Origin of the sequence: Micromonospora sp. CB01531, from assembly GCF_001905095.1 — a bacterium.
Lineage (GTDB): Bacteria > Actinomycetota > Actinomycetes > Mycobacteriales > Micromonosporaceae > Micromonospora.
Map to the genome: position 1 here is coordinate 1 of NZ_LWLS01000062.1, position 113,474 is coordinate 113,474.

A 113,474-nucleotide genomic window follows, 5' to 3' on the forward strand; every position below is an offset into this window, starting at 1 on the left:
CGCACCCCCGGTCGTGGCCGCGCCGCCGCTCGCCGCCGCGCCGCCGGCCGCCGCCGCGCCGCCGGCCGCCGCCGCGCCACCGGAACAGGCCACGCTGAGGCGCGCCGCTTCGCCGGAACAGGTGGCCGGTCCCACGCTCGCCGCCCCGCCGGCGTCCGACGCCGGCGCGCCCACCGTCTACCAGGTGGCGAAGGGCGACTACCTGGGCACGGTGGCCGAGCGGTACCTGGACGACTTCGAGCGCTACCGGGAGGTGGCCCGGCTGAACCGGCTCGCCGACCCGGACCGGATCCGCCCCGGCCAACTGCTGAAACTGCCCGGCGGGGCGGTGGACGAGGGAGCCCGCCGGCACGCCACCGGAGAGGTGGTCACCCCGGCCCGGCCGACCCCCGGCCCGGGTACGCCGGCCGCCGCTCCGGACGGACCGGCGGCGCCCGGATCGCCGACGACGCCCCTGAACGGAGCGGGCGTGACGTCGAACGCGGGCGGTGCCGGGGCGACCGGGCAGGCGCCGAAGGCGAAGCCGTCGCCAGGGCGGCCCGGGGCGGGGCCCACGGTGGCGGAACCGACGGGCCAGCCGCCGGCGATGGCGGCGGGGGCCGCCCCGGCCACCGCCGAGGAGGGCATCAACCGGCCGCTGGCGATCTCGGCGGTGCTGGCGGTGGCGAGCATCGTCGGCGCGCAGATCGGGGCGGTGCTCGGCCTGCGGAGACGGCCGGAGGCCGCCCGGGCCGCCGGCCGGGCGCTGGCCATCGGCCGGCATCGGAGGGACTGACCCGCGGCCCGGGTCAGGGCAGGCGGGCCTCGAGCCGGCCGTTGACCACCCGGGTCGGCAGGATGACCTGGTCGTTGGCGGCCGGCCCGTGCACCACCTCGCCACCGTTGAGCCGGAACGTGCTGCCGTGCCACGGGCACACCACGCAGTCGTGGCCGTCCACCTGCTCCACCTTGCCCTCGCCGAGCGGGCCGCTCTGGTGCGGACAGCGCTCCAGCATCACGGTGACGTCGTCGCCATGCCGGTAGAGGATCACCGACACCTCGTCGATCTCCCGGGTGACGAGCTGCCGCTGCGGCACGCTGGACAGGTCACCCAGCGGATGCCAGCCCTCGCTCATCAGGTGCATCTCCGAGATGCTCTGGCTGACCTGCGCCCCCTGCTTGTAGGCGAGGTGCCCACCCAGGTACGCCCCACCGCTCGCCGCCGACAGCCCCGCGTACGCCAGCGCCCGGCCCATTCCGTGCCGGCCGTTCCGCCGGGCGACCAGCGAGCCGACGTAGCAGGCCAGCGCGACGCTGTTGGCGGCGGCGTGCACCAGACCGACCCGGCGCTGGTCGCGGGAGAGGGCCGCCCAGTCGTTGAGCCCGGCGACGGCCGCCGGTATGGCACTCACCGTGCCGACCCCGATCAGAGTGGTCGCAGCCCGGCGCTGCCCGGGCATCAGGTCCAGCACCGCGGCGCTCATCCAGGCGCCGACGGGCACCTGCACCATCGCCGGGTGCAGCGGGTGCCCCAGCCAGACACCGTGCAGGAAGTCCCGGATCCGCTGGCCGCGCAGCGTGCCCTGGACAGCCCGCTGAAGCCGGCCACCGATCCCGTCGAGGCGGGAGTTCTGTTCGAGTTTCATCAATAGTCCGCGCACCCGGTCCAACTTCCCGGCAGCCAAGCTCCCAAACCGGGCGGCAACCCCGAATCACCCCATCGGGTGTCAACTCGCGGAGCGGCCTCGCGGCGGTAATTCCGTCGCCTTCCGCGCCGCCGGCCGCCATCGTGGTCCAGGTGTACGCGCACGCCTCCCGCACCCCGTCGTCTTTGCCAGCGGCCCGGCTGGTCGCGGCGCTGAGCCGCCCCGAGGCCGTACCCCCGCCGCTGCTGATGCTGCTCGGGATGGTCTCCACCCAGGTCGGCGCGGCGGTGGCCAAGCAACTCTTCGCCGCCACCAGCACCGGGGGCACTACCACGCTGCGGCTCGGCCTCGGCGCCTTGGTCCTGCTGGTCGTCACTCGCCCGGCGCGGTGGCCCGGCTGGCGGGCGGCCGGCCTGGTCGGGGCGTTCGGGGTGGCGATGGCCGCCATGAACCTCGCCTTCTACGCCGCCCTGCAGCGGGTGCCGCTCGGGGTGGCGGTCACGGTCGGCTTCGCCGGCCCGCTGCTGGTGTCGCTGCTGGGCAGTCGCCGGGTGGTCGACGTGCTCTGGGCGCTGCTGGCCGGGGCGGGCGTCCTGTTCCTGGCCGGGCTCGGCGGGATCGGGGTCGACCCGCTCGGCCTGCTGCTCTGCGCGCTGATCGCGGTCGGCTGGGCCGGGTACGTGCTGCTCGGCAAGGCGATGAGCGGGCACGTGCCGGGCAGCCGGGGGCTGGCGTTGGGCATGGCGGTCGCTGCGCTCTGCGTACTCCCGTTCGGGGTGGCGTCCGGCGGCGCGGAACTGCTCGACCCCCGCATCGTGGCGCTCGGGCTGGGGGTGGCGCTGCTGTCGTCGGTGCTGCCGTACTCGGCGGAGCTGGCCGCGCTGCGCCGGATGCCGGCACGGGTCTTCGCGGTGCTGCTCAGCCTGGAGCCGGCGGTGGCGGCGCTGGTGGGCGCGCTGCTGCTCGGCGAGCTGCTGGCCTGGCCGCAACTGCTCGGCGTGGCCTGCGTGGTGGGGGCCGCCCTCGGCGCCACCCTGGCCCGCCGCAGCTGAGCGCTCACCGGCCACGCGGCTCGCGCCGCCCACCGGGCGGGCCGCGTCCTCGAGCCGGTCACCGAGCCCGGGCCCAGGAGAGGAAGCGCCCGGTCAGGTCCTCCGACGCGGCATGCCCGTTGAGCTGCGCCAGCTGCGCGCCCGCCTCGGCCATCAACGTGCTCAGGTAGACCAGCAGCGCCGTCCGGTCGGCCCGGTACTCGACCAGCAGGGCGAGCCGGGCCGGCTGGCAGAGCCACTCCGCGCCGCATCGCCGGCACCGCCACAGCGGACGCATCGGTAGGTGCGGGCGGGACGGCCGGCTCATCTGGTCCCGCCGTTCCGCCGCCATCCGCCGGCCCGCCACATGGGACCTGCGCCGGTGGCAGGAGGACGCCGACTTCGCGGTCAGCGTCCTGCGCCGCCCCGCCGGCTGATCCATTTGCCCCTATGCTGCCGGGATGTCTGACGGCCCGGTTGCCCCGGCCGCTCCGGCTCGCCTTGTCCGCCCGCGAAAGGCCCTCCGCCTGGTTGCGGCCGGGCTGCTGGTCGGACTGTTGACGCTCGGTGTCGCGGTGGCGGCAGCCCTGGCTCTCGCCAAGCTCGCCGAGCGGGAGCCGGCATCCTGCACCGAGGATGCGCCGTGCCTGCCCGACCTCGGGCCCGTGATCCTCGCCATCCTGTCCGTGCCGGTCCTGATGGCCGTCGTCGGCCCACTGGCCGCGAGGATCCTGCGGCTGCCCGCACCAGGGCTGTTCGCGATGCCGGTGGTCTGGGCCGTGGTGGTCGCGTGCGTGTTGTTGGGGCCGGCGGACCGGCGGCAGCACTGGCCGTTCGACAGCCCCGTCGGGCTGGGGTTCACCTTCCTGCTGCCCTACGCCGAGCTGGCGCTGTGGGCGGGCCACCGCCGGGGCGGCACCTCGCCCGACACCGGCGCCGGCCCGTCGACCTGATCGTCAGGCGGGGGCGGCGACCGTGCGGGCGGCGGCCGGATCGAGCGGGCTGCCGGCCGGCACCAGGCTCACCAGGCTGGCGGGCAGCCGGACCGGGCGGACGCCGGCGTAGCGGCGCCGGACTCGACCACCGCGCCGCGCCCCGGGTTGCCCAGGGACGTCGCCGCGGCGGTGTCGGCCAACGCGCGGTCGAAACTGTTCTTCACCGTCGACTCTTCACCGTCGACTCGGCCGACGCCCGGGAGCTGTTCCGGCACACGAAACCCGAGCTGGACGAGCACGACGTCGCCCATCTTGACGTGTACACCGCTGCCGCCCGTTTGCTGGTCGGCAACCGGGAACTACCCGCGTTCACGTTCGTGACCAATCCGCCGGCGCCGGTCGTGGGTGAGGCGACCGCGATCCGGCAGGAATGCGCCACCGCCCACCGCCGCACCGACGGCGAGCCGCCGCTGCAGCAGCTCGCCCGCACGGCGATGAAGCGGCGCATGAACTCACCCGACCGCTGACCCGCTCGCTCGTTCGGGGGCTCGGCCGGGTGCGGCATGGGGGGCTCGTTCGGGGGTGTCCGCGACACGAGGCCCCACACGAGTCCCCTCCACCCGGCCTGTCAGGCACCTGACCTGCCCAAACCCGCCCGATAACAGAATCGGAAGCAAGATCAACTCAGCCAGACTCCCTACGGGATTCTCTCTCCAGGGGTGAACACACCTATGCCGCCACCGCGCTCTGCTGGCCTGCTGGCCATCTACCCCCACATCACCACCCGCGACCGCCTGCTGCTCCAACTCCTCGACGACCACCAGGTCCTCACCACCGACCAAATCCACCGCATCCTGTTCCACGCCCGCCGCACCTGCCAGATCCGGCTCGGCGAACTGGCCGCCCTGGGCCTGCTGGACCAGTTCCGGTTCCCCCGCGACGGCGGCGGCAGCCAACCATGGCACTGGACCCTCGGCCACCACGGCCACCGCTTCCAAGCCGCCGCCCAGCAGCGGCCCGAACCCACTATCCGGGCGAGCCGCCAGAGGATGCAGCGGCTGTCGGCCAACCCGCACCTGACACACCTGCTCACCGCCAACGAATTCTTCGTCCGACTCACCGCACACACCCGCCACCACGGCGAAACGCGGCTGGACCGGTGGTGGTCCGAGGCGACGACCACCAAACAGTTCCGCACCATCACCGCCGACGGACACGGCCTGTGGAGCGTCGCCGACACCACCGCAGGCTTCTGGTTGGAGACCGACACCGGCACCGAACCCCTGGGCCGGGTGGTGGCCAAGCTCGACCGGTACGCGCAGCTAATCCGGCGCGGCGGACCCCGCTACCCGGTGCTGTTCTGGCTCGGCAGCGAGCAACGCGAGGAACACCTTCACCGGCTCCTGCGCGGCGGGCGCGGCGATGCCCGATTCGCGACCGCCACCCACGCCACCGACCCCGCCGCAGCGGTCTGGCTCCCCGGCGGCGCCACCTGCCGTATCCGGCTCGCCGAGTTGCCCAGCGACCACGGCCAGCCTGTGGCGGACAACCCGAACTACGACGACGGCATATTCGTGCTCTGACAGGCCCTGACGAATCCTGTCAGCCCAGGTCACAAGCATGGTCGCGATTCCTGACAGGAGCGGTGGTGTCAGGTCACGAAGGTACGGTGAAGATTTCTTTCTTTGCTCGCACCGCCGCCCGTCTGTTCCCCTGTGGATGCCCCCGCGCCAGCGGGATCACCCAAAGCCCACCTCCCAGGTCGGCTCGTGACCCACGCCTCGCGCCTGTCACGGCAGCTTCCCAGCGTTAGACGCCGCGATCTGGTGGCACCACCACGGCCCCACCGATGTCAACGACCTCCTGCTCGCCAACGGCACCCCGGCCCACGTCCGGAAGCTGGCCGACAAGTCCGGCAACGTCGACGGCGGCGACCCGGAGCACGAGACCGACCGAGACGACGACAACGAGAAGAGTCCGACGGTCACCGTTGTGCAGGCGACACGTCGGTGACCGCAGGGTCATGGCCATCAAGGGCGCCCGGGCCGACCACGGCGACGACGGTGCAACGCTCGACGTGATCGTTTCCGAGAGCGGCATCGGTCACCCGACCGACGCGCGCCACAGCACCTCGCGGGCCTGGCGCTACTTTCGGCTTCGCTCCTGGCCCTGGACACTGACCACCTCCTCGCCCGGGTCGCCGACGACCTGGCCGCCGTCGAGGCCGCCGCTGTTGCGGTTTATCGCCGCGGCGCTGAAGACACCTTCAAGGTCGCCCACGCCGAACTTCAGGGCATTGCCGCGCTGCGCCTGGTCGACGTCCCGCGCCTGGCGGTGACCTGGTGAGTATTGAGGCCGTGTCCTGGGCTCTCAGCGACGCCCCGGACGTTCCGCCGTCTTGTCTCGCCGTCCTGATCGGCCTCGCCAACCACGCACACGCCGACGGGCGCGGCGCCTTCCCGTCGCAGGAGCGCCTGGCGTTCTACGCCGCAAGTCGATCCGCGCGGTCCGCAATGACCTCGCCGAACTGGCCCGCCTCGGCCTGATCCGCCGAGGCGACCAGCGTCACGCAATCCTCCTTCCCGCCGACCGTCGCCCGGTCGTCTGGGATCTCGCGATGCAACGCCGACGCCCACTCCCGGCAGCCCTGGAACCACTGGCCGAGCAGCAGCCGGGCCGCCCGACCGGGGCCCCGGAGCCTGTGGATAACCGGCCGGAAGCCGGCTTCCGGCCGGTCCCGGACCGGGCGGAAGTGCAATACCAGACGGCCGGAAGTGTGGTACCGAACGGCCGGAAGCCTGCTTCCGCCGAACCGTCCTTAACCATCAATAACCAACAGGGCCCGCGCCCGCTTCGCGGCGCAGCCCTCCCCCTCACCCCGCTGCCGCGCAGTGCCCGCGGCTGGCAACTGTGGCCCGTGTCGGTCCGAGGCCCTGGCCGCTGACCGATGACCGCCGCCGACGCCATCACCGCCGCCCTCCTCGGCAGGCCCGCGGTCATGCCCGCCCCCTTCGCCGTCGCTCGCCACCTGGTCGACAGGCCCGCCGAGGAGGCCGGGCCCGATCATCCGCGCCGCTAGCCACGACAACGCCACCCTCCCGCGCGACGCGAAGGAGACCCGCCCGATGGCCACTGTCCGAATCGCCGGCCGTAACTGGGCGTACGCCGGGGCAGTCCTCGGCGGGGCCGTGTCCATTGCGGCGAACGTCGGCCCACTCCTACGTCCGGGCCCGAAGACGCCCCGACCGACTGCTCGCCCGCAGGCCGGGGCCGTGGCCGGATCTGTCTTCTGGCCGGTGGCTCTGTTCGTGGCCGTGGAGATCCTGACCCGAACCGCATGGCCACCCGGCCCGATGGGCCGCCCTCCGATTCGGTGGCCTCCTCCCGGTGGCCGCCGCGGCCGCCCTCGTCTCCCACCGACACCTGTCCGGCCTCCTCGGCCATTGCAGCGAGGACGCGGTCACCGTCGCGGTCGGGCCACTGACCGTGGACGGCCTGATGCTCATGGCGACCGGGGCCCTCCTGGCGACCGGCTGTCCGACGGCCACGGACGCCGCCTCGGCCACGGCCACGAACATCCGGGCGGACGGCCATGCGTCAGAGACCGCCCTGCCGCAGGCCGCGGCCACGGTGGACACCACCCAGGCGGGCGACGGGCGGACCACCTCGGCCACCGCCACGGCCGCCCGTCGTCACCACGTCCGGCCGACCTCGCTCCGGCCTCGCCAGTCGGACGCGGCCAACGACTTGCCGTTCGCGGCGGACGGAAGCTTTCCAAGATGTGGAGTCGGCCTTCGGGCACCTTCTCGCGCCGGCCCGATTCGTTTACTCCATCAGCTCCAAAGCACGCGCTGACCGAACCACACTCGCCGCGCTAGACCGGCCCACATCGCACCGACTCTGGCGGCCGCACCCCGCCGCCCGCGACACGCGATCTCTGGCGCGCCGGCCGCCGCCGACGGCATGCTGACCCGATGGGAGTACGCGTCGAGCACGCCGGGCCGGTGACCACGGTGATCCTGGACCGGCCGGAGGCCCGCAACGCCGTCGACGGCCCGACCGCCCGGGCCCTGGCGGACGCCTTCCGTGCGTTCGAGGCCGATCCCAACGCGGCGGTCGCCGTGCTCTGGGGCGCGGGCGGCACCTTCTGCTCGGGCGCCGACCTCAAGGCCATCGGTACGCCCCGCGGCAACCGGGTCGAGCCGGAGGGCGACGGCCCGATGGGCCCGACCCGGATGCGCCTGTCCAAGCCGGTGCTCGCCGCGATCTCCGGGTACGCCGTGGCCGGCGGCCTGGAGCTGGCGCTCTGGTGCGACCTGCGGATCGCCGAGTCGGACGCGACGCTCGGGGTGTTCTGCCGGCGCTGGGGCGTACCCCTGATCGACGGCGGGACGGTGCGGCTGCCCCGGCTGATCGGGGAGAGCCGGGCCATGGACCTGATCCTCACCGGCCGCCCGGTCCCCGCCGACGAGGCGTACGCGATGGGTCTGGTGAACCGGCTGGTCGCGCCGGGCGAGGCCCGGGCGGCGGCCGAGCGGCTGGCCGCCGAGATCGCCCGGCACCCACAGACCTGCCTGCGCAACGACCGGGCGGCGCTGCTCGCCAACGCCGGCCTGCCCGAGCCGGAGGCGATGGCCACCGAGCTGGCCTTCGGCATGGAGTCGCTGATCACCGACGCGATGAAGGGCGCCGCCCGGTTCACCGAGGGCGCCGGCCGCCACGGCGCACCGGCCGACTGAGCCGGCCTACTTCAACGACCGCAGCGCGTCCTCGATGGCGCGGTGGAACGTCGGGTACGCGTAGATCATGTGCCGGAGGTGGCTGACCGGGACCGCCGCGTGCACCGCCACCACCAGCGCGGACAGCACCTCGCCCCCGGCCGGGCCGACCGAGGTGGCGCCGACCAGCACGCCCTGGTCGGCGTCGGCGATCAGCTTGATGAAGCCCGCGTTGCCGGCCTTGTGGATCCAGCCCCGGGCCGAGGCGGTCAGGTCGGCGTACCCGATCTGGACGTTGATGCCGCGCTCGCGGGCCTGCCGCTCGGTGAGGCCGACCGCGCCCACCTCCGGGTCGGTGAAGGTGACCCGGGGCAGCGCGCGGTAGTCGGCGCGCGGAACGCTGCCCGGCGCGGCGGTCGGCCCGCCGGCGCTCATCGCCCCGCCGACCGCGCTGGCCGCCCCGGCGGCGCCGCCGACCACGCTGGCGGTGCCGCTCGCGTCCGGGCCGCCGTTGGCATGCCGCATGTGGTCGAGCACGTCGGCCACCACGATGGCCGCCTGGTACATGGCGATGTGCGTGAACGCACCCTCGCCGGCGAGGTCGCCGACCGCCCAGATGCCCTCGGTGACGTGCATCCGCTCGTTGACCGGCAGGTAGCGCTGGGCGGCGTCCACGCCGACGGTGTCCAGGCCCAACTCCTCCAGGTGCGCCCTCCGGCCGGTCACCACCAGCAACTGCTCGCCGGTGAACTCGGTGCCGTCCGCGTGCACGGTGAAGGTGGTGCCGTCGTGGCTGACCCGCCCCGCCCGCACCCCGGTCTCGATCCGTACGCCGTCGGCGCGCAGCGCCCGGGCGGCCACCTCGGACGCCTCCGGCTCCTCGATGGCGAGCACCTGGTCGGCCGCCTCGATCACGGTCACCTGGACGCCGAACCGCGCGAAGACCTGGGCCAGTTCCAGCCCGATCGCGCCGCCGCCGAGCACCAGCAGCGACGCCGGCAGTTCCTCGACCTCGATCGCCTGGTGGTTCGTCCAGTACGGGGTGTCGGCCAGGCCGTCGATCGGCGGGATCGAGGGGCGGGTGCCGGTGCCCAGCACGATCCCGTACCGGGCCTCGAAGACCTGGTCGCCGACGCGTACCTGGTTGGGGCCGTCGAGCCGGCCGCTGCCCCGGACGAACCGGCCGCCCTTGCCGGTGAAGCGTTCGACCGCCACCCTGTCGTCCCAGGTGTCGGTGGCCTCCTCGCGAATGCGCTTGGCGACCGGCGCCCAGTCCGGCCGGACCTGCGCCGAGCCGGCCAGCTCGTTGACCCGGTGCGCCTCGGCCAGCGCGTTGGCCGCCCGGATCATCATCTTGCTGGGGATGCAGCCCCAGTACGGGCACTCGCCGCCGACCAGATCCCGCTCGATCCCGACAACGGTGAGGCCGGCCTCGGCGAGCCGCCCGGCCACCTCCTCGCCGCCGACCCCGAGCCCGACCACGACCACGTCCACCAGTTCCGGCTCCGCCATCCCGCCAGCATCCCGTACGCGTGGGCGGTGAGCCACCGCAGCGGGCGGAATTCGCACGCCCGTTCCGACATGGACGGCCTACCGTGGCCGGATGCACGCGCGCTTCGCCCCGGTCCGGGAGTGCTTCCACGACCTGCTCGCCACCGGGCGGGAGACGGGCGCCGGCCTGACCATCTGGTACGACGGGCAGCCGGTGGTCGACCTGACGGGCGGGCACCGCGCGGGCGTTCCGTCCGGCCCGGCCACCGCCGGCCACGCTGCCGCCGATAACCGGTGGCGGCCGGACACGCTGGTCAACGTCTACTCGGTCGGCAAGCCGGTGGCCGCGCTCTGCCTGCTCATGCTGGTCGACCGGGGCCGGGTCGAGCTGGACCGGCCGGTGTCGGCGTACTGGCCGGAGTTTCGCACCCCGGCGATTGTGCGCCAGGTGCTCAGCCACACCGCCGGGCTGCCGGCGTTTCCGGTGCCCCGGCCGGCCGGGGCGGTCGCCGACTGGTCGCTGCTCTGCGCCGACCTGGCCGCCGCCGAGCCGGAATGGACGCCGGGCACCGTCGCGGGCGAGCACGCCTGGACGTACGGGCACCTGGTGGGCGAGTTGGTGCGCCGGGTGGACGGGCGGTCGCTGGGCCGGTTCCTGGCCGAGGAGATCGCCGGACCGTGGCGCCTCGACCTGGGCTTCGGCCTGAGCCCGGCCGACCAGCGGCGCTGCGCCGACCTGTCGTACGCCGATCCGGGCTGGCCGACCCGCATGCTGGGCGAGCCCGGGTCGCTGCGGGCCCGGGCGATCGGCAACCCGGCCGGCGGCCTCGACCTGGCGGTGGTGAACCACCCACTGTGGCGGTCCGCCGAGGTCCCGGCGGTGAACCTGCACGCCACCGCGTCCGGCCTGGCCCGCCTCTACGCGGGCCTGCTCGCCGGCGGCACCCTCGACGGGGTACGCCTGTTCAGCCCGGAGCTGGTCACCGAGGCGACCCGGGTGCAGTACGACGGCCCGGACCTAGTGCTGGACCGGCGGGCGTACTGGACCTTGGGCATGCAGTGGGAGCCGGACGGGAGCTGGGGCATGGGCGGGATCGGCGGGAGCAGCGCCTGGGCCGACCCGGAACGGGGCTACACGTTCGCGTACGCGACGTCCCGCCTCGCCGAGCACGACCGGGTGGAAGAGCTGGTCGAGGCCCTGCACTCCTGCCTGTGACGGGCCCTTTTCACCCGGCCAGCGCCGGCTGGATCGCCGGCCCGGGGACGGCCACCAGCGTGCCGGCCGGGGTGAGCAGCGCCCGCGCGGCCACCGCCAGCCGCCGCGGCACGGGTACCCGGGCCCGCCGCGCGAAGACGTCGTAGCCCTGGGCGGCCACCTCGTCGAGGATTCCGCCGTAGAGCTCGTACGCGGTGCGCATGCAGGCCTGCGAGGCGGCGGTGAGCAGGGGGATGCCCGGCGCGGCCGCCGCGTAGTGGGCCTGGGCGCGGGTCACCGCGTACTTGATCAGCTCGCGGATCTGCGGCGTGCTGTGCCCGACCGCCCGGGCGGCGAGCAGGTCGGCGCGGGTGACGTCGAACATCGCCAGGTGCGCGTCGGGGAGGTAGGTCCGGCCCCGGTCCAGGTCCTCCGCGACGTCCCGGATGAAGTTGGTGAGCTGGAACGCCAGGCCGAGCTGGCGGGCCGGTTCCCGGGCGGCGGCCGGGTCGGAGCTGCCCAGGATCGGCAGCATCATGGTGCCGATGACGGCGGCCGAGCCCTCCATGTAGTCGAGCAGGTCGGCATAGGTCGGGTACCCCGTGACCGTCAGGTCCATCGCCATGCTGTGCAGGAACGACGCGAAGTCGGCGGGGTCCAGCTCGAAGACGGCGATGGTGTGCAGCACGGCGGGGAGCAGCGGGTCGTCGACCGGCTCCCCGCGCAGCCCGGCGGCGAAGCGGTCCGACCAGGCGGCGAGCCGGGCGGCGCGCTCGGCCGGCGTCAGGTCCTCGGTCGAGTCGACGATCTCGTCGGCGTACCGGGTGAATCCGTAGAGGGCGTGCACGTGCCGCCGTTTCCAAGCGGGCAGCAGACGGGTGGCGAGATAGTAGGTCCGACCGTGACGTCGGTGCAGCTCACGACAACGGTCGTAGGCCGCGGCGAGATCAACGTCCACCGGCCCCCCTCATATCGACGCATCAATCGACGCAACTCGTAGCCTAAGGTACGCTCCCCGACATGGCCAACGACGCAGTGGCGGCGAGACCGACGCAGCGGTGAGGGAAGTGGACACATGCGGAGCGTGACCGGACGGACCGACCGGGTGGTGGTCGTCGGCGCCGGCCTGGGCGGGCTGGCCTGCGCGCTGCACCTGGCCGGACACGGCCGGGAGGTGACCGTCCTGGAACGCGAGGCGGTACCGGGCGGACGCGCCGGGCGGCACGCCGTCGACGGGTACGAGTTCGACACCGGCCCGACCGTGCTCACCATGCCGGACCTGATCGCCGAGGCACTCGGCGCGGTCGGCGAGGAGCTGACCGACTGGCTCGACCTGACCCCGCTGGACCCGGCGTACCGGGCGTACTACCCGGACGGGTCGACGCTCGACGTGATCACCGACACCACCCGGATGGCCGCCGAGATCGCCCGGGTCTGCGGCCCCCGCGAGGCCGACGGCTACCTGCGGTTCGTCGACTACGCCCGGAACCTGTGGCAGTGGGAGCGGGCCGACTTCATCGAACGCAATCTGGACGCGCCTACCGACCTGCTCACCGTCAACCTGGTGAAGCTGCTGGCCAACGGGGCGTTCCGCCGACTCCAGACGAAGATCAACCAGTTCTTCCGCGACCCGCGTACCCAGCGGATATTCTCCTTCCAGGCGATGTACGCCGGCCTCGCGCCACACGACGCGCTGGCCATCTACGCGGTCATCGCGTACCTCGACTCGGTGGCCGGGGTGTCCTTCCCGCGCGGCGGCATCCACGCGGTCTCCCGGGCGATGGCCGGCGCGGCGGAGAAGCACGGCGTGAAGATCCGGTACGCGACCACGGTGAGCCGGGTGGAGACCGCCGGCGGCCGGGCCACCGGGGTGGTGACCACCGACGGCGAGTTCGTCCCCGCGGACGTCGTGGTGCTCAACCCCGACCTGCCGGTCGCCTACCGGGACCTGCTGCCCGCCGGCCGGCAGCGGCAGCTCACCTACTCGCCCTCCTGCGTGGTGCTGCACGTCGGTTCGAGGCAGGGCTATGCGAAGATCGCCCACCACAACATCCACTTCGGACGATCCTGGAAGGGCACGTTCGACGAGGTGATCCGGCGAGGCGAGCTGATGACCGACCCGTCGCTGCTGGTGACGAACCCGAGCCGGACCGACCCGTCGGTAGCCCCGGCCGGGCGGCACACCTACTACGTGCTCGCCCCGGTGCCGAACCTCGACCGGGCGCCCCTCGACTGGCGCGGCGACCTGACCCACCGGTATGCCGACCAGCTCGTCGAGACCCTGGAGCAGCGGGGCTACGTCGGCTTCGGGGCCGGGATCGAAGTGCTGCACACCATCACCCCGGCCGAATGGGCGGAGCAGGGCATGGCCGCCGGCACCCCGTTCGCCGCCGCGCACAACCTCTTCCAGACCGGGCCGTTCCGCCCGACCAACCTGCACCGGACGCTCGGCAACGTGGTCTTCGTCGGCTCCGGCACGCAGCCCGGGGTGGGAGTGCCCATGGTCCTGATCAGCGGCAAGCTCGCCGCCGCGCGCATCACCGGAGCCGGTCGGTGAGCGCGTGGCGCGACGCGGCCCCAAACGAAAGGCCGGTCCAGTGACGTCCCGCGAAGAACACCTGGTCGAGTTGGTCGACGACGCCGGGCACGCGCTCGGCGAGACCACCGTGGCCGCCGCCCACCAGCCGCCCGGTCGGCTGCACCGGGCGTTCTCGGTGCTGCTGGTCGACCCGGACGGGCGGATCCTGCTCCAGCAGCGGGCCGCCGTGAAGACGCGGTTCCCGCTGCGCTGGGCCAACTCCTGCTGCGGCCACCCGCTACCCGGCCAGCCGCTGGCCGAGGCCGCCAACCGGCGGCTGGCCGAGGAACTGGGTGTCGACCCGGTCGACCTCACCGAGATCGGGGTCTACGTCTACTACGCCGAGGACCCGGCCACCGGCCGCGTCGAGTTCGAGTACGACCACGTGCTGCGCGCCGAGGTGCCCGCCGATCTGCCCACCCGACCCGACCCCGAAGAGGTGGCCAGCCTGCGCTGGGTCGACCCGGGCGAGCTGACGGCAGACCTCGACGTCGACCCCCGCGCGTACTCGCCGTGGCTGGGCGGGGTGGTGAGCCGGCTGCTGCGGCCGGCGGGTCCCGTCGCCGACCCGGCCCGTCCGGCGCCGGCCGATCAGGCACCGGAGCGGCCGGGTGGCCGATGAGGCGCTGAGCGCGGGGCCGGTCGCCCGCCGCCTGGGGGTCGCGGTCACCACCCTGCGCACCTGGCACCAGCGCTACGGCCTCGGTCCCAGCGAGCACCTACCGGGACACCACCGGCGCTACACGCCGGCGGACCTCGCCCGCCTGGAGATCATGCGCCGGCTCACCGTCGAGGGGGTGGCCCCGGCCGAGGCGGCCCGCTGGGCCCGGCAGGCGCCCGCGGTGGTCCCGCCCGACCTCGGCGCGCGGCTCCAGCGACAACGCCAGCCCGGCGGGTCTGACGCCGCGCGGCGACCCGGGGCCATCGCCCCACGGGCCGCCCGGGACGGCGGCGGGACGACCATCCCGGTCGGCCGGGCTGGTCCGGTCGCCCGCGGACTGGCCCGCGCCGCCATGCGGCTGGACTCGATGGCGATCGGCGAGACGATCGCGCACGCCGTCGCCACCGACGGCGTGGTGGCGACCTGGGACGGGCTGCTCCGACCGGTGCTTGCCGGGATCGGCGAACGGCACGCCGCCACTGCCGCGCTGATCGAGGTGGAACACCTGATGTCCCGGTGCATCTCCGAGGCGCTCGCCGCGGCGGCCCGCTCGCACCCGACCGCCGGCCCACCCCCGATCCTGCTCTCCTGCGCCGACGAGGAACAGCACACGCTGCCGCTCGAGGCGTTGGGCGCCGCGCTCGCCGAGACGGGAGTGGGCTACCGGATGCTGGGGGCACGGGTGCCGGTGGCGGCCCTGCTCGAGGCCGTTGACCGGACCGGGCCGGCCGCCGTAGCGCTCTGGTCGCACACCCGGGCCACCGCCGGTCCGCACCAGCTCTCCGCGCTGCTCGCCGCCCCTCGCCGGCCGCTGATGGTGCTCGCCGCCGGGCCGGGGTGGCAGGCCGACACGCTGCCGGCCGGCGTGGTGCGGCCGGTGGACCTGACCGAGGCGGTCTCACTGGCGGTGGCCGTACGGGACTCGCTGGAGCAGCCGACGGATGGCTGACGCCCCCCTCCCGATTCGGCCCGACGTCCACTACCGTCGGTAAGTCATACCCCGACCCCTCTTCGGGAGCGACGATGCGTTCACGCGCCGTGCTGGCGCTCACCCTCGGCCTGGTCCTGCTGGTGACCGGCTGCGGCAAGCCCGGCAAGCCCCCCGCCCAGGCGGGCAGCCCGCCGACGGCCTCGGCCACCCCAACGCCGGAGCCGAGCCCCACCCCGGAGCCCAAGCGCACCACCCCGCCGAAGCCGAAGCTGCGTCCGCTGCCTAAGACCCTGCCCGCCGGGCTGCAGCGCCGCAGCGGCACCCGGGAGGTCGCACTGACCTTCGACGACGGGCCTGACCCCCGGTGGACGCCGCAGATCCTGGACCAGTTGCGGGCGGCCCACGTCACGGCGACCTTCTGCCTGATCGGCACGCAGGCCCGCCGCCACCCGGCGCTGGTGGCACGGATCGTCCGGGAGGGCCACCAGCTCTGCAACCACAGCTGGCGGCACGACCTGAACCTCGGCCGGCGGCCGGTCGCGCAGATCCGGGCGGACCTGGTGCGCACCAACCAAGCCATCCGGGCCGCCGTGCCGGACGCCAAGATCAGCTGGTTCCGCCAGCCCGGCGGCCGGTGGACGCCGGAGGAGGTGACGGTCGCCCGCCAGCTCGGCATGCACCCGCTGCACTGGACCGTCGACCCGCAGGACTGGGACCACCCGCCCACCAAGACGATCATCAAGCGGGTGGCGGCGTCGGCGCGCCCTGGCTCGATCGTGCTAATGCATGACGGAGGCGGCGACCGGCGCCAGACCCTGGCGGCCTGCCGGCAGCTGATCCCCGACCTCAAGCGCCGGTACGGTCTCGCCCCACCCCGCTGACCTGTGCTTCCGCCCGTCGTCACGGCCAGGGGCATACCGGTTTGGCCGACCGCCGGGGCATGGCATATGCTTCTCATGCCTCCGGCGGGGCCGGATGGGAGCAAGTCCGCTTGAAGTTGCGAGTGTGCAATGATGGCGGGGCCGCCCTCATCGTCTAGCGGCCCAGGACGCCGCCCTTTCAAGGCGGTAGCACGGGTTCGAATCCCGTTGGGGGCACTGTCCGGCTCAGGCCGGATGCAACACCAGCCAGGTCCTGTGGAGCAGTTGGAGTGCTCGCCGCCCTGTCAAGGCGGAGGTCGCGGGTTCAAGTCCCGTCAGGACCGCCAGCGCTGACGCCGCGCTCATCTGCGCGGCGTTCTGCGTATCGGCCCCATGCGGTAGCATGAGCCGAGCGGTACGGCCAGGTAGCTCAGTTGGTACGAGCGTCCGACTGAAAATCGGAAGGTCGGCGGTTCGACCCCGCCCCTGGCCACATAGCCTTTCGCCGGGCTACCTGAGCGCCGACCAGCGGAAACGCCGGTCGGCGCTCTGCGTTGCACCCCGGAATCCCGCTTGTCCGGTCTGACCCTCGCCGGCCGGGAGCGAGGCGAATGTGTCCCACTGCGGTGGTCGCAGCGACAAGCCTTTGCATCGTCGGGATGGCAACACGGCTTGTTCAAGTCAACATAAAGGCTCGGGGCGGCTCCGCGCTGGGCGGTTTCTGGGCGGAGGCGCTCGGCTGGGGAGTCTCCAGCGAGGGACCCGGCGTGACCAACCTCGAACCCGAGGGCTTCGCCTACCCCGACCCCGTCGCCGTCTGCGTCGACCTCATCGCCTCCCCGGAACCCAAGACGGTGAAGAACCGCGTGCACGTCGACCTCGCCACCACCTCGGCGGCCCATCAGGCGGAGGTGGTCACGCGCCTGAAGGATCTCGGCGCAACACCCGCCGACGTAGGCCAGGGCGACGTGCCCCATGGACGGTCATGGCCGACCCAGAGGGCAACGAGTTCTGCGTGCTGGACCCCCGACCGCTCTATCGAGACACCGGAACGATCGCCGCGGTAGTGGTCGACTGCGCGGATCCGCGAGCCATGGTCCGCTTGTGGGGCAAGGCCAGGGACTGGACCCTGCACGAGGTGACCGACCACCACGTGGTACTGCGCTCCGCCAAGGGCGTCGGCCCATATCTGCAGTTCCTCCGCACACCGGACGTGAAGACCGTGTGGAACCGCGTCCATCTCGACGTCCGCCCATACCCGGGTGACGACCTGGAGGCCGAGGCGGTCAGACTGCGAACGCTCGGCGCCACCGCCATCGACCTGGGCCACGATGTCCCGTGGACGGTCCTCGCCGACCCGGAAGGCAACGAGTTCTGTCTCCTCGCCCCAGGCTGACCCAAGAGCCGGCGTTGCCGCATGGCGGGAGCCGGAATCCAAGCCGCCTAAGTCTGCGGAACTGGTTCTGAGGTGGTATCCGAAATGGTGGGCCTGACAGTTCCCTTTCGGGAAATCTCGCTCCCAGTGTCGGGAAGCGGGCGCACCGTGCAGCTGCACAGCGAGGCATCAGCCGGTATGGTCCGGGCTTATGGGACAGGAGATGGCCGATCCGGATGAGGTTCGTCAGGAATTCGACCGGTTCAATCTCCACAGCAGCCTTTTCGCCCCAGCCTCTGCCGAACGGGCGTTCGCGGTCTTCACCGGGTCGCTGGCCGACTGGTGGGTACGCGAATACACCTGGTCCGGGCCGGAGGCCTTGGCCGAACTGGGGATGGAGCCCCGGGCCGGCGGCATGCTCTACGAGATCGGCCCCTACGGCTTCCGCAGCGACTGGGGCCGGGTGCTGACCTGGGATCCACCCCGCCGGCTGGTCTTCACCTGGCAGATCGGGCCGGACCGGGTGGCGGTGCCGGACCCGGCGCGGGCGAGCGAGGTCGAGGTGCTCTTCCAGCCGGAAGGGCCGGAGCTGACCCGGGTCGACGTCGAGCACCGCTACTTCGACCGGCACGGTGCGGCCGCCGAGGGTTACCGCAAGGCGCTCACCGCCGGCTGGCACGAACTGCTCTGCCGCTACCTGGCCACGGTCGCCCGCACTGCGGCCTGACCGGAGCGCCCGACGGTCCGGGCTCGCCGCCGAAAGTCCGACCAGGACCGGTGCACCCCCGCCGGTCCGGGCTCACCGCGCGATGCCCCGGGTCGCGGTGCCCCGGCCGGCCACGCCGGTGCCGCCCAGGTCGACCCGGCGACCCGCCGCCGCACCCGAGCCGAACCCGGTGCCGGCCAGCCGGCGGGCCGGCGCGGTACGCAGCCGGGGGTAGACCTCGGCGAGCCGGCGCTGGACCCGATCGGAGCGGTCGGCCAGCACCAGCGCCGCCGAGGGCGCACCGGACTCGGCCACCGCGTCGGCTTCGGCCGCGCACAGCCGCTCCGCCACCACCTGGGCGAACCCGGCCAGCCAGGTACGTCGGAACGCGGCCGGATGCTCCCCGGCCGGTACGGCGGCACCGGCCAACCCGTGCGCGGCCTGCACCAGCAGCGAGGTGAAGAGCAGCTCGACCCGTTCCAGGTCGCTGGCGAAGCCGAACAGGTGCATCGCGAAGCCGCTGCCCTGCCGTCGTCGTACGCAGCGGCAGCGCAGCGGGTCGGCGACCGCCGCGAGCAGGCCGGCCTTGTCCCGGGCGTACGGGGCGACGACCTCGACCACCCGGTCGCCAACCGGGTCGGTGGCCGGTTCCCGGGCGGCAAGCAGCGCCCGGTCCACGCCGTAGCGGGCGATCAGTTCGGTCGCCTTGGCCATGAACGCCGCCGCCTCGGCCGGCGTGCAGGCCGGATCCTCGGCCTGGGCTAGCAGCTTGCGCACCTTGCTCAGCATCGCCTCGGACATGCCGCCAGTGCTACCACAGCGACGGGACCGGTCGGGATGCGCCGGGCCCGGCGCGCTGGCCGTGCCCGGCCGACCCGCAGCGCCGGCCCTGAGCCGTGGACCCGGCGGTCAGCCCGCCCGGCTGTGCAGCGTGGCGACCGTCGACCCGGCCAGGGTGAGCAGGCAGTCCGGCAGCAGCCCGTCGGCGACCGCGGCGCCGAAGAGCGCCTCCCCGGTCTCGGCGTCGTCGTTGGCGTACGCGCTGACGAAGCGGGCCACCCAGCGGGTGTCGTAGTCGGCCTGGTCGATCCCGGGGAAGTCGAGCGCGCAACCGCCCGCCGGAGCGTCGTCCCCGACCATCGTGGCCGCCAGGCACCACGCCACCCCGTACGCCCCGGCCAGCCCGGAGCGGTCCACCACGGCATCGAAGGTGCCCACCACCGCGTCGCCGTCACCGGCCAGCGCCGAGCGGAGCACCGCGGTCGCGTCGTCCAGCGTCTGCTGTGCTTCGTCGGTCACCTGCCGAACAGTAGGACCGACGGTCAAGCCGTGACCCCGAAACGGCCCAGCAATCACGGTCCGTGATATCCGCAGTCGGGCTGCCGACGGAGCCACCTCCACGGTCCCGCGGGCTGCCCCGGCACGCTAATGTGCGCAGCGGACCTTCGCCGGAGGAAGGACGACAATGCTCGTATCACGCGCGTCGCGCGCGGCCATTTCCGTGGCCTGCGCGGCGCTCCTGCTCGCCACCAGCGCCTGCGGGAGCGACCAGCCCGAGGAGGCGAACACCACCACCCAGGTGCGCCTCTACGGCACCGACGGCAACATGCAGAACTCGTACGCGGCCGAACTGAAGGACCGGGCGAGCCTTCTGAACGGCATGAAGGGCACAATTCCGCTCACTCAACTGCCGGAAGGCTTCAAGGAACGACTACGGACCGTAGACCCGAAGCTGACCGACTACCTCTACTCCGCCGAGTCGTACGACGCGGTCGTGATCAGCGCGCTGGCCGCCCAGCTCGCCGGCACCACCCACCCGGAGGAGATCGCCAAACAGATCACCGGGGTGACCAACGGCGGCCAGCGCTGCGAGGATCCGGCGACCTGTCTGCGGCTCGCCCGAACCGGCCAGGACATCGAGTACCGCGGGGTATCGCTGACCCGGGCCGGGTTCACCGACGCCGGCGAGCCGGCCACCGCCAGCTACGCCACGCTGCACTTCGACCACGAGCAGATCAACGACGGCAAGACCGAGTTCGTCGGCGCCGGCGACGAGTCGGGGGCGAGCACCAAGGCCCCGCCGCCGGGGAAGAAGCAGCGCGGCGGCAAGTCGAGCAAGGGGGACGGCCCGCTGGTCCTCGGCGGCCTGCTGCCGAAGACCGGTGACCTGGCCCTGGCGTACCCGCCGCTGGCCGCCGGTGCGGCGCTCGCCGTCAAGGACATCAACGCCGCCGAGGGCGTGCTCGGCACGCCGGTGGTCTGGATCGACGGCGACGACGGCACCAACCCCGAGGTGGCGAAGGCGACCGTGGCGTCGCACGTGCAGCAGGGCGTCCAGGTCATCATCGGTGCGGCCGCGTCCGGGATCTCCCGGGCCGTGCTGCCCGACGTGGTCGCCGCCGGCCGGGTGCTCTTCTCCCCGTCGAACACCGACGCCGGGCTGACCACGATCGACGACCGGGGGCTCTACTTCCGCACCGCCCCGTCCGACATCCTGCAGGGCCGGGCCCTGGCCGACGTGATCATGCGGGACGGCCCGCACAAGGTCGCCATCGTGGCCCGCAAGGACTCCTACGGCGAGGGCCTGCAGGAGAACGTCCGCGCCGAGCTGGAGCGGGCCGGCCTGGGCGGTGACCGGGTCAAGCTGCTCACGTACCCGCCGCCGGCGGGCGCGGACGCGCCGCCGGTGGACTTCTCCGCCGGGGCCAGGGAGATAAAGGACTACGGGGCGGACGCCGTGCTGATCATCGGCTTCGGCGAGTCGCTGAAGGTGATCACCGCGCTGGCCGACGCCGGGGTGCAGATCCAGCACTGAGCGACGACGAGGGCCGCACCTACCGGTGCGGCCCTCGTCGCGTGTCCGGACCGGTCAGCGGGACCGGCGCCGCTCCAGGAACTCGGTCATCCGCCGGTGCTTCTCCTCGTCCTCGAAGAGCACCGCCTGGCTGAGCAGGTCGAGCTGCGGGTGGGCGGCGGGCGGGGCGTCCACGGCCAGCTTGGTCAGCCGCAGCGCCAGCGCCGAACCCTTCGCGATCTCGTCGAGCAGGCCGTGCGCCGTGGGCAGCAGCTCCGCCGGCTCGGCCACCACCCGGTTGACCAGCCCGATCTGCAGGGCCTCGTCGGCGTCCACCCGGCGGCCGGTGAAGAGCAGCTCCTTGGCCCGGGCCTCCCCGACCAGCGCCGGTAGGCGGTAGGTCGCGCCGGCGCCGGCCAGGATGCCCAACCGCACCTCGGGCTGGCCGAACACCGCGCGTGCCGTGCACACCCGCAGGTCGCAGGCGTACGCCAGCTCGGCGCCCCCACCCAGCGCGGGGCCGTCCACGGCCGCCACGGTCGGCATCGGGAGCGCCCGGATCCGGGCGAAGGCGGCCTGGTTGATGGCGGCCAGGGCGTCCAGCCGGCCGCGGTCGCGGAGTTGGCCGATGTCCGCCCCGCCGGCGAAGATGCCCTCCGCCCCGCCGGTGAGCAGCAGCAGCCGGGGCCGCGCCTCCAGCTCGGCGCAGACCGCGTGCAACTCGGCGATCAGGTCGGCGTCGATGGCGTTGCGCTTCTCCGGCCGGTCCAGCGTCACCACCAGCCGGTCCAGTAGCTCCTCGATCCGCAGCCCGCTCATGCCTGCGCCTCCGTACGGTCGGCGTCGGCGTGAGGCTTCATGGCGCTGAGCTTGATGGTTCGCTCGCTCACTGCTTCGCCCCGCCTTCCCACGTGTAGAAGCCCTGGCCGGACTTCTTGCCCAGCTTCCCGGCGGCCACCATCTCGACCAGCAGCGGCGGCGGCGCGAACCGATCCCCGTACGCGGCCTGGAGGGTGCGGGCGATGTCGAGGCGGACGTCCAGCCCGACCAGGTCAGTCAGCTCCAGCGGGCCGACCGGGTGCCGGTAGCCGAGCACCATCGCCTTGTCGATGTCGGCGGGGCTGGCCACCCCGTCGGCGACCATCCGGATCGCTTCCAGCCCGAGGGTGACCCCAAGCCGGGAGGTGGCGAAGCCGGGCATGTCGCGTACGACGACGGGGTCCTTGCCCAGCCGCCCGGCGAGCGCGACGGCCGCCTCGGTGGTTGTCGGCGTGGTGGCCGGGCCGACCACGATCTCCAGCAGCGCCATCGCCCAGACCGGGTTGAAGAAGTGCAACCCGACGAAGTCCGCCGGCCGGTCCAGCCCGTCGGCCAGGTCGGCGATCGGGATGCTGGACGTGTTGCTGCCGAGCAGGGCGGGACGCCGCGCCTCGGCCTCCCGCAGCACCGACCGTTTGAGGTCGAGCCGCTCCGGGACCGCCTCGACGATCACGTCGGGCCCCTCGGCGACCTCGGCCAACCCGGCGCGCAGGCTGACCCGCGCCCGGTTCGCCGTCGCCTCCTCGGCGGTCAGCTTGCCGCGCTGCACCCCGCGCTCCCACAGCTCGCCGAGGCGCTGCACGGCGGCCGCCCCGCGGGGCGGATCCACCTCGACCAGCTCCACCGCGTAGCCGGCGCCGGCCGCCACGTACGCGATGCCGAGGCCCATGGTGCCGGCCCCGACGACCACAAAACGACCACTCATGACGTCCCCTCGCCGCGGGCGGCGGCGCGTGGGTCTCCGCCGCGCCGGCCCGCATGCTCCGCTCGTTCCTGGGTGCGACCCTATGCAGGGCCGGCCCGGGCGGTGTGCGTGGGGGCGCGCCGGATCGGGTACGACGGCCGTCGAAGCCGACACGGAAGGACCGACATGAGCCAGGCACCGGAGAGCGCGGAGAACCCGGAGACCGTGGAGACCCGCGGCGACGAGCGGGTGGACCTGCTCCGCGCGGACACCAACAACGACGGCCGGACCAACGTGTGGGTGGTGGACACCGACGGCGACGGGAAGGCCGACCTGTTCCAGTTCGACACCGACGGTGACGGTGAGGTGGACATCACCATGGTCGACATCGACGAGGACGGCACCCCGGACGAGGTGGTCGACGGCGACGGTGGCCTCCCGCCAGAGCAGCACTCCCCGACCGTCCAGGTGTGAGCGAGACGGAAGGGTCCCTGGTCAACGCCGTCGGCGGCGGCGACGCAGGGGCCCTTCCCGACCTCGGGCCCGCGCTCAGGCCAGCTTCAGCGTGGCCAGATAGTACGGGTGGTCCCGGTCGTCCACGTCGACCAGTCGCCACGGCGAGCCGTGGACCAGCTCGGCCAGCTCGTCCACCGAGCACACCAGATAGTCGAACCACTCGGTGCCGAGCAGCCGGTAGCGCAGCCGCAGCCGGAGCTGGCCGCCGAACCGGCCCCGCCGCCGGTTGCGCTCGTGGTAGCTCGTGTGCACCGGGTCGGTGGTGCCGTACGGGTCGGTGCCATGCGCGATGACCTGGGCGCCGGGCCGGGCCAGTGCGGCGAGCGCGGCCAGGAACCCGGGTGCCCGCTCCCGTCCCTCGATCAGCCCGAGGTTGTTGCCGAGCAGCAGGAATGTGTCATACCGGCGGCCGTCGGCGACGTGCTCGTCGATCGTGCCGTGCACCAGGTCGCGTACGCCCCGGTGGCGGCAGACCCGCAACGCCCCGGCCGAGGTGTCCAGCCCGGTGACCGGGACCCCGCTCTGCTGCAGGTGCAGAGCGATCCGGCCGCCACCGACGCCCACGTCCAGCGCGTGCCCGCGCACCCGCTCCACGGCCCGGTGGTCGTACGGCTGCCACGCCTCTGGCGGGTCCAGGTAGTGCCCGGCGGGAGCGCCGTTGACCAGGCCGTCGTCCCGCTCGATGATCTCGATGACCGGTCGGGGCAGCCGCCCGCCGACAAGTGGCCGGGGTCCGACCCCGGTGGCGACCGCGTACGCGTCGCGGATCATCTCGCCGAACACGTCGCCGATCGTGGGTTCTCCGGTCACGGCGATCACGCTATCCGGGCTCGGTCGGGCTGTCGCGGCCGTATCCTGGGCGGCGTGACCGACCTGGACCGCCTTGCGGCGGAGAAGTACGTGCTGCTCACGACGTTCCGCAAGGACGGCCGGGGAGTGGCGACGCCGGTCTGGGCGGTGCGGGACGGGGACGCGCTGGCGGTGTGGACGGCGTCGGACTCCGGCAAGGTCAAGCGGATCCGGCGGGACGGCCGAGTGACCGTGGCACCGTGCGACGTCCGCGGCCGGCCGCACGGCGAGGCGCTACCGGGGCACGCGGCGATCTGCGATCTGGTCGGGACCCAACGGATCCGCGGACTGCTGAAGCACAAGTACCGCATGATCGGGCGGCTCAGTCTGCTGGGCAGCCGGCTGCGCCGTGGCGAGCGCGGCACGGTGGGGCTGCGCGTCGTGCTGGACGAGTGAACCCCGGACACGATTAAGGGCGGCGGATCGCCGCTTGCGCGTACGTCCGGCCGCCCCTGATCGGAACGCCTGAGAAAGTCCGGTGGTCAGTCTCCCTGGCGCTGCTGGGGAATCTGCCCCTGCAGCAGGGCCCGGACCTCCGATTCGCGGTAGCGGCGGTGGCCGCCCAGGGTCCGGATCGCGCTAAGCTTGCCAGCCTTGGCCCACCGGGTCACCGTCTTCGGGTCGACACGGAACATCGACGCCACCTCGGCCGGTGTGAGTAGCGGCTCTGGTTCATGCGTTCGCGATGCCATTGGGGTCACTCCTCCACATGTATAGACATCGGCCGGGGTCCCGCCGGCCGACGCGTCTCCCATGGTCCGGCTAGTCCCCGATGTCCGACATGGGCCGAACGGCTGAAGGTCCCTAGACGGACGGATGAACCATGCCCGATTTTTACGACTTTTACGTCGCAGACAGTACCTTATTAGGACTCATGATCACGGTTCGTGATGCGTCAACTACGAGACACTCTCGCATCGAGAGGTATCCATCGGGCAATTCGGGCTAGTTGCAGCGCTCCAGCAGCTGCACCGCCCGCCACCGGGCGACCAGCTTGTCGTACGCCGCCGACGCCTCTTCCGCCTCGCCCCGGGAGAGCCCGGCCAGCCCGGTCGCGACCAGCTCGGTCGAGTCGTCGGCGGCCAGCGTCTCGTCCGGCAGCAGCTGCACCAGGCCGCCGTAGTCCAGCTCCACCACCGAGCGCGGGTGGAACTCCTCCAGCCAGCGGGCGGCCTCCTCGACCGCCTCGGTGATCGGGGCGTCCCCGACCGACTTGCGCAGCACCGACAGCGCCCGGGACGACCGGCGGCGCGCCTTGGAGATCTCCGTCCGGTAGCGCAGCGCGCGCCGGTCCGGCTCGGTCACCAACTGCCGTTCCTGCCGGTCGAAGAGCACGAACCAGCGCAGCGGCACCCCCCAGGTGGCGATCTGCTCGTGCACCCGGGGCACCCCGTGCTCCAGCACCCGCGCCCCGCTGCGCCAGTCCTCCACCACCGCCTTGGCCTGCCCGGCCAGGGTGGGCGGGACGAACGCGTCGGCCAGCACCGACGGCACCCCGTCCCGGGCGCTCAGCGCCGCCTCCGCCACCCGGACCCGCAGGCTCCACGGGCAGACCAGCAATGTGTCGTCGGTCTCCAGCACGTACGCCTCGTCCGGCAGGTCGGGCAGCCGGGTCCAGCCCGCACCGAGCGCCTCGATCACCGCGGTGCGCTGCCGGACCGGGCCCTCCAACGGAGCGACCGCCCGGCCCTCGCTGACGTACCGGCGCCAGAACGACTGGCGGTCGCGGTCGAAAGCGGTCAGCGGCTCATACACCCGCAGGTAAGAAGCGAAGAGCGACGGCACGGGGCGATCCTCCCACGAGACGGGACCCCTGCGTCGCCGGCGTGACGGGGGGCCGTGACGTGCACGACAGTACGGTCCCGGCCGATATTAGGCTCTGCAGCACCGGCAGCATCCCGCCGGCACGCCACCAGGTCCGCGCCCCACAAGGACGCACACCGACACAGGAGTCAGCAATGGGCGTATTCGCCAGCACCGACGACCCCGGATCCACCGGCCACGAACAGGTCGTGTTCTGCCAGGACACGCAGTCCGGCCTCAAGGCGATCATCGGGATCTACTCCACCGCGCTCGGGCCCGCGCTCGGCGGCACGCGGTTCTACCCGTACGCCAGCGAGGCGGAGGCCCTCGCCGACGTGCTCGACCTCTCCCGCGGCATGGCCTACAAGAACGCCCTGGCCGGCCTCGACCTCGGTGGCGGCAAGGCCGTCATCTGGGGCGACCCGGAGCAGATCAAGAGCGAGGCGCTGCTGCGCGCGTACGGCCGCTTCGTGGAGTCCCTCGGCGGGCGCTACTACACCGCCTGCGATGTCGGCACCTACGTCGCCGACATGGACGTGATCGCCCGGGAGACCCGGTACGTCACCGGACGCAGCGTGGAGCACGGCGGTGCCGGCGACTCCTCCATCCTGACCGCCTGGGGTGTCTTCCAGGGCATGCGGGCCGCCGCTGAGCACGTCTGGGGTGCCCCGACGCTGGCCGGGCGCCGGGTCGGCGTGGCGGGCCTGGGCAAGGTCGGCAAATACCTGACCGGGCACCTGCTGAGCGACGGGGCCGAGGTCGTGGCGACCGATGTCAACCCGAAGGCCCTCGAGTGGGTGCGCACCACCCACCCGCAGGTCGAGCTGGTCGACGACACCGCCGCGCTGATCGCCTCCGACATCGACGTGTACGCCCCGTGCGCGCTGGGTGGCGCCCTGAACGACGACACGGTGCCGGTGCTGCGGGCCAAGGTGGTCACCGGCGCGGCGAACAACCAGCTCGCCCACTCGGGCATCGAGAAGGTCCTCGCCGACCGGGGCATCCTCTACACCCCCGACTACGTGGTCAACGCCGGCGGCGTGATCCAGGTCGCCGACGAGATCGAGGGCTTCAACTTCGAGCGGGCGAAGCTGCGGGCGACCCGGATCTACGACACCACCCGGGAGATCCTGCGGCTCGCCGACGACGAGGGCGTCCCGCCGGCGGTGGCCGCGGACCGGCTCGCCGAGCGGCGCATGGCCGAGGTCGGCCGGCTGCGGACGATCCACCTGCGGTGAACATCACGCCGGGGGCGGGGCACCGCTCCGTCCCCGGCGTGCGGGGCTGACCTTGCCGGCGTTAAGCTGGAAATTAGGCAGCTTCGCGATGGTTTGTCCGGTGTCACGGCCGGTCACGGTGCCCGCTCCTTACCGGGTACAATTTGTGACGGCCGGAACACTGCGACGCGCAGGGCCGGCTGACGGTAACCCGAGGTGCCGAACGGTGGCATCCCCATGTACCGTAAGAGCCACGAGAGATGCCTGACGTCATCGGGGCCCGCCTTCGGGCTGCCCCGCATTCTGTGCGAGGGGGTCGAGCCATGGGGCGCGGCCGTGCTAAGGCCAAGCAGACAAAGGTGGCCCGGGAGTTGAAGTACCACTCCCCGAACACCGACCTCGCCGCCTTGCAGCGAGAACTCGGCGGCAGCGGCAAGTCGGACCACGACTTCGACGACGACTACAAAGAGTATGTCGACGACGATGACGAGGACCACGCGGACGACGACCCGGACACCTGGGCCCGTCCGACCCGCTGACCTCCGGTCACATCTGAGCACGCGGTAGCCCCCGCGTGCTCACGCATGTGCTCAGCGGAAGCCGGCGTACCGACCGACGATCAGGGACCTGCCGCACCGGGCCGCGCCCGGGCGCACCGGCAGGTCCTTGATCGCGGACGGCTGGCGTCAGCGCGGCCGGTTGTTCCAGTTGTAGAACGTCGGGATGTTCTCGAAGTGGTTCCAGGCGCATACCGCGCTGGCCCCGTCACCGCCCGACACCTCCGCCCGCAGCAGCCGCGCGGCCTCGGCCTCGTGGAGCAGAGCGGTCAATCCCACAGCGGCTTCCCGCACGCGGTCCGCCACCGGGTCCGGTGCGGCTTCCCCGACGCGCTCAGGCTGCCGGCGACTCGCGGTCTCGGGCATGCTCCAACACTCCCTCCAGTAGGCGGATCTTGCTGTTGCGGCAGTGCTCGGTCTCCGTACCGTCAAAACGGCCCAGCTCGAAGTAGCGGTTGGCGGCGTGGCCGCCGCCACAGAACCCGAAGTAGGGGCAGGACGACCGGCACGCCTCGACGCCGGCGAGGAACTCACCGACCCAGGGCGTACGCCCCGCACCGGAGAGGATCTCGGCCAGCGGGGTGCTCAGCACGTTGCCGCTGCTGAAGTCGCCGTACCGAGCGTCGGTGAAGCCGGCCAGCTCGGGGGAGAGCACCACCACCGTACCGTCGTGGGCGACGGTGGGGATCGGGTCGAGATGGCGGGGCAGCAGGTCGTCCGCCGTGCCGGCCAGGACGGCCCCGGCGTACCGCAGGGTCCACTCCACCTCGCGCAGGTGGATCCGGGGATCCCGGCGCCAGGCGCCGACCAGTTCCGCCCAGAATCCGGTCACCGCGACGGCGTCCCGGGCGTTGCTCCGGGTGTTGACCCCCTCGGTCTCCTCGATGTTGACGCCCAGCACGTCGCAGCCGAGGTCGAGGAAGTAGTCGTACAGCTCGGTGGCCAGGCCCGGCGCGGGCCGGGACACCACGGCGAGGGCCGAGAAGGGCAACCCGTGCCGGCGCAGCGCGGCCACCCCGGCCAGGATCCGGTCGTACGCCGGCCGGCCGCCCCGGGTGACCCGCTCGGCGTTGCGCTCCCGCGGCCCGTCCACGCTCACGCTGACCCGGATGCCGTGCTCGGCGAAGAACGCGCACCAGGCGTCGTCGATCAGCGTGGCGTTGGTCTGGACGTGATGCTCCACCTCCGGGCCGAACGGGGCCAGCAGGGCCGCCAGATGCTCTCGGCCGGCCGCGAGGGGCTCCCCGCCGTGCCAGACGACGGAGAAGCGGCCGACGGCCGCCCACGGGTTCACCGCGGCCGCCACCGCCTCGGCGACCGCGACCGGCATCCGCAGGTCCACCGCCCGCATCGGCAGGTAGCAGTAGGCGCAGTCGAGATTGCAGAGCGTGGTCGGCTGCATCACCACGTACGACGGGACGGCGGCGATGCCGCGCATCCCGGGATGCGTACGAGCAGCCATCAACCCTCCCCATCAGCCCGAAGTGCCCTTCAGGCTAGGCGGCGGTGGCTACTCGGGTGAACCCCCGATCAGGTGCCCGGATGATCACCAGAGTGTGATCATCCCCGGGTGTGCTGCCCGATCATCTGCACGTTGCCGGAGCCCTCGATGATCTCGCCGGCCTGCCAGGCGTCGACGCCCCGGCCGGTCAGGGTGGCCAGCGCGCGGTCGGCGTCCTCGGCGGAGACGATGGCGAACATGCCGACGCCCATGTTGAACGTCGCCTCCATCTCCGGGTCCTCGATCCGGCCCTTGGACTGGATCAGGTCGAAGACCGGCTGGGGCTTCCAGGTGGAGCGGTTGACCACCGCGTCGACGTGCTCCGGCAGGATCCGGACCAGGTTGCCCGGGATGCCGCCGCCGGTGACGTGGGCGAACGCCCGCACCTCGGCCTCGGCGATCAGCTTGAGGCAGTCCTGGGCGTAGATCTTGGTAGGGGTGAGCAGCTCCTCGCCGAGGGTGCGCTGCCGGCCGAAGTCCTCGATCACCACGTCCAGCCGCATCCGGCCGGCGCCCAGCAGCACGTGCCGGACCAGCGAGTAGCCGTTGGAGTGCAGGCCGGAGGAGCGCATCGCGATCACGACGTCGCCCACCTCGACCCGCTCGGAGGTGAGGATCTCGCTCTCCTCCACCACGCCGACACCGGTGGCGGAGATGTCGTACTCGTCGGGACGCAGCACGCCCGGGTGCTCCGCGGTCTCGCCGCCGAGCAGGGCGCAGCCCGCGTACCGGCAACCGTCGGCGATGCCCGCGCCGATCTCGGCGACCTTGTCCGGCACGACCTCACCGGTGGCGATGTAGTCGAGCAGGAACAGTGGCTCGGCGCCGCAGGCGACCAGGTCGTCGACCACCATCGCGACCAGGTCGATGCCGACCGTGTCGTGGATGTCGAGCTGCTGGGCGATCACCAGCTTGGTGCCGACCCCGTCCGTCGAGGAGGCGAGGATCGGGTTCTTGTACTTCTTGGTGTCCAGCCGGAACAGGCCGGCGAAGCCGCCCAGGTCACCCAGGACCTCCGGGCGCCGGGTCTGCTTGACCTTGGACTTGAGCAGCTCGACCGCGCGGTCGCCCGCCTCGATCGACACCCCGGCGTCGGCGTAGGAGACCGAACGTTTGCGCGTCGTACGGCTCGTGCCAGCCGTCCAGGGCTGGCGGTCGCCACCGGCGCCCGTTGGGCTGGTTCCTGCGCCGCTGCGCTCGGACACGTGCGTCACGGTTCTCCCCTTTGTGGTTCTCGCGGGCCGCTGTTGCGGTGAGCGACCCGCGTCGGAGGTGCTATGGGCGGTGGGTAGCGGCCGACGGCTTGCGGTTGTCGCCGAGTGCAGCGGTGGTGATGTCAGCGGTGGCCTGGGCCGCCTCGGCGGTGACCCGCCGGCCCACGCCTTCGAGCACGTGCTTGCCGATCAGGTGCCCGGCCGGCAGTTCGATCGGGTACTCCCCATCGAAACACGCCCGGCAGAGCCGCGTCTTCGGCTGCTCGGTCGCGGCGATGAGGCCGGGCAGCGATACGTAGCCCAGCGTGTCCGCCCCGATCGACCGCCGGATGCCCTCGTTGTCCAGCCCGTTGGCCAGCAGCTCGGCCCGCGTGGCGAAGTCGATGCCGTAGAAGCAGGGCCAGCTGACCGGCGGGGAGGAGATCCGCACGTGGACCTCCAGGGCGCCCGCCTCGCGCAGCATCCGCACGATGGCCCGCTGGGTGTTCCCACGGACGATCGAGTCGTCCACCACGACCAGGCGCTTGCCCCGGACGTTCGCCCGCAGCGGGTTCAGCTTGAGCCGGATGCCGAGCTGGCGCAGGGTCTGCGACGGCTGGATGAAGGTGCGCCCGACGTACGGGTTCTTCATCAGGCCCTGGCCGTAGGTGATCCCGGACTCCTCCGCGTAGCCGATCGCGGCCGGGGTGCCGGACTCCGGCACCGGGATCACCAGGTCGGCCTCGACCGGGTGTTCCCGGGCGAGCTGGCGGCCGATCTGCACCCGGGCGGCGTGCACGTTGCGCCCGGCGATGGTGGCGTCCGGGCGGGCGATATACACGTACTCGAAGAGGCAGCCCTTCGGCTCCGGGGCGGCGAACCGAGTGGATCGCAGCCCGTCCTCGTCGATGGCGATCAGCTCGCCGGGCTCGACCTCGCGGACCACGCTGGCGCCGACGATGTCCAGCGCGGCGGTCTCGCTGGCGACCACCCAGCCGCGCTCCAGCCGGCCGAGCACCAGGGGGCGCACCCCGTGCGGGTCGCGGGCCGCGTAGAGGGTCGACTCGTCCATGAACACGAAGCTGAACGCGCCGCGCAGCTGGGGCAGCACCTCCAGCGCGGCCGCCTCGACGGAAAGATCAGGACGGCTGGCCAGCAGCATGGTGACCAACGAGGTGTCGTTGGTCGAGCCGTCGGAGTCCATGCCCCGCGTGGCCGCCTCGCGCTGGAGCTCGGCGGTGTTGACCAGATTGCCGTTGTGGGCCAGCGCGATCGTGGTGCCGGAACTGGTCGCCCGGATGGTCGGCTGGGCATTTTCCCAGGTCGAGCCACCCGTGGTCGAGTAGCGCGCGTGCCCGATCGCGACGTGCCCGCGCAGGCTGGCCAGCGTCGGCTCGTCGAACACCTGGGCCACCAGGCCAAGATCCTTGTAGACCACCACCCCGGAGCCGTCGCTCACCGCGATGCCCGCGGCCTCCTGGCCGCGGTGCTGCAGGGCGTACAGCCCGAAGTAGGTCAGGTTGGCGACCTCCTCCCCCGGGGCCCAGACACCGAAGACGCCACACGCGTCCTGGGGGCCGGGTCGCTGGGGGTCAAGGTCGTGGCTCAGCCGGCCATCGCCTCGGGGCACCTGCCGCTCCCTCATGCTGGTCTGGACCCGGCCTGGCGGAGTCGGGGGCCAGCTCCGCGCGGATCGGCCGGGGCCGTCGTCGCCTGACAGTGTACGCGAACAGCAGTCGACACTGACAGTCACGGCTCGCCTGCTGATCGTGATGGCGGGCGGGCGTGCCCCAGCTAGAGCGGGAGGTGGTCGGCGAGGTCGGCGCGGATCCCGCTGACCCGTACGCGACCCTCGGCGACCGCCTCCGCCCAGCCGAGGCGGCCGCTGGCCAACGCGAGCCAGGTCTCCGGGTCCATCTCCACCACGTTCGGCGGCGTACCACGGGTGTGTCGCGGCCCGGCCACGCACTGCACGGCACCATATGGTGGAACCCGGACCTCCACCGATCGGCCAGGGGCGCGCTCGGCGAGGACGGCCAGCAGGGTACGGACCGCCTCCCGGAACACCGGCCGTTCGGGCATACGCCCCTCATCCAGCGCTGTCAACGCGGCCGCGACTGCGGCGGACTTAGTGTGCGGAGAGGACACGACGGGACGATACGATTCGGCAGCATCACGGTCGACGCTGGCCCTGGGTAGAGATGATCCGGCCAGACAAGGCATAGTTGCCGACGGCGTATTCGTACCGTGAGTGATCGTCCCCGGCCCGGCGCCGGCCGGCGGGGAGAGATCAGACCCGGAAGGCGGTGGACGTGTCAACACACCGACGTGCCTGGAAGCAGCGGGCCGGTGTGGTGGTGGCGCTGGTCGTCGGCGCGCTACTCGCCGTCCCCGCCACACCCGCCTTCGCGGCCCCGCCTGACGTCTCTGACGTCTCCGCCTCGCCCAGCACGGTTGAAGCAGGCAAAACCACAAAGATCAGCTACACCCTTACATTCGGCTCTGCGGGCGAACCGGCCGACATCAGCTTCTCCTCGAGTAATCCGAAGCTGACCTGTGTCGACAAGTGCTTCCGGGGCAAGGTCACCGCGAGTGGCACCTACGAAGCCACCTTCAAGCTCGCGGACGATGCGGCGAGCGGGTCCGCTCAGATCACGGTCACAGCCACCGAGGCAACAGGGCCCCTGAAGCAGAGGCAGGAAGGCTCAACGACCGTCACGCTGGTTGCCAAGACCCAGCCGGCGGAGGCGGAGACGGTCAAGTCGATCTCCGGCAAGGTGGTCATCGCGGACAACAGCGAGCCGCTCGAGGGCGTCGTGGTCATGCTCCGGGACAGCAAGGGCATCACCCGCCAGACCAACACCGACGGCAGCGGCAACTTCCGGTTCACCGGCTCGTCCTCGGAACCGATCGCGCCCGGCCGGGTCGACCTGGCCTCTGGCAAGGATGGCAAGACCGGCTACAAGACGGTTAACGCGGCGGCCGGCCAGGCCGTGACCGGCGTGCGGATCAGCGTGCCGATCAAGGTCGAGAAGAGCCCGAGCCCGTCGCCGTCCGCCACCGCAGAGGCGGTGCCGACCGAGGAGCCGACCGAGGAGGCCACCGAAACGCCGGCCACCGAGGCGGCGGGGCAGCAGCCCGACGCCCAGCAGGACTCCGGCGGCTTCGGCAACTGGCTGCTGATCCTGCTCGGCGGTCTCTTCGTGGCCGTGGGCGTCGGCACCATCGTGCTGCTCTACATGAAGCGCAAGAACGAGGGCGACGACGACGGTGACGGCCCAGGTGGTCCGATGGGTCCGGGTGGCCCGGCGGGCGCGGGTGCGGTGCCGGCCGCCCGGGGCGCCTACCGGGGCGCCGACGACCAGACCCGGGTGGTCAACGGCATGGGCGCCGGAGCGGCGCCGACGATGGTCGGCGGCCCCTCGCTCAGCGACGCGCCGACCATGATGCACCGCCCGGTCGTGGACGACGTCCCGCCGGACCCGTACGGCGCCCCGCCCGGGCCCGGGCCCGCGTACGGCGTCGGCGGTGGGCAGGACGGCTGGGGCGGCGGTGGCTACGGCGACGAGCCGGCCGGCCAGGGTGGCTACGGCCACAACAGCTACGGCAACGCGCCCTCCTCGGGTAGCGGCTACGGCAACGCGCCCTCCTCGGGTGGCGGCTACGGCAGCCGGGATTACGGCGCCGGTGCCGGCGGCTACCCGCCCGCTCAGGGCGGCGGCTACGGCGGCGAGCGGTACGACGAGCCGACCGGCCGCTACACCGGCGACAACACCCAGTACGCGCCGCCGGCCGACCCGTACCCGACCAGCACCTACCAGCCGGACCAGGGCCGCGGCTACGACCAGCCGGACCAGGGCCGCGGCTACGACCAGCCGGACCAGGGTCGCGGCTACGACCAGCCGGGCCAGGGACAGTACGGCCGCGGCTCGGAGCCGGGCACCGGCTACGGCCAGGGTGGCGGCTACGGCGGCCCCTCCGGTGGCTATGACAACGGGCCGTCGGGCGGCTACGACGGCGGCCAGCAGGGCTACGACGGCTACGACCAGCGCGGCGGGTACGACAACGGCCCGCAGCAGGGCTACGACGGCCACGACCAGCGGGGCGGCTACGGCGGCGGCGCCGGCTACGGCCAGCCGCAGCAGGGCGGCCACGGCCACGAGCAGCCGCCGCAGCAGCGGACCGGTGGCTACGACAACCAGGGCTACGACCAGGGCGGATACTACGGCGATCAGGCCCAGGCCGGCCGGGGCCGATCCGACGGCCCGCAGGAGCGCGGCGGCCGCCGCCTCGACTGGCTGGACGACTGACCGCGGGGCCACATGCCCCGCACCGATATCGACAGTGGCCGCCCGGACGATCCGGGCGGCCACTTCGCATGATCGACACAGCAGTCCGCAGTGGCCGACCCGCGGGAGGTCGGTAGTCACCGACACCCAAGCAGCCGGCGCGCCGAAACACCGGCCGGAGCCGGACCAACAGGCAGGGCCTGACCAACGGGCAGAGCCGGACCAGCAGACAGCGCCGGACCAGGCGGCGGACCACGGACCGAACCGGTAGAGCCGGGCCAGCCGGCGGAGCCGAGTCAGGCGGCGGCGAAGTAACCCTGGCGCAGAACCGGCACCACGTCGGAGACACCCACCTGGACAGCGACCTCCACGTCGCCGGCGAAGCCGCCCTCGGCGAGTTCCCGCCCGGAGACGCACCCCCGGACAGCGGCCGGCACGTCAGGCGTGCTGGCCAGCGCGGCCAGGGCCATCGCCGCCTCCACCGAGAGCCCGCCCGGCACCCCGGACAGGGCGTCCAGCACGCTGGCCGCCCCGAGCTGATCCTCCACGCAGGGGCGCAGTGAACCGTCCGGCCAGCGCTCACCGGCCGCCACCACGCCCACCGGCGCGTCGTTCGAGCCGTACCCCTGGGCGCGCAGCCATCGCCCGACGGCGGGCGCGTTACGCAGGCACGCCGCCACCACCGGCAGACCGGTGGCGCTCGCGGCGGCGCTGATCGCCGAGCCGTTCGGCGAGGGCAGGACCAGATCGGCGACAGCCGGTGCGGTCCGCAACGCCGCCGGCGAGAGCGACCATGGATGCTCCAGGGTCATCTGCCGGCGGCCGACCGCGGCGACCGCCCCCACCCGGCGGGCGTACTCGGCGGCCTGCTCCCCCCAGGGGAACGGGTGCACGCGCATGCCGCGACCGACCGCCACCTCGACGGCGGTGGTGAACGAGAGCACGTCCACCACCACCAGGGCCGCGCAGACCCGGCCGAGTTCCGCCGCCCCGGTCAGCCCCCAGTCGAACCGGGCGCCGGAGCCGGGTTGGGCGTAGGCGGCCAAGGCCAGGGCCTCAGCGCTGATCCGGCGCGGGGGCCTGGTCGTCCGGGTCACCGGCAGCCGTCGCGGAGCCCGCCGGCCCGGCCGTCGCCGGGTCGGACGTCGCCTCGGGGGCGTCGACCGGGACATCGGGCCCGTCGGTGCCCGGCGCGGCGTCCCCGGCCTCCGCCGGGGCGTCACTCGCCTCCGCCGCCGCATCCGTAGCGACCACGGGAACGCCCGGAGCCTCCGACGCCTCCACGGCGGCGTCCTGGGCCGCCACGGGAGCGTCCGCCGCCCCCGCCGGCGCCCCGCCGTCCGCCTGGCCGGCCGGGTCGAGGGCCGGATCGGTCGCCGGGTCGCCCGCCGGCTGCTCGCCGACGGCCGGGACAACGCCCGCACCAAGTGCCGCCATCTGGCCCGCCTCCACGCCGCCGAAGAGGCGCGGCAGGGTCGCCGTGTGCGTGGCGCGCAGCTCGTCGAGGCCGATCCGGAACTGGTCGTGCACCTCCAGCGCGCCGCCGGCCGGGTCGGTGACCCCGATGAACTCCCACGGCACCCCGTGCTCGGCGCAGAGCGCGGCGAACGCCTTCTCGTGCCCACGCGGCACCGACACCAGCGCGCGGCCGGCCGACTCGCTGAACAGGAAGACGAACGGCATCGACCCGCCGGCGAAGTGCTCGGGCACGGCGACCCGGGCCCCGACGCCACGCCGCAGGCACGACTCGACCAGGCTCTGGGCGAGGCCACCGTCGGAGAGGTCGTGCGCGGAAGTGAGGTGCCCCACCCGGGCGGCGGCGGCCAGCAGCTCGGCGAGCTGCCGCTCGCGGGCCAGGTCGACCTGCGGCGGGATGCCGCCGAGGTGCTCGTGGGTCACCCACGCCCACTCCGAGCCGGAGAGCTCGACGTGCGTCTCACCCAGCAGGAAGAGCTGGTCGTGGTCGCCGCCAGGACGCGGCACGAAGCCCATCGGCACCCGGTCGGCGACGTTGTCCAGCACGCCCAGCACGCCGACCACCGGAGTCGGATGGATGGGTGCCGGGCCGGTCTGGTTGTAGAAGCTGACGTTGCCGCCGGTCACCGGGATGCCGAGCTCCAGGCAGCCGTCCGCCAGGCCGCGGACGGCCTCGGCGAACTGCCACATCACGCCCGGGTCCTCCGGCGAGCCGAAGTTGAGGCAGTTGGTCACGGCGATCGGCTTCGCGCCGGTCACCGCCACGTTCCGGTACGCCTCGGCCAGCGCCAGCTTCGTCCCGTGGTACGGGTCGAGGCGCGCGTACCGGCCGTTGCCGTCGACGGAGAGGGCGACCCCGAGGCCGGTCCGCTCGTCGATCCGGATCACGCCGGAATCCTCCGGCTGGGCGAGCACGGTGTTGCCCAGCACATACCGGTCGTACTGCTCGGTGACCCAGGTCTTGTCGGCCAGGTTCGGCGACGCGATCATGCGCAGCACGGTCTCCCGCAGCGCCTCCGGGTTGCTCGGCCGGGGCAGCGTTTCCGCGCGGTCGGCCTGGAGCAGGATCAGGTCGGCCGGCTCCCGCATCGGGCGGGCGTACACCGGACCGTCGTCGACCAGGGAGCCCGGCGGCACGTCCACCACGACGTGGTCGCGCCAGGAGACCACCAGGCGGCCCGGCTGGCCGTCCGGCGCGGGCGGGGTGACCTCACCGATCGCGGTGGCGAGCACGCCCCACTTCTCGGCGGTCTTGAGCACCGCCTCCAGCTTGTCCGGGGCGACGACCAGCAGCATCCGCTCCTGGGACTCGCTGGCCAGGATCTCGTGCGGCTCCATCGAGGGCTCCCGCAGCGGCACCCGCTCCAGCCAGACCCGCATGCCGGTGCCCGCCGCCGCGGCGGTCTCGGTGAGCGCGCAGGTCAGGCCGGCGCCGCCGAGGTCCTGGATGCCGACGACCAGCTCGGCGTCGTACAGCTCCAGGCACGCCTCGATCAGCAGCTTCTCGGTGAACGGGTCGCCCACCTGGACGGACGGGCGGCGCTGCTCGCTGCCCTCGTCGAAGGTGGCGCTGGCCAGCACCGACACGCCGCCGATGCCGTCCCGGCCGGTCTTGGCGCCCATCAGCACCACGACGTTGCCGGGGCCGGCGGCCTCCTTCTTCTGCAGCCGGTCGACCGGCAGCACGCCGAGGCAGAGCGCGTTGACCAGCGGATTGCCCTGGTAGCAGGGGTCGAAGACCACCTCGCCGCCAATGTTCGGCAGGCCGAGGCAGTTGCCGTAACCGCCGACGCCGGCGACCACGCCGGGCAGCACCCGGGCGGTGTCCGGGTGGTCGGCCGCGCCGAAGCGCAGCGGGTCCATCACCGCGACCGGACGTGCACCCATGGCGAGGATGTCGCGGACGATGCCGCCGACGCCGGTCGCCGCGCCCTGGTACGGCTCGACGAAGCTCGGGTGGTTGTGCGACTCGACCTTGAAGGTCACCGCCAGCTCGTCGGAGACCTGGACCACGCCGGCGTTCTCACCGATGCCGGCCAGCAGCCGGTCGCTCGGCGGGGCCTTCTCGCCGAACTGGCGCAGGTGCACCTTGCTCGACTTGTAGGAGCAGTGCTCGCTCCACATGATCGAGTACATGGCCAGCTCGGCCTGGGTGGGCCGGCGGCCGAGGATGTGCCGGATCCGGTCGTACTCGTCGTCGCGGAGGCCCAGCTCCGCGTACGGCTGCAGTTCGTCCGGCGTGCCGGTGGCCCGGGGCACGGTGTCCACGGCCGCGGTCCAGTCGTCGGCCGGGCCGGCCTGCGGCACCACGGTGGCCGTACGCGGCTCCGCCGGGTCGGCCGGGTGGGCGCCCGGTGCCTCCCGCAGGTCCGGGTCCGGATGGGTGGTCATGACCTCTCCTCGCTGCGCTCGCCGCCAAGGCGGCGGGTGAGCTGACCGATGATCCCGCCGCGCACGGTCACGCCGGCGCCCCCACCAGGTGCTTGAGCACCGAGGTGAAGAAGCCGAGACCGTCCAGGGAGGGGCCGGTGAGCGCCTCCACCGCGTGCTCGGGATGCGGCATGATGCCGACCACGTTGCCGGCCTCGTTGGTGATCGCGGCGATGTCGCGCTGCGAACCGTTGGGGTTGCCGCCGAGGTAGCGGGCGACAACCCGACCCTCGGCCTCCAGGCGGTCCAGCGTCGCCGGGTCGGCGACGTAGCAGCCCTCGCCGTTCTTGACCGGGATCAGCACTTCCTGGCCCGGCTGGAACGCGTTGGTCCAGGCGGTGCCGGCGGCCTCGATGCGGAGGATCTGGTCCCGGTTACGGAAGTGCAGGTGCTGGTTGCGGGTGAGCGCGCCCGGCAGCAGGTGGGCCTCGCAGAGGATCTGGAAGCCGTTGCAGATGCCGAGCACGGGCAGGCCGCCCCGGGCGGCGTCCACGATCGTCTCCATGACCGGGGCGAACCGGGCGATGGCGCCGCACCGCAGGTAGTCACCGTAGGAGAAGCCACCGGGCAGGACCACGGCGTCCACGCCGTGCAGCTGCGGGGCGCCGTGCCACAGCCGGACCGGCTCGGCGCCGGCGATGCGGACGGCCCGGGCCGCGTCCCCGTCGTCGAGCGAACCGGGGAAGGTCACCACACCGACCCGGGCGGTCACTGGCGCGCGTCCACGGGCTCGTCGGTCTCCACCACGCGGACCGTGAAGTCCTCGATGACCGGGTTAGCCAGCAGCTTGTCGGCGATCTCCCGGGCCCGGTCCAGGTCCGGTTCACCGGTGAACTCGATCTCGATCCGCCTGCCGATCCGGACCGAGGCGACGTCGCTGACGCCGAGCCGGGGCAGCGCGTTTGCGACGGCCTGGCCCTGCGGATCGAGGATCTCGGGCTTGAGCATGACGTCGACGACGACGCGAGGCACGGGGCACTCCTGACTGTGTACGCAGTTGGGTGCCGGCCCACTACGGGCGAGCGCAGCCAGCCTACCTGGCAGATACCGCCTCGGCCGAACCGGCCGGCGCGTCCGGGCAGTGATCGACGTGACCCCGTCGAGGGGGCCGCACCGGATGTCCCGGCCTGCACGGAACGCACCCTTACCAGCAACGACAGCGCCGCCAGGTGGCCAAATCGTTACATCGGTTAGTCTCTATCGACTCCTTGTCAGCGCCACGCCGGGGCCCTACGGTACATCGATGTAAGTCGATGCACAGCCTGGCGACCACCCGTCGCCCCGCTCCCCGTCACCCCCGACGTGAAGGAGTTCCCGATGCGCATCCGCTCCCTGCTCGCCACCATCGGCGTCGCCATGGTCGGCGTCCTCGGCGCCGCGTCCGGCGCGGCCGCCGCCCCCGTCGGCCCGTACATCATCGGTGGCGGCACCGTCTCCTCCGCGCCCTGGGCCGCCGCGGTGTTCAGCAACGGCTCGTTCACCTGCTCCGGCAGCGTCATCGCGTCCCAGTGGGTGCTCACCGCCCGGCACTGCATCAGCGGCAGCATGTCCGTCCGGGTCGGCAGCGTCTACTACGCCTCGGGCGGCACCACCCGCACCGTGAGCACCACCTACACCCGCTACGACCTCGCGCTGATGCGGCTCTCCAGCGCGGTGACCACCTCCACCGTGTCGCTGGCCAGCAGCAACCCGCCCATCGGGTCGACCAACTCGATCTACGGCTGGGGCATGACCTGCTACAGCGGCTGCAACCCGTCCAGCCAGCTCAAGACCGCCACCGTCCAGGTGACCAGCAACAGCGCCTCTGACGCGTACGGCGGACAGGCGATCCGCAGCTCCCGGATCAGCGGGAATGCCTGGCGGGGCGACTCGGGCGGCCCGCAGTTCTACAACGGCCAGCAGGTCGGCGTGGCCTCCACCGCCGACGGCGTGAGCATCCAGAATTACGGCAGCGTCGCGTACAACCGGTCCTGGATCACCTCCGTGGCCGGTGTCTGACAGTTAGCGCCGGTCGCGGCGCGGATGGTCGGTGACGTGCCGACCGTCCGCGCCGCCTCGTTTCGCAGCATCCGATCAGGTGAACAAGGCACACGTTCGGGCCGCCGACCGGCTGACAGCATCGGAAACGTGCTGGTCGTGACGACGGATCAACTGCCCGGCTACGAGATCCGCCAGATCCTCGGCGAAGTGGTCTCCTCCATGGCGAGGACCCGGAACCCGTACCGCGAGGGGGTCAAGAACCTGCGCGGTGGCGCCTACGACCCGATGGCGCCGGACAACCTCACCCGCTGGCGTACCGACTCGGTGGCCCGGCTCGGCGAGGAGGCCCGCCGGCTCGGCGCGAACGCGGTGATCGGCATGCGCTTCGACAGCCGCGACTGCGGCGAGATGTGGATGGAGATCTGCGCGTACGGCACGGCGGTGATCGTCGTACCCAAGATGCCGGACGTCATGCCGCCGGACCAGCCCATGGTCGCGGCCGAGACCGCCCACGAGCCGGAGATCGCCTCGGCCCCCGGCGGCATCGCCGAACCGGCGAGCGCCCCCAACCTCTCCTCCGCCGCCGAAACCCCCACCCCCAAATCCCCCTAACCACCCGCCCACCACCACCGCCGGGCCTGCCGGCGTTGATCATGAGGTTAGCGGCGGTACCAGAGATCCACTTCGCCGCCAACCTCATGCTCAACCAGCCTCGGGTGGGGTGGGGTGGGGTGGGGTGGGGTGGGTGGGTTAGAGGATGGGGGGTGGGGAGTAGGCGGCTGCGTCGGGGTGGGACTGGACGATCTTGGCGATGCGGGCGGTGACGCGGTCGATCTGGGCGCCCGCGGCGCCGACGAAGGCGTTGCGGTCGGCGACCAGAGCGTCGATCTCGGCGCGGGTGAGGCCGAGGCGCCCGTCCGCGGCGAGGCGGTCGAAGAGGTCGTTCTCGGCCGCACCCTTCTCCCGCATGGCCAGCGCCACCGCGACCGCGTGCTCCTTGATCACCTCGTGCGCGACCTCCCGGCCGACGCCGCGCCGGACCGCCGCGACCAGGATCTTGGTGGTGGCCAGGAACGGCAGGAAGCGCTCCAGCTCCCGGTTGATCACCGCCGGGTACGGGCCGAACTCGTCCAGCACGGTGAGGAAGGTCTGGAACAGCCCGTCGGCGGCGAAGAATGCGTCCGGCAGGGCCACCCGGCGGACCACCGAGCAGGAGACGTCCCCCTCGTTCCACTGGTCGCCGGCAAGCTCGCCGACCATCGACAGGTAACCGCGGATGATCACGGCGAAGCCGTTCACCCGCTCCGACGAGCGGGTGTTCATCTTGTGCGGCATCGCGCTGGAGCCCACCTGGCCGGGCTTGAAGCCCTCGGTGACCAGTTCCTGGCCGACCATCAGCCGGATCGTGGTGGCCAGCGACGACGGCGCGGCGGCCACCTGGGCCAGCGCGGAGAGCACGTCGAAGTCCAGCGAACGCGGGTAGACCTGGCCGACGCTGTCCAGCACCCGGCTGAACCCGAGGTGCTCGGCGACCCGGCGCTCCAACTCGGCCACCTTCTCGGCGTCGCCGTCGAAGAGGTCGAGCTGGTCGGCGGCCGTGCCCACCGGCCCCTTGATGCCGCGCAGCGGGTACCGGCCGATCAGGTCATCGAGCCGCTCGTACGCGATCAACAGCTCCTCGGCGGCCGAGGCGAAGCGCTTGCCCAGCGTGGTGGCCTGCGCGGCGACGTTGTGCGACCGGCCGGTCATCACCAGGCCGGAATACTCGTGGGCGTGCCAGGCGAGCCGGACCAGGGTGGCGACCACCCGGTCCCGGATCAGCTCCAGCGAGGCGCGGATCTGGAGCTGCTCGACGTTCTCGGTGAGATCCCGGGAGGTCATCCCCTTGTGCACGTGCTCGTGCCCGGCGAGCGCGCTGAACTCCTCGATCCGGGCCTTCACGTCGTGCCGGGTGACCCGCTCCCGCTCCGCGATCGAGGCCAGGTCGACGTCGTCGACCACCCGCTCGTACGCCTCGACCACCCCGTCCGGCACCGGCACGCTGAGGTCCCGCTGGGCCTTGAGTACGGCGAGCCAGAGTCGCCGCTCCATGCGGACCTTCTCCTCGGGCGACCAGAGGGCGACCAGTTCGGGCGAGGCGTACCGGTTGGCGAGCACGTTCGGGATCGTCACGTGCCTCAGTCTCCCATGACCCCGGTGACGACCCCGAGGAGGAAGTCGGCCGCTCACCCGGCGGACAGTCCGGAGGCCGCCGGCGTGCCCACCACCCACCGGCGACCTCGCAACCTGCTACCCGAAACGGTCGGTCAGGTTGACTGCGGGATCCAACGCGACGGCCCGCTGCTGCGCGGCGGTCAGGGGAAGCTCCCCCTTCTCGCCGGCGGTGAGGCTCACCGCGAGCCAGACGCCGTCCCGGCGCAACACGTGGACGATCCGCTCCGCCTTCACCCCAGAACCGTCCGTGGTGATGCGGTACCGCTCCCCGGCGGGACCGGTACCTGCCTCGCACGTGTGCGTCCTGGTGCTCGCGTCACAGGTCAGGTCACCGGCGGTGCCCGGATCCCGCCGGTGGATCCGCACCGAGACGGTCCCGGACACGCCGTCCACCAGGACCCGCCCCTGGCCCGCGTAGCTGTCCGCAGTGTCCTGGCTGCCCCAGAAGGCACCCAGGTCGCCGGGAATGATGGCGGCCCCCCTCCCCTGGGCCCCCGTGACACCGGGCACGTGTCGCTGCAACGAGGCGAGTACCACGCTAGTGATCCACATCCGGCGGGCCTCCGTGTTGCCGCGCAGCGGCTGCGCGGCCTGCCCGGCGACCGCCGGATCCAGCGCCAACGCGATCAACTGCGCGATGGTGAGCGGGGGATTCTCGTCCTCACCCTGGATGCGCACGATGATCACCACCCCGTCGGACCGCTGCACGGTCGCGCTGCTCGACACGGCGACCCCTCCGGACGGCTTCCGATCCAGTCCGCGCGCCGGGTTGCGGGCCGACAGGGTCCTGATCCTCTCGCCGGCCGGCCCGGTCGTGTCGGCGCAGTTGCTCCTCCTGACCGCCTCGGCGGTGCACGCTGCGGCCGGGCCCCAGCCGTTGGTGATCTGCACGGACAGCCTGCCCATCCGGTCACCCGACCGGACCCTCCCCTGCCCCATGTAGCCGTCGGGGGCGTAGCCACCCAGAGTCGGGCCGGAGAACCAGACCGGTCCCTCACCCTCCGGCGCGCCACGCCCGGGTGCCCAGTCCAGGTCCGGTGCCACCCGCCCCACCGCTTCGAAGATGGCCATGTCCATCGCGGTGAAGGAGCCGCCCGACGACGGTGTTGGGGTGCGTACCGCCGGGCTCGTCGGACTCGGCACCGCCGGCACAGCGGCCCGGGGCCGACCGGTGACGGCGGTGCTGCCGACGAGGACGACACCGACGGCCGCCGCGGCCAGGGCCGCCACGCCGACGCGCCGGAGCCGCCGGGCGCGGCGCTCCCGGGCGATGACCCGGTCCATGTCGATGGAGGTGGGCGGGATCTCGCCGACCGCCTCACGGAACATCGTCCGGTAGCTCATGCGCCCTCTCCCTTCACCGCGGAATCCAACGTCGCCAGCAGGCGCAGGCTCTCCAGCCCTCGGGCCGCCTGGCTCTTCACCGTGCCGGTGCTGACGCCCAAGGTCCGCGCCGTCTCCTCGACCGAGAAGTCGCACCAGAAGCGCAGGACGACCACAGCCCGCCGGCGCGGCGGCAACTGGGCCAGCAGGTCGAGCAGATGTTCCCGGTCGGCCAGCGCGGTCTCGGGGAACGCCACGTCCGCCCGGTCGGGCACGTCGTCGGTGCTGCGTTCCCGCCGCCACGGCCGGCGCCGCTCGTCCAACCACGCGTTGGTGAGCATCCCGCGGACGTACGCGTCGACGTTCTCCATCGGGCGGACGCGGCGCCAGTGCCGGTAGAGCTTGCCGATCGTGATGGACACCAGGTCGTCGGCGGTGTGCCAGTCACGGCAGAGCAGGTACGCCGTGATCCGTAGCGACTCCAGCCGGGCCGTCACGAACTGCCGGTACTCGTCTTCGTCAGCGCGGTTCACCGCGCCCGACCTCTCGTCCGTTTCATGCCTGGGGAACGGTACGAAGTGGCGACGGGGTTGCTCGCCGGGCCGGGATCAAAACAAGGAGATGGCCGGTCGCCGCCCCAGCGGCTCGGGTCCGGGGTCAGTTCACCTGCTTGATCTCGTGCACGGTGGCGGTCACCACGAGGGCCTTCTTCTGCGTGCCGTGGGCGTTGCGGACCGTCAGCAGGTAGGTGTGCTTCTGCACGTCGCTCTCGGCGCCGGAGCAGGGGAAGTTCAGGGTCTCGCTGCCCGTGGGCGCGTAGTTGTCGGCGTACACGCCGGGGCCGTCGACGGAGAGGGCGACCGAATCGACGTTGCTGGTCTTCCACTCCACGACGACCGGGGTGCCCGCGACCGGCTTGACGTTGGTGCCGGACGGGCAGGAGGGCTTCTGGGCGACCCGGAAGTAGGCGATCGTGGGGCCGGCCGGTTTCGGGGCGCTCGTCGTCGGCCTGCTGCCGGGCTGCCCGCCGTTGCTCTTGGTGCCGCCGCCCGTCGACCCGCTGCCGGTCGTACCGTCGCCTGTGGGCTCCGCGGAGGTTGTCGGGGCGCCGCTGGCGGGTGCGGTGGACGCCGCCGGGTCGCCGGGGGCCTCGGTCACCGAGGCGGTGGCGGTGGACTCCGTGGCGTTGGTGCCGGTGGCCGCACATCCGGCGGCCAGCACGGCAGCCAGGGCGACGACGGTGGTGCGGGACAGGGCTTGACCGGGCATGACCACTCCCTCGCGGGTGCCGCCGCCGGTGACGTCCGGGCGGGCTGGCGTCCACGGTAGGGACGGCCGGCAACCCGGATAGGGTGACCACACTCCTGAGTCGACAAACAGGATTGGGGAAGCGTGTCCAGACTTACCGGCAAGGTCGCCCTGGTCACCGGCGGAAGCCGCGGTATCGGTGCGGCCGTCGTGCGCCGCTTGGCCGAGGACGGTGCCCACGTCGCGTTCACCTACCGCGAGGCGGGCGACAGCGCGAAGCTCGTGGTCGCCGACGTCGAGGCGTACGACCGCACCGGCCTCGCGATCCAGGCCGACAGCACCGACCCGGCAGCGCTGGTCGGGGCGGTCGAGCAGACCGTCGCCGAGCTGGGCCGGCTGGACATTCTGGTGAACAACGCCGGGGTGTTCTCGTACGGACCGATCGAGGAGGTCGGACTCGACGACCTCGACCGGGCCATTGCCGTGCATGTCCGCGGGGTCTTCCTGGCCACCCAGGCGGCGGTACGCCACATGGGCACCGGCGGGCGGATCGTCAACATCGGCAGCAGCTTCGCCAGCCGCGTCCCGGCCCCCGGGGTGAGCGTCTACGCCATGACCAAGAGCGCGGTCAACGGCCTCACCCGGGCCCTCGCCCGGGAACTCGGCCCGCGCGGGATCACCGTCAACGTGCTCCTGCCCGGTTCCACCGACACCGACATGAACCCGGCGGACAGCGCCGGCGCCGACGCACAGCGGGAACACATCGCCCTCGGCCGGTACGGGACGCCCGCCGACGTGGCGGCGACGGTCAGCCACCTGGTGGGCGACGGCGGGCGGCACATCACCGGCGCGTCGATCGCCATCGACGGCGGCGGCACGGCCTGACCCGGTCGCTGTAAGGGCGAGCGGCGCCGTCGGCAGGGGCCGCCGGGCCTGACGAGGAGCCGGGGCAGGCGGTGAAGGCCGCCCGCCCCGGTCTTCCCACTACTTCACCGGCGCCAAGGCGATCGCCGGGTCGAACGCGACGACCTGCTGCTGCGCCGGGGTCAGCGGGAACTTACCCCCGTCGCCACCGAGGGTCACCGACAGCCAGGAGCCGTCCGCGCGCCGGACACTGACCGTCCGCTCCGCCGAGCCGCCCGTGTTGGTGACGGTACGGTACTTCTCGCCGTGCGGCCCGACCCCGGCCGTGCAGCTGTAGACCTTGGTCCGCTTCCCGCAGGTCAGATCGCCGAAGAAGCCCGGGGCGGCCCGCCAGATCTGCACCGAGAAGAGCCCGGTCGCCTTGTCGACCAGGAGCCGGCCCTGTCCCCAGTACTCGTCGGCGGTGTTGTCACCCCCGGTGTCCGTCCAGACCGAGGCCAGGTCAGACGGGGTCGCGTCCGCACCGCCCGCACCCTTGACCCCGGGCACCTCCCGACGCAGTGCGGCGAACACCGCGTTGTCGATGCGCTTCTGCTGGGCCGGGTCGAACGGGCCGCTGGGCGGGGAAGGGCTCGGCGGCGGAGTCCGCGGCGCCTCGGAGGGCAGCGGCGGCGGCGGGGTCAGCACCACGCCGGGCGGCACCGAGGCCAGGGCGATCGCCGGGTCGAGCGCGATCGCGGTCTGCTGCTCGACAGTGAGCGGCAGCGCACCGTCGAGCTGCGACATGCTACTCATCAAGGTCACCGACACCAACATGTCGCCCGGCCGGACCACCCACACGTTTTGATAGTTACTGGTCGCTTCCTGACCGTCCGGGCGCCGGTCGGTACGGCCGCCGGTCAGCACCTCGATCCGCTCGCCGTTTGGTCCCACACTGTCCCGGCAGGTGGCCGACGGAGTCATATAGGCACACGACATGCGGGTTCGCCGACTCGCGAACCGTTCGATCTGCACCATGAAGTGTGCCTCGACCCCGTCGACCGCGATCCCCCCCTGCGCGCCGTAGTGGTCGACGGTGTTCGGCAGCTCGGTGCCGGACCGCCCGCCGTAGCGCCACCGGGGCCGGCCGGGGGAGAGTTCCTCCTCCCACTTCACCTTGGGCGCCTGGCGGGTCACCGCCGTGGCGACCGCGGCATCCAGGCGCGCCACGTCCTCCGGCGTGCCCGCCACAGTGGTGATCCGGGTCCGCTCGGCGGGGGCCGGCTGCCGCCCGACCGACGGCAGCCCGAGGGCCGCCGTGGCGGTCACCCCCAGCACCGCTGCCGCCGCGCCACCGCATACCCCCCAGCGACGCAGCCTGCGGTTGCGGCGCTGCCGCATGATCACCTGATCGACGTCGATCGTCGAGACCGGCGAGTCGCCGATCGCCTCGTCCAGAAACTGCCGGTAGCTCATGCCCACTCCTCCACGGATCGGCCCGACGCGTTGGTGGCGAGGACGCGGAGCATCTCGAGGCCGCGGGCCGCCTGGCTCTTCACCGTGCCGGGGCTGATCCCCAACGCCTCGGCGGTCTCCTCCACCGACAGGTCGCAGTAGAAGCGCAGCACGATCACCGCCCGCCGCCGCGGCGGCAGCTCCCCCAGCAGTTCGAGCAGGGCCTGCCGGTCGACCAGGGCCGTCTGCGGCAACGCCAGATCGACCTGGTCCGGCACCTCGTCCGTCGCCTGCTCGCGCCGCCAGGGCCGGCGCCGCTCGTCCAGCCAGGCGTTGGTCAGCACACCCCGCACGTACGCGTCGACGTTGTCCGCCGCGCGGACCCGGCGCCAGTGCCGGTAGAGCTTGCCGATGGTGATGGAGACCAGGTCGTCGGCGGTGTGCCAGTCGCGGCAGAGCAGGTACGCCGTGCGGCGCAACGCCTCCAGCCGGGCGACCACGAACTGCCGGTACTCGTCCTCGTCAGCCCGGTTCACGATCCGGGGCCCCTCGTTCGCCTCATGCCCAGGTGACGGAGAGATGGTGGGCGCGGGTTGCCCGGAACGGGATCATGTGGCGGGCGTTGACCCCTGCAAGAGCTGCTGTTCGTAGCGCAGCTCATGCAGATGGCTGCCTTTGACGAGCACCGACACCTCGACGGGTCGTCCACCGTCGGCACAGATCACGCGGTGCTGACGGATCACCGGGACGTACGGCGGCAGGTCCAGCATCTCGACCTCATCGGGCGTCGGCATCCGCGCCGACACCCGATCGATCATCTGCCCCTGCCGCAGGCCAAGTTCCGCCAGGACGCGGCCAGCCCCACCGTTGATCTTCTTGTGCTCGGCGAGCTCGGTACCGGCCACTAGGGAACTCGGATAGTAGGACCAGGACAGCTCGACGGGCTCACCACCGTGCAGCAACAGGCGATGTCGTAGCACAGCCTTCTCGCCTTCGCCCAAGCGCAGACTGCGGGCGGCCTCAGGTGGTGGAACGACCTCCGAGACGTCCAGCAGGCGGTACGAATATCCGCTGGGTGCGGGAGCGAGGTAGGCCGAGGCCGCCACCACCAGTGTCGGCCGTCGACGGACGAAGACGCCCTTGCCGACCTCGCTGTAGATCGAGCCTTCCGCCTTGAGCGCACCGAGGGCTCGCTGGATCGTCGCCGTCGCGGCGGCATAGCGGGTCACCAGGCTCGGGATCGAGGGCAACTGCGAGCCAGGCGGAAACTCCCCGGACATGATGCGAGCGCGGAGGTCCGCCGCGATCTGCTCGTGTCGAGGACGCCCGTCGGCCACCTCAGCTTCCCCCGTCAGGATCGTTGATTGTCATCTCGTATCGCAGGCGCCGGCCGTGCGGCACCATGGTCATCACGCTGGCCTCGATCGGCACTCCCTGACGGGTGCTGAGCAGCCGCGTGAGGCCGAGCACCCACTCCTGCCCGCTCAAGCCGAGCACGCGCCGCTCGGACTCGTCAGGCATCCGCGTGTAGGCGTCCTCCCGCACCAGCCCGGGTTCGTAGCCCAGCGTGGCGAGCAGCCCAACGGCCCCACCACGTATCTTGCGCGGCTCGGCGAGTGCGGTGCCCCGGGCGATGGAGGTCGGGTAATAGGAGTCGGTCAGCTCCACGGGGCGATCGTCCAGCAACATCAGGCGCCGGCGGACCACGACCGGCGCGCCCGGCTCGACCTGCAACGCTTCGGCGACCTCGGCCACCGGCACGATCTCCGCGACTTCAAGTAGGCGTTGCGTGCCCACGCCGCCTTGTTGCGCTGCGTCAGCGGCCCAGACATCGCCCTGCCCAGCGGATGCGGGAAGGACGTAAGGCATCGACACGCTGAGCCACCTTCGGTCACCCACGGCCCGCCTCCTGTCCATGTCGCCCGTCCCGCAAGGGTAGATCCCTCCCAGCGGCGTGTCGCGATGCTCGACACCCTTGGCACCTTATTCAAAGGGCAGTAAGGTTGCCCTAGAAAGAAACGGACCGGGGTGGGGCTGGTTTGGCGGCCTCTCCCACTCCCGGTCCGGCACGAGTCGAAGGGGGCAACCACACCGGATCGCGTCCCGGGGAACGACTCCCCTCCTGTCTACCACCCGTACGCACTTCCGCGTACCCGGGCGGTGGTGTGGCGCGTCCGGCCGTGACCGCTCCCGGCCAACCCGGCGTCGCGCCGACCCGACGGCGTGGCGCCGGACCGTAACGGGCGGGCGTGCGGCCCGTCGTACGACAGCGACCCGCCTGCGGTCCGCCGTGCGCCCGCCCCTCCGTCGGACAGGAGTGGAGATGGGTGTCTACCAGTCGACGACCAGCCGGTTGTGGCGCCGCGACGAGGCTGAAGCCGAGGCGGCACGCGAGATCCTGAGCAGCCACGTACCCGATGCGGAGAGCAACCTCTGCCTGGTCTGCCTGGTGCCCGGGCCGTGCCGGCCGGCGAACGCGGCAGCGAACCGGCTGGTCGACCTAGGCCGGCCGGTGCTACCGCCGGACGAGCCGAGGCGTCGGCGTAGCGGTTGGCGGGGCTGGCTCGGGCCGCAACGGCGGACGATGCCCCGGCGGGCACCGCTGTTGACCTTCGCCTGGATGCTCCGGCTCGGGGTGCCCGCTGCCGGGCCGGACGCCTGGGTGACCCCGTGACGGCTCGCGGGGCTCGGCGGATCGGGGTGGGTGACGTCGTGGAGGTGGCCGAGCAGTACTACTGCTACGGCCTGGGCACCCTGACGCTGCGGGTGATCGAGGTGGGGCGCCGCGAGCGGCACAGCGACGGGATCTGGATCAACCTGCGGGGCGTCGAGTTGGGTCGTCCCGCAGGCCCGCGCCAGGGGCGGGTACTCGCCCGACTCGACGCCGTACGGATCCGTTCGGCTTCCGCTCCGGCGGCGCACGTGCCCATCCGGCCCGGCTGGGGTTGCGCCGCCTGCGGCCAGGACTGGCCGTGCCCGGACCGCCGGCGGCGTTTGCTCAGGGAGTATGCGGAGAATCGCGCGGCCCTCGGCATCTACCTGAGCCTGCACCTAGTGGACGCGGCGGCCGATCTGCGCCACGCGCCAGCCGACTCTCTCTATTCGCGTTTCCTTGGCTGGCTGGGACAGGATCAGGACGGGGCGGGTCGGCCGGTAAGTGCGGTCCAGAGCCCGTCGCCCGCTTCCTCCTCGGTGTCGAAGCGCTCGCGGACGTCGTACGTGCCGCGCTCGTAGAGGCCGATCTCCCAGCCGCCGCCGGGCGAGCGGCGGAGGAACCAGAAGTCGGGAGGGACCGGCACGTGCTCGTGCACATCCTCCAACTCGAAGGCGTCCGGTGACAGCCCCGCCGCCAGCAGGGCGCCGCGTACCTGGTGCCGGTCCACTCCCGACCTCCTGTCCGTTCAGCAGGCGTCCGAGGACACTGCCCAGCCACCCGGATCCGTGCACATGCCGTCCAGGTACTCCTCGACGATGAACTTGTGGTCGAGCAGCCACTGCACGGTCACCGCGGTGGTGGCCTGCGGGAAGTACGCCTGGTTGAGTTGGAACTGGGTACCGGGCCGGGCTGGGCGAACCACGGTGCGATCGAGCCGGAGTCCACGTCGTCCCCGGGCCGGGCCGGCACCGGGGCCCCGCGACCGTCAGCGCTCTAGGATCGCCGTCACGCCCTGCCCGCCAGCGGCGCAGATGGAGATCAAGCCCCGACCGCTCCCCTTCTGATCGAGGAGCTTGGCCAGGGTGGCCACGATCCGGCCGCCGGTGGCCGCGAACGGGTGCCCAGCGGCCAGCGAGGAGCCGTTGACGTTGAGCCTGTCCCGGTCGATCGACCCGAGCGGCGCGTCCAAGCCCAGCCGCTCCTTGCCGAACTCGGGCGACTCCCAAGCGGCCAGGGTGGCCAGCACCTGCGCGGCGAACGCCTCGTGGATCTCGTAGAAGTCGAAATCCTGCAGGGTGAGGCCGGCCCGGGCCAGCATCCGGGGCACCGCGTACACAGGGGCCATCAGCAGCCCCTCGTCGCCGTGCACGAAGTCGACCGCGGCGGTCTCGCACCAGGAGAACCAGGCCAGCACCGGAAGGTGGTGCTCCCGCGCCCACTCCTCGGAGGCCAGCAGCACCGTCGACGCGCCGTCGGTGAGCGGCGAGGAGTTGCCGGCGGTCATGGTGGCCCGCTCGGCGTCCGGGCCCTTCGTGCCGAAGACCGGCTTCAGCGAGCCGAGCTTCTCCAGACTGGTGTCCGGGCGGAGGTTCTGGTCCCGGGTGAGCCCGAGATAAGGGGTCATCAGATCGTCGAAGAACCCCTTGTCGTACGCGGCGGCGAGCCGCTGGTGCGAGCGGAACGCCAGCTCGTCCTGGGCCTGCCGGTCGATGTTCCAGCGCAGCGCCGTCCGCGCCGCGTGCTCCCCCATGGAGAGCCCGGTACGCGGCTCCGCGTTGCGCGGGATCTCCGGCTTGAACGGCTGGTGCGGGCGGAACTTCGCGGCGACCTTCAGCCGCTCGCCGACGGTCCGGGCGGAGTTGAGCGCGAGCAGCGTACGGCGCAGGTCCTCGTTGAGGGCCAGCGGCGCGTCCGAGGTGGTGTCGACACCACCGGCGATGCCGACCTCGAGCTGCCCCAGGGCGATCTTGTTGGCGACCAGGATGGCGGCTTCGAGTCCGGTGCCGCAGGCCTGCTGGATGTCGTACGCCGGGGTGTGCGGGTCGAGCCGGGAGCCGAGCACCACCTCGCGGGTGAGGTTGAAGTCCCGGGAGTGCTTGAGCACCGCGCCGGCGACCACCTCGCCGACCCGCTGCCCGGCCAGGCCGAAGCGGGCGACCAGGCCGTCGAGCGCCGCGCCGAGCAGATCGGCGTTGGACGCGTGCGCGTAGCGCGAGTTGGACCGGGCGAACGGGATGCGGTTGCCGCCGATCACCGCGACCCGCCGGACACTCTGCATGATCGGCCTCCTCGATTCGGTTGCCCGTACCCTACTCGCCAGTAGGCTACGCCGTGCGGCGGCCGTGGCGCGAGTCCTGGGCCGTCGGCCCGGTCCAGGGCGGACGACCGGCGCCGGCATGGCAGGGGTTGCGTCCAACCTACTCGCCAGTAGGCTACGGGCATGAGCGAGCGCCAGCGAGCGAATCATCAGTGCGGTGCGGTGGTGCCTCATGCCGGCACTCGGCGAAGCGGAGGGCCGGCATGAGCGACCGCTACGCGAGCTTCGTCCACACGGGGGCCGGCCGCGCGCTGGTCAAGCGCCTCGGGCTGCCCGACCCGCCCCGACTGCGCCGGCACACGCCGGGCGACCCGCTCGTTCCCGGGCCGGTCCTGCTCGGCTCGTCGACCGGTGGCCGGCTCGCCGAGCCGGTCGGCAAGATCCTGGCCACCGCCGGGGTCGAGCTGCCCGACCCGGCCGCCGCCACCGACGCCACCTCGCGCTTCGCCGCCCTGGTGTACGACGCGACCGGTCTCACCGACTCGACCGAGCTGCGCCAGCTCTACGACTTCTTCCACCCGCACGCCCGAGCCCTGCTTTCCTGCGGCCGGGTGATCGTGCTGGGCACACCGCCGGCCGAGTGCGACTCGCCCCGCGAGGCGACCGCCCAGCGCGCCCTGGAGGGGCTGACCCGCAGCATCGGCAAGGAGTTCGGCCGGGGCATCACCGCCCAGCTCGCGTACGTCACGAAGCACGGCGACGCCGGCACCCCGGTCAGCCTGGAGTCCACGCTGCGCTTCCTGCTGTCGGGCCGGTCCGCCTACGTCTCCGGGCAGGTGATCCGGGTCGGCGCCGGCACGGCCACCCCGCCGGCCGACTGGGACCGGCCGCTGGACGGCCAGGTGGTCCTGGTCACCGGGGCGGCCCGGGGCATCGGTGCGGCCCTGGCACGGGTGCTCGCCCGGGACGGCGCCCGGGTGGTGGCGCTGGACATCCCCGCCGCCGGGGACGAGCTGGCCACGGTCGCCAACGAGGTCGGCGGCAGCGCGGTGCAGCTCGACCTGACCGCGGCGGACGCGCCGACCCGGCTGGCCGAACACCTGGCGAGCCGGCACGGCCGGGTCGACGTGGTGGTGCACAACGCCGGCATCACCCAGGACCGGACGCTCGGCCGGATGGACGCCGACCGCTGGGACTCGGTGATCGACGTGAACCTGTCCAGCCAGGAACGGATCAACGACCTGCTGCTGGAGCGCGACCTGATCCCGGCCGGCGGCCGGATCGTCTCGGTCTCCTCGATCGCCGGCATCGCCGGCAACCGGGGGCAGACCAACTACGCGACCAGCAAGGCCGGCGTGATCGGCCTGGTCGACTCGCTCACCCCGGTGCTGCGCGAACGCGGGATCAGCCTCAACGCGGTCGCGCCCGGATTCATCGAGACCCGGCTGACCGCCCGGATCCCGCTGATGATCCGGGAAGCGGGCCGCCGGATGAACAGCATGGCCCAGGGCGGACTGCCGGTGGACGTGGCCGAGACGATCGGCTGGCTCTCGTGGCCGGCGACCGGCGCGGTCAGCGGCAACGTGGTCCGCGTCTGCGGCCAGAGCCTGCTGGGGGCGTGATGGCGCGGCGCAAGCAGCGGCGGCCGGAGGAGCCGGTCGAGGAGCTGTCGGTACACGAGCTGATCGAGGGCCCGACCCAGGACCTCACCGCGGCCCGGACCGCCGCGGCGCGGACGGCCGGCAAGCCGCGCCCGTCCGCCGACGAGACGCAGGACCTCTCCGGCGCGGCCACCGAGGCCACCCGGGACCTGTCGACCGTCGCCGGGGCGGCCGTCGCGCCGGCGACCGCCGGCACCGCGGGGCGCGTCCGCATCGACCTGCCCCGGATGCCGGTGGCCGGCGTCCTCTACCGGCGGGCCCTGCTCGGCGCCCTGCCCGGGATGGGCGGCCGGCGCGGCCAGGAGCTGCCCGAGGTGGAACTCGGCGTGGGCGGCGTGACCGTGGACCGGGCGCACCTGGCTGACTACGACCGGGTCTGCGGCTTCCGGCTCACCGACCGGCTGCCGGCGACGTACGTGCACGTGCTGGGCTTCCCGCTGGCGCTGCGGCTGATGACCGCGGCGGAGTTCCCGATCCCGCTGACCGGGGTGGTGCACGTGGCGAACCGGATCACCGTGCACCGGCCGATCGGGGCCGGCGAGACCCTGGACTTCCACACGTACGCCGAGAACCTGCGCCCGCACGAGCGGGGCCGGCAGCTCGACGTGGTGCTGGTCGGCTCGGTCGACGGCACGGAGGTCTGGCGGGGCGTCTCGACGTACCTCGGGAAGGAGCGGACGGCGGGCGGCGGCCCGCGACGCGACCGGGGTGATCGCCCGAACCTGCCGGACGCCGCGGCGCACTGGCGGGTGACCCCCCGGGTGGGTACCGACTACGCCCGGGTCTCCGGCGACCACAACCCGATCCACACCTCGCGGCTCGGGGCACGCCTGTTCGGTTTCCCCCGCCCGATCGCGCACGGCATGTGGAGCAAGGCCCACTGCCTGGCCGCGCTGGAGAGCCGGCTGCCGGAGGCGTACTCGGTGGACGTGGCGTTCAAGCTGCCGGTGCCACTGCCGTCCACGGTGGCCTTCAGCGCCACCGCGACCGGCGGGACCTGGGATTTCGCCCTGCACGACGCGCGGTCCGGCGGGCCGCAGCTGGTGGGCACCGTCCGCTGACCCCAACCGGACGGCCCGACCGCGGCGGACAAGGTGACCGGTGCGGAAGGGGCCCTTGTCAACGCCTGAGGTCGAGGTCGGGCCTTCTCACCGGCGGGTGCGGGACGGCAGGCGCGGGGCAGCGGGCGCGGGGGCGTGATCCGGCGACTCGGCCCGCCGGCCCGTCCGGCGGCACCAGCATGAGGGCATGGGGGACGTGCTCGACCTGCTGCACCAGACGGCGACCTCGCCGTGGGCGTACCTGGTGATCTTCGTGGTCACCGCGATCGACGCGTTCTTCCCGCTGCTGCCCGGCGAGACGGTGGTGATCACCGCCGCGGTCTTCGCGGCGGACGGGGAACCCGCCCTGGCCGCGCTGATCGTGGCCGCCGCGCTCGGCGCGCTCGCCGGCGACCACCTCTCGTACGCCATCGGGCGCGGCGGCGGCGCGCACCGGCTGGCCCGGCTGCCCGCCGACAGCCGGCGGCGGGCGAGTTCCGAGTGGGCCCGCCGGGCGGTCGACCGGCGCGGCGGGCTCATCCTGACCACCGCCCGCTACGTCCCGGGCGGCCGGACGGCGGTCACCCTGACCATGGGCGCGGTCGGCTACCCGCTCCGCTGTTTCCTGATGTACGACCTGCTCGCCTGCGCCGCCTGGGCGGTCTACTGCGGGCTGCTCGGCTTCTTCGGCGGGCTGACCTTCAAGCAGAACCCGATCCAGGGCCTGCTGCTCGGGGTGGGTCTGTCGCTCGTGGCCACCGGAGTGTTCGAAGCCGTCCGCTGGATCCGCCGCCGGTCCCGGTCCCGCGCCGCCACCCGCGGTTGAGCCGTGCTCAGTCGGCCGGCGGGTGCCAGGTGACGCCGCGCAGCAGGCGGTCGGCGCCGAGCCAGGCGACGTTCATCATCCGGGTGGCGGTCTTCTCCGGGTCCGCCTCCGGGTGGTCGGCGAGCCAGTCGGCCAGCGACTCGCTCGCCCCGACCAGGGCGTACGCGACCACCTCCAGGTCGGTGCCGCGCACCTCGCGCCCCTTCGCGCGCAGCGCGTGGTCGAGCATGCTGGCGACCACCTCGACCAGCCGGCCGCGCATGGTGGCCACCTCGGCGGCGAACGGCCGCTCGCCGCGGGCCTGCCGGTAGAGCACCGCCCAGCCGTCGCGGTGCGCGCCGACGAAGCCGAAGAAGGCGCGCAGCCCGCGCCAGAGCCGTTCGTCGGCGGGCAGGTCGGGGGCGGCGGCCCCGGCGATGGCCTCCATCAGCCGGGTGCCCTCCCGGTGCAGGCAGGCGACGAAGAGTTCTTCCTTCGTGCCGAGATACGCGTAGACCATCGGCTTGGAGATGCCGGCGTCTTCGGCGATCTCGTCCATGCTGGCCGCGTGGAAACCCCTGCGTGAGAACACCTTGACCGCCGCGTCGAGCATCTGCTGCTCGCGTACGGCCCGGGGCAGGCGCTTGAAGGTCGGGCTGGACACTCTTGCGAGCATACCTACTCGTGCGTAGGGTTACGGCTGAGTAACCAAAGTCGGCCCGCTCCGGAAGGTGCAAACCCTCATGACTGACTTCGACCCGGCCAATTTCGCGAACGTCGGCCCGAAGGAGTTCGCGCAGCTGGTCAAGTCCACCCCTGACGACAAGATCGCCGATGTCATGTCCGGCGACCTGCGCGGCAAGATCCTGAGCGCGGTCTTCGACCGGATGCCGAGCCTGTTCCGGGCCGACCGTGCCGGCTCCACCAACGCGGTCATCCACTGGAACGTCACCGGGCGCCCCGACGGCGGCACCGACACCTACGAGATCGTCATCGAGAACGGCACCTGCGCCGTCTCCGACACCCCGCAGCGGGACCCGAAGCTCAGCCTCACCATGGGCCCGGTCGAGTTCCTGAAGATCGTCTCCGGTGGCGGCAACCCGGTCATGATGTTCATGACCGGCAAGCTGAAGGCCAAGGGCGACCTGGGCCTCGCCGCCAACATCGCCAACCTGTTCGACATCCCGAAGGCCTGACGTGGTGGAGTTCTCGCTCGACCTGAACGAGGAACAGCGGGACCTCCGCGCCTGGGTGCACGGCTTCGCGGCCGAGGTCGTGCGCCCGGCCGCGGCCGAGTGGGACGCCCGCGAGGAGACGCCCTGGCCGATCATCCAGGAGGCGGCGAAGGTCGGCCTGTACGGCTTCGAGTTCCTCGCCACCTGCTGGGCCGACCCCACCGGGCTCTCGCTGCCGATCGCCAGCGAGGAGCTGTTCTGGGGCGACGCCGGCATCGGGCTGGGCATCTTCGGCACCTCGCTGGCCGTCGCCGCCATCTACGGCGCGGGCACACCCGACCAGCTCGTCGAATGGGTGCCGCAGTGCTTCGGTGACGTCGACCAGCCCGCGGTCGCCGCGTTCTGCACCACCGAGCCGGAAGCCGGCTCCGACGTCGGGTCGATGCGTACCCGCGCCGTCTACCACGAGGCCACCGACGAGTGGGTGCTGAGCGGGCAGAAGGCGTACGCCACCAACGGCGGGATCGCCGGGGTGCACGTGGTCACCGCCTCGGTCGACCCCGAGCTGGGCTCGCGCGGGCAGGCCGCCTTCGTCGTACCGCCGGGCACGCCGGGGCTCAACGCCACCCGCAAGCTGCGCAAGCTCGGGCTGCGCGCGTCCCACACCGCCGACGTCTTCCTCGACGACGTCCGGGTGCCGGGGCGCTGCCTGCTCGGCGGCAAGGAGGCGCTCGACGAGCGGTTGGCCCGGGCCCGCTCCGGGCAACGCGCCTCCGGTCAGGCGGCAATGCGCACCTTCGAACTGTCCCGCCCGACCGTCGGCGCGCAGGCGCTCGGTGTGGCCCGCGCCGCGTACGAGTACGCCCTCGACTACGCCAAGAACCGGGTCCAGTTCGGCCGCCCGATCATCGAGAACCAGGCGGTCGCGTTCGCGCTCGCCGACATGAAGATGGAGATCGACGCGGCGCGGCTGCTGGTCTGGCGGGCCTCCTGGATGGGCCGCAACAACCGGCCGTTCACCGCGGGCGAGGGCTCGATGTCCAAGCTCAAGGCCGGCGAGGTAGCCGTCTCGGTCACCGAGAAGGCGGTCCAGCTCCTCGGCGGGGCCGGCTTCCTGCGTGACCACCCGGTGGAGCGGTGGTACCGGGACGCCAAGATCTACACCATCTTCGAAGGAACCTCCGAGATCCAGCGCCTGGTCATCTCCCGGGCCATCTCCGGGATGCAGCTCCGCTGACCGCCGGCGGACCCCGATCCGGCCCGCGACGACCGACCGCTGTGCCGAGCGGCACGCCGTCGCGGGTCGGGCCGCCGGTCTCCAGCACCGGCCGCCCAGGCGCTCCGGCGGTGATCACCCCGCTGGGCGCCGCGCCGCCACGGGTACCTGATCGAGAGGAGCGTTGCCCCGTGGACCTGCCGTTCGTCGTCGCCACGCTGACCCGACGCGGGCTGCTCAACCCGGGCCGGCCGATCCGGGTCGCCGCCCAACTCGACGCGCTGCGGAAATGGGGCTGGAGCCTCGCCGGAGAGCTGCGCCAAGCCGCCGCCCGCGACCCCGGGCGCACCGCGATCGTCGACGAGCACGGCGCCACGCTGACGTACCAGGAGCTGCTGGACCGGACGGAACGGCTGGCCCGGTCGATGCGGACCCGATACGGCGTACGGGCCGGCGACCGGGTCGGCGTGCTCTGCCGCAACCACCACGGGCTGGTCGAGGCGGTCGTCGCGGCGATGCTGCTCGGCGCGGACGCCGTACTGGTCAACACCGGGCTGTCCGCGGCGCAGCTCGCCACCGTGGCGGAGGAGCAGGCGCTGCGGTTGCTGGTGCACGACGCCGAGTTCGCCGAACGCATCCTCGGCCTCCCCGCCGACGTGCACCGGGTCGACGAGCGCGCCCGGGACGAACTGATCGCCGGGGCCCTGCCCGGGGAGCAGCTCCAGCCGCCGGAGCAGGATGGGCGGACCATCGTCCTCACCTCCGGCACCACCGGCGCACCCAAGGGCGCCCGCCGGCCCACACCGAACGGCTTCGGCCCGCTGGTCTCCATCATCGACCGGATCCCGCTGCACGCCCGGGACACCGTGATGATCGCCGCGCCGCTCTTCCACACCTGGGGGTACGCCGCCCTCCAGGTGGCGTTCGCCATGCGCGCCACCATCGTGCTGCACCGCCGCTTCGACCCGGCTGCCACGCTGGCCGCCCTGGTGGCGCAGTCCTGCGACGCGCTGTTCGCCGTACCGGTGATGCTGCAGCGGCTGATGGAGGTCCCGGCGCCGGACCCCCGGCCGCCGCTGAAGGTGGTCGCGGTCAGCGGCTCCGCCCTCCCCGGCGGGCTGGCCACCGCGTTCATGAACCGCTACGGCGATGTCCTGCACAACCTCTACGGCTCGACCGAGGTCTCCTGGGCGTCCATCGCCGGCCCGGCCGACCTGCGTGCGGCGCCCAACAGTGCCGGCCGCCCGCCGCACGGCACCCGGCTGGCGATCCTCGACGACGCCGGCGAACCGGTCGGGGAGGGGCAGGTCGGGCGGATCTTCGTGGGCAACGAGATGCTCTTCGAGGGCTACACCTCGGGGGCCAGCCGAGAGCGCCGCGACGGCCTGCTGGACACCGGCGACCTGGGCCGGCTCGACGGCGGCCTGCTCTTCGTCGACGGACGGGCCGACGACATGATCGTCTCCGGGGGCGAGAACGTCTTCCCCGCCGAGGTCGAGGACCTGATCGCCCGGCTGCCGCAGGTCCGCGAGGTCGCGGTGATCGGCGTACCGGACGCCGAGTACGGCCAGCGGCTCGCCGCGTTCCTGGCCCTGCACCCCGGCGAGACCCTCGACCCGGAGCCGGTCCGCGAGTACGTGCGGCACTACCTGGCCCGCTACTCGGTGCCCCGAGACGTGATCTTCGTGAAATACCTGCCGCGCAACGCCACCGGCAAGGTACTCACCCGCGAGCTACGCCGCTACTACGGCTGAGTCAAGGGGCCAAAAGGGACCTACTGCCCTGGGAGGGCGGGATGGTACGTTCCATCCGCCGGCGGTCCCCGGCAGGTCCGTTCACTCGTCCGGGAGCTGCCTCCATGGTCCGACTCCGCCGACGCTGGGCACTCGGCCTCCTCCTCGGCGGCGCCTCCGCCACCGCACTCGGCGCCACCGAACCCGTCCTCGGCCGGCGCCGCGCCGGCACCCTCGTCCGCCGCCAGCCCCCACCGGTCGAGGTGGAGAACCACGCGGCCGGGGAACCCTGGTGGCCGCAGGACGGCCCCCGCGCCGCCGACGACCGACAGCGCCAGATCCAGGGGTACGCCTCGGCGACCAGCGCCGCCCCCGGCCAGACCGTCGACTTCCACGTCGCCGTCAACCCGGCCGGCCCGTTCCGGATCACCGTCCACCGGCTCGGCTGGTACGACGGCGCCGGCGCCCGCACCATGCTGACCAGTCCCGAGCTGGCCGGGGTGCCGCAACCCATCCCGGCGACCGACCCGGCAAACGGCACCATCGCGTGCCGCTGGCCGGTGTCCTGGACCCTGCGGATCCCCGACCACTGGACCTCCGGCCTCTACCAGGCGGTGTTCACCTCGGCCGCGGGCTGGCGCGCCTGCACGCCGTTTGTGGTCCGCGACGACCGGCGCGCCGCCCCGCTCTGCGTGGTGCTGCCCGTGACCACCTGGCAGGCGTACAACCAGTGGCCGACGGACCGGTTGATCGGCAAAAGCCTCTACAACGGCTACACGGCCGGCCGGCGGGATCCCCTGGTCCGGGCCCGGGAGGTCTCGTTCGACCGGCCGTACTCCAACGAGGGCATCCCGATCCACCTCAGCCGGGACCACGACGTCATCCAGTGGCTGGAGCGAAACCGGTACGACGTCAGCTACGCGACCAACTTCGACCTGCACTCCGGTCGGCTCGACCCGACCCGATACCAGGGCATCGTGTTCGCCGGGCACGACGAGTACTGGTCGGTGGAGATGCGGCGGGCCGCGGAACGGGCGGTCGCCGCCGGCCGGAGCCTGGCCTTCCTCGGCGCCAACAGCGTCTACTGGCACATCCGGGTCCGGCCAGCCGCCGACGGGCGCGCCGAGCGCGTGGTCGCCTGCGCCAAGACCATGCCCGACCCGGGTCAGGACGGCGCCGGCCCCACTCTCCGGTGGCGCAGCATCCGCCAGCCCGAACAGGCGCTGATCGGCGTGCAATACAACGGCATCGTCGGCGCGCCGCAACCGCTGGTGGTCAACTCGGCGAGCCACTGGTTCTGGGCCGGCACGGGCGTGTCCGACGGCGACCGGATCCCCGGGGTGGTCGGCGGCGAGGCCGACGGCCTCAACCCCAGGACGCCCCGCCCGGCCGCCGCCACCGCCACCGAGCTGAGCCGGTCGCCGTACCGGACCCGGGAGGGCGGGAGGCGGGTGCAGAACACGCACCTGTACGAGACGCCGCAGGGCGGTCTCGTCTTCGCCACCGGCACGCTCTGCTGGACCATGGCGTTGAACCGCCCCGGGCACCGCGACGAGCGGATCGAACGGGCCACCGCCAACCTGCTCGACCGGATCGTCGGCCGCGCCCGGGCCTCAGCCGCTGCCAGGGCGTCCGAGCCCGCCGCGGGGTAGCAGCGAGATCGACCGCCCGGCTCGCCGGGTCGGCCCGTTCGTCCCGCGATTGATCACCGTGCAGGGCGGATCTCATCGAGCCGGCAGTCGACGTCGCCGCCCGTCCGGTCGCCCGAGGGCAAGCGGTCGCCCGCGCACCACCTGCTGGCGCCTCGGCTGCTCCGCGGGACCCCCGGTCAGGCCGGGACGGTCACCTGGCCGGCCACCGCCGCGGCGGCGATGTCGGTGCGGTGGTGCGAGCCGGCCAGCTCGATGGCCCTTACCAGGGCGTAGGCGGCATCCCGCGCGGCGGCCAGGTCCGGGCCGGTGGCCGTACCGCAGACGACCCGGCCCCCGGCGGAGCGCAGCGTGCCGTCGGCGTCCCGGCGGGTGCCGGCGTGGATGACCCCGGGGCGGTCCGCGCCGGTGATCACGCCGCCGGTACGCGGCGCCGCCGGGTATCCCTCGGCGGCCACCACGACGGTGACCGCCGCGCCGTCCCGCCAGCGCAGCGGCGGGTGCGCGGCCAGCGTGCCGGTGGCGGCGGCGTGCAGCAGCCCGGCGAGCGGCGTCTCCAGCAGGGCGAGGACGACCTGGGTCTCCGGGTCGCCGAAGCGGGCGTTGAACTCGATCACGCGGGGGCCGGCGGCGGTGATCGCCAGGCCCACGTAGAGCAGGCCCGCGAACGGGGTGCCCCGGCGGCGCATCTCGGCCAGCGTCGGGTGCACGACGTCGCGCATCACCTCATCCACCAAGCCGGGCGGCGCCCAGGGCAGCGGCGTGTACGCGCCCATGCCGCCGGTGTTCGGGCCGGTGTCGCCGTCGCCGACCCGCTTGAAGTCCTGCGCGGGCAGCAGCGGCAGGGCCGCCTCCCCGTCGGTGACCACGAAGAGGGACACCTCGGGGCCGGCCAGGTACTCCTCGACCACCACCCGGCCGCAGTCCTGCGCGTGCTTCGCGGCGACCGCCCGGTCGCTGGTCACCACGACGCCCTTGCCGGCGGCCAGTCCGTCGTTCTTCACCACGTACGGCGGCCCGAACTCGTCCAGTGCTCTGCCGGTGCTCTCCTGCTCCGTGCAGGTGTACGCCCGCGCGGTCGGCACCTCGGCGGCGGTCATCACGTCCTTGGCGAACGTCTTGGAACCCTCCAGCCGGGCCGCCTCCGCAGACGGGCCGAACACGGCGATGCCCTTGGCGCGTACCGCGTCGGCGACCCCGGCCACCAGCGGCGCCTCCGGCCCGATCACCACCAGGTCAGCACCCACCTCGACGGCGAGCCCCGCCACCGCCGCCGGATCGGTCGGAGCAACCTCCCGCAGCTCAGCCATGGCCGCGATCCCAGGATTCCCCGGCGCCGCGATCAACGCCGTGACGGACGGATCACCGGCCAACCCGAGCGCGAGCGCGTGCTCCCGCCCCCCACCACCTACAAGCAAAACCCGCACAACCCCGCATCCTACTGACCCCACCTCCCCACCCCGTTGATCATGAGGTTAGCGGCGAGATGGATCTCTGATCGTGCCGCTAACCTCATGATCAACAAAGCGATCCTGGGGTGGGGGTTTTAGAGGAGGGGGTGGCGGAGGACGTTTTCGTCGCGGCCGGGGCCCACCCCGACGACGCTGACCCGGGTGCCGGTTAGTTCCTCGATGCGCGCGATGTAGCGGCGCGCGTTCTCGGGGAGTTCGTCCTCGGTGCGGGCCTTGGTGATGTCCTCCCACCAGCCGTCGAGCTCTTCATAGATCGGCGTCGCGTGGTGGAAGTCGGTCTGCGTCATCGGCATGTCGTCGACCCGCTCGCCGTTGATCTGGTACCCGACGCAGATCGGCACCTTGGGCAGGCCGGTGAGCACGTCCAGCTTGGTGACGACCAGATCGGTGACCCCGTTGAGGCGGCACGCGTACCGGGCCACGACCGCGTCGAACCAGCCGGCCCGGCGCTCCCGGCCGGTGGTGGTGCCGTACTCGTGGCCGATCTTGACAAGGTGCCGGCCGTTGTCGTCGAAGAGCTCGGTCGGGAACGGTCCCGCGCCCACTCGGGTGGTGTACGCCTTGCTGACCGCGATGACCTTGGTGATCGCGGTGGGCGGGATGCCCGCACCCACGCACGCCCCACCGGCCGTCGGGTTCGACGAGGTCACGAAGGGGTACGTGCCGTGGTCCATGTCGAGCATGGTGGCCTGGGCACCCTCCAGCAGGACCGTCTCGCCCCGGTCCAGCGCGTCCCAGAGCATCGCCCGGGTCTCGGCGATGTACGGCTTGAGCCGCTCGGCGTACCCGAGGTACTCCTCGATCGTCGCGTCGACGTCGATCGCCTTGCGGTTGTAGACCTTGAACAGCACCTGGTTCTTCTCGCGGAGCGCCAGCTCCAGCTTCTTGCGCAGGATGCCGGGGTCGAGCAGGTCCTGGAGCCGGATGCCCATCCGGGCGACCTTGTCCCCGTACGCGGGGCCGATGCCGCGGCCGGTCGTGCCGATCCGGGACGAGCCGAGGTAACGCTCGACCACCCGGTCCAGCGCCCGGTGGTGCGGCATGATCAGGTGCGCGTCGCCGGAGATGCGCAGCCGGGAGACGTCCACGCCCCGCTCGGCGAGACCGTCGATCTCCTCCAGCAGCACCTTCGGGTCGACCACCACGCCGTTGCCGATCACGATCATCGCGCTCGGCGAGAGCGCGCCGGACGGCATGAGGTGCAGCGCGTACTTCTGGCCGTCCGGGGTGATCACCGTGTGCCCGGCGTTGTTGCCGCCGGAGTAGCGCACCACGTAGTCAACCCGCCCACCCAGCAGGTCGGTAACCTTGCCCTTACCCTCGTCGCCCCACTGGGCGCCGAGGAGCACGATCGCTGGCATCTTCTCCGCCTCCAGAAGGCTCGGGTGCCAGGCGGCGACCGGTCAGCGAGCCCGGGGTGTCAGGCTAACAAGAGGTAACGGCGGGACCAGCAGGGGTTCGTCGAGAAGCAGGAGGCTCCTTCGTGTACGACGTGGTGCTGCTCAGCCTCGGCTCGGAGCGGGACGCGCCCGGCGGCGGCTGCGGCAGCGGCGGGGCCTGCTGCGGTGGCGCCTACGAAGCCGGCGGCGCGACGCCCGAGGAGCGCTGCGAGACCCCGCGCGTACCAGTGCTGGCCTGCGCGGACGCGCTGACCGCCCGGGGTGCCCGGGTGGAGACGGTCACCGCCCGCTCGGACGCCGACATCGACCAGGTGCTGGCCCGGCTCGACGGACCGCCGCGGGCGGACGGCCTCACCTGGCCCGATCCGGACGGCAAGACCCGCCTGGTGGTCGCCACGGCCAGTGACGGGCAGTTGCGCGCCGTGCTGCGCCGGTTGGTCCGGCGGTACGCTCCGCCGCCGAGCCGCCGTCCGGCCGACCTGCCCGGCAACCGGACGGTCCCGGATCTGCCGCCGGTCGGCGTACTCCCGCTCGATCCGGCCCGGACCGGGACGGCCCGTGACCTGGCCGCTCAGCTCGGGTTGCCGCGCGAACCGGCGGCGGTGGCCGCCGCGGTGCTGGACGGCACCGCCCGCCGGCTCGACCTGCTGCGCAACGACGGCGGCTCGGTGACCCTGGACGGCGCGCTGCTCGGCGCGGCCGACGACGCGGGCCGGCCGCTGCACTGGCGCGGCCGGGTCGAGGTCGACGACGCGGTCCTCTCCGACGGCGAGGAAGCGATCATGGCCTGCGCGATCGGCAACGCCGCCGGGTACGCGCGCCTCGACGACGTGACGCTGCTGGCCGACCCGGACCCGACCGACGGCCGGGTCGAGGTGGCGGTGGCCGTTCCGGTGGTCACCCGCTCCAGGTTGGGCCGCAGGCGGGTACGCCTCGAGGTGCGCCGGGCGCGAGGCCGGGCGGTGGCGGTCGTGCCCCGCGACGAAAAGGTGCCCTTCCTCGACGACGGCGTCGAGGGCGAGCTGAACCGAAAGCGGTCCTGGTGGACCGAGCCGGGCGCCTGGGCGGTCTGGACGTCCTGACCTCCGTCGATCTCGTGCGGCCCCCCGGCTGACCGGACGGCCTATCCTCGGCGGGAGGAAGGGGGAGGAACCGTGGTGCACGAGAACGCCGACCGGGCCCACGTACCGGGCCATCCGCAGGTGCCGGAGCGGGACATCGAACCGCTCTGGCCGCCGGAGCAGACCGACCCGACCACCGCCGTTCCGTCCTGGGCGGCTCCCAGCCAACCAGGCGCGCCCGCCTGGCCCGCGCCGCCCCCGAACGACGCCGCACCGGCGCCCGGCGTGCCGGTGGGCGGCGCGCCCACGGGACCGGCCCGGGACGCCGCGGCCACCGGCGCGGCGACGGACGACCTGACGCGGGCGGGCGGCGCCGGCAACGGGGTGCCCGCGCCCCGCCCGGCGCAACCTCCGGTCGACCTGGACCTCCCGTTCACCCTCGACCAACCGGCGGTCGCCCCGAGCAGGTCCCCGAGCGCCGATGGCCGGTCGGCCGGCACCCCGGCGGCCGGGTCGGCATCGACCGGCGCGGGGGCGGGCGGCGGATCCGGCACCCCGGACCGGTCCTCGAACGGCTCCGGGCAGGCCGACGACCCCCCGGCCGGCACCGGCAGCCGGACGGATTCGCCCTGGGCCCAGCCGCCGCAGCGGTCGACCACCGGGCCGGCCGAGCCGGCCACCGACGCGCCAGGTCCGGACGCCGTGCCGCCCGCCGAGGGGCAGCCGGACGCTCCGCCGCCGCCCCGGCTCGGGCCGTTCCCGCCCTCCCCGGGCGTGCCGCTCCCGCAGTCCGCGTACGGGAACGGCACGGGCTATCCGCCGGGGCCGGGCGGGTACGGGCAGCCGGACGGGTCGGCGTACCCGCCACCACCCGCGGCGGGCGGGCCCGTGCCGCCCACCCCTACACCGGGCTGGTACCCGTCCGCCTGGCCCCAGCAGGGCACCCCGCCGCAGCAGCCCGGCCCGCCGCAGCAGCCGGCACCCACCGCGTACCCGGAGCCGGCCTGGACGCCGGAGGGCGGGGCGCCCCCGACCGCGGAGGACTTCGCCCGGCGCCGGCAGGCCCGGCCGGTCGATCCGGTGGCCACCATGGGCGTCCGGGCGGTGGTGAACCGGCTCGGCCTGGTCCGCCTCCCACCGGGTCAGCACGAGCAGGAGGTACGGCGCGACATCGAGATGGTCCGCCGCAACTTCGGCGGGCTCCGCCAGGTGACCGTGGTCAACCCGAAGGGCGGCGCCGGCAAGACGGTGGCCATCCTGCTGCTCGCCATGACCTTCGGCCAGAAGCGCGGCGGATACGTGCTGGCCTGGGACAACAACGAGACCCAGGGGACCCTCGGGATGCGGGCCCAGCAGGACTTCCACTCGCGTACGGTGCGGGACATGCTGCGCGACCTGGCCCAGTTCCAGGGCGCGCACGGCCGGGTCGGCGACCTGTCGCAGTACGTCCGCTCGCAGGGCGAGGGGATGTTCGACGTGCTCGCCTCGGACGAGTCGGCGACCGGCGGCGAGATGCTCACAGCGGCGGCGTTCGCCGAGATCCGCGAGGTGGTCAGCCGCTTCTACAAGCTGATCTTCGTGGACACCGGGAACAACGTCCGGGCGCAGAACTGGCAGGCCGCGATGGACGCCACCGACCAGCTCGTGGTCACCATGTCGGCGCGGAACGACTCGGCGGAGACCGCCGCGCGGATGCTCGACCACCTGGAGCAGAGTGGCCGGCAGCGGCTGGTCCGGCAGGCGGTGACGGTGGTGTCGATGCCGCCGTCGCGCAAGGAGATCGACCTGCCGGCCATCCAGGGGCACTTCGCCGCCCGGACCCGGGCAGTGCTGCTCGCGCCGTACGAGCGGCTCATCGACACCGGCGAGCCGATCCGGTACGGGCAGCTCTCCTCGGCCACCCGGGACGCCTGGCTGAAGATCGCCGCCGCGGTGGCGGAAGGACTGTGACCAGGCGCGACGGCCGGCCCGACCGGGTGGTCGGACCGGCCGTCACCGCAGGTCAGAGGGTGGCGAGGGCGTCCGCGGCGGCCGGGTCGCAGTCGCGGAGGAACTGGGCGCAGCGGGCCGCCTCGTCGGCCTCGCCGATCTCGCCGGCGGACCGGGAGAGCACGTAGAGGCAGCGCAGGAAGCCCCGGTTGGGCTTGTGCGACCAGGGCACCGGGCCGTGCCCCTTCCAGCCGGCGCGGCGCAGCTGGTCCAGCCCGCGGTGGTAGCCGGTACGCGCGTAGGCGTACGCCGGGACGACCTGGCCCGCGGCGAGCGCCCGGGCGGCCAGTGCCGCCCAGGCCGCGCTGTGGGCCGGGAAGCGGGCCGCGACGTCCTGGTACGCCTCGTCGGTGTCCTGCTCGGCGGCGGCGGCCAGCGCGGCGTCGGCCTCCTCGTGCGCGGGCAGGAGGGTGGCCGGTGGCTCAGGCAACAGGTTCTGCATCGCCCCATTCAACCCGCTTCGCGCCGGGGTACGCGAGGGGGTCCGGCGAGCCGGTCCACTGAACGGCTGAGGGGTTCGTCACGCCTGCGGCGGGCCGGCACGTACCCCCGGCCCATGCCACGCGGAGATATTTTCCACTACAACTAAAGATCCGGAGCCTCCCCAGGACCCGGTTATGCAGGAGCCCGGTGGCCTGGCCGCCGGGCTCCTGTCCGTCCGGCCGGCGTTTGGCCGGCTTGCCCGGCCGGGGCAGGATGATCTCGTGCCGACCCCACCTCCCGCGGACGTCATCGAGCCGCACGACACCAGCATCGACGAGATCGAGACCCGGGCCGAGTTCGACCGGCGGCTGGCCGAAGGCACCCTCGCCGGGCTGACCGTGCAGGGCCTCCGCCTCGACCTCGACCCGGTCCCCGACCTGCGCGGCGTCGAGGTCGCCGGCACCCTCTTCGTGGGCTGCCGGTTCGCCGGCCGGGAGGTCGGCGCGGACCTGGTCCGGCGCGGCGCCAACGTCGTCCCGCCCTTCTCCGGGCTGCCCTACCCCACCCAGCCGGCCCACCTCTACACCGCCGACGAACTGGCCGCCGGCTTCACGGACGGCGGCTTCGCCGGGATGTACGACACCCGGGTGTACACGCACTTCCGGGCGCACGGCGGCGCGCTGCCGGACGTCCGGGAGGCGCTCGGCCAGCGGCTGCACGACCACGGGGTGGACAACGCCCTGGCCGATGCCACCCGGACCTGGCTGGCGGTGCACGGGCCGCAGTCCGTGGTGGGTGTGATGGGTGGGCACGCCGTGCCGCGCGGCAGCGCCGCGTACCGGATGGCGGCGGTGCTGGGCTGGGAGCTGGCGCGGGCCGACCGGCTGGTGGTGACCGGCGGCGGGCCCGGCGTGATGGAGGCGGCGAACCTAGGCGCCTTCCTCGCGGCCTGGCCGGCAGAGGAACTGACCGCGGCGATCGACCTGCTCGCCACCGCCCCCGACTTCACCGACCACGACCGCTACACCGAGGTCGCGCTCCGGGTCCGGGAGCGGTACGCCGCCGGGCCGACGCTGCCCACGCCCCGTCCCGCCGCAGCCGGCACCGAGTGGGCCCGCTCCGGCGGGCTGGCCATCCCCACCTGGCTGTACGGGCACGAGCCGGCGAACCTGTTCGCCGGGCGGATCGCCAAGTACTTCTCCAACGCCATCCGGGAGGACACCATCCTGCGGCTGGCCCGGGGCGGGATCGTCTTCGCGCCGGGCCGGGCCGGGACGGTGCAGGAGGTGTTCCAGGCGGCCACCAAGACCTACTACGGCACCGACGGGGCGAGCGGCGCGTACGTGTTCCTCGATCGGACCTACTGGACCACCGAGCTGCCGGTCGAGTCGCTGCTGCGGCCGCTGCTGGCCGCCTCCCCCTTCGGCGACCTGTCGTCCACGGTGCACCTCACCGACGACGTGCGGGAGGCGGTCCGGCTGCTCACCGCTGGGTGAAAACCGAACGGCCGGCTCCCGTTGCGGGGAGCCGGCCGCCGTGACGGGCTGGTGGACTACTTGTTCATCGTGGTGCCGGTGGAGCGCAGCGCCTCGCAGGCCTCGACGACCCGGGCGGCCATGCCGGCCTCGGCGGCCTTGCCCCAGACCCGCGGGTCGTACATCTTCTTGTTGCCGACCTCGCCGTCGACCTTGAGCACGCCGTCATAGTTGCGGAACATGTGGTCCGCCACCGGCCGGGTGAAGCAGTACTGGGTGTCGGTGTCGATGTTCATCTTCACCACGCCGTAGTCCAGCGCCTCGCGGATCTCCGACAGCAGCGAGCCGGAACCGCCGTGGAAGACCAGGCTGAGCGGCTTCTCCTTGCCGTACTTGGCGCCGACCGCCACCTGGATGTGGTTGAGCACCTCGGGGCGGAGCTTGACGTTGCCCGGCTTGTAGACGCCGTGCACGTTGCCGAAGGTCAGCGCCGCCATGTAGCGGCCCTTCTCGCCGAGGCCGAGCGCCTCGACCATGGCCAGGCCGTCCTCGACAGTGGTGTAGAGCTTCTCGTTGATGGCGTTCTCGACGCCATCCTCCTCGCCGCCGACAACGCCGACCTCGATCTCGAGGACGATCTTGCCCTTGGCGGCCTCGGTGAGCAGCTCCTCGGCGATCTGCAGGTTCTCCGGCACCGGCACGGCCGAGCCGTCCCACATGTGCGACTGGAACAGCGGCTCCTTACCGCGCTGCACCCGCTCCTGGGAGATCTTCATCAGCGGCCGGACGAACTTGTCCAGCTTGTCCTTCGGGCAGTGGTCGGTGTGCAGGGCGATGTTGACCGGGTAGTGCTTCGCCACCTCGTGGGCGTACTTCGCGAAGGCGACCGCGCCGCTGACCATGTCCTTCACGGACGGGCCGGAGAGGTACTCGGCGCCACCGGTGGAGACCTGGATGATGCCGTCGCTCTCCGCGTCGGCGAAGCCCTTCAGCGCCGCGTTCAGCGTCTGCGACGACGTCACGTTGATGGCCGGGTACGCGTAGTGGCCGGCCTTGGCGCGATCCAGCATCTCCGCGTAAGCCTCGGGGGAAGCGATGGGCATGTCGAACGCTCCTTACTTACCGCTGTCGGCCGTGCAGGCCGCTGTCTTCCTTGGGTGCGCCGGACCGCGCTGTCCACCGCGGGCAGTATCCCGTAGCAGGCGGCGACCGGCACAACCGGCCCGGGAACCGCTCACCGGCGGCCCGGCCGGTCCGGCACCACGACGCTGATCAGCCAGCTCACCACGGCCATCACGATCGCTCCCCAGAAGCCGGCCCAGAATCCGTCCACCTGGAACGGCAGCTCCAACTGCCGGGCGATCCAGCCGGTGAGCAGGAACAGCAGGGCGTTGACCACGAGCGCGAACAGACCGAGCGTGAGCAGGTAGAACACGCAGCCGAAAACCTTGATGACCGGCTTGAGCACCGCGTTGACCACGCCGAAGATGACCGCCACCACGACCAGGGTGAGCACCGTCTCCGTACCGGTGCGCCCGGTCACCTCCACCCCCGGCACGATCAGCGTGGTGATCCACAGCGCGAACGCGGTGGTCACCAGTCGGATCAGGAGGCCCACGCCACCATCCTGGCACCGGAAACCGGGCCCGGAGGGACAATCCGCCGACTCGCCCGGGCGGGGGTTAGGTCGCACCCGCCGCCGGGCCCGCCGTGCGGTTCGGCCGGCACCGAGCGGGACCCGGAGCCAGCCCGTACGGTGTGGTGGTGACTGTCCGCACCGAGATCCAGGGAGGGACGATGGGTCAGCCCGACGAGGACTTCGCCCCGAGCGACCACCTCGCTCCGGAGGAGCGGGACCTGGAGGCGGAGCCGGCCGACGCGGTCGAGCAGGCGGCGGCGATCAACCCGGAGGACGGCGACATCGAGCCGCACCGCGGCCTGGAGGTCGGCGACTGGGACGCCATGGAACAGGCCCGGGTGGTCACTGCCGACGAGGACGACTACCGCTGACCAGGCGGGAGGGGCCGGCTCGGCTCCTCCTGCCTTCAGCGCATTTCGACGACCTGGTCCGGGTGGGCCGCCGTCCATTCATCGAGCCGGTCGGCGCGCAGCGCGTCGAGGAATCCCGGGGCCAGCGCGGGGTCGAGCCCGAACCCGTAGGGCGGTCTGTCCACGTTCCGGACCGGCAGGCCGACCGCGACCGGCTCGCCGGTGGCTGCCTTCCCCGCGACCTGGACCAGCGTCGGTAGGAAGATGTCCCCGGTGTCGATGGCCAGGCCGGCGCCGGCCTGCGTGATCAGCTTGCTGAGCAGCGCGGGGTTCGTCAGCGCCCCCTGCTCGTGGATCCGGCGGAGCAGCCCGGCCGCGTACCGCTCGGCGTTCCGGTCCCGGTCCAGGCTGCCGTCGGGCATGTTGAGGCGCTGCCGGAGCACGTCCACCGCCGCAGCGCCGTCGAGTTGCTGACAGCCGGCGGGATAGGCCCGCAGGGTGTGGTACGACCGGATCCGGTTCGGCAGGCAGACCCTTACGCCGCCGACCGCGTCGGTGAGTTCGCGCGCGCCCTGGTAGGTCAGCACCGCACCGGCGTCGATCCGTACGCCGGTGACCTGGGAGACCACCTGCCGGGTGGCGTCGTAGCCGGCGGCCAGGTCGGTCTTCGCCGGCGCGGCACCGCTGGCGAAGGACTTGTTGAGCTTGTCCGTCCCCCGGCCGGGGAGCGGCACCAGCAGATCGCGCGGGAGGGAGACGAGGTAGAACCGGCTCCGGTCGACCGGGATGTGCACCAGCAGTATGGAGTCGGCCCGCCGGGAGTTGTCCGGCCCCGCCGCGTCCACCCCGAGCATCAGCAGGTTCAGCGCGCCGGTGGGCGCCGGCGGTGCCGGCTCGGTGAGCAGGTTCGCGGTCTCCGGCGGCCGTGGCGCCATCGCCGTGAAGCCGGCCACGGCGGTGGCCACCACCGCGAGCGCGGTGCCGCCGAGCCGGAGGCGGAATCGGCGCCGCCGGCGGCGGACCACGGTCCGGTCGATGGCGGCCCGAACCGGGCCGGCGGGCGGGGCCAGCGACTCGTGCCGCGCGAAGGCGGCTCGCAGGTCGTCCTCGATCATGAGCAGACCTCCACGTACTCGGCTCGGAGGGTGGCCAGCGCGCGGGAGATGCAGGACCGGACGGTCCCGACGGCGCAGCCGAGGATCTCGGCGATCTCCGCGTCGGGCAGGTCCTCGTAGTACCGAAGCACCAGCGTGGCGCGCTGCCGTCGGGGCAGCCGGGACAGCCAGGACCAGACCTGGTCGCGATCCACCGCGGCCTGCGCATGGTCGGTCGGCGCCGGCACCGCCGCGTCCGGTTCGCCGCGCAGCAGCACCCGGCGGGCCCACGAGCCGCGCCGCCAGTCGACGTACTGGTTGGTGAGCATCCGGCGGACGTACCGCTCCGGGGCGTCGCTACGGGCCACCCGCCGCCAGTTCAGATGGACCCGCACCATGGTGTCCTGCACCAGGTCCTGCGCCTGGTGCGGATCGCCGGTCAGCATGACCGCGTACCGCAGCAGGGCATCCAGCCGCGCGTCGGCGAACTCCTCGTACGTCATCTGCACCTCCCGGTGTCCCGACTGATTGACGGACCCGGGGCGGCCGAAGATTGCACACCCGGGCGATCAACCTTTTGGTCGGTTCGGCAAGCCAACCAGTCAGTCAGGACAGCAGCGCGACTTAAAGATTCTTTAAGCTCCACGGACTCCCCCTGAAAATTCGCTGGAGGAACCCCACATGCTCAGCAACTCCACCCGGCGCTGGCTCGCCGGGTTGGGCGTCGCAGGCGCGTTCGTCGCCGCCTCCGCCACCCCCGCCGCAGCCGCCCCGGCCAGCCCCCAGATCTACACCTTCTTCCCGGACACCACCGTCGCCGTCGGCTCCGCCGGCGTGGTGAAGTCCGCGTTCCTCTACGCCGAAGAGCCCGTCACGCTGCGCGACCTCTCGATCCGGTACGACTACCGGACGCTGGCCGGTAAGGTCACGCTCACCGGCGAGAACGACAGCGACGACTGCACTACGCCGGAGGCGGGCGTGCTCGTCTGCCGGGAGCACTTCGACGTGGTCGTCGACCCGTACTTCGGTGGTTTCCCGACCAACGTGAAGATCGCGCCGACCGACGCTGCCAACCTCGACGACAAGGGCGACCTGAAGATCACCGTCCAGACGGGCGACACCGACCGGGCGACCTGGACGTCCCAGATCCGGGTCGGCGAGGGCGTCGACCTGGCGGGCGGCGAGCCCACCGAACTCAGCGTCGACATCGCGAAAAACAACGGCAACTTCTCGGCGCCGGTCACGGTGAGCAACGTGGGCGAGACCACTGCCAAGGGTGTGGTCGCCCTGTTCGACCATGACTGGGCAATCACCCCCACCGAACGATGGAACAACTGCTACTACCTCGACGACATCCTCATCGCCTGTGAGTTCAGCGAAGAGATCGCGCCGGGCGCGACCCGCTCCGCCACGTTCCAGTACGCCATCCGGCCGGACACCTACGCGCCGGGCACGGCGTACGGCTACACGCAGTTCATCACCCCGGGTGACTTCGAGGACCTGATCGGTGCTGCCAAGAAGGCCGGCATCAAGACCGCGAAGCGGGGCACCGGGTCGAAGCTGACCCTCGGGAAGGCCACTGCCGCCCGCAACCGGGCCGCGCAGACCGACGTCGACCCCACGAACAACTTCTCCGAGCTGACCGTGCGCGTCCAGGGCAAGCATGGCGCCGACCTCGAGGCGATCGGGGCCAAGCTGAGCGGCGAGAAGGGTGCCGTGGTCGAGGCGCTTCTCGGCGTCCGCAACAACGGTCCGGCCACGCTGGACCGCAACCGCGTCGGCTCCGACATCACCTTCGTCGACGTCACCGTGCCCACCGGCACCACCGCCATCGACGTGCCGTGGGACTGCGTCCCGTTCCAGGGCGACGGCACCAAGTTCGACGACGCCGCCGGCAAGCCGGGGGCGGCCAAGTACCGCTGCTTCACGGGTCCGGTTCTCTTCGCGGGCGAGACGATGGAAACGCCGTTCCGCTTCCGGATCGACAAGGTCGTGCCGAACGCCACCGGCAGCGTGCAGATCAATGCCGAGTGCAAGTGCGACGGCGGCTTCAAGGACGACCTGAACCCGGCCAACGACCTCGCCAAGATCGTCGTAAACGCGGCTGGCGGCGCTGGCGGAGGCGAGAGTGACGGCGGCACCCTGCCGATCACCGGCAGCTCAACCGGCCTGATCGCCGGCATCGGCGCCCTGCTCCTCGCGGCCGGCGCGGGTGGCTACGTCATGGCCCGCCGCCGCAAGACCCGCTTCGTCGCCTGATCCGTACACCTCAGTAGGACGAAGGTGCCCCGCCGACCCAAGGCCGGCGGGGCACCGCTATATCTATCCCTCGGGAGGATCCCCCACATGTTCAGCAACCCCACCCGGCGATGGCTGGCCGGGCTCGGCGTCGCAGGCGCGCTGTTCGCCGCCTCCGCCGTCCCCGCCGTCGCGGCCCCCGGGGTCCCACTGTCCGACCGACAGGCCACCGAGTTCGGGCTGTACGCGAACAACGTCATCGTCGCTACGGACGGGCCCATGAAATGGGTGCGGCTCGACTCGCTGGCAACCGAGCCGTTGACGAGCTACACGGTAGAGGTGGACCGCAGCGCGGTCCAAAGCTTCGCCCATGTGCAGTCAGGGGGGTTCAACAACGGCGCCTGCCGGGAGGACGGCCCGATCCTGAGCTGCACGGTCGAGGACGACGACGAGCGCGACACCAGGCTTCTCGTGCTGCCCGTGGTTGCCAAGGACACGGCCAAGCCCGGGCAGCACGGTGACCTCACCTTCACCGTCTCCACCCCCTACGCTGGCACCCAGACCTTCCGCTCCACGGTCACCATCGGCGAGGGTGTCGACCTGGCCGCCGGACCCACGATGGAGATGAAGGGCGCGCCCGGCGAGACGGTCCGGGCCCCGATCAGGGTTTTCAACGTGGGTAAGACGACCGCGGACGGAGCCGTCCTTTTCTTCTACGGCCCCGCCCACTTCATCCCCTCGAAGCACTACGAGAACTGCGAGTACTCCGTCACGCGCTTCAAGGACCACGCCTTCGCCTGCACCTTCGACGAGCCGCTCGCGCCGGGCGTGACCGCCGTCGTCGACTCGTCGTTCGGCTTCACGATTCCGTCCGACGCCTGGGCGCCGAACAGGCAGGAGGCCAGCCAGCGCTGGCTGACCCGGGCCGAGTGGCAGGACTTCCGGAACGACCCAGTCTTCGGCCAGTTCCAGAAGGGCACCGGACCGACGCTGAAGCTGGCGACGCAGGTCAGGGTCCAGTCGACGCCGCAGACCAATATCAGCCCGGACAACGGCGCCGACATGTGGCTCGTGGTGACCGGTGACCAGAAGGCAGACGTGGTCGCCGACGGCGCCAGCGTCACCGGCACGGTCGGCAGCACCGTCCCGGTCACGGTCGGCTGGACCGACAACGGGCCGGCGGCCGCCACCGCCACGGCGCTGGTGGAGATCCCGGCCGGTGCCTACGCGGCGAAGGTGCCGGACCGGTGCGTGCCCAGGGACTACAACGGCGACCTCGACCGTAAGCCGGTCAACATGCCCGGCTTCGCGGCGTACGTGTGCGATGACTCGACCATGCTGCACAAGGGCGACAAGGTGACGCTCGAGTTCGCGCTCCGCATCGACAAGGCGGGTCCGCTAACCGGTCTGATCGCGGTGAACCCCGGCCCCGGCGAGACCGATCTCAACCCGGCCAACGACACCGCCAAGATCCTGGTCAACGCCCCCGGCGGTGGCGAGGGCGATGGCGACAACGGCCCGGGCAGCGGCGGCGGTAACGGCGGTGGCGAGGGCGGTGACGGCGGCTCCCTGCCGATTACCGGTAGCTCTACCGGCCTGATCGCCGGCATCGGTGCCCTGCTGCTGGTCGCCGGGCTGGGCGGCTACCTGGTGGCCCGCCGCCGCAAGACCCGCTTCGTCGCCTGACCCGAGGCACCCAACGAAACCAAGGTGCCCCGCCGACCCCCCGGTCGGCGGGGCACCCTGCATTTCCGGGTCGCCCCGACAGACGTACCCCACCAGCGGCAGCGGCAGCGGCAGCGGCAGCGGCAGCGGCAGCGGCACTGAACCGCACCGCACGGACGACGGACGACCACCGACGGGTTTCCGGGGGCCCGGGGTGTCGACGTTCCTGGCCTGCGAGTCCGAGCCCGTCGACCCCCGCCTGTGATCCCCACGGCAGGAGCAGATTCACGGAAAGAGTGGCTGTTCGACGCCGCATGGCCACTCTTTCCGTGAAAGTACGGCTTCCCGCGCCGGCCGGGTGCCCGGTCCGGCGTGAGGCCAGGCCGGGCCCAGGTACCCTTTGTGGCCGTGGACACAGCAGAGAAGACCCGGATGCTCTCCGAAAGCGTGGCGCTGAACCCGCTCGATCCGAAGGACCTGATCCACACCTTCGGGTTGGTCGGCGTCTGGGTGATCCTCTTCGCCGAGACCGGCCTGCTGGTCGGCTTCTTCTTCCCGGGCGACTCGCTGCTCTTCCTGGCCGGGGTGGCCGCCTCGCCGGTGGCGGACGCGATCTTCGGCGCCGGCACCCGGCTGAACCTGGTCGCGCTGCTGGTCGGCGGGCCGCTCTGCGCGATCATCGGCGCGCAGCTCGGGCATTGGTTCGGGGCCCGGTACGGCCGGCGGATGTTCGAGCGCCCCAACTCCCGCCTGTTCAAGCGGGAGTACGTGGAGAAGGCCGAGTACTACTTCCAGAAGTTCGGCCCGGCGAAGGCCGTGGTGCTGGCCCGCTTCATCCCGATCGTGCGGACCTTCCTCAACCCGGTGGCCGGGGTGCTCGGCATGCCGGCCCGGCAGTTCCTGCTCTGGAACGTCGTCGGCGCGATCCTCTGGGTGGACGGCATCCTGCTGGTCGGCTACCTGCTGGCCGACCAGATCTACAACGCCATCGGCGACAAGATCGACCGGTACATCCTGCCGGTGGTCGCCCTGATCATCGTGATCTCGGTGCTGCCGATCTTCTTCGAGTTCCTCCGCGACCGGCGGGCGCGCAAGCGCGGCGAGGCCGCCGCGGTGGTCGCCGCCTCCAGCGCGGCAGGCGCGGCCGAGGCGTACCGGGACGCCCTGCGGGACGACGACCACCGACGCCGCGGCCCGCAGGATCGCTGACCGACGTACGCCGGATGGCCGGTCCCCCTCACCGGGGGGCCGGCCATCCGCGTACGACCTGCCGCTCTGCGGGTGGAACGGGTGACGGGCAGCCGTCACCGTCCGGTGGTGGCGCCACCCCTGGCACGCCACCCATCGCCGCACTCAATCGGGGCGGCCTACGGGACATCCGGGCTCGGCCGACGGCCACAATTCGGCCGCTGCGCCGCTAGGCGACACGCCGGGCCGAATGAAGGCCGTCTGACGCCGCGCCCTGACCCCGGACAGTCAACCCCGAAGCTCGGACACGTCCGGTTTCAGCGGGCCTTCTTGGTGGCCCGCTTACGCGGCGGGGTCAGCAGATCCGCGATCGTGGCGATCGCGGTCGGCACCAGCCGGTAGTACGCCCAGACACCGCGCTTCTCCCGCTCCAGCAAGCCGGCCTCGGTGAGGATACGCAGGTGGTGACTGACCGTCGGCTGCGAGAGGCCGAGCGGCGCGGTGAGGTCACACACGCACGCCTCGCCCTCGGGGGCCGACTGGATCAGGCTGAGCAGCCGCAGCCGGGCGGGGTCGGCGAGGGCCTTGAGGACCCCCGCGAGCCGCTCGGCGTCGGCACGTTCGATCGGCTCGCCGGCAAGCGGCGAGATCTGAGGCATGGTCATTTCAGCCAACGCAGTTCCCACGTATTCCATCCTTCCACCAGCAGCATCGATCCGCCTGCATATCAGCAGATCCGAATCGGCAAACTTTTAGGCCACAAGGCCGAGGTCAGCCAACGTATAGGCCGCCCGATACGGCAGTCCGGCGGCTCGCACCGCGTCGCCGGCGCCTCGATCAACAATAACCGCAACGCCCACCACCTCAGCCCCGGCCTCACGCAACGCCTCGACGGCGGTCAACACGCTGCCACCCGTGGTCGAGGTGTCCTCCACCGCCAGGACCCGGCGACCCGCGACATCCGGCCCCTCGACGCGCCGCTGCAGACCGTGCGCCTTGCCCGTCTTGCGGACCACGAACGCGTCCAGCGGCCGGTCGGTCCCGGCCGAGGCGTGCAGCATCGCGGCGGCGACGGGATCGGCCCCGAGGGTCAGCCCGCCGACCGCGTCGTACGCCCAGTCGGCGGTCAGGTCACGCATCACCCGGCCGACCAACGGCGCCGCCTGGTGATGGAGCGTGACGCGACGCAGATCCACGTACCAGTCCGCCTCGCGGCCCGACGAGAGCACCACACGGCCATGGACCACAGCCAGGTCGGTGATGAATTTACGCAGGTCGTCGTGGTCCTCCATGGCGATAGAGGGTACTTCGCGAGTCTGGGAGGTGTGTGTGGGGTCCTCCCGGGTCAACCCTGCGGGCGACCGACGACTGGCTATGCCCGACTACGCTGTGCGACCGTCCATCCGGGTTGCCGGACGATGATCCCGGCGACGGGAACGCCCACGCGACCGGCCGGCGGTCAGTCGCGACCCCGGCCGACCCGCCCCCGGGTGTCCCGGGAGACGCCGCGCAGCAGCCGTCGCGGCGCGTGCCGCAGGCCCGCCACGGCCAGCTTGTACTTCCAGTTCGGCACGCTGACCAACTTGCCTTTCCGCAGGTCACGCAGCCCTTCTTCGACCACCTCGGCGGGCCGCAGCCACATCCAGCCGGGGGTGCGCGACATGTCGATGCCGGCGCGCTCGTGGTAGCCGGTGCGGGTGTAGCCGGGACAGAGCGCCATCACCCGCACGCCGAGCGGCGCCACCGACTGGCCCATCGACTCACTGAAGTTCGTCACCCACGCCTTGCTGGCCGAGTACGTCGATCCGGGCATGGGCACGCCGAAACCCGCAACGGAAGAGACATTTATCACTGCCCCACTGCCCCGCTCGATCATCGACGGGAGAGCCGCGTGGGTCAGCCGGAGCACGGCCAGCACGTTCAACCGCAGCAGCCGGGCCTCGTCCTCGACCGTCGAGCGGACGAACGGGGTGTTCAGGCTGATGCCCGCGTTGTTCACCAGCAGCCCGACCGGCGGCTCGGCGACGAGGCGGCGTTCCACCACCGAACAGCCGTCGTCGGTGGACAGATCCGCGGAAATCGTCTCGACCTGGCGGTCGTACCGCCCGCTGAGTTCGGCGGCGGTGGCGGCGAGCCGGCCGGCGTCCCGGGCCACCAGGACCAGGTCCCAGCCGTCGGCGGCGAGCCGGCGGGCGAACGCCTCGCCGATGCCCAGGCTGGCGCCCGTGATCAACGCGCGGCGCGGGGAGGGGAGCGATTCGTCGGTCACGGGCGATCCTCAGGGGGTGACGTCGGTCCGGACGGAGTGCGCGGCGGGCCGTCCGGTCCCGGCCCGGCCGGCGGAGGTGCGGGTGGCGCCCACGGCGAGCGGGATCCGTCGGCCGCCGATGGACCGAAATACGGTGGTGTCGAAGCGGGCGGGCCGGGATACGGCGGAGCCGAAGCGGGCGGGCCGGAATACGGCGGAGCCGAGCCAGCGGACGCGGGCGGCGCGGACGACGGCGGGCCGTAGGCCGGGCCGGATGCCGGGGTGGCTGGCCCGGCCGGCGGCAGCGGCCCGGCCGACGGCATCGGGGGCAGCGGACCGGCCGGCGGGACGGGGCCGGTGCGGACCGCCGGGCCGGCGGTGGGACCGGTGGGCGCGGGTCGGCGGAAGAAGGCGCTCGCGCCAGGCAGCGTCAGCAGGGCGGCGACCACCAGGTACCCGAGCACCTGGGCAACCGACAGGGCCGCGTTCAGCGGAATCCACCAGCCTGGGTACGCGTCGCCGAGCCGGGCGAGCAGGTCGGCGGTCACCCGCTCGTCGGCGCCGAGACGCAGCGGGGCGGCCCGCTGACCGACCAGCACCGCCAGTCCGCAGCAGCCGCAGAACAGGCCCAGGCCGGCGACCACCCAGGTGCCGACCCGGGCTCCGGGGCGGCCGGCGAGCAGGCCGAGAGCGAGCCCGACGAGCACCAGCCCGACGAGCACGCCGACCACGGCCGACAGTGCGGTGGAGCCCCGCAGCAGCGACACCAGCGGGTCGATCTCGCTATCGCGGGCCCCGGTGGCGCGCGCCGCCACCCGGAACCGGTCCACCGTGCCGGGCGTGACCGCCAGGTTGGCGACCGCGTACGCCACGGCGCCGACCGCCATCAGCAGCAGCACCGCCGCCGCCGCGACGACCACCCCCGGACGGCGGGGCGGAGCCTGAACGGGGTGCGACACGACAGATCCCTCCGGTAGGCGTCGGCTTGCAACCTACTCGGAGGGATCGTCCGAGTCGCTCTTATCGGAGCGTCAACCTCCGGATGGCGGCTGGGGACCGGGCCGGTCCTCGGGAGCCGACGACGGACCGGGCTGGCCAGGCTGGCCGGGGGCCGGTGGCTGACCCGGAGCCGGGGGCTGACCCGGAGTCGGCGGGTAGCCGGGCGCCGGCGGCTGACCGGGGTAGCCCGGCGCGGGCGGGTACCCGGGGGCCGGCGGGTAGGCCGGGTAGGTGCCACCCGGCAGGGGCGGCTCCCAGACCGGCTTCGGCTTGCGGAAGAACTCGTTGGACCTGGGCAGCGCCAGCAGGATCAGCGCGGCCAGCAGGGCCAGCAGGGCGACCAGGCCGAGGAGATTGCTGACCGGCCCGTACCAGGACGGCAGGGCGTCCGAGAGCCGGCGCTGGAGCTCCTCGGGGCTCGGCATGTTGCCGCCGGTCGAGCCACCGCCGGTCAGGCCGCCGGTCGCGTTGCTCACCAGGCCCGCGCCGCTGCAGCAGAACAGGATGCCGCCCAGCACCCAGGTGGTGATCCGGGCGCCGTTCTTTCCTCGGTTGTTCAACAGCGCGAGCACGACGAGCGCGATCGCGAGCAGCAGCGTGAGCGCGGCACCGCCGATGGCGGCCCCGTACGCGAAATCACCCGCCTGCTCGGCGGCGGTGCCCCGATAGGCGTCCCGCAGGACGTCCCGGACGGTGCCGATGGTGGCGAGCGTCAGGATCAGGTTCACCACCTGAATGGCGGCGACGAGGATGAGCAGCCAACTGGAGAGCGTCACCACGCCCGGGCGGGTGCGGGCCGGGGGGCCCTGGGCATCGACCATGATTCTCCTTCCCTAGATCACACGACCACCGTAACGAGACCAGGCCAGCAGAGCACGGCGCGAGAGCCGGGACCGCGGGAATCAGTAGCCGCGCCACTCCGCACGGGCGTACTCCAGCACGCGGGGTTGCAGCAACGTGGAGGCGGGCACGTCCACCCGGGGCCGGTCGGCCGGGAAGGTAGCCGCCGCGGCCAGCACCGACGGGGTGAGGAAACGCAGCGGCAGGGCGTCGGCGGGCAGTTCCAGCGCCGGCGCGGCGGTGCCGGGCGCGGCCAGCACGAACCCCCAGTCGCCGAAGCTCGGCACGTCCACGTGGTACGGCACGGTGGCGAAGCCCGCCTCGCGGACCGATCGCTCGATCGACCAGTACGACCGCGGCGCGAAGTACGGCGACCCGGCCTGCACCACCAGCCGCCCGCCAGCGGCGAGCACCGAGCGGACCAGCGCGTAGAACTCGATCGTGTAGAGCTTGGCGGTGGCCGTCTCGTCCGGGTCGGGCAGGTCGGCCACCACCACGTCGAAGCGGTCCATGGCGGTACGCAGCCAACCGAACGCGTCCAGGTTGAGCACCCGCACCCGGGGGTCGGCGAACGAATTCCCGTTGAGCTCGCGCAGCTGCGGCTCGCTCTTCGCCAGCCGTACCACGGCCGGGTCGAGGTCGACCACGGTCACCCGGCGCACGTCCGGGTACTTCAGGATCTCCCGCAGCGCCAGCCCGTCCCCGGCACCGAGCACCAGCACCTCGCCGCGCGGGCCGCGCAGCGCCGGGTGCACCAGCGACTCGTGGTAGCGGTATTCGTCGACCGAGCTGAACTGGAGGTCACCGTTGAGGAAGAGCCGCAGGTCGCTGTCGGCGTGGCCGACCTCGCGCACCGACCGGGTCAGCACGATCTCCTGGTAGCGGCTGCGTTCGGCGTGCACCACCGGGTCGCGGTAGAGCTGCTGGCGGGCGGTCACCTCGAAGTCGTGCGCGGTGATCCAGGCGTACCCGAGCAGGAGAGCGACCACGACGGAGCCGGCCCCCAGCGCGAGCCGCGACCGGCGGCCGAGGTCGGCCCGGAAGACCGTGCAGACCAGGGCGAGGCCGGCGACCGCGTTCACCGCGCCGACCACCAGGGCGCCCTTGAGCTGGCCGAAGACCGGTATCAGCACGAACGGGAAGGCCAGCCCGCCGAGCAGCGCGCCGACGTAGTCGGCGGCGAAGAGGTCGGCCACGGCGTCGCCGGCGGACTGCTCGCGGATGCGTTGCAGCAGCACCATCAGCAGCGGGATCTCCGCGCCGATCAGCAGGCCGAGCACGAACGCGGTGCCGACCAGCGCCGGCCCGTATAGGTCGAGCCAGGCGAAGGCGGCGTACAGGCCGAGCACGGAGAGGCCGCCGAGCAGGGCGAGGGTCAGCTCGACCGCGGCGAACGCGGCCGCCGCCCGGGACTGCCACGGCTTCGCGGCGAGCGCGCCGACGCCCATCGCGAAGACCATCACGCCGAGCACGATCGACGCCTGGCCGACCGCGTCGCCGATCAGGTAGCTGCCGAGGGCGACCAGCGCCAGCTCGTACACCAGGCCGCAGGCCGCGCAGACGAAGACCGCCAGCAGCACCGCCGCGCGGGCCGCGCGCCGTCGCGGCGGCGCCGGCGCGTCGGTGATCACGACTTCTCCCGGGTACGCCCGGCGGCTTCCGCCCCGGCGCGCTGCGCGGGCGCGCGCACCCGGAGCTTGCGACCACTCCGGCTCGGCGCGTCTGCCGCCGCGCCGCGACCCGGAGCAGTCGTCCGGCGGCGCTGCACCACGCCCACGGCGACGAAGAGCGCGGCGAGCAGGAGGAGCGCCACGGCGGCGACCAGCCAGCCCCAGCGGTCCCGCCAGAAGTCGTTGCCGGCGGCCGGCAGCGGGCTCGCCGGGGCCGCCGGATCGGCACTCGGGGTGGCCGCCGGCCCGGCCAGGCCGGCTTCGGCGGCGAGCAGCGGCAGCGTGGTGGCGGCACGGGTGATCGCCCAGCCCGGGTCGTCGATGAAGACGTCCTCGTCGAGCCCGAACCAGCCCAGCCCGGTCTCGACGGCTTGCAGGGCGGCGAGGCCGAGGTCGTCAGAACCCTGCACCCGGATCCAGGCGGAGTCGCTGGCCTCGCTGCTCTCCGAGGTGTAGGTGATGTCCGCGCTGACCTCGATCCAGCGCGGGCAGCCCGGCGCGTCCCCGACCGCCGTCCCGTCGCCGAGGTTCGAGCCGACGCTCACCACGTCGTACCCGTCCGTCAGTCGCCAGCCGTAGCAGATGCCCTGGCTGGCGAAGGCGTCCCGGAGGATCGGCACGGTCTCCGTCCGCTCGTCGGTCGCCGGGGCGGGGACGCTCAGGTCGTCGGAGCCGCTGACGGCCCCGACGACGCAGAGGCCGACGGCGCCCAGGAGCACCGCCGCGCCCAGTGCCGCCTGCCACCCCCGCGACTTCCCCTTCGCCAGGGGCTTCGCCTGGGCCGGGCGCGTCCCGCCGGCCATCAGCTGATCGCGGCGGCGATGATCGCGCCGGTGGCGAGGTGCACGACGGCGGAGACCCAGACCGCCGGGTGCGGCTCCGGGTCGACCAGCAGTTCACCCAGCTTGCCCGGGGTGGCCACATCCAGCAGCACGAAGGCCGCCGCCATGATGACCAGCCCGAGGATGCCGTACGCGGCCGCGCCGACCAGGCCGAGCACAAAGTCGTCCGGGCTGGCGGCGATCGCGGCGACCACGATGATGCCGACACCGGCCAGGTTGGAGGCGAGCAGCAGCGCCGCGTTGCGGTTGCGCTCGGTCCAGATGAGCTGGCTGAGCCGGCCCGGGGTGGCCAGGTCGACCAGCAGGTAGCCGATGCCCATCAGGACGACGCCGACCACGCCGTAGGCGAGGGTGACCAGCAGATCGGTGACGAGATGCTGCACAGGGGACTCCAGGGTGAGCGGTCGGACGGGCTACTTGCCGGCGCCGGGGCCGCCGCCCCGGACGGTGCTGCCACGGCCCCAGCCCCAGCCGTGGCCGACGACGTGGTGGTAGCGGGGGTAGGCGGTGGTCATCCGCTCCAGCAGGATCAGCGAGCCGGCGGCAACCGGCAGGATCACCACCGAGTCGTCGTCGTAGCGCAGGTAGACGCCGCTGCCGTCGACGTACTCGTCAGCCGGCTGCCAGGCGTCGGTGACCTCCTTCGCCACCTGGCTCGGTGACCGGGTCGAGGTGTACGCGAGCGCGTCGGAGCCGATGTCCCGGCCGGCCGCCCGGGTGTAGTGATCCTCGACGTAGCCGCGCGCCGAGAAGCTGCCGTAGAAGACGGCGAAGGCGGCGACCAGCACGCCGACCACCGCGACGGCCACCCCCACCACGAACCACCGTCGGTACGTCACAGTCCCACCTCGGTTCGCGACTGCGGGGCTCGCAACCCCGGCTCACTCCTCGCGCTCACAACTGCCACCACCGTCTCGGTCAGTACCAGCTCGTTGGTCTGCGGATACGCGTGCCAGGTGCGCCAGGCCACCGCGCCGTCCGGCGGGTCAGGGCGGACGGAGAGCGCGGTGACCGCGTCCACGTCGCCGGGGAAGACCCCGACCAGCGCGTACGGGTCGTCGGCCAGGTCGGCGCGGAGCGCGGCGACCTGGGTACGCAGCCCGTCGCCGGCCGGCCGCAGCACCGTGGCGGTGAACCGGTAGCCGGCCACCGGGTCGTGCAGGGTGTCGGGCAGGTGCGGCGCGCGGCCGGGCAGGCACGCAACGGTCTCGACCAACGCGCCGCAGACCACCTGGTGCGAGGCGCCGAGCAGGCACAGCCGCAGCCGGACGCCGTCGGGCAGGGCCAGCTCGCGGACGTGCAGGGCGGGGCGTTCGGGGCCGCCGAGGGCCAGGCTCAGGTCGGCGGCGCTGGTGTCGACGTACGGGGCGTCCAGGGCGACCAGCACGCTCAGCCCGCCTGCTCCGGGTCACCCTGCGGGTAGATCATCACCTCGGCGCGGTGCAGCTTCTCGCCGAGGGCCACCTCCCAGCCGGCCTCCCCGTACGCCTCGAAGGAGAGCCGGGCCCCGCCGGGCGCCTGGTAGTCGTGGTAGCGCATGGTGCCGCGCGGGTCGAGGCCGGTGCCCTCGGTGGCGGTGTAGCGCGCCTGGCCGGACTCGTCCCAGCTGTAGCGGCGGCCGGCGACGTCGAGGGTGGGCGCGCCGGGGGTGACCGTGGCGGACGGTTCGCCGGTCCAGAGCACCAACTCCAGGTCCGGGTCCGTCTCGACGGAGAGCCAGCGCTTCACCCCGCCGGCATCGTCGAGCAGGTGTTCCGCCCAGCTCCAGCCGCCCTCGACCAAGTGCACCGAGCCACGGACGGTGTACGGGACCTGGCGGATCTCCACGATGTCGCCGGGCTTGAGCCGGCGGGGGTCGCCGCGGAGCGCGTCCGCGTCCCGATCGTGGAACGGGTCGCCGGGGGCGTGCGGGCGGGGCCCGGTGCGGGCCTTGCGCAGCGCCACCACGGCGATCACCACACCGGCCGCCCCGACCAGACACCCCAGGGCCACCAGCAGATACGCCACCGTTCCGTTCACGACCGCCTCCCCACACGCGTCGGCGGAGACGGTAACAACCGGACGCACGCCCGCCGAAACGACGTTCGCTGAGTGGCCGGTCAGCTACCCGGCGTCGCTCAATCCCGGGTGGGATCGGCGGCCTGCGGGGGCGGCCCGTCGGGCGCTCCCGTGGGATCGACCGGCGCGGCGGGGGCGGGCGCGGCGGCTTCCGGTGCGGCCGGGTACTGCCACGGGACGCCGTGGGCCCGCGGGTCGGGGCAGATCATGTAGCCGGGCGGCAGCAGGTAGGGCGCCGGATAGGCGACCGGCGGGTGCGGCGGTTGCGCGGCCTGGGGCACGAACCAGCGGTGGGACGTGGGCAGCGCCAGCAGCACGATGGCGGTGGCGGTGAGCCCGAAGACCAGCAGCGCGATCAGTCCGCCCCCGGCGAAGAGGAGGTCCTCGACCGGATTGGAATCGGTGTCGTAGAGGGTCTGGATGAACCTCGACTCCTCCGGGAAGAAGTCGGGGGGCAGGTCCCCCTCCTCGGGCAGGCCGCCGAGCGCGAAGAGGAACGGGAGCGCCGCGCCCGCGCAGAGGCACTGGCCGAGGCCGACCAGCAGTTGCAGGCCGCCGGCCACGAAGACGGCGATCCGGGCGCCGACGCTACCCCGGCGGACACCCCAGGCGGCGCCGCCGAGCAGGGCCGCGAGCAGCAGCGCCGGCACCCCCATCAGGCAGGACGTCATGATGTTGCCGAAGCGCTCACCGTCCACCTCGGCCGGATCGGCGGCGGGCACCAGCCGAGCCGCGTGGTCGATCTCGCCGTTCCACCAGATCGCGTGCCACACCACCAGGCCGACCGCCACCAGCAGCAGGGCCGCCGCAGCGAACTGCAACCAGGAGGCCGCCGTGACGGCCTTCGGGCGGGGCGGGCGGGACGGAGTGGCGGTCGAGGTCATCCCGGAAAGCTACGGGGCCCCACCAGTTTCCGCTGTCCCGTTTCCGGGTGGACCGCCGGTCAATTCCCGGCGAGGCGTTCCGTGGCGTACTCGCGCAGGCTGGCCCGACCCATGAGGCAGCCGGTGAACGTGGTGAACTCGGCCTCGTCGGTCCGCAGCCTCGTCCACGCCGCGCGCCCCGCCGCCGCGTCGGCCTTGTCCAGCAGCGTGGCGGCGTACGCCTTCCCGGCCGGCGACCCGTGCCGGAGCAGCCAGTCGATCTGCTTCCGGGCCGCGTCGGGATGCTCGTCCAGCGCCTGCTCGACCCGCCGGTACGCCTCGGTCTCCGGCAGCAGCGTCCCGGCGAACCCGACTCCGCCGAACGCGAGGGTGTCCGCCCGGGCCAACTCCTCGACGGCCGCGTCCAACTCCCGGTCCTTTCCGATCCCCACCATGCCCGTCATCCTTTCCCTAACGCCCCTGGCACCACTCGTTGATCGGAAAGTTGTCGCAGGCCGCAACACCGGACGCAGGTGGACCGGGGCCCGGAGACAGGACCGACCCCGCCGGAGGGGTGGGGCGGGGCCGGTCCGGACGGGTGGGTCAGGCGGCGGTGACGGTCAGGCCTTCCTTGCTGTCGGCCAGGTCGACCTTGACCGTGTCGCCGTCGCGGATCTGGCCGGCCAGCAGCGCCTTCGCGAGCTGGTCGCCGATCGCCGACTGCACCAGCCGGCGCAGCGGACGGGCGCCGTAGATCGGGTCGTACCCGTGCTCGGCGAGCCAACTCCGGGCCGGGTCGGTGATCGCCAGGCCGAGCCGGCGGTCGGCCAGCCGGCGGCGCATCCGGTCCAGCTGAATGTCGACAATGGCCCGCAGATCCTCGCCCTGCAGGGCGGCGAACACCACGATGTCGTCGAGGCGGTTGAGGAACTCCGGCTTGAAGTGCGACCGGACCACCGCGAGGACGCCCTCCCGGCGCTGCTCCTCGGTCAGCGTCAGGTCGCTGATCACCGACGAACCCAGGTTCGAGGTGAGGATCAGGATCGCGTTGCGGAAGTCCACGGTACGGCCCTGACCGTCGGTGAGCCGGCCGTCGTCGAGCACCTGGAGCAGCACGTCGAAGACGTCGGGGTGGGCCTTCTCGACCTCGTCCAGCAGCACCACCGAGTACGGCCGGCGGCGCACCGCCTCGGTGAGCTGGCCGCCCTCCTCGTAGCCGATGTACCCGGGCGGGGCACCGACCAGACGGGCGACGGAGTGCTTCTCGCCGTACTCGCTCATGTCGATGCGGACCATGGCCCGCTCGTCGTCGAAGAGGAACTCGGCGAGCGCCTTGGCCAGCTCGGTCTTGCCGACACCGGTCGGGCCGAGGAAGAGGAAGCTGCCGGTCGGACGGTCCGGGTCGGCGACACCGGCCCGGGCACGCCGGACCGCGTCGGCGACCGCGCCGACCGCCTCGCGCTGGCCGACCACCCGGGAACCCAGCGACTCCTCCATCCGGAGCAGCTTGGCGGTCTCCCCCTCCAGCAGCCGGCCGGCGGGGATGCCGGTCCAGGAGGCGACCACGGCGGCGATATCGTCCGCGCCGACCTCCTCCTTGAGCATCGCGCCGTCGGCCTGGAGCCGGGCCAGCTCCTCCTCGGCCTGCGTCAGCTCGGCCTTGAGGGCGGGGATGCGGCCGTACCGCAGCTCGGCGGCGCGTTCCAGCTCGCCGTCGCGCTCGGCCCGCTCGGCCTCGCCGCCGAGCCGCTCCAGCTCCTCCTTGGCCGTGGAGAGCTTGGTGATGTGACTCTTCTCCAGCTGCCAGCGCTCGGAGAGCACGGTGAGCTGCTCCCGCTTGTCGGCCAGTTCCTTGCGCAGCCGCTCCAGCCGCTCGGCGGAGGCGGCGTCCGGCTCCTTGGCCAGCGCCATCTCCTCGATCTCGAGCCGGCGCACCGCCCGCTCGATCTCGTCCACCTCGACCGGCCGGGAGTCGATCTCCATCCGGAGCCGGGACGCGGACTCGTCGACCAGGTCGATCGCCTTGTCCGGCAGGAACCGGTCGGTGATGTAGCGGTCGGACAGGGAGGCCGCGGCGACCAGCGCGGCATCGGTGATCCGTACGCCGTGGTGCACCTCGTAGCGCTCCTTGAGGCCGCGCAGGATGCCGATGGTGTCCTCGATGGTCGGCTCGCCGACCAGCACCGGCTGGAAGCGGCGCTCCAGCGCCGGGTCCTTCTCGATGTGCTCGCGGTATTCGTCCAGCGTGGTCGCACCGACCATCCGCAGCTCGCCCCGGGCCAGCATCGGCTTGAGCATGTTGCCGGCGTCCATCGAACCCTCACCCTTGCCGGCGCCGACCACGGTGTGCAGCTCGTCGAGGAAGGTGATGACCTGGCCGTCGGAGTTCTTGATCTCCTCCAGCACCGACTTCAGCCGCTCCTCGAACTGCCCGCGGTACTGCGCGCCGGCCACCATCGCGCCGAGGTCGAGCGAGACGAGCTTCTTGTCCCGCAGCGACTCGGGTACGTCACCGGCGACGATGCGCTGGGCCAGGCCCTCGACGATGGCCGTCTTGCCGACGCCCGGCTCACCGATCAGCACCGGGTTGTTCTTGGTACGCCGGGACAGCACCTGGATCACCCGGCGGATCTCGGAGTCCCGGCCGATGACCGGGTCGATCTTTCCCTCGCGGGCGCTGGCGGTCAGGTCGACGCCGTACTTGGCGAGGGCCTGGTAGGTCTGCTCCGGGTCGGCGGTGGTAACCCGGCGGTCCCCGCCGCGGACGGTCGGGAAGGCGGCGACCAGGTTCTCCTCGGTGGCCCCGGCGTTCTTGAGGGCGACGGAGACCGCGCCACCCACCCGGGCCAGGCCGGCCAGCAGGTGCTCGGTCGAGGTGTATTCGTCGCCTAGCGGCCGGGCGATCTGCTCGGCGGCGCCGATGGCGTTGACGAACTCGCGGGCCAGGGTGGGCTCGGCGATGCTGGAGCCGTGCGCGGCGGGCAGGGCGTCGACTGAGCGCTGGGCGACCCGGCGCAGCTCGGCGGGGTCGGCCCCGACGGCGCGCAGCAGGCCGGCGGCGGTCGAACCCTCGGTGTCGAGCAGCGACAGCAGCAGGTGCCAGGGCTCCACGGTGGCGTGGCCGCGCTGGTTCGCCAGCGCGACGCCGCCGGTGATGGTCTCGCGGCTCTTGGTGGTGAGGCGTTCCGTGTTCATGGGCTCCCCCGGATCGGCGTGTCCACTAGAACCGACACAACCAGAGTTGAGCCTATTCCGCTCAACTCCAACGGTGTGAGCTGACTCACTCGGAGCGTCGCCACCGCCAGTCGAACTCCCCGACCGCCGGCGGCGGCCCGGGCAGTGGCGGCTCGGTCACGGAAAGACCGGCCAGCAGCAGCGCCAGGTGCCGGCGACGCAACTCCCGGGTCCGCTCCGGATCGGGTACGCGGATCGCGGTGCAGCCCTCCAGCAGCAACCCGACGTCCTGCACCACCACATCCGCGCGGAGCCGACCGGTCGCCCTGGCCCGCTCGACCAGCTCCGCCGTGAGCTCACCGGAGCGCAGCGCGTCCCGCCCCATCTCCTCGGTCGGCGTGAAGGTGCCGGCGAGATGCACGGTCAGCGAGTGCACGTCGGCATCGACGACACGCTCCAGGAACCCGGCGAAGGCCCGCCAGCCGTCCGGGTCGGCGGCGGACTCCTCCGCCACGGCGATGTACCGCCGCAGGCCGTCGTGGCAGAGCGTGCGGAGCAGGTCCTCCTTACCGGCGTAGCGCCGATAGAGCGCGCTGATGCCGACGCCGGCCCGCTCGGCCACCGCAGCGATGGGCGCCTTCGGGTCAGCCAGGAAGACGGCGCGGGCAGCCTCCAGGATCACCGCGTCGTTCCGGGCGGCCTGGGCACGGCGGCCGGGGAGCTGGGGAGCGTCGGTCGGGTTCGGCATGACTCCAGGCTAGCAGTGGAACGGATCGTTCCGCTCTGCTATTGTGAAGCGGAACGAAACATTCCGTTCTGAAGGAGCAGCGCATGTCCAGCATCGCCATCCGCCCGTTCCGCGTCGAGATCCCGCAGTCCGCGCTCGACGACCTGGCCGGCCGACTGCGCCGCACCAACTGGCCCGGAGAGCTGCCCGCCGCCGGCGCCACGTACGGAATGCCGACCGGCCGGGTCCGCGAGCTGGCGACCTACTGGCTGGAGAAGTTCGACTGGCGGGCGGTGGAGGCGCGGCTCAACGCGCACCCGCAGTTCGTCACCGAGATCGATGGCGAGGACATCCACTTCCTGCACGTCCGGTCTTCCCGGCCGGACGCCACCCCGCTGGTGCTCACCCACGGCTGGCCCGGCTCGGTGGTCGAATACCTGGACGTGATCGCCCCGCTGACCGAGCCGGCCGACCCGGACTCGCCGGCGTTCCACCTGGTCATCCCGTCGCTGCCCGGCTTCGGCTTCTCCGGCCCGACCCGCAGCGCCGGCTGGAACCGCTACCGCACCGCCCGAGCCTGGGCCGACCTGATGGCCCGCCTCGGCTACGACCGCTACGGCGCGGTCGGCAACGACGGTGGTTCGTTGGTGTCGCCCGAGGTCGGCCGGATCGACTCGGAGCACGTACTCGGCGTGCACGTCACCCAGCTCTTTTCGTTCCCGTCCGGCGACCCGGCCGAGTTCGCCGGACTCTCCGAGGCCGACCAGGCCGCGCTCAAGCACCTGCAGTGGTTCTACGAGAACAAGTTCTCCTTCAACCAGGTCCACAGCCAGCAGCCGCAGACCCTGGCGTTCGCGCTGGCCGACTCACCCGTCGGGCTGCTCGCCTGGAACGCGCAACTCTTCGACGAGAGCCTGGACGCCGACTTCATCCTGGCTAACGTGGCGATCTACTGGTTCACCGGCACGGCCGCCTCGTCCATGCGGTTCTACTGGGAGGACGCGCACACCGCCGAGCACCCGACCGGGCCGACGACCACGCCCACGGCGCTGGCCATGTTCCCCGGCGACTTCCAGTCGATCCGCCGCTTCGCCGAGCGGGACCACGGCAACATCGTGCGGTGGACGGCGTACCAGACCGAGGTCGAGGGGCGCGGCGACGTCGGCGGGCACTACGCCGCCCACGAGGCGACGGATGTGCTGGTCGGCGATATCCGGGAGTTCTTCGCGTCGCTCCGCTGAGCATCGGCCGCTCACGTGCCCGGTCGGGATCCGGTCCCGATCGGGCACGACTCACCGCGGTCAGCGGGGCAGGCGCGCGGTGCAGGGAGTCTCGTGGTCGGCCCGCAGGATGCACCGGCGGCCGTCGTCGAGACGGTGGTCGCAGAACACGCGATGGCGTACCCCCTGGTTGTCCTCGGCGGAGACGGTGGTCTCGCCGGAGTCGACGTGGGTGAGGAAGGCCAGCGAGCGGGCGGCGGTCCGGCCGAGCATCTTCGCCCGAGCCAGGTCGGGTGCCCGGACCGGCAGGTGGATGACGTAGCGGCTGGTCACGGGCGCCGGGCCAGGTCGCGCATGGTGGGGGCCTGGCGGGACTGCCACTCGCGGAGCGCGTCCTTGATCCGGGCCGTTTCCGCCCGACTGCGGACCACCTCGGCCTGCGCCGCGGCAAGATCGCCGGCGACGCGATCGAGGAACGCGGCGACCTCGACCGGGTCCAGGCCGCGCCGCCGGGTGGCGAAGGTGCGGCTCCGCACCTGCCACGGCCGCAACGGCAGGTACGACGCCGAGCGGTAGGCGCCGGCCGGCGGCTGGTTGATCGGGCCGGCCTTCCGGCGCCTCGACAGGGGTCGCAGGAGGTTACGCACGACGCTGATCCCTTCTCGACATCCGCGAGGTCGGGACGGAGCACGGGGATGCCCGTCCCGACCAGGTGAGCGCCCCAGTGCCATCCGGAAGCGTTCACAGGGAACCTACAATCGGTAGCGGTTGTAGGTCAACGACCAACCCACGATTGCTTGAGGTTGGAGGTTGCTGCGTGATCGAATGGGCGTGCCATCCGGGGAGTGTGTATGCCCAAGCAGCAGTACCAGGTGCTCGCAGACGAGCTGAAGAGCAAGATCGATTCGGGAGAATGGCCGCCCGGCACCAAGCTGCCGAGCCGGTCACAACTATGCAAGGAATACGGCGTGTCGGACACCGTGGTCGGCAAGGCGATGATGATCCTGCGCGCGACCGGTCTGACCGAGACCCTCGAAGGGGTCGGCGTCTTCGTCGCCGAGCCACAGTAGGCCGGGCACAAGCGATTCAGGTCCGAAGGACGCCACCACAGACGCCGGTCGCCGGAGCGCCGCGGGGACGAGCGCGGCCCCAGAGGCCGAGCCGTCAGCCGCCGACCAGGACCACCCTGATCCACCTGCGAGCGCCCACCGGGCCGACGGCGAGCACCGTCTCGTCCGGGGCGCGGGCCGCGAGCGTGCCGTCAGCGAGCAGCGACAGGTAGTGCTCGGGGCCGACCGGCCAGCGGACCCGCTCGTACCGGCCGTCGACCACCACCCCCACGCCGTCCGGCCCGGTCACCGCCACCCGCCCGGCGCCGGCGGGGGCCACCGAGTGGATCCGGTCCGGGCGGCCGTCGGCGCGCACCAACTGCCAGTTGCCCCGGTAGCGCCAGAGCGCCGGGAAGCCCGTCCGGTCCGGTCGCTCCCCGACCAGCCAGGCCTCGCCGTCGGGCGAGCGCATCACCCGCACCACGCCGACCTCGCCGTCGGGTGCCGGCACCTCCGTCCGCTGCCAGCGCCGTCCCTGGTCCGCGGAGACCGCGGCGTACGGCCTCCCGTCGCTCGCGCCGGCCGCCACCAGCAGGTCCTCGACCTCGCGCACGGTGTTCACGGCCGGCAGTCCCGGCTGGGCGGCCAACGGTCGCAGCCGGCGGCCGTCCCAGCGGGCCACCTGGCCGTCCTGCTCGGCCACCTGGAACTGGCCGTTGGCACCCGACAGCACCGGAGGCGGCGCGGGTCCCGGGTGGTGGGTGAAGGTGACGCCGCCGTCGGTCGAGGCGTACCAGCCGAACGGCTCGGCGGCGAGCACCAGCAGGCCCTTCGGGGCGTAAAGCTGCTGGTTGTCGGCGACCGGCCGGGGATGCGGCAGCGCCCGCCAGGACCGCCCACCGTCCCCGGTGGCGAAGAGCAGCGCCGGGCAGTCCCGGCCGGGCGGCCGGCCGTCGCAGGTGGCGAAGAGGGCGTACGCCTGGTCGGCGTCGACGAACTCGACGAACGGCGGGTCGTACCGGTCGGGGACGGCGACCTGCACGCGGCGTACCTCGTCGACGTCGGCGACCGGCGGCGCGGTCGCCGACGGGCGGGGCGACGCGGAGGCCCGGTTCGGCGGTGGCCGGCGGACGTCGCCGATCGAGCAGGCCGTCAGCACGGGCAGCAGCAGGAGGATAACCAGCCGGCAGGATCTTGCCGAATCCATCCGAGCTCCAACCAGGTAACCTCGCCTGCGTGCGAGTACGTGTCGAACAGACTGCCTTACCGGGGATCGGCGTACGTCACGACCTGGTGACGGAATCGGGCCGCCGGGTCGGCGTGGTCTCCCACCGCAACGGCCGACGGGATCTCGTCCTCTACGACCCGGACGATCCCGACTCCTGTCAGGCCGACATCCCGCTGACGGACGACGAGGCGGAGGCGCTCGCCGACATTCTCGGCGCGTCGCTGATGCTCGGCCAGCTCTCCGGGCTGCGTGAGCAGGCCGCAGGGCTGCTCACCGAGCAGATTGCCATCCCGGCCGGCTCGAAGTACGTCAACAAGCGGCTGGGCGACACCAAGGCGCGTACCCGCACCAGCGCCTCCATCGTGGCGGTGCTGCGGGACGGCGAGGTCATCGTCTCGCCGGACCCGACCTTCCGCTTCGCGGCCGGTGACGTCGTGGTCGTGGTGGGCACCCGCCAGGGCCTCGACGGGGTGAGCGCAATCCTTGCCGACACCGACCCGGACGGCTGACGCGGATGCACGAAACCACAATTCTGCTCATCGAGGTCGGCGCGCTACTGCTGCTGCTCGGCCTGCTCGGCCGGCTCAGTCGCCGGGTCGGCCTCTCGCCCATCCCCCTCTACCTGCTCGCCGGGCTCGCCTTCGGCCACGGCGGCCTGCTGCCGCTCAACGCCAGCGAGGAGTTCTTCGCCGTCGGCGCGGAGATCGGCGTCATCCTGCTGCTGGTCATGCTCGGCCTGGAATACAGCGCCAACGAACTGGTGGGCAACCTCCGCTCGGCGGCCCCGGCCGGCCTGATCGACGCGGTGCTCAACGCGCTGCCCGGCTTCGCCTTCGCGCTGCTGCTCGGCTGGGGCTGGATCGCCGCCGTAGTGCTCGCCGGCGTCACCTGGGTCTCCTCGTCCGGGGTGATCGCCAAGGTCCTCGGCGACCTCGGCCGGGTCGGTAACCGGGAAACCCCGGTGATCCTCTCCGTGCTGGTGATCGAGGACCTGGCAATGGCCCTCTACCTGCCGCTGCTCACCGCGCTGCTCGCCGGGGTCGGCCTGGTCAAGGGCGGTGTGGCGCTCGCCGTCGCGGTGCTCACCGTGGTCGTCGTGCTGGCCGTCGCCATCCGGTACGGCCACCTGATCTCCGCGGCGCTCTCCGCGAAGGACCCCGAGGCGCTGCTGCTCGGGGTGCTCGGCCTGACTCTGCTGGTCGCTGGCGTCGCGGCCAAGCTGCAGGTGTCCGCGGCGGTCGGGGCGTTCCTGGTCGGCATCGCCCTCTCCGGCCCGGTGGCGCACCACGCGACGGAGTTGCTCTCCCCGCTGCGGGACCTCTTCGCCGCGGTCTTCTTCGTGTTCTTCGGGCTGGTCACCAACCCGCTGGACATGCCCCCGGTGCTGCTGCCGGCCCTGGGCCTGGCCGTGGTCACCATGGGGACGAAGCTGCTCACCGGTTATCTGGCGGCCCGGCGCGCCGGGATCGCCGAGCCCGGTCGCTGGCGGGCCGGCTTCGCGCTCACCCCGCGCGGCGAGTTCTCCATCGTCATCGCCGGGCTCGCCGTCGCCGCCGCGCAACCTGTCGAACCGAAGCTGGCGGCGCTCGCCACCGCGTACGTGCTGATCACCGTGGTGACCGGGCCGATGCTGGCCCGTCTGCCCGACCTGCCCTGGTTCAAGCGCTGGCTGCGCCAGCGCACCGCCGCCCGGCGGCCCGTCCCGGTGGGGGCGGCCGACTGACCCTGATCGGGCCGGGTCGACCGTACGGTGGACCCGGCCCGGCCAACGGTCACCGAATTGGTTCCGGGAAGGTCTACCGCAGGTACACGCAACCGCGTTACCGTGTCGCCCCAGCAGCCAGGGTCCGCGGGTGGCTGGTGCCCCCGCCAGCGGAAACGGAAGGTTGGCCGGTGAGCGTGCAGGAGTCAACGTTCCGCGGCTTCGCCAACCCCGTCGACCCCTCGCCGGCGGAGCTGCGGGCCTGGGCGTACCAGCCGGACTCCGTACCGCTGGCCTCCATGCCCCCGGACTGGGATCTGCTGGTCGCCGGTGACCACCTGGTGCACACGCTCTTCCAACTCGCCATGGACACGGCCTGCCCGGCCCGCCGGTTCGCCCTGCACTGTCTCTACATCTACGCCGCCGACGGCATCCGCACGAACTTCCGGGCCCACCCGAAGCGCCGCTTCCGCAAACTCGTCGAGCAGGCCGAGCGGACCGGGGACGAGCTGATGCGCAACTGGGCGCACAACAGCCGGGTGCTGCTCGCCCGGCCGGACCTCTTCGCCTACCGCGACTGGTGCGAGGGCGGCCTGGTCCGGGAGAACCGCCGCCTCTAGTACGCAAAGAGGTGGCGGGGCACCCCCCCCGGTGCGCCCCGCCAGTCATCGAGCACCCGCTACGGGTGCACCACCAGGTTCCCGCCGTCGATAGCGGTCGTCGGATCCGCGGTCAGCGGATCCCCAGGCTGGGTGTCGTACACGACCTTCCCGGTCGCGATCTCCCACACCTTCACCCGGATCCGATCCGGGCCGCCGACCACGGCGCCGTCCGCCACGCTCACCAGGAACGCATAGCCGCTGCGCCCACCGAGCGTGCCGGTGCCCTGGTACTCCGCCCGGCCCGATTCGACGGCCAGCCACTCGTAGCTGGTGCTGTGCAGATCCAGTCCGGTGGCCCGCACCGACAGCTGGGTCTCCCCGCTCGGCGTGGTCGCGTCCTTGCCGTACGGGGCGACGAAGCCCAGGGAGGCCTTCTCCTCGCCCACGGTCAGCCGGACACCCCCGGTGACGAAGCCCCCGTTCGGGTCGTACACGACCACGTACGCGTCGACATCCCCCACCGTGACCGTGCTCCCGCTGCCACCCTCGTCGTCGGTGACGGTGAGCTGCAGCGGATACACCCCCGGCGTCGTGAACGTCCGGGTGGCCGCCACCGTTCCGGAACCGTCCCGCTCGACGACCGTGCCCGGCACCGCCACGCCGTCCACCAGCCACTGCGCCGTGTGGGTGTCCTCCCGGCCCGAGTCGGTGAACGACCCGGCCACCCGCACCTCCGTGCCCACCGGCACGATCAGGCCCGACGTGGGTGCGTCGATGCGTACCCGCGGTGCGGCGTTGAGCACGACGACCCGGATGGTCGCGCTGTCCGTACCCCCTCGGCCGTCGTCCGCACGGAGCACGATGGTGTGCTCACCGTCCTCGGCGTACGTGTGGTCGAGGACGAACCGGCCGTCCGGGCCCAGGGTCGCCCCCTCGCCCGTACCGTCGCCGTAGTCCACCGTCACGCTGACGACGTCGCCGTCCGGGGCGGTGACCGAGCCCTGGATCGACAGCGGCTCGCCCTCGGCCGGCGTGGCGGCCGGCGGCATCCACTCCAGGTGGGGTGCCTCGTTGCGGGAACGGACGGTCACCGTGAAGGTCGCCGTGCCGACGCCGCCGTCGTCGTCACGGGCGGTCACCGTCACGCGGTACGTGCCGGCTGCGGCATAGCCGTGCGAGAGCGCGAAGGTACGGTCCGGGCCGGTCGGCAGCGGCTGGGCACCGGTGCCGTCGCCGTAGTCCACCGTCGCGGTCACGGTGTCCACGGGGCTCGGGTCGGTGACCGAGCCGCTCCGGGTCAGCGTGCCGCCCGGCTCCAGGGTCACGTCCGACCCGGCCGAGACCGTCGGGGCGACGTTCAGCACGGTGAACGGCGCGGGGGCGAAGCCCGCCTCACCCTTGCTGTCCGTCACGATCACGGCCGCCGTGTCCGAGAAGTTGTCGGCGTACGTCCAGGTCGCCGTCACCGTCCCGCGACCCTCCTTCTCCACCACCTTCGCCGGGATCGGTCCGGGCATCGGCTGGCGCGGCCAGACCACCTGTGCGGTGTGCGTGTCGGTGGTGTCTGCGTCGGTGAACGGCACGGTGAGGACGACCTCGGAGCCTTCCGGCACGCTCACCGGGTCAGGGGACGTCACTTCCGGCCGGGCGTTCGCCGCGATGCCGTTACCGTCGACCGCCACGGTCAGTGTGGTCACCTCGGTGGTGATCTTCACGGTGCCGGTACGCGCGCCCAGGGCGGCCGGCGTGAAGGTCACCTGCACGGGGCACGACGCTTCGGGTGCCAGGCTGGCCGGGCAGGTGGTCGACGCCGCGAAGTCGCCGGTCGCGGAGACCCCGGCCACCCGCAGCGGCACGTTGAGCCGGTTGGTCAGCGTGACTGCGGACGGGTAGCTGGTCGAGCCCAGCCGCTGGTCCCAGAACTTCAGCGCGGTCTTGTCGAGCAGCTGGACCACTCGAGTCGTGGCCGTCGCGGCGTCGTTGTCGCGGTGCAGGTCGGGAACCGGGCGGGACCAGGCCTGCGCCGTCGCGGTCAGCGCGGTGTCGGGTTCGGCCGCGACCGTGCCGCGCACCGTGAGCTGCACCGACTCCCCGTCGGCCAGCTCGGGCAGGACCACCGAACGCAGGGTCGCGTCGGCGTCACAGGACACCCCGGTGCTCACCGTGCAGCCGGTGATGGTGACGCCGTCGGGCAGCAGCGTCTCCAGGTGTACGGCGGTGGCCGTGTTCGGGCCGGCGTTGGTCACCGTGGTCGTCCAGGTGACCGGGGCCCCCGGGGCCGTGGTGGCCGCCGAGACGGTCTGCTTGACGTCGAGGTCGGCGGTCGCCGTGACCGGCGTCAGCAGCAGGGCCCGAGCCACCCGCAGCACCGTCTTCGGGTCACCGGGCTTGCGGGTGGTCACCGATCCGTTCACCAGGATCTGTCCACGTTCGTTGACGTCCACGGCCGAGGTCAGGCCCACACAGGGCGAGCTGTACACCGCCTCGCCCTCGCCCTGGCACGCACCGCCGGCCAGGCTGGCCAGCTCGTACTTGACGCCGTTCTGCCAGAGCACGGCCCGGCCGGTCGAGTCCCACGAGAGGGTCTGCCCGGTGCCGACCACCAGCCCAGACTCGTTCACCGCGTACGCGATGCCCCGCCCGAGGTCCGTGGTCTTTCCGTCCCGGGAGACGAAGGCATTCATCTGGCCGTAGGTCTGCAGGGTGCAGACCTCCCCGACCACGGTGCCGTTGTCGGCGATGTCGTGTGCCCGACTGCCGTTGTTCCGCGCGCAGGATTCCGGGACGGTGACCGGGCTGACCTCGCCGTCGGCCCAGATCGCCGCCCGCCAGCCGTCCGGCACGTACTCGTGCCCGACCACCGCCCCGGAGGCGTTGATGCCGGCCCGGGTGGGTGCGGTCTCGAACGCGATGTCCTGCGTGGCGTCCGTACGCTCGCCCGAGGCGTTCCAGCGGACCGCCCACCACCGGTAATCCCAGTCGGGGTCCTGCTCCATCGAGTGACCGACGATCTCGCCGTCGTCGTTGACTCCGTACGCGCTGGCGAAGCCGCCGCCGACCGCGTCGGGCATGCTGGGCAGTGCGGTCATCCGGCCGTCCGCCCAGCGGAAGGCGTGCCAGCCGTCCTTGTGGTCGCTGCCGCGGGCGACCTCCTCGCTGGTGCCGACCACGACGCCGTCGTTGTTGATGTCGCCGGCGAAGCTTATGCACTGCCCGTCCTCGCCGCCGCTCGTGGTGCAGGGCAGGGTGCCGAGGTTGCGCATCGTCCCGTCCTCCCACAGGAAGGCGCGGGCGGTCTTGCTGCCGTCCCGGCGGACCACGATCGTCCGACCGACCACCTGGCCCTTGTCGTTGAGCGCGACACCCTCGACTGCGTCCTGCGGGTCCGGGGAGAGGCTGCCCAGATCGGTGATGGCGTAGGTCAGGAAGCGGGCCACCACCACGTGGTCCCGGTCCATCTTCAGCTTCAGGTCCCGGGTCATGCCCGCGGGCTTGCCGTCCACGGTCCACCCCTGGAACAGGAAGCCGGGCTTCGGCGTGGCGTGCACGGTCACCTCCGTGCCGGCCGGGTACTCGTCCTGCTGCGGCTCGACGGTCACCTGGCCGCCGGGCCCCGCCTCTGCGGACAGGGTGTAGGAACCGGTGTCGACCAGCTCGACCTCGATGGCGGTACGACCCACCCGGGTGCCCCGGTCGGACTTCGCCATGACGACGATCGAGTGCGGGCCGGCGCCCAGGACCGTGCTGGAGGCGTACACCCCGTCACCAGCGGCACCAGCGTCGTGGTTGCCATCGTCGTGCAGGGCCAGCTCGGCGCGGTCGCCACGCTCACCGAGCAGCACCGCGTCGACGTCGGCCCCCGGCACGGCGGTGCCGTCGTTGTCGAACCGGGCGGACACCCGCACGGTGCCGTCCGCGGCGACCTGCTTCGCCGTCACCTCGACGGTGAGCGGGTTGCCGGCGATCCAGGCGCTCAGCGGCACCCGTACCTCGCCGCTGCCGGTGTTCGTCAGCCGCAGCGTCCAGCGACCGGCGGCGGGGTCGTCGACGACGAGCCCACGGAAGGGCTGGTCGGCGTCGGCCGCAGCCGGCGAGTTGCCGCGCGTCGCGCCCGACGGGTCGAGCAGGGTGAGGCCGACCGACGGTGGTGCCATGGCGACCACGCCGGCCTGTTCACCGGTGGGTACGTCGAGCGGGACGTCGACCGTCGCGCCGGCCGGGACGGCCGGGGAGGCGGCGCCGATCCCCTGCGGGGCCACGACCGGGGCCTGGTCCTCACCCGGAACCAGGTTGGTGCGGTCCGGGGTGTCGTTCTGCCGGGGGTCGCGGGCCAGGCGGGGCAGGACGTACGAGGTGAAGTCGGAGGCCTCCTCGGTCATCCCGGTGTGGAAGGTGTCGCTCTCTGGCACATCGTCGTAGATGTACCGGGCGCTGCCCCGGGTGACGACGCCGTCGCCAACCCCGTGGAAGTAGCAGGGCACCACGTGTCCCACCCCGACCATGTTGGAGAAGGTCACCCCGCGCCGGTCCGTGATGTTCGGATTGAACGAGGTGGCGGCGTACGCAGTGCTGAGCTGCTGGGTGGCCGGCATCAGCGGGGCCTGCTCACCGGCGATCGCCGCGGTGTCTAGGACGAGGTCCGCGCAGGGCGAGCCCATGTTGGGCGTACCCATCATGATCAGCCGGTTGATCACCGGGCGGGAGTCCTTCGACTCCGGCATCAGCTCCTGCACGTACCAGCGGGAGATGAGCCCGCCCATCGAGTGGGCAACGATGTCCACGTGCCAGGCGTCGGTACGGTTCCGGACGCCCTCAATGTAGGCCGCCTCCTGCCGCGCGTTCTCCGAGACGGTGTTGGTCCGCTCGAACGGCGCGTCCAGCGAGCCGGTCTTGAGCACGCCCACCTCCTGCCCGTCGCCGACCGCCCAACCGTGCAGCAGCGGGTGCGCCGATTCGAGGAACGGCTGGTACTTGCCCCAGGACGAGGCGGCGTTGCTCTTGTAGCCGTGGACCAGGATCACCGGACGCGGCTTCACCAGTAGCGGGATCTCCTTGGCGTCGCGGACCTTGTCCGACACGCGCAGCCGGACGACCAGGCGTCGCGGATCGGGGTGGGCGCTGCCGTCGCGATTCCACGCCAGGGCGGCGGTGTCCCAGCGGAACTGGCGGGTCACGCTCTCCCTCGGGTCGAGCACGTCGAGCCGCTTGCCGTTCTCCACCACCTCGCCGGTCTCGGCGTCGACGAGTTCGATGGAGGTGATGCTGGCCAGCTCGCTGCGGTTGGTGGCCCGCACGGTCACCCGGACAGTGTTCCCGTCGGTGGTGCCGTTCCGGGTGGCGTCCACCCACGTGCCACTCGGGTACTCCTGGTGCTCGACGCGGACACTGTCGAGCACCGGCCCGTCGCCGAGGTCCATGATGAACGCGTGCCGCTCCCAGTCGCCGTTGCGGCGGCCGTAGCCGCTGATCTGCCCGGCGTCGTTGATGCCGGTGGCCGCGACCAGTTCCCAGCCGCTCCCCTCGGGCAGCAGGGTGTTGAGGTCGGTGACCGCGCCGTCCTGGAACAGCGCCGCGTGGTCGTACGTGAGGTTCAGCATCCGGATCGCGCCGACGCCGGCACCGGCCTCGTTGATCGCGTTGATCTCACCGCCGTAGCTGGTTCGATAGAGGACCGGCCTGCCGTCGGCCTGCCAGATGACCGGCTGGTGCCCGCCACTGCCGGGTGAGCCACCCCAGCCGGCGACCTGACCGGCGTTGTTGACGTCGAAGGCCTGCGAGCGCCCGCCGAGCGGGGAGCCCAGGCCGTCGTCGGCGGAGATCGGCTCGCCGGGCTTCGTCCGGAAAGCGCGCGGCGACAGCACGTCCGGGTCCGGGTCGGTGTCGGAGACACCGACGACCACGCCGGCGTCGTTGACCCCGTCGGCGTGGGTCTGCCCGCCGCCGAGGCTGCCCAGCCGCAGCACCTTGCCCTGCGGGTCCCGGACCCAGTCGCCCCCGGCGACGAAGCCGGTGTCGCTGATCGCCTCCGCACTCAGCAGGTCGAGCTTGGTGACCGCGCCGTCGCGGTAGAGGAACGAGCCGGCGCTCTCACCGGAGGCGGTCCAGAAGCCCACCGCGTCGCCGGCGTCGTTCACGTCCCGGGTGGTGCTGCCCCCCGCGGTCCGAATGAGGGGATGCAGGTCGACCGGGGGCTTTCCGGCCTGGAGAAGCAGGGCGCTGGTGTGCGAGTCGACCCCCTCGACCCACCGCCCGGCGGCGACTAGCCCACCGTCGTTGAGTTCTCCGACGAAGCTGCTCACGTCGTTGAGCCGACCCATGTTGCCGAGGTCGACGATGGTGACGGCGGGGATGGCGGTGGTCGTGGCCGCGGCTGCCGGCAGCGGTGACGGCACCGACCAGAGCAGGGGCGCGGCAACCACGCCGGCGAGCAGCGCGGCGAGGCGTCGGCGGGCGGACAGGGTGATGGACATGCGGGTCTCCGGGCATGGTGAGGCAACCTGCGAACCCTGTCAGCCGGCGCTTGCGCAGCGCTTGCTGCGCGCTTGCTGAGCGCTTGCTGGAACCGTGCAAGCGATGGGCGACACCTCGCCCACCGCCTCGGACCTGCGGTCAGGCGGGCCGGTCCACCGAGTACAGCGGACGGGGCCCGCGCAGCCGATCCACGAAAAGGGCGGCACCCTGCTGCTGCCCGATCTCCAGCCCACGCCGCACGGCGGCGGACGCCGCCTCGCCGTCACCCAGCCGCTCCAGCGCCCGGGCCCGCAATCGGTACAGCTCGACCAGGAAGAACTCCTCGCCGTTGCGGTGCGACGCCTCGATGCCCCGGTCGATCGTGGCCAGCGCCTGATCGGGACGGCCGGCGAGCAGTTCCAGCTCGCCAAGCACCCCGAGCAGCAGGTGGCTGAACATGGCTCCCGCCCCGGCGAACACCTCGACCGCGGTCCGGACCTCGTCCATCCCGGCGGGATCGCCGCCGCGTACGCGGCCCCAGCCGAGCGGGCCGAGGGAGAACGCTTCGAGCTGGGCGAAGCCGCGTTCCCGGCAGATCGCGAGGCCCTCGGCCGCCGCGTCGAACGCGCCCGCCGCGTCGTCGAGCCACAGCCGCCGCCACGACTCCAGCACCTGCAGGTACGCCTTCGTGTACGGATCACCCAGCTCTTTGCCGCGCCGGCGCGCCGCCGCGGCCGTCTGCCCCGACTCCTCCCGGAGGCCGAGCATCGCCAGCACGATGGAGAGCCAGCCCCGGCTGGTGGCCGCGGGGTGCTGGAGGAAGATGTCCAGCCGCACGGCCTCGGCGTGCCGGTCGGCGAGCGGTACGCACGCCTCCAGTTCCGCCCGGGCCTCGGCGAGCCGGCCCTGATGCCAGCGGACCTGCCCCCGCGCGTGCAGGGCCGCGATGCGTAGCATGGCGTCGTCCCGCTCGACGGCGGCCAGGTCCAGCTCCACCACGGCCAGGTCGGCGTCGCCGATGCGCCCGCTCACCAACGCCGTGCCCCAGATCCCCCAGAGCGCGGAGAGCAGGTCGTCCACCGAGCCCGCCGCGCGGGACAGCGCAAGCGCGAGGCGGCGCTGCTCGGCGACGGCTGGCGCGTCGTAGCCCAGGGAGAGCGTGAGCAGCGAACCGAGGGCGGTGCGGGCCTGCAGCTCCAACTCCCGGCCCGGCTGGCCGGGCACCAGGACGATCCGGTCCAGCGCGGCCCGTAGATGCCGCTCGGCCTCGTCGAAGCCCCAGCGGCCACGGGCGTGTTCCGCGGCCAGCAGCGTGTGCTCGACACACCGCTGGGGGTCGGTGCCGCTGGCGGCCAGGTGGTGGGCCAGCACGGCCGCGTGCTCCGGCAGGCGATCCGGATACCGGGTCTCGATCGCGGCGGCCGCGCGGTCATGCAGCCGGGCCCGGCGGGACCGGGGCACCTCGGCGAGCAGCGTCTCCTGGACCAGAGCGTGCGCGAAACGGAACCGCGGGACCGCGGCCGCCTCCTCGCTGAGCAGACCCGAGCGCAGGGCCCGGTCCACGGCCGCGTCGATGGCCGGCGCGGGTACCCCGGAGACCGCCTCCAGCAGCGGCAGGTCGAAGACCCGCCCGGCCACCGCGGCGGCCTCGAGCACCGTCCGGTCCGCCTGCTCGACCCGGCGCAACCGCCGGGCCACCGCCTCGCGGATCCCCTGTGGCACGACGGGGTCGTCGAGGACCGCGTCGGGGCCGCCGAGACGGACCACCTGGGTGATGAAGAAGGGGTTGCCGTCGGTGCGTGCCGCCACCGCGCTCGCCACCTCCGGCGTCACCGGTCGACCCGTCGCCTCGGCGATGTACGTCCGTACGTCCTCCGCGCGGAGGCCGTGGAGGGTGACCCGGTGGGCCCCGACCCGGGCGAGACCGGCGAGCAGATGCCCGCTCGGGTCGTCGGCGACGTCGTTCGGCAGCCGCACCGTGGCCACGATGGCGACCGGCACCTCGCGTAGGTGGGCGGCGACAAGTTCGAGCAGGTAAAGCGACTCCTGGTCGGCCCAGTGCAGATCCTCGAGCACGACGAGCAGCGGTCGGCGCCGGGCGGCCGCGGCGAGCAGCGCCACGACGGCGTCGACGAGTTGGGCGCGGGCCTGGGCCGGGCTGGTCGTGTCGAGGCCCGCGTCGCGGGCGTCCGGGTCCGGCAGCAGGAGCGCTGCCGGGGCGGCCCGCCCGGACAGCAACTCCCTCCCGTCCGGGCCGTCCTCGACGATGTCGCGCAGCGCCTGCGTCCACGGCCACAGGTCCGGCGCGCCCTCGTGCTCCCAGCAGCGGCCCCACACGACGAGAGCACCCGCGGCGGTGGCGTGTACCGCGGCCTCCTCCGCCAACCGGGTTTTGCCGATGCCCGCCTCGCCGGTCAGCGTGACCACGGTGGTGACGCCGGCCCAGGCGGCGGCGAGCGCAGTGTCGAGGCGGGCCAGTTCCTCGTCGCGCCCCACCACGGGAGCCCGGGTCGGCGGCGCGACCGTTGGCCGGGCCGGCCTGGCGGGTGGGGCGGCGGGAGCCGGCTCGGCGGATTGCGGGCCGCGGGCCGCGGGTTGGGTGGCCCCAGCCGACCCGGAGGTTTGCGCGACCCGACCCGGCACGGCGGGTGGCGAGATACGGGCCGGAGCGGCGATGCCGACGGCGACCGGCAGATCGAGCACCGCGTCCTGGCGCAGCATCCGCTCGTACAGCTGCTGCAGCTCCCGGCCAGGGTCGACGCCGAGCTCCTCGGCGAGCAGGCTCCGGCCCTCGACGTAGATCGCGAGCGCCTCGGCCTGCCGACCGCTCCGGTAGAGCGCGAGCATCAGTGCGCCGCGCAGCCGCTCCCGCAGGGGCGCGCCGGTCACCGCGGCGAGCAGCTCGTCGGCGAGCCGCGCATGCCGGCCGACGGCGAGGTCGAGTTCGGCCGCGAGTTCCCGGGCCGACCAGCGCCCCTCGTCCAGTCGCACCGCCTCCGTCCGTACCGCCGGCACCGAGACGTCGGCGTAGGCCGGGCCCCGCCACAGGGCGAGTCCCTCGTCGAGCAGCTGGCGGGCGTCGGCGAACCGGCCGGCGTCGCGCAGCTCATGGGCGGCACGTACGGCCCGTTCGAAGCCGGTCACGTCGACGGCGTCGCCGGGGAGGGCCAGCAGGTAGCCGGGCGGCCGAGTGGCGAGGACCTCGGCGGCCGGCACGCCGGCCTCGTCGAGCAGCCGGCGCAGTCGCGAGACGTACGCCTGCAGGCTGCCCCGGGCGCTCGCCACCGGCTTGTCGGCCCACAGCCGGTCGACGAGGGTCCCGGCGGGCACCACCCGGTTGACGTCGAGCAGCAGGGCGGCGAGCAGCGTACGCAGCTGGGCGGCACCGAGGTCGAGCGGCACGTTCCCGACGCGCACGTCGACGGGTCCGAGCACGCGGACCACGAGCCCATCGATCCGCTGCCCGGCCACGCCGTCCACTTCGTCCCTCCCGCCGGTCGCACACCGTCCGGCAGACGCATGCTGCCAGAGCGGGTCGCGCGGGCGGCTCGACCATTCGGGCTGGCAACCGGGTGATCCGGGCCACGACACCCAGCGGGTCGGCCAGGAGGACAAGTACGACGGGAGGCGAGGGCATCAACCGCGTCCCGACCCGTACGCCAAGACGCGAACGGGCCGGGACCCCCCGTGGGTCCCGGCCCGTACGTCGACGGATCGTCAGCTCGTCGATCCGCCCTGCTTCTTGCGCCGCTCGTCGAGCCTGGCCCGGTCGATGCCGTGGTCCAACTGGTCGGCGAAGCGACCTTCTTTGATCTTGTCGGTGAAGCGGCTCTCGGTTATCCGATCGAACCGCTCGCGGATGTTCGCGGCCATCTTCTCCAGCCGGTCCTCCGCCTCCTGCGCCACCTTCTTCGCCGATTCCGTCATGGCTCCCCCTGCCAAGTGCGGAGTCCGGATTGAGTTGGTTGGGCCTGATTCACAGGTTAGCGGAGAGAGTGGCTGTCGGGCGCGGAACAGCCACTCATCCCGTGGAGCTGCACGGAATGAGTGGCTACGGGCGGCGGAGCGCAGGATCAGCGGTCGCCGGTGCGGCGTGGCCGCCAGACGACGAGCGCCGTCGAGGTGCGGTTGGTGGGCACGAGGTCGCCACGGGACAACCGGCCCAGCGACTCCAGCTCGGCGATCCGCCGGTACGCGGCGTCCAACTCCGCCTCCAGCCGGGCCACCCGCTGCTGGGCCTCCTCCAGCAGCCGTTCCAGGCCGATGATCCGCTTGACCCCGGCCAGGTTAATGCCGTCGTCCTGGCTGAGTCGCTGCACCTCGCGGAGCAGCACCACGTCCCGGACGCTGTACCGGCGGCCACCGCCGGACGCCCGGCCGGCCTGCACGAGGCCGAGCCGGTCGTACTGGCGCAGGGTCTGCGGGTGCATCCCCGCCATCCGGGCCGCGACCGAGATCATCAGGACCTTGGCCTCGTAGGCAGGGTCACCCGAGCCGACGAACTCCTCCGACATCCCCGCTCACCTCCGCTGCCTTCACTGGTCAACTGAACCGACGCACCCGGGCGTCGAGATGTTCCCGCGCGGCGGGCGGGGTCTGTTCCGCGAACGCCTCGAGCGCCGCCCGCGCCTCGTCCGACACCTTCGCCGGAACCACCACGTCGAGGGTGACCAGCAGGTCACCGGCGCGGTCGTCCTTGCGTACGACGCCCTTGCCCCGGGCCCGCAGCACCCGGCCGCTCGGAGTACCCGCCGGCACCCGCAGGGTCACCGTCCCGTCCAGGGTCGGTACGCGCAGGTCGGTGCCGAGCACCGCCTCCGCGAACGTGATCGGCACGGTCAAAGTCAGATCGTCCCCGGAGCGCCCGAACAGCTCGTCCGGGCGGACCTTCACGTGGACGAACAGGTCCCCCGCCGGGCCGCCCCGCTCGCCCGGTTCGCCCCGTCCGGCCAGCCGGATGCGCTGGCCGTCGGCCACCCCGGCCGGAAAGCGCACGTTCAGCGTGCGGGTCTTGGTGACCCCGCCCGTGCCGTGGCACTCCGGGCACTTCTCCTCGACGATCGTGCCGACGCCCTGGCAGTTGCGGCACGGCTCGGAGAAGCTGAACGACCCCTGGTTGCGGGTCGTCACCCCGGCGCCGTGGCAGACCGGGCAGGCCACCGGCTGGGTGCCCGGCTTGGCGCCGTTGCCGTGGCAGGTGTCGCAGACCCCGGGGGCGCGCAGCGTCAGCGGCAGCGTGACGCCGCGTACCGCGTCCTCGAAGTCGAGCGCCACCTCGGCCTCGACGTCCCGGCCGCGCGCCGGGCCGCGCGCGCGGGCCGGACCGGCGCCGCCGCCCGAGAAGATCGAGCTGAACAGGTCGGTGAACCCGCCGCCACCGAACCGGGTGTCGGTGCCGCCGGCCGCGCCGCCGAACAGGTCGGAGACGTCGAACGGCATGCCACCCGGCTGGCCGCCGGCACGGGCGTGGCGCCGGAACGCGCCCGAGCCGAACAGGGACCGCATCTCGTCGTACTCGCGGCGCTTCTTCTCGTCGCCGAGCACGGCGTACGCCTCGGAGACGGCCTTGAACCGCTCCTCGGCCTTCGGGTCGCCGGGGTTGTGGTCCGGGTGCGACTCCCGGGCCAGCTTCCGGTACGACTTCTTGATCTCGTCGGAGGAGGCGGACTTCTCCACGCCCAGCACGGCGTAGTAGTCCTTCTCGATCCAGTCCTTGGAACTCACCCGTCCACCCCCTTCCACGGGACGTACCCCGGTCGTCCCGCCCGCCCGGTGCGGGCGGGCGGGACGTCACGGGTCGGCACTACTCCGGGTCGGCGACCGCGACCAGGGCCGGCCGCAGCAGCCGTTCGCCGAGCTGGTAACCCCGGCGCATGACCTGCACGCAGGTCGGCTCGGTCACGTCGGCGGAGGTCTGGTGGGCCACCGCCTCGTGCCGGGTCGGGTCGAACGGGTCGCCCTGCTCGCCGAACGCGGTCAGGCCGAACTTGCCCAGCGCCGTGGTGAGCTGCTCGGCCACCGAGCCGAACCCGCCCACCAGGTCGCCGTGCTCGCGGGCCCGGTCCAGGTCGTCGAGGATCGGCAGCAGCGCGGCCAGCACCGAGCCGGTCGCCTGCTCCTGGACCAGGGCCCGGTCCCGGTCGACCCGCTTGCGGTAGTTGGCGTACTCGGCCGACACCCGCTGCACATCCCGGGTCCGCTCGTCCAGCTCGGCCCGGAGCGCCTCCAGCTCGGCACCGAGCGGCCCGCCCGGCTTTACGACCTCCTCGACCTCCTCGGTCGGCTCGGCCGGCGCGTCGACCACCGGCGGACCGGAGACCGGCGCCTCGGTCTCGATCTCGTCGACCACGACCTCGGTCTCCTCGACCAGCCCCTCGGCGGGTGCGTCGGCCGCGGCGTCCGCGGCTGCGGCGTCCGCCGCGGGCTGCTCGGTGGTCTTACCGATTCTGCGCTTGTCTCGGATGACGATCCGCGGCTCGTCGCCGGCACCCGGCCCGGCGGTCGCCGAGCCACCCGGCGCCGACCCGGTGGAGCCCGGGTCGGCCGCTCGTGGCTTCTCCGTCATGCGGCTACCTCATCCTTCTGCCGTGCGTTCGTGTCCGGGACGGAAGGTCACTTCTTGTCCTCGTCCACGATCTCCGCGTCGACCACGTCGTCGGCGCCGCCGGCCTTCGCGCCACCCGTGGCACCGGTCGCCCCGGCATCCGGCCCGGCCGCGCCCGGCGCACCCTGCTCGCCCTGCTGCTGCGAGTAGAGCAGCGAACCGGCCTGCTGGGAGACCTGGGCCAGCCGCTCGTGGGCCGCCTTGATCTTGTCGATGTCCTGGCCACCGAGCGCGCTACGCAGCTCGCCGAGCGCCTCGTTGAGCTGGTCCCGGTTCTCGCTGGGCAGCTTGTCGCCGCTCTCGGCGAGGAACTTCTCGGTCTGCCACTGGAGCGCCTCGGCCAGGTTGCGGGTCTCCGCCTCGTCGCGGCGCCGCTTGTCCTCGTCGGCGTGCTCCTCGGCGTCCCGGCGCATCCGCTCGATGTCGTCCTTCGGCAGCGAGGAGCCGCCGGTGATCGTCATCTTCTGCTCCTTGCCGGTGCCCAGGTCCTTGGCGTGCACGTTGACGATGCCGTTGGCGTCGATGTCGAAGGTGACCTCGATCTGCGGCACGCCGCGCGGCGCCGGCGGGAGGCCGGTCAGCTCGAAGGTGCCGAGCTTCTTGTTGTAGGCCGCGATGTCCCGCTCGCCCTGGAACACCTGGATCAGCACCGACGGCTGGTTGTCGTCCGCCGTGGTGAAGACCTCGGAGCGCTTGGTCGGGATGGTGGTGTTGCGCTCGATCAGCTTGGTGAAGATGCCGCCCTTGGTCTCGATGCCCAGGCTCAGCGGGGTCACGTCGAGGAGCAGGACGTCCTTCACCTCACCCTTGAGCACACCGGCCTGCAGGGCGGCGCCGACGGCGACGACCTCGTCCGGGTTCACGCCCTTGTTGGGCTCCTTGCCGGTGAGCTGCTTGACCAGGTCGGTCACGGCCGGCATCCGGGTCGAGCCGCCGACCAGGATGACGTGCTCGACGTCCGAGACCTTGATCCCGGCGTCCTTCACGGCCTGCTCGAACGGGCCCTTGCACCGGTCCAGCAGGTCCTGCGTCATCCGCTGGAACTCGGCGCGGCTCAGGGTCACGTCGAGGTGCAGCGGGCCGGCGGAACCGGCGGTGATGTACGGCAGGTTGATGTTGGTGGTGGTGGCGGCGGACAGCTCGATCTTGGCCTTCTCGGCCGCCTCGCGGAGCCGCTGGAGGGCCATCTTGTCCTGGGACAGGTCGATGCCGTGCTCGCCCCGGAAGGTCTTCACCAGGTGGTCGATGATCCGCTGGTCCCAGTCGTCACCACCGAGGTGGTTGTCACCGCTGGTGGACTTGACCTCGATGACGCCCTCGGCCAGCTCGAGCAGCGAGACGTCGAAGGTGCCGCCACCCAGGTCGAAGACCAGGACGGTCTGCTCCTTGGAGCCCTTGTCCAGGCCGTACGCCAGGGCGGCCGCGGTCGGCTCGTTGACGATCCGCAGCACGTTGAAGCCGGCGATCTCACCGGCCTCCTTGGTGGCCTGGCGCTGGCCGTCGTTGAAGTAGGCGGGGACGGTGATCACCGCGTCGGTGATCTGCTCGCCCAGGTACGCCTCGGCGTCCCGCTTGAGCTTCATCAGCGTGCGGGCCGAGATCTCCTGCGGGGTGTACTTCTTGCCGTCGATGTCGACGGTCCAGTTGGTGCCGATCTCCCGCTTGACCGAGCGGATGGTCCGGTCGGGGTTGGTCACCGCCTGGCGCTTGGCGACCTCACCGACGAGCACCTCCCCGTTGCGGGCGAACGCGACGATCGAGGGGGTCGTCCGCGAGCCCTCAGCGTTGGCGATGACGGTGGGCTCACCGCCCTCGAGAACGCTGACGCAGGAGTTCGTCGTGCCGAGGTCGATGCCGACCGCACGTGCCATGTTCGCTTCCTCGCTTCGTAACGGTGAGCAGGTCAGGGGCCTCGCCCGCGAGCTGCCCGGCGGGTCGCCCGCAGCGACCGCACCACAAGTTGAGTGGACCGGACTCAATAGTGCCACGCGGCCAGCAAACCGCAAGTCGAGGTTGAGTCGACCTGACGCAACCTGACCGTTATTACCGTCCGGTTGTCTTCCCTTGCATCGGTCGGGCACGCTTTAGCGGTGACGACGCATGGCGATTCCGCCACCCATTCCGGCACGCCCGCCGTCGCAGCCCGCTCCGGACCCGACGCCGGGGAGGACCCGCCCGCCTCCGGTGCCGAGGGCCTGCCCGCCGCGCTCGCCGGCCTGCGGGCCGCGATCGGGGCGATGCGGTTCCCGCTCACCCTGCCCTCGGCGGAGCCGGCCCGGCGCGCCGCCGCCGGCCTCACCGACCAGCTTGACGACTATCTGCTGCCCCGGCTCGCCCGACTCGACGCCCCGCTGCTGGTGGTGGTCGGCGGCTCGACCGGCGCCGGCAAGTCGACCCTGGTCAACAGCCTCGTCCAGGCGCGGGTGAGCGCCGCCGGGGTGCTCCGCCCCACCACCCGCTCGCCGGTGCTGGTCTGCAACCCGGCCGACGCCGCGTGGTTCCGCCGGGGCGACCTGCTGCCGGGCCTGACCCGGACCAACGAGCCGAGCGAACACCCGGGCACGCTGCACCTGGTCACCGCGCCCGCGCTCCCGGCCGGGCTGGCCTTCCTCGACGCGCCCGACATCGACTCGGTGGTCGACGCCAACCGGGCGCTCGCCGGGCAGCTCCTGGCCGCCGCCGACCTCTGGCTCTTCGTCACCACCGCCGCCCGGTACGCCGACGCCGTCCCCTGGGAGCTGCTGCGCGGCGCCCGGGCCCGCGGCACGGTGATCGCCATGGTCCTGGACCGGGTGCCGCCGGAGGCGACCGACGAGATCGCCGCCCACCTGTCGGAGATGCTCACCGCCCAGGACCTCGGCGCCGCGCCGCTCTTCGTGCTGCCGGAGACCTGGGTCGACGGGCAGGGGCTGCTCCCCGACAAGGTCACCGCCCCGCTGAGCGCCTGGTTCGCCCGGCTCGCGGCGGACGCCGAGGCCCGCTCCGCCGTCGTCCGGCAGACCCTGGACGGCGCGCTCGCCGCCCTGCACCCCGCCGTGGAGGGGCTGGCCGACGCCGCCGACGAGCAGGTGGCCGCCGCCGACGCGCTGGACGAGCGGGTGCGGGCGGCGTACCGGGGGGCGGAGCGGACCGTCGCGGAGGGGCTCAAGGACGGCCGGCTGCTCCGCGGCGAGGTGCTGGCCCGCTGGCAGGAGTTCGTCGGCACGGGCGAGTTCTTCCGCACCCTGGAAGCCCGGATCAGTCGGCTGCGCGACCGGGTGGTGGGCAGGTTCACCGGGCGTCCGGCCCCCGCGGCCGAATTGCGTACGGCCATCGAGTCCCAGCTCGTGACGCTGCTGCGCGGGGTGGCCGCCGAGGCGGCGGAGCACGCGTACACCGGGTGGAAGGCGCACCCGGCCGGCGCGGCGCTGCTCGAACCGGAGCTGGCCCACGCCTCGGCCGACCTGCCCGCGCGCGCCGAGCGACTCGTCCGCGACTGGCAGCGCGGGGTGCTGG

109 protein-coding genes, 3 tRNA genes and 2 pseudogenes (1 of these 114 running past the window's edge) are annotated in these 113,474 nt (G+C 72.7%); 49 read left to right on the forward strand and 65 right to left on the reverse strand.

The annotated features are described in order from the left end of the window. Positions 1–775: LysM peptidoglycan-binding domain-containing protein (locus tag A6A27_RS13650; protein WP_143193989.1), on the forward strand; the 775-nt coding region annotated here is incomplete at its 5' end. Positions 776–788: 13 nt separating this feature from the next. Here A6A27_RS13650 and A6A27_RS13655 read toward each other — a convergent pair. Continuing rightward, a complete protein-coding gene (locus A6A27_RS13655) occupies positions 789–1,640 on the reverse strand; it encodes a Rieske 2Fe-2S domain-containing protein (RefSeq protein WP_073835091.1) in 852 nt (283 codons plus the stop codon). A 137-nt stretch (positions 1,641–1,777) separates the two neighbouring features. On the opposite strand from A6A27_RS13655, the gene A6A27_RS13660 reads away from it, so the two are divergent. Further along, a complete protein-coding gene (locus A6A27_RS13660) occupies positions 1,778–2,677 on the forward strand; it encodes an EamA family transporter (RefSeq protein ID WP_073834971.1) in 900 nt (299 codons plus the stop codon). A gap of 58 nt (positions 2,678–2,735) precedes the next feature. Here A6A27_RS13660 and A6A27_RS13665 read toward each other — a convergent pair whose 3' ends face one another. Then, the gene (locus A6A27_RS13665) at positions 2,736–3,098 is read right to left on the reverse strand and encodes a hypothetical protein (protein ID WP_241825253.1); all 363 of its coding nucleotides are present in this window, start codon (positions 3,096–3,098) and stop codon (positions 2,736–2,738) included. 19 nt (positions 3,099–3,117) lie between these two features. Here A6A27_RS13665 and A6A27_RS13670 point away from each other — a divergent pair, with 19 nt between their 5' ends. After that, a complete protein-coding gene (locus tag A6A27_RS13670) occupies positions 3,118–3,609 on the forward strand; it encodes a hypothetical protein (protein WP_073834972.1) in 492 nt (163 codons plus the stop codon). 68 nt (positions 3,610–3,677) lie between these two features. Here the strand turns inward: A6A27_RS13670 and A6A27_RS47430 are convergent, their stop codons facing one another. Next, positions 3,678–3,902 (reverse strand): hypothetical protein, encoded by a 225-nt coding sequence (locus A6A27_RS47430; RefSeq protein WP_198940295.1) that lies wholly within the window; start codon positions 3,900–3,902, stop codon positions 3,678–3,680. Between the two features lie 6 nt (positions 3,903–3,908). Between A6A27_RS47430 and A6A27_RS47435 the strand changes: the two genes are divergently transcribed. The 6 genes from A6A27_RS47435 to A6A27_RS13700 all read left to right on the forward strand — a co-directional run bounded on the left by A6A27_RS47435 (position 3,909) and on the right by A6A27_RS13700 (position 8,330). Further along, complete coding sequence (locus tag A6A27_RS47435) at positions 3,909–4,118, forward strand: hypothetical protein (protein WP_198940296.1); 210 nt, start codon at positions 3,909–3,911, stop codon at positions 4,116–4,118. 204 nt (positions 4,119–4,322) lie between these two features. Then, complete coding sequence (locus A6A27_RS13680; RefSeq protein ID WP_073834973.1) at positions 4,323–5,174, forward strand: replication-relaxation family protein; 852 nt, start codon at positions 4,323–4,325, stop codon at positions 5,172–5,174. A 440-nt stretch (positions 5,175–5,614) separates the two neighbouring features. Further along, on the forward strand, positions 5,615–5,929 hold the full coding sequence (locus A6A27_RS44990) for a hypothetical protein (RefSeq protein WP_198940297.1): 315 nt from the start codon (positions 5,615–5,617) through the stop codon (positions 5,927–5,929). A gap of 4 nt (positions 5,930–5,933) precedes the next feature. After that, a complete protein-coding gene (locus A6A27_RS43125; protein WP_143193990.1) occupies positions 5,934–6,137 on the forward strand; it encodes a hypothetical protein in 204 nt (67 codons plus the stop codon). A gap of 841 nt (positions 6,138–6,978) precedes the next feature. Further along, positions 6,979–7,446, forward strand: coding sequence for a hypothetical protein (locus A6A27_RS13695; RefSeq protein WP_073834976.1), 468 nt, complete (start codon positions 6,979–6,981; stop codon positions 7,444–7,446). 119 nt (positions 7,447–7,565) lie between these two features. Further along, positions 7,566–8,330, forward strand: a complete 765-nt coding sequence (locus A6A27_RS13700) for a crotonase/enoyl-CoA hydratase family protein (protein ID WP_073834977.1) — start codon at positions 7,566–7,568, stop codon at positions 8,328–8,330. 6 nt (positions 8,331–8,336) lie between these two features. Here the strand turns inward: A6A27_RS13700 and A6A27_RS13705 are convergent, their stop codons facing one another. Beyond that, positions 8,337–9,821 carry a dihydrolipoyl dehydrogenase family protein gene (locus tag A6A27_RS13705; RefSeq protein WP_073834978.1) on the reverse strand — a complete coding sequence of 495 codons (1,485 nt, stop codon included), beginning with the start codon at positions 9,819–9,821 and terminating at the stop codon, positions 8,337–8,339. A gap of 91 nt (positions 9,822–9,912) precedes the next feature. Between A6A27_RS13705 and A6A27_RS13710 the strand changes: the two genes are divergently transcribed. Then, the gene (locus A6A27_RS13710; RefSeq protein WP_073834979.1) at positions 9,913–11,016 is read left to right on the forward strand and encodes a serine hydrolase domain-containing protein; all 1,104 of its coding nucleotides are present in this window, start codon (positions 9,913–9,915) and stop codon (positions 11,014–11,016) included. Positions 11,017–11,026: 10 nt separating this feature from the next. On the opposite strand, the gene A6A27_RS13715 is transcribed toward A6A27_RS13710, so the two are convergent. Then, positions 11,027–11,953, reverse strand: a complete 927-nt coding sequence (locus A6A27_RS13715; RefSeq protein WP_073834980.1) for a phytoene/squalene synthase family protein — start codon at positions 11,951–11,953, stop codon at positions 11,027–11,029. Between the two features lie 117 nt (positions 11,954–12,070). Here A6A27_RS13715 and crtI point away from each other — a divergent pair, with 117 nt between their 5' ends. The 9 genes and pseudogenes from crtI (at position 12,071) to A6A27_RS13760 (ending at position 18,127) form a co-directional block, all read left to right on the forward strand. Continuing rightward, positions 12,071–13,552 carry a phytoene desaturase family protein gene (gene crtI, locus A6A27_RS13720; protein ID WP_073834981.1) on the forward strand — a complete coding sequence of 494 codons (1,482 nt, stop codon included), beginning with the start codon at positions 12,071–12,073 and terminating at the stop codon, positions 13,550–13,552. 40 nt (positions 13,553–13,592) lie between these two features. After that, complete coding sequence (gene idi / locus A6A27_RS13725; RefSeq protein ID WP_073834982.1) at positions 13,593–14,195, forward strand: isopentenyl-diphosphate Delta-isomerase; 603 nt, start codon at positions 13,593–13,595, stop codon at positions 14,193–14,195. Next, complete coding sequence (locus tag A6A27_RS13730; protein WP_073834983.1) at positions 14,185–15,183, forward strand: MerR family transcriptional regulator; 999 nt, start codon at positions 14,185–14,187, stop codon at positions 15,181–15,183. The genes idi and A6A27_RS13730 overlap by 11 nt, the downstream gene beginning before the upstream one ends. Before the next feature lie 74 nt (positions 15,184–15,257). Further along, the gene (locus A6A27_RS13735) at positions 15,258–16,046 is read left to right on the forward strand and encodes a polysaccharide deacetylase family protein (protein ID WP_073834984.1); all 789 of its coding nucleotides are present in this window, start codon (positions 15,258–15,260) and stop codon (positions 16,044–16,046) included. 143 nt (positions 16,047–16,189) lie between these two features. Next, positions 16,190–16,262, forward strand: a tRNA-Glu gene (locus A6A27_RS13740). Between the two features lie 33 nt (positions 16,263–16,295). After that, positions 16,296–16,372 (forward strand) — tRNA-Asp (locus A6A27_RS13745). Positions 16,373–16,444: 72 nt separating this feature from the next. Further along, positions 16,445–16,518: transfer RNA gene (locus A6A27_RS13750), tRNA-Phe, on the forward strand. 166 nt (positions 16,519–16,684) lie between these two features. After that, positions 16,685–17,421, forward strand: a pseudogene (locus A6A27_RS13755) (VOC family protein). A 190-nt stretch (positions 17,422–17,611) separates the two neighbouring features. Beyond that, positions 17,612–18,127 (forward strand): SRPBCC family protein, encoded by a 516-nt coding sequence (locus A6A27_RS13760; protein ID WP_073834985.1) that lies wholly within the window; start codon positions 17,612–17,614, stop codon positions 18,125–18,127. A 72-nt stretch (positions 18,128–18,199) separates the two neighbouring features. Here the strand turns inward: A6A27_RS13760 and A6A27_RS13765 are convergent, their stop codons facing one another. Beyond that, on the reverse strand, positions 18,200–18,907 hold the full coding sequence (locus A6A27_RS13765) for a DUF2786 domain-containing protein (RefSeq protein WP_073834986.1): 708 nt from the start codon (positions 18,905–18,907) through the stop codon (positions 18,200–18,202). 108 nt (positions 18,908–19,015) lie between these two features. Continuing rightward, positions 19,016–19,405, reverse strand: coding sequence for a hypothetical protein (locus A6A27_RS13770; protein ID WP_073834987.1), 390 nt, complete (start codon positions 19,403–19,405; stop codon positions 19,016–19,018). Between the two features lie 166 nt (positions 19,406–19,571). Between A6A27_RS13770 and A6A27_RS13775 the strand changes: the two genes are divergently transcribed. Next, on the forward strand, positions 19,572–20,921 hold the full coding sequence (locus tag A6A27_RS13775) for an ABC transporter substrate-binding protein (protein ID WP_073834988.1): 1,350 nt from the start codon (positions 19,572–19,574) through the stop codon (positions 20,919–20,921). 54 nt (positions 20,922–20,975) lie between these two features. On the opposite strand, the gene A6A27_RS13780 is transcribed toward A6A27_RS13775, so the two are convergent. Beyond that, a complete protein-coding gene (locus tag A6A27_RS13780) occupies positions 20,976–21,719 on the reverse strand; it encodes an enoyl-CoA hydratase/isomerase family protein (RefSeq protein ID WP_073834989.1) in 744 nt (247 codons plus the stop codon). A 67-nt stretch (positions 21,720–21,786) separates the two neighbouring features. Beyond that, complete coding sequence (locus tag A6A27_RS13785) at positions 21,787–22,644, reverse strand: 3-hydroxyacyl-CoA dehydrogenase family protein (RefSeq protein ID WP_073834990.1); 858 nt, start codon at positions 22,642–22,644, stop codon at positions 21,787–21,789. Positions 22,645–22,809: 165 nt separating this feature from the next. Between A6A27_RS13785 and A6A27_RS13790 the strand changes: the two genes are divergently transcribed. Beyond that, complete coding sequence (locus tag A6A27_RS13790) at positions 22,810–23,097, forward strand: hypothetical protein (protein ID WP_073834991.1); 288 nt, start codon at positions 22,810–22,812, stop codon at positions 23,095–23,097. Between the two features lie 75 nt (positions 23,098–23,172). Here the strand turns inward: A6A27_RS13790 and A6A27_RS13795 are convergent, their stop codons facing one another. Beyond that, positions 23,173–23,949, reverse strand: a complete 777-nt coding sequence (locus A6A27_RS13795) for a class I SAM-dependent methyltransferase (protein WP_073835093.1) — start codon at positions 23,947–23,949, stop codon at positions 23,173–23,175. A gap of 54 nt (positions 23,950–24,003) precedes the next feature. On the opposite strand from A6A27_RS13795, the gene A6A27_RS13800 reads away from it, so the two are divergent. Further along, positions 24,004–24,384: a PPOX class F420-dependent oxidoreductase gene (locus A6A27_RS13800; RefSeq protein ID WP_073834992.1), complete on the forward strand. Its 381-nt coding sequence runs from the start codon at positions 24,004–24,006 to the stop codon at positions 24,382–24,384. An 86-nt stretch (positions 24,385–24,470) separates the two neighbouring features. On the opposite strand, the gene A6A27_RS13805 is transcribed toward A6A27_RS13800, so the two are convergent. Next, positions 24,471–24,680 (reverse strand): BldC family transcriptional regulator, encoded by a 210-nt coding sequence (locus A6A27_RS13805; protein ID WP_007073996.1) that lies wholly within the window; start codon positions 24,678–24,680, stop codon positions 24,471–24,473. Positions 24,681–24,933: 253 nt separating this feature from the next. Beyond that, positions 24,934–25,773, reverse strand: a complete 840-nt coding sequence (locus A6A27_RS13810) for a hypothetical protein (RefSeq protein WP_073834993.1) — start codon at positions 25,771–25,773, stop codon at positions 24,934–24,936. A 173-nt stretch (positions 25,774–25,946) separates the two neighbouring features. On the opposite strand from A6A27_RS13810, the gene A6A27_RS13815 reads away from it, so the two are divergent. Together A6A27_RS13815 and A6A27_RS13820 are read left to right on the forward strand one after the other, a co-directional pair. After that, positions 25,947–27,029, forward strand: coding sequence for a Glu/Leu/Phe/Val family dehydrogenase (locus tag A6A27_RS13815; protein ID WP_073834994.1), 1,083 nt, complete (start codon positions 25,947–25,949; stop codon positions 27,027–27,029). Positions 27,030–27,331: 302 nt separating this feature from the next. Next, on the forward strand, positions 27,332–27,547 hold the full coding sequence (locus A6A27_RS13820; RefSeq protein WP_073834995.1) for a DUF3073 domain-containing protein: 216 nt from the start codon (positions 27,332–27,334) through the stop codon (positions 27,545–27,547). Positions 27,548–27,694: 147 nt separating this feature from the next. Here A6A27_RS13820 and amcA read toward each other — a convergent pair whose 3' ends face one another. From amcA to A6A27_RS13845, 5 genes are all read right to left on the reverse strand, one after another. Further along, positions 27,695–27,931, reverse strand: coding sequence for a multiple cyclophane-containing RiPP AmcA (gene amcA / locus A6A27_RS13825; protein ID WP_073834996.1), 237 nt, complete (start codon positions 27,929–27,931; stop codon positions 27,695–27,697). Next, positions 27,900–29,003 (reverse strand): cyclophane-forming radical SAM peptide maturase AmcB, encoded by a 1,104-nt coding sequence (gene amcB, locus A6A27_RS13830; protein WP_198940300.1) that lies wholly within the window; start codon positions 29,001–29,003, stop codon positions 27,900–27,902. Before amcB ends, amcA begins: the two co-directional genes overlap by 32 nt. Before the next feature lie 122 nt (positions 29,004–29,125). Then, positions 29,126–30,280 carry a phosphoribosylformylglycinamidine cyclo-ligase gene (gene purM, locus A6A27_RS13835; protein WP_073834998.1) on the reverse strand — a complete coding sequence of 385 codons (1,155 nt, stop codon included), beginning with the start codon at positions 30,278–30,280 and terminating at the stop codon, positions 29,126–29,128. A 61-nt stretch (positions 30,281–30,341) separates the two neighbouring features. After that, a complete protein-coding gene (gene purF / locus A6A27_RS13840; protein WP_073834999.1) occupies positions 30,342–31,889 on the reverse strand; it encodes an amidophosphoribosyltransferase in 1,548 nt (515 codons plus the stop codon). 164 nt (positions 31,890–32,053) lie between these two features. Next, positions 32,054–32,341 (reverse strand): sterol carrier family protein, encoded by a 288-nt coding sequence (locus A6A27_RS13845; RefSeq protein WP_241825255.1) that lies wholly within the window; start codon positions 32,339–32,341, stop codon positions 32,054–32,056. A 230-nt stretch (positions 32,342–32,571) separates the two neighbouring features. On the opposite strand from A6A27_RS13845, the gene A6A27_RS13850 reads away from it, so the two are divergent. Beyond that, complete coding sequence (locus A6A27_RS13850; RefSeq protein ID WP_073835094.1) at positions 32,572–34,569, forward strand: hypothetical protein; 1,998 nt, start codon at positions 32,572–32,574, stop codon at positions 34,567–34,569. A 275-nt stretch (positions 34,570–34,844) separates the two neighbouring features. Here A6A27_RS13850 and A6A27_RS13855 read toward each other — a convergent pair whose 3' ends face one another. The 4 genes from A6A27_RS13855 to purS all read right to left on the reverse strand — a co-directional run bounded on the left by A6A27_RS13855 (position 34,845) and on the right by purS (position 39,426). Continuing rightward, entirely contained in the window at positions 34,845–35,594 is a 750-nt protein-coding gene (locus tag A6A27_RS13855; RefSeq protein ID WP_073835095.1) for a 2-phosphosulfolactate phosphatase, read from the reverse strand. A 10-nt stretch (positions 35,595–35,604) separates the two neighbouring features. Continuing rightward, positions 35,605–38,415 carry a phosphoribosylformylglycinamidine synthase subunit PurL gene (gene purL / locus A6A27_RS13860; protein WP_073835001.1) on the reverse strand — a complete coding sequence of 937 codons (2,811 nt, stop codon included), beginning with the start codon at positions 38,413–38,415 and terminating at the stop codon, positions 35,605–35,607. A gap of 67 nt (positions 38,416–38,482) precedes the next feature. Next, entirely contained in the window at positions 38,483–39,166 is a 684-nt protein-coding gene (purQ, locus tag A6A27_RS13865) for a phosphoribosylformylglycinamidine synthase subunit PurQ (protein ID WP_073835002.1), read from the reverse strand. Beyond that, entirely contained in the window at positions 39,163–39,426 is a 264-nt protein-coding gene (purS, locus tag A6A27_RS13870) for a phosphoribosylformylglycinamidine synthase subunit PurS (RefSeq protein WP_073835003.1), read from the reverse strand. Before purS ends, purQ begins: the two co-directional genes overlap by 4 nt. Positions 39,427–39,771: 345 nt before the next feature. Between purS and A6A27_RS13875 the strand changes: the two genes are divergently transcribed. Both A6A27_RS13875 and A6A27_RS13880 read left to right on the forward strand, forming a co-directional pair. Further along, positions 39,772–40,452, forward strand: coding sequence for a S1 family peptidase (locus tag A6A27_RS13875; protein ID WP_073835004.1), 681 nt, complete (start codon positions 39,772–39,774; stop codon positions 40,450–40,452). 24 nt (positions 40,453–40,476) lie between these two features. Further along, positions 40,477–41,046, forward strand: coding sequence for a YbjQ family protein (locus A6A27_RS13880; protein ID WP_073835005.1), 570 nt, complete (start codon positions 40,477–40,479; stop codon positions 41,044–41,046). Positions 41,047–41,184: 138 nt separating this feature from the next. Here the strand turns inward: A6A27_RS13880 and purB are convergent, their stop codons facing one another. From purB to A6A27_RS13900, 4 genes are all read right to left on the reverse strand, one after another. After that, a complete protein-coding gene (gene purB, locus A6A27_RS13885) occupies positions 41,185–42,606 on the reverse strand; it encodes an adenylosuccinate lyase (protein WP_073835006.1) in 1,422 nt (473 codons plus the stop codon). 117 nt (positions 42,607–42,723) lie between these two features. Continuing rightward, positions 42,724–43,992, reverse strand: coding sequence for a hypothetical protein (locus A6A27_RS13890; protein ID WP_073835007.1), 1,269 nt, complete (start codon positions 43,990–43,992; stop codon positions 42,724–42,726). After that, positions 43,989–44,504, reverse strand: coding sequence for a SigE family RNA polymerase sigma factor (locus A6A27_RS13895; protein ID WP_073835008.1), 516 nt, complete (start codon positions 44,502–44,504; stop codon positions 43,989–43,991). Before A6A27_RS13895 ends, A6A27_RS13890 begins: the two co-directional genes overlap by 4 nt. Before the next feature lie 124 nt (positions 44,505–44,628). Then, entirely contained in the window at positions 44,629–45,240 is a 612-nt protein-coding gene (locus A6A27_RS13900) for a hypothetical protein (protein ID WP_073835009.1), read from the reverse strand. Between the two features lie 123 nt (positions 45,241–45,363). Here A6A27_RS13900 and A6A27_RS13905 point away from each other — a divergent pair, with 123 nt between their 5' ends. Further along, positions 45,364–46,104 (forward strand): SDR family NAD(P)-dependent oxidoreductase, encoded by a 741-nt coding sequence (locus A6A27_RS13905; RefSeq protein WP_073835010.1) that lies wholly within the window; start codon positions 45,364–45,366, stop codon positions 46,102–46,104. A gap of 99 nt (positions 46,105–46,203) precedes the next feature. On the opposite strand, the gene A6A27_RS13910 is transcribed toward A6A27_RS13905, so the two are convergent. The 4 genes from A6A27_RS13910 to A6A27_RS13925 form a co-directional block, all read right to left on the reverse strand. Then, positions 46,204–47,538 carry a hypothetical protein gene (locus tag A6A27_RS13910; protein WP_073835011.1) on the reverse strand — a complete coding sequence of 445 codons (1,335 nt, stop codon included), beginning with the start codon at positions 47,536–47,538 and terminating at the stop codon, positions 46,204–46,206. Continuing rightward, a complete protein-coding gene (locus A6A27_RS13915) occupies positions 47,535–48,053 on the reverse strand; it encodes a SigE family RNA polymerase sigma factor (protein ID WP_073835012.1) in 519 nt (172 codons plus the stop codon). Before A6A27_RS13915 ends, A6A27_RS13910 begins: the two co-directional genes overlap by 4 nt. A 72-nt stretch (positions 48,054–48,125) precedes the next feature. Continuing rightward, the gene (locus A6A27_RS13920; RefSeq protein WP_073835013.1) at positions 48,126–48,854 is read right to left on the reverse strand and encodes a GntR family transcriptional regulator; all 729 of its coding nucleotides are present in this window, start codon (positions 48,852–48,854) and stop codon (positions 48,126–48,128) included. A 1-nt stretch (position 48,855) separates the two neighbouring features. Continuing rightward, positions 48,856–49,416, reverse strand: coding sequence for a UTRA domain-containing protein (locus A6A27_RS13925; RefSeq protein WP_073835096.1), 561 nt, complete (start codon positions 49,414–49,416; stop codon positions 48,856–48,858). Between the two features lie 424 nt (positions 49,417–49,840). Between A6A27_RS13925 and A6A27_RS13930 the strand changes: the two genes are divergently transcribed. Further along, positions 49,841–50,191 carry a hypothetical protein gene (locus A6A27_RS13930; protein ID WP_073835014.1) on the forward strand — a complete coding sequence of 117 codons (351 nt, stop codon included), beginning with the start codon at positions 49,841–49,843 and terminating at the stop codon, positions 50,189–50,191. A 457-nt stretch (positions 50,192–50,648) separates the two neighbouring features. Here the strand turns inward: A6A27_RS13930 and A6A27_RS13935 are convergent, their stop codons facing one another. The 3 genes from A6A27_RS13935 to A6A27_RS13940 all read right to left on the reverse strand — a co-directional run bounded on the left by A6A27_RS13935 (position 50,649) and on the right by A6A27_RS13940 (position 52,451). Then, positions 50,649–50,900 carry a hypothetical protein gene (locus A6A27_RS13935; RefSeq protein WP_073835015.1) on the reverse strand — a complete coding sequence of 84 codons (252 nt, stop codon included), beginning with the start codon at positions 50,898–50,900 and terminating at the stop codon, positions 50,649–50,651. Positions 50,901–50,918: 18 nt separating this feature from the next. Beyond that, positions 50,919–51,095, reverse strand: coding sequence for a hypothetical protein (locus tag A6A27_RS44230; protein WP_158073982.1), 177 nt, complete (start codon positions 51,093–51,095; stop codon positions 50,919–50,921). Between the two features lie 63 nt (positions 51,096–51,158). Beyond that, entirely contained in the window at positions 51,159–52,451 is a 1,293-nt protein-coding gene (locus A6A27_RS13940; RefSeq protein ID WP_073835016.1) for an acetyl-CoA C-acetyltransferase, read from the reverse strand. Positions 52,452–52,693: 242 nt separating this feature from the next. Between A6A27_RS13940 and A6A27_RS13945 the strand changes: the two genes are divergently transcribed. The 3 genes from A6A27_RS13945 to A6A27_RS13955 all read left to right on the forward strand — a co-directional run bounded on the left by A6A27_RS13945 (position 52,694) and on the right by A6A27_RS13955 (position 55,957). After that, the gene (locus tag A6A27_RS13945) at positions 52,694–54,052 is read left to right on the forward strand and encodes a 3-oxoacyl-ACP reductase (protein WP_073835017.1); all 1,359 of its coding nucleotides are present in this window, start codon (positions 52,694–52,696) and stop codon (positions 54,050–54,052) included. Then, positions 54,052–55,152, forward strand: a complete 1,101-nt coding sequence (locus tag A6A27_RS13950) for a MaoC/PaaZ C-terminal domain-containing protein (protein WP_143193991.1) — start codon at positions 54,052–54,054, stop codon at positions 55,150–55,152. Before A6A27_RS13945 ends, A6A27_RS13950 begins: the two co-directional genes overlap by 1 nt. Positions 55,153–55,339: 187 nt before the next feature. Then, complete coding sequence (locus A6A27_RS13955) at positions 55,340–55,957, forward strand: DedA family protein (RefSeq protein WP_073835018.1); 618 nt, start codon at positions 55,340–55,342, stop codon at positions 55,955–55,957. Between the two features lie 7 nt (positions 55,958–55,964). On the opposite strand, the gene A6A27_RS13960 is transcribed toward A6A27_RS13955, so the two are convergent. After that, positions 55,965–56,612, reverse strand: a complete 648-nt coding sequence (locus tag A6A27_RS13960; RefSeq protein WP_073835019.1) for a TetR/AcrR family transcriptional regulator — start codon at positions 56,610–56,612, stop codon at positions 55,965–55,967. Between the two features lie 67 nt (positions 56,613–56,679). On the opposite strand from A6A27_RS13960, the gene A6A27_RS13965 reads away from it, so the two are divergent. The 4 genes from A6A27_RS13965 (at position 56,680) to A6A27_RS13980 (ending at position 61,712) form a co-directional block, all read left to right on the forward strand. Beyond that, on the forward strand, positions 56,680–57,132 hold the full coding sequence (locus tag A6A27_RS13965) for an SCP2 sterol-binding domain-containing protein (RefSeq protein ID WP_073835020.1): 453 nt from the start codon (positions 56,680–56,682) through the stop codon (positions 57,130–57,132). A 1-nt stretch (position 57,133) separates the two neighbouring features. Continuing rightward, positions 57,134–58,348, forward strand: a complete 1,215-nt coding sequence (locus A6A27_RS13970) for an acyl-CoA dehydrogenase family protein (protein WP_073835021.1) — start codon at positions 57,134–57,136, stop codon at positions 58,346–58,348. A 170-nt stretch (positions 58,349–58,518) separates the two neighbouring features. Continuing rightward, a complete protein-coding gene (locus A6A27_RS13975; RefSeq protein WP_073835022.1) occupies positions 58,519–60,081 on the forward strand; it encodes an AMP-binding protein in 1,563 nt (520 codons plus the stop codon). Between the two features lie 104 nt (positions 60,082–60,185). Continuing rightward, a complete protein-coding gene (locus A6A27_RS13980; RefSeq protein WP_073835023.1) occupies positions 60,186–61,712 on the forward strand; it encodes a N,N-dimethylformamidase beta subunit family domain-containing protein in 1,527 nt (508 codons plus the stop codon). A gap of 176 nt (positions 61,713–61,888) precedes the next feature. Here the strand turns inward: A6A27_RS13980 and purD are convergent, their stop codons facing one another. After that, positions 61,889–63,136, reverse strand: a complete 1,248-nt coding sequence (gene purD / locus A6A27_RS13985) for a phosphoribosylamine--glycine ligase (protein ID WP_073835024.1) — start codon at positions 63,134–63,136, stop codon at positions 61,889–61,891. A 119-nt stretch (positions 63,137–63,255) separates the two neighbouring features. Beyond that, entirely contained in the window at positions 63,256–64,542 is a 1,287-nt protein-coding gene (locus A6A27_RS13990; protein WP_073835025.1) for an adenylosuccinate synthase, read from the reverse strand. Positions 64,543–64,664: 122 nt separating this feature from the next. Between A6A27_RS13990 and A6A27_RS13995 the strand changes: the two genes are divergently transcribed. Both A6A27_RS13995 and A6A27_RS14000 read left to right on the forward strand, forming a co-directional pair. Further along, positions 64,665–65,663: a diacylglycerol kinase family protein gene (locus tag A6A27_RS13995; protein WP_073835026.1), complete on the forward strand. Its 999-nt coding sequence runs from the start codon at positions 64,665–64,667 to the stop codon at positions 65,661–65,663. A gap of 72 nt (positions 65,664–65,735) precedes the next feature. Continuing rightward, positions 65,736–67,592 carry a chromosome partitioning protein gene (locus A6A27_RS14000; protein ID WP_073835027.1) on the forward strand — a complete coding sequence of 619 codons (1,857 nt, stop codon included), beginning with the start codon at positions 65,736–65,738 and terminating at the stop codon, positions 67,590–67,592. Positions 67,593–67,644: 52 nt separating this feature from the next. Here A6A27_RS14000 and A6A27_RS14005 read toward each other — a convergent pair whose 3' ends face one another. After that, entirely contained in the window at positions 67,645–68,073 is a 429-nt protein-coding gene (locus tag A6A27_RS14005) for a DUF3151 domain-containing protein (protein ID WP_073835028.1), read from the reverse strand. A gap of 262 nt (positions 68,074–68,335) precedes the next feature. Here A6A27_RS14005 and A6A27_RS14010 point away from each other — a divergent pair, with 262 nt between their 5' ends. Next, positions 68,336–69,550, forward strand: a complete 1,215-nt coding sequence (locus A6A27_RS14010; protein ID WP_241825254.1) for an LOG family protein — start codon at positions 68,336–68,338, stop codon at positions 69,548–69,550. A 56-nt stretch (positions 69,551–69,606) separates the two neighbouring features. Here the strand turns inward: A6A27_RS14010 and fbaA are convergent, their stop codons facing one another. Together fbaA and A6A27_RS14025 are read right to left on the reverse strand one after the other, a co-directional pair. Next, positions 69,607–70,632: a class II fructose-bisphosphate aldolase gene (fbaA, locus tag A6A27_RS14015; protein WP_073835029.1), complete on the reverse strand. Its 1,026-nt coding sequence runs from the start codon at positions 70,630–70,632 to the stop codon at positions 69,607–69,609. A 131-nt stretch (positions 70,633–70,763) separates the two neighbouring features. Further along, positions 70,764–71,147 carry a phage holin family protein gene (locus A6A27_RS14025; protein ID WP_073835031.1) on the reverse strand — a complete coding sequence of 128 codons (384 nt, stop codon included), beginning with the start codon at positions 71,145–71,147 and terminating at the stop codon, positions 70,764–70,766. 179 nt (positions 71,148–71,326) lie between these two features. On the opposite strand from A6A27_RS14025, the gene A6A27_RS14030 reads away from it, so the two are divergent. After that, positions 71,327–71,539, forward strand: coding sequence for a hypothetical protein (locus A6A27_RS14030; RefSeq protein ID WP_073835099.1), 213 nt, complete (start codon positions 71,327–71,329; stop codon positions 71,537–71,539). 35 nt (positions 71,540–71,574) lie between these two features. On the opposite strand, the gene A6A27_RS14035 is transcribed toward A6A27_RS14030, so the two are convergent. Both A6A27_RS14035 and A6A27_RS14040 read right to left on the reverse strand, forming a co-directional pair. Next, positions 71,575–72,633, reverse strand: coding sequence for an LCP family protein (locus A6A27_RS14035; RefSeq protein WP_073835032.1), 1,059 nt, complete (start codon positions 72,631–72,633; stop codon positions 71,575–71,577). After that, positions 72,630–73,115, reverse strand: coding sequence for a SigE family RNA polymerase sigma factor (locus A6A27_RS14040; protein WP_073835033.1), 486 nt, complete (start codon positions 73,113–73,115; stop codon positions 72,630–72,632). The genes A6A27_RS14035 and A6A27_RS14040 overlap by 4 nt, the downstream gene beginning before the upstream one ends. Before the next feature lie 178 nt (positions 73,116–73,293). Here A6A27_RS14040 and A6A27_RS14045 point away from each other — a divergent pair, with 178 nt between their 5' ends. From A6A27_RS14045 to A6A27_RS14055, 3 genes are all read left to right on the forward strand, one after another. Continuing rightward, a complete protein-coding gene (locus A6A27_RS14045) occupies positions 73,294–74,871 on the forward strand; it encodes an LPXTG cell wall anchor domain-containing protein (RefSeq protein ID WP_073835034.1) in 1,578 nt (525 codons plus the stop codon). An 87-nt stretch (positions 74,872–74,958) separates the two neighbouring features. Continuing rightward, positions 74,959–76,536 (forward strand): LPXTG cell wall anchor domain-containing protein, encoded by a 1,578-nt coding sequence (locus tag A6A27_RS14050; protein WP_143193992.1) that lies wholly within the window; start codon positions 74,959–74,961, stop codon positions 76,534–76,536. Positions 76,537–76,947: 411 nt separating this feature from the next. Then, positions 76,948–77,724, forward strand: a complete 777-nt coding sequence (locus A6A27_RS14055; RefSeq protein ID WP_073835101.1) for a DedA family protein — start codon at positions 76,948–76,950, stop codon at positions 77,722–77,724. Positions 77,725–78,020: 296 nt separating this feature from the next. Here the strand turns inward: A6A27_RS14055 and A6A27_RS14060 are convergent, their stop codons facing one another. From A6A27_RS14060 to A6A27_RS14130, 15 genes and pseudogenes are all read right to left on the reverse strand, one after another. After that, entirely contained in the window at positions 78,021–78,398 is a 378-nt protein-coding gene (locus tag A6A27_RS14060) for an ArsR/SmtB family transcription factor (protein WP_007073957.1), read from the reverse strand. Positions 78,399–78,455: 57 nt separating this feature from the next. Further along, positions 78,456–78,995 (reverse strand): orotate phosphoribosyltransferase, encoded by a 540-nt coding sequence (gene pyrE, locus A6A27_RS14065; protein ID WP_073835035.1) that lies wholly within the window; start codon positions 78,993–78,995, stop codon positions 78,456–78,458. A 167-nt stretch (positions 78,996–79,162) separates the two neighbouring features. Then, positions 79,163–79,972, reverse strand: coding sequence for an SDR family NAD(P)-dependent oxidoreductase (locus A6A27_RS14070; protein ID WP_073835036.1), 810 nt, complete (start codon positions 79,970–79,972; stop codon positions 79,163–79,165). A 365-nt stretch (positions 79,973–80,337) separates the two neighbouring features. Next, positions 80,338–80,838: pseudogene (locus A6A27_RS14075) on the reverse strand (hypothetical protein); the annotation flags it as partial. A 144-nt stretch (positions 80,839–80,982) separates the two neighbouring features. Beyond that, the gene (locus A6A27_RS14080) at positions 80,983–81,771 is read right to left on the reverse strand and encodes a hypothetical protein (RefSeq protein WP_073835037.1); all 789 of its coding nucleotides are present in this window, start codon (positions 81,769–81,771) and stop codon (positions 80,983–80,985) included. An 81-nt stretch (positions 81,772–81,852) separates the two neighbouring features. Beyond that, positions 81,853–83,421, reverse strand: a complete 1,569-nt coding sequence (locus A6A27_RS14085) for a polyamine aminopropyltransferase (RefSeq protein WP_073835038.1) — start codon at positions 83,419–83,421, stop codon at positions 81,853–81,855. Beyond that, a complete protein-coding gene (locus tag A6A27_RS14090; protein WP_073835039.1) occupies positions 83,418–84,263 on the reverse strand; it encodes a hypothetical protein in 846 nt (281 codons plus the stop codon). Before A6A27_RS14090 ends, A6A27_RS14085 begins: the two co-directional genes overlap by 4 nt. After that, positions 84,263–84,685, reverse strand: a complete 423-nt coding sequence (locus A6A27_RS14095) for a DUF350 domain-containing protein (protein ID WP_073835040.1) — start codon at positions 84,683–84,685, stop codon at positions 84,263–84,265. Before A6A27_RS14095 ends, A6A27_RS14090 begins: the two co-directional genes overlap by 1 nt. A gap of 30 nt (positions 84,686–84,715) precedes the next feature. After that, positions 84,716–85,141 carry a DUF4247 domain-containing protein gene (locus A6A27_RS14100; RefSeq protein WP_073835041.1) on the reverse strand — a complete coding sequence of 142 codons (426 nt, stop codon included), beginning with the start codon at positions 85,139–85,141 and terminating at the stop codon, positions 84,716–84,718. Continuing rightward, a complete protein-coding gene (locus A6A27_RS14105) occupies positions 85,138–85,689 on the reverse strand; it encodes a DUF2617 family protein (RefSeq protein WP_073835042.1) in 552 nt (183 codons plus the stop codon). Before A6A27_RS14105 ends, A6A27_RS14100 begins: the two co-directional genes overlap by 4 nt. A gap of 2 nt (positions 85,690–85,691) precedes the next feature. Continuing rightward, positions 85,692–86,321, reverse strand: coding sequence for a DUF4178 domain-containing protein (locus A6A27_RS14110; protein WP_073835043.1), 630 nt, complete (start codon positions 86,319–86,321; stop codon positions 85,692–85,694). 98 nt (positions 86,322–86,419) lie between these two features. Beyond that, a complete protein-coding gene (locus A6A27_RS14115) occupies positions 86,420–87,244 on the reverse strand; it encodes a hypothetical protein (RefSeq protein ID WP_073835044.1) in 825 nt (274 codons plus the stop codon). Between the two features lie 59 nt (positions 87,245–87,303). Further along, positions 87,304–87,678, reverse strand: coding sequence for a hypothetical protein (locus A6A27_RS14120; protein WP_073835045.1), 375 nt, complete (start codon positions 87,676–87,678; stop codon positions 87,304–87,306). A gap of 148 nt (positions 87,679–87,826) precedes the next feature. After that, complete coding sequence (clpB, locus tag A6A27_RS14125; protein WP_073835046.1) at positions 87,827–90,418, reverse strand: ATP-dependent chaperone ClpB; 2,592 nt, start codon at positions 90,416–90,418, stop codon at positions 87,827–87,829. Between the two features lie 85 nt (positions 90,419–90,503). After that, positions 90,504–91,145, reverse strand: coding sequence for a TetR/AcrR family transcriptional regulator (locus tag A6A27_RS14130; protein ID WP_073835047.1), 642 nt, complete (start codon positions 91,143–91,145; stop codon positions 90,504–90,506). An 83-nt stretch (positions 91,146–91,228) separates the two neighbouring features. Between A6A27_RS14130 and A6A27_RS14135 the strand changes: the two genes are divergently transcribed. Beyond that, positions 91,229–92,365 (forward strand): epoxide hydrolase family protein, encoded by a 1,137-nt coding sequence (locus A6A27_RS14135; protein ID WP_073835048.1) that lies wholly within the window; start codon positions 91,229–91,231, stop codon positions 92,363–92,365. A 60-nt stretch (positions 92,366–92,425) separates the two neighbouring features. Here the strand turns inward: A6A27_RS14135 and A6A27_RS14140 are convergent, their stop codons facing one another. Together A6A27_RS14140 and A6A27_RS14145 are read right to left on the reverse strand one after the other, a co-directional pair. After that, entirely contained in the window at positions 92,426–92,677 is a 252-nt protein-coding gene (locus A6A27_RS14140) for a hypothetical protein (RefSeq protein WP_073835049.1), read from the reverse strand. Beyond that, a complete protein-coding gene (locus tag A6A27_RS14145) occupies positions 92,674–92,991 on the reverse strand; it encodes a DivIVA domain-containing protein (RefSeq protein WP_073835050.1) in 318 nt (105 codons plus the stop codon). The genes A6A27_RS14140 and A6A27_RS14145 overlap by 4 nt, the downstream gene beginning before the upstream one ends. A 204-nt stretch (positions 92,992–93,195) precedes the next feature. Here A6A27_RS14145 and A6A27_RS14150 point away from each other — a divergent pair, with 204 nt between their 5' ends. After that, a complete protein-coding gene (locus A6A27_RS14150) occupies positions 93,196–93,414 on the forward strand; it encodes a winged helix-turn-helix domain-containing protein (protein ID WP_073835051.1) in 219 nt (72 codons plus the stop codon). Positions 93,415–93,508: 94 nt separating this feature from the next. On the opposite strand, the gene A6A27_RS14155 is transcribed toward A6A27_RS14150, so the two are convergent. Continuing rightward, positions 93,509–94,600, reverse strand: coding sequence for a hypothetical protein (locus A6A27_RS14155; RefSeq protein ID WP_073835052.1), 1,092 nt, complete (start codon positions 94,598–94,600; stop codon positions 93,509–93,511). Between the two features lie 29 nt (positions 94,601–94,629). Here A6A27_RS14155 and A6A27_RS14160 point away from each other — a divergent pair, with 29 nt between their 5' ends. From A6A27_RS14160 to A6A27_RS14170, 3 genes are all read left to right on the forward strand, one after another. Continuing rightward, complete coding sequence (locus A6A27_RS14160) at positions 94,630–95,130, forward strand: cation:proton antiporter regulatory subunit (RefSeq protein WP_073835053.1); 501 nt, start codon at positions 94,630–94,632, stop codon at positions 95,128–95,130. A gap of 5 nt (positions 95,131–95,135) precedes the next feature. Further along, on the forward strand, positions 95,136–96,344 hold the full coding sequence (locus tag A6A27_RS14165) for a cation:proton antiporter (RefSeq protein ID WP_073835054.1): 1,209 nt from the start codon (positions 95,136–95,138) through the stop codon (positions 96,342–96,344). 170 nt (positions 96,345–96,514) lie between these two features. Beyond that, positions 96,515–96,943 carry a hypothetical protein gene (locus tag A6A27_RS14170; RefSeq protein WP_073835055.1) on the forward strand — a complete coding sequence of 143 codons (429 nt, stop codon included), beginning with the start codon at positions 96,515–96,517 and terminating at the stop codon, positions 96,941–96,943. A 59-nt stretch (positions 96,944–97,002) separates the two neighbouring features. On the opposite strand, the gene A6A27_RS14175 is transcribed toward A6A27_RS14170, so the two are convergent. The 7 genes from A6A27_RS14175 to dnaK form a co-directional block, all read right to left on the reverse strand. Continuing rightward, a complete protein-coding gene (locus A6A27_RS14175; protein WP_073835056.1) occupies positions 97,003–103,395 on the reverse strand; it encodes a PKD domain-containing protein in 6,393 nt (2,130 codons plus the stop codon). 139 nt (positions 103,396–103,534) lie between these two features. After that, positions 103,535–106,855 (reverse strand): AfsR/SARP family transcriptional regulator, encoded by a 3,321-nt coding sequence (locus A6A27_RS46820; RefSeq protein WP_073835057.1) that lies wholly within the window; start codon positions 106,853–106,855, stop codon positions 103,535–103,537. Positions 106,856–107,092: 237 nt separating this feature from the next. Further along, positions 107,093–107,302, reverse strand: a complete 210-nt coding sequence (locus A6A27_RS14185) for a hypothetical protein (RefSeq protein WP_073835058.1) — start codon at positions 107,300–107,302, stop codon at positions 107,093–107,095. Between the two features lie 146 nt (positions 107,303–107,448). Continuing rightward, complete coding sequence (locus tag A6A27_RS14190) at positions 107,449–107,889, reverse strand: heat shock protein transcriptional repressor HspR (RefSeq protein ID WP_073835059.1); 441 nt, start codon at positions 107,887–107,889, stop codon at positions 107,449–107,451. A 28-nt stretch (positions 107,890–107,917) separates the two neighbouring features. Next, entirely contained in the window at positions 107,918–109,099 is a 1,182-nt protein-coding gene (gene dnaJ, locus A6A27_RS14195) for a molecular chaperone DnaJ (RefSeq protein ID WP_073835060.1), read from the reverse strand. 79 nt (positions 109,100–109,178) lie between these two features. Then, the gene (grpE, locus tag A6A27_RS14200) at positions 109,179–109,940 is read right to left on the reverse strand and encodes a nucleotide exchange factor GrpE (RefSeq protein ID WP_073835061.1); all 762 of its coding nucleotides are present in this window, start codon (positions 109,938–109,940) and stop codon (positions 109,179–109,181) included. A gap of 47 nt (positions 109,941–109,987) precedes the next feature. Then, the gene (dnaK, locus tag A6A27_RS14205) at positions 109,988–111,850 is read right to left on the reverse strand and encodes a molecular chaperone DnaK (protein WP_073835062.1); all 1,863 of its coding nucleotides are present in this window, start codon (positions 111,848–111,850) and stop codon (positions 109,988–109,990) included. Positions 111,851–112,069: 219 nt separating this feature from the next. Between dnaK and A6A27_RS14210 the strand changes: the two genes are divergently transcribed. Beyond that, positions 112,070–113,474: the 5' portion of a GTPase domain-containing protein gene (locus A6A27_RS14210; protein ID WP_073835063.1), read on the forward strand. Its footprint extends 434 nt past the window's final position; 1,405 of the gene's 1,839 nt are visible here — the first part of the coding sequence; the start codon lies at positions 112,070–112,072; the stop codon falls past the right edge of the window.

Excerpts from the sequence above, each read along its gene's own strand:
- A6A27_RS13665 (WP_241825253.1), bottom strand. The coding sequence starts at position 3,098 with ATGGATCAGCCGGCGGGGCGGCGCAGGACGCTGACCGCGAAGTCGGCG.
- A6A27_RS13670 (WP_073834972.1), top strand. The coding sequence starts at position 3,118 with ATGTCTGACGGCCCGGTTGCCCCGGCCGCTCCGGCTCGCCTTGTCCGC.
- A6A27_RS47430 (WP_198940295.1), bottom strand. The coding sequence starts at position 3,902 with ATGGGCGACGTCGTGCTCGTCCAGCTCGGGTTTCGTGTGCCGGAACAG.
- A6A27_RS13680 (WP_073834973.1), top strand. The coding sequence starts at position 4,323 with ATGCCGCCACCGCGCTCTGCTGGCCTGCTGGCCATCTACCCCCACATC.
- A6A27_RS44990 (WP_198940297.1), top strand. The coding sequence starts at position 5,615 with ATGGCCATCAAGGGCGCCCGGGCCGACCACGGCGACGACGGTGCAACG.
- A6A27_RS13700 (WP_073834977.1), top strand. The coding sequence starts at position 7,566 with ATGGGAGTACGCGTCGAGCACGCCGGGCCGGTGACCACGGTGATCCTG.
- A6A27_RS13705 (WP_073834978.1), bottom strand. The coding sequence starts at position 9,821 with ATGGCGGAGCCGGAACTGGTGGACGTGGTCGTGGTCGGGCTCGGGGTC.
- A6A27_RS13710 (WP_073834979.1), top strand. The coding sequence starts at position 9,913 with ATGCACGCGCGCTTCGCCCCGGTCCGGGAGTGCTTCCACGACCTGCTC.
- crtI (WP_073834981.1), top strand. The coding sequence starts at position 12,071 with ATGCGGAGCGTGACCGGACGGACCGACCGGGTGGTGGTCGTCGGCGCC.
- A6A27_RS13735 (WP_073834984.1), top strand. The coding sequence starts at position 15,258 with ATGCGTTCACGCGCCGTGCTGGCGCTCACCCTCGGCCTGGTCCTGCTG.
- A6A27_RS13760 (WP_073834985.1), top strand. The coding sequence starts at position 17,612 with ATGGGACAGGAGATGGCCGATCCGGATGAGGTTCGTCAGGAATTCGAC.
- A6A27_RS13765 (WP_073834986.1), bottom strand. The coding sequence starts at position 18,907 with ATGTCCGAGGCGATGCTGAGCAAGGTGCGCAAGCTGCTAGCCCAGGCC.
- A6A27_RS13775 (WP_073834988.1), top strand. The coding sequence starts at position 19,572 with ATGCTCGTATCACGCGCGTCGCGCGCGGCCATTTCCGTGGCCTGCGCG.
- A6A27_RS13780 (WP_073834989.1), bottom strand. The coding sequence starts at position 21,719 with ATGAGCGGGCTGCGGATCGAGGAGCTACTGGACCGGCTGGTGGTGACG.
- A6A27_RS13785 (WP_073834990.1), bottom strand. The coding sequence starts at position 22,644 with ATGAGTGGTCGTTTTGTGGTCGTCGGGGCCGGCACCATGGGCCTCGGC.
- A6A27_RS13790 (WP_073834991.1), top strand. The coding sequence starts at position 22,810 with ATGAGCCAGGCACCGGAGAGCGCGGAGAACCCGGAGACCGTGGAGACC.
- A6A27_RS13805 (WP_007073996.1), bottom strand. The coding sequence starts at position 24,680 with ATGGCATCGCGAACGCATGAACCAGAGCCGCTACTCACACCGGCCGAG.
- A6A27_RS13815 (WP_073834994.1), top strand. The coding sequence starts at position 25,947 with ATGGGCGTATTCGCCAGCACCGACGACCCCGGATCCACCGGCCACGAA.
- A6A27_RS13820 (WP_073834995.1), top strand. The coding sequence starts at position 27,332 with ATGGGGCGCGGCCGTGCTAAGGCCAAGCAGACAAAGGTGGCCCGGGAG.
- amcA (WP_073834996.1), bottom strand. The coding sequence starts at position 27,931 with ATGCCCGAGACCGCGAGTCGCCGGCAGCCTGAGCGCGTCGGGGAAGCC.
- amcB (WP_198940300.1), bottom strand. The coding sequence starts at position 29,003 with ATGCGCGGCATCGCCGCCGTCCCGTCGTACGTGGTGATGCAGCCGACC.
- A6A27_RS13845 (WP_241825255.1), bottom strand. The coding sequence starts at position 32,341 with ATGCCCGAACGGCCGGTGTTCCGGGAGGCGGTCCGTACCCTGCTGGCC.
- purL (WP_073835001.1), bottom strand. The coding sequence starts at position 38,415 with ATGACCACCCATCCGGACCCGGACCTGCGGGAGGCACCGGGCGCCCAC.
- A6A27_RS13875 (WP_073835004.1), top strand. The coding sequence starts at position 39,772 with ATGCGCATCCGCTCCCTGCTCGCCACCATCGGCGTCGCCATGGTCGGC.
- A6A27_RS13880 (WP_073835005.1), top strand. The coding sequence starts at position 40,477 with ATGGTCGGTGACGTGCCGACCGTCCGCGCCGCCTCGTTTCGCAGCATC.
- A6A27_RS13890 (WP_073835007.1), bottom strand. The coding sequence starts at position 43,992 with ATGAGCTACCGGACGATGTTCCGTGAGGCGGTCGGCGAGATCCCGCCC.
- A6A27_RS13900 (WP_073835009.1), bottom strand. The coding sequence starts at position 45,240 with ATGCCCGGTCAAGCCCTGTCCCGCACCACCGTCGTCGCCCTGGCTGCC.
- A6A27_RS13910 (WP_073835011.1), bottom strand. The coding sequence starts at position 47,538 with ATGAGCTACCGGCAGTTTCTGGACGAGGCGATCGGCGACTCGCCGGTC.
- A6A27_RS13930 (WP_073835014.1), top strand. The coding sequence starts at position 49,841 with ATGGGTGTCTACCAGTCGACGACCAGCCGGTTGTGGCGCCGCGACGAG.
- A6A27_RS13940 (WP_073835016.1), bottom strand. The coding sequence starts at position 52,451 with ATGCAGAGTGTCCGGCGGGTCGCGGTGATCGGCGGCAACCGCATCCCG.
- A6A27_RS13945 (WP_073835017.1), top strand. The coding sequence starts at position 52,694 with ATGAGCGACCGCTACGCGAGCTTCGTCCACACGGGGGCCGGCCGCGCG.
- A6A27_RS13950 (WP_143193991.1), top strand. The coding sequence starts at position 54,052 with ATGGCGCGGCGCAAGCAGCGGCGGCCGGAGGAGCCGGTCGAGGAGCTG.
- A6A27_RS13955 (WP_073835018.1), top strand. The coding sequence starts at position 55,340 with ATGGGGGACGTGCTCGACCTGCTGCACCAGACGGCGACCTCGCCGTGG.
- A6A27_RS13960 (WP_073835019.1), bottom strand. The coding sequence starts at position 56,612 with ATGCTCGCAAGAGTGTCCAGCCCGACCTTCAAGCGCCTGCCCCGGGCC.
- A6A27_RS13965 (WP_073835020.1), top strand. The coding sequence starts at position 56,680 with ATGACTGACTTCGACCCGGCCAATTTCGCGAACGTCGGCCCGAAGGAG.
- A6A27_RS13980 (WP_073835023.1), top strand. The coding sequence starts at position 60,186 with ATGGTCCGACTCCGCCGACGCTGGGCACTCGGCCTCCTCCTCGGCGGC.
- A6A27_RS13990 (WP_073835025.1), bottom strand. The coding sequence starts at position 64,542 with ATGCCAGCGATCGTGCTCCTCGGCGCCCAGTGGGGCGACGAGGGTAAG.
- A6A27_RS14005 (WP_073835028.1), bottom strand. The coding sequence starts at position 68,073 with ATGCAGAACCTGTTGCCTGAGCCACCGGCCACCCTCCTGCCCGCGCAC.
- fbaA (WP_073835029.1), bottom strand. The coding sequence starts at position 70,632 with ATGCCCATCGCTTCCCCCGAGGCTTACGCGGAGATGCTGGATCGCGCC.
- A6A27_RS14030 (WP_073835099.1), top strand. The coding sequence starts at position 71,327 with ATGGGTCAGCCCGACGAGGACTTCGCCCCGAGCGACCACCTCGCTCCG.
- A6A27_RS14035 (WP_073835032.1), bottom strand. The coding sequence starts at position 72,633 with ATGATCGAGGACGACCTGCGAGCCGCCTTCGCGCGGCACGAGTCGCTG.
- A6A27_RS14040 (WP_073835033.1), bottom strand. The coding sequence starts at position 73,115 with ATGACGTACGAGGAGTTCGCCGACGCGCGGCTGGATGCCCTGCTGCGG.
- A6A27_RS14045 (WP_073835034.1), top strand. The coding sequence starts at position 73,294 with ATGCTCAGCAACTCCACCCGGCGCTGGCTCGCCGGGTTGGGCGTCGCA.
- A6A27_RS14050 (WP_143193992.1), top strand. The coding sequence starts at position 74,959 with ATGTTCAGCAACCCCACCCGGCGATGGCTGGCCGGGCTCGGCGTCGCA.
- A6A27_RS14055 (WP_073835101.1), top strand. The coding sequence starts at position 76,948 with ATGCTCTCCGAAAGCGTGGCGCTGAACCCGCTCGATCCGAAGGACCTG.
- A6A27_RS14060 (WP_007073957.1), bottom strand. The coding sequence starts at position 78,398 with ATGGAATACGTGGGAACTGCGTTGGCTGAAATGACCATGCCTCAGATC.
- pyrE (WP_073835035.1), bottom strand. The coding sequence starts at position 78,995 with ATGGAGGACCACGACGACCTGCGTAAATTCATCACCGACCTGGCTGTG.
- A6A27_RS14080 (WP_073835037.1), bottom strand. The coding sequence starts at position 81,771 with ATGGTCGATGCCCAGGGCCCCCCGGCCCGCACCCGCCCGGGCGTGGTG.
- A6A27_RS14090 (WP_073835039.1), bottom strand. The coding sequence starts at position 84,263 with ATGGCCGGCGGGACGCGCCCGGCCCAGGCGAAGCCCCTGGCGAAGGGG.
- A6A27_RS14115 (WP_073835044.1), bottom strand. The coding sequence starts at position 87,244 with ATGACCTCGACCGCCACTCCGTCCCGCCCGCCCCGCCCGAAGGCCGTC.
- A6A27_RS14120 (WP_073835045.1), bottom strand. The coding sequence starts at position 87,678 with ATGGTGGGGATCGGAAAGGACCGGGAGTTGGACGCGGCCGTCGAGGAG.
- clpB (WP_073835046.1), bottom strand. The coding sequence starts at position 90,418 with ATGAACACGGAACGCCTCACCACCAAGAGCCGCGAGACCATCACCGGC.
- A6A27_RS14130 (WP_073835047.1), bottom strand. The coding sequence starts at position 91,145 with ATGCCGAACCCGACCGACGCTCCCCAGCTCCCCGGCCGCCGTGCCCAG.
- A6A27_RS14135 (WP_073835048.1), top strand. The coding sequence starts at position 91,229 with ATGTCCAGCATCGCCATCCGCCCGTTCCGCGTCGAGATCCCGCAGTCC.
- A6A27_RS14150 (WP_073835051.1), top strand. The coding sequence starts at position 93,196 with ATGCCCAAGCAGCAGTACCAGGTGCTCGCAGACGAGCTGAAGAGCAAG.
- A6A27_RS14155 (WP_073835052.1), bottom strand. The coding sequence starts at position 94,600 with ATGGATTCGGCAAGATCCTGCCGGCTGGTTATCCTCCTGCTGCTGCCC.
- A6A27_RS14165 (WP_073835054.1), top strand. The coding sequence starts at position 95,136 with ATGCACGAAACCACAATTCTGCTCATCGAGGTCGGCGCGCTACTGCTG.
- A6A27_RS14175 (WP_073835056.1), bottom strand. The coding sequence starts at position 103,395 with ATGTCCATCACCCTGTCCGCCCGCCGACGCCTCGCCGCGCTGCTCGCC.
- A6A27_RS14185 (WP_073835058.1), bottom strand. The coding sequence starts at position 107,302 with ATGACGGAATCGGCGAAGAAGGTGGCGCAGGAGGCGGAGGACCGGCTG.
- A6A27_RS14190 (WP_073835059.1), bottom strand. The coding sequence starts at position 107,889 with ATGTCGGAGGAGTTCGTCGGCTCGGGTGACCCTGCCTACGAGGCCAAG.
- grpE (WP_073835061.1), bottom strand. The coding sequence starts at position 109,940 with ATGACGGAGAAGCCACGAGCGGCCGACCCGGGCTCCACCGGGTCGGCG.
- dnaK (WP_073835062.1), bottom strand. The coding sequence starts at position 111,850 with ATGGCACGTGCGGTCGGCATCGACCTCGGCACGACGAACTCCTGCGTC.